The sequence below is a fragment of the Actinoplanes sp. TFC3 genome (assembly GCF_001553785.1).
Classification (GTDB): domain Bacteria; phylum Actinomycetota; class Actinomycetes; order Mycobacteriales; family Micromonosporaceae; genus Actinoplanes.
The window spans coordinates 1,769,326-1,852,925 of record NZ_LOJP01000001.1 but is presented as its reverse complement, the minus strand read 5'-3'; the positions used below and the strand labels follow the sequence as shown (position 1 = coordinate 1,852,925).

The 83,600-nt window shown below is 69.2% G+C and carries 88 protein-coding genes, 1 tRNA gene, 1 other RNA gene and 1 pseudogene; 47 read left to right on the top strand and 44 right to left on the bottom strand.

The annotated features are described in order from the left end of the window. The 4 genes from nadE to TFC3_RS08460 form a co-directional block, all read left to right on the top strand. On the top strand, positions 1 to 1,005 hold a 1,005-nt coding region (gene nadE, locus TFC3_RS08475; RefSeq protein WP_236718034.1), incomplete at its 5' end, for an NAD(+) synthase. Positions 1,006 to 1,103: 98 nt separating this feature from the next. Next, entirely contained in the window at positions 1,104 to 1,934 is an 831-nt protein-coding gene (gene panB, locus TFC3_RS08470) for a 3-methyl-2-oxobutanoate hydroxymethyltransferase (protein ID WP_067497760.1), read from the top strand. A 65-nt stretch (positions 1,935 to 1,999) separates the two neighbouring features. Further along, positions 2,000 to 2,446 (top strand): VOC family protein, encoded by a 447-nt coding sequence (locus TFC3_RS08465; protein ID WP_067497758.1) that lies wholly within the window; start codon positions 2,000 to 2,002, stop codon positions 2,444 to 2,446. A gap of 15 nt (positions 2,447 to 2,461) precedes the next feature. Continuing rightward, on the top strand, positions 2,462 to 3,478 hold the full coding sequence (locus tag TFC3_RS08460; RefSeq protein WP_067497755.1) for an NADPH:quinone reductase: 1,017 nt from the start codon (positions 2,462 to 2,464) through the stop codon (positions 3,476 to 3,478). Here TFC3_RS08460 and TFC3_RS08455 read toward each other — a convergent pair. The 4 genes from TFC3_RS08455 to TFC3_RS08440 form a co-directional block, all read right to left on the bottom strand. Further along, the gene (locus tag TFC3_RS08455; protein ID WP_067497752.1) at positions 3,456 to 4,865 is read right to left on the bottom strand and encodes an RNB domain-containing ribonuclease; all 1,410 of its coding nucleotides are present in this window, start codon (positions 4,863 to 4,865) and stop codon (positions 3,456 to 3,458) included. The two genes, TFC3_RS08460 and TFC3_RS08455, sit on opposite strands and share 23 nt — an antisense overlap. A 198-nt stretch (positions 4,866 to 5,063) precedes the next feature. Beyond that, entirely contained in the window at positions 5,064 to 7,013 is a 1,950-nt protein-coding gene (locus TFC3_RS36855) for a hypothetical protein (RefSeq protein WP_236718033.1), read from the bottom strand. A 193-nt stretch (positions 7,014 to 7,206) separates the two neighbouring features. After that, complete coding sequence (locus tag TFC3_RS08445) at positions 7,207 to 7,410, bottom strand: hypothetical protein (protein WP_067497746.1); 204 nt, start codon at positions 7,408 to 7,410, stop codon at positions 7,207 to 7,209. A 411-nt stretch (positions 7,411 to 7,821) separates the two neighbouring features. After that, positions 7,822 to 8,838 carry an aspartate-semialdehyde dehydrogenase gene (locus TFC3_RS08440; protein ID WP_067497743.1) on the bottom strand — a complete coding sequence of 339 codons (1,017 nt, stop codon included), beginning with the start codon at positions 8,836 to 8,838 and terminating at the stop codon, positions 7,822 to 7,824. A 119-nt stretch (positions 8,839 to 8,957) separates the two neighbouring features. Between TFC3_RS08440 and TFC3_RS08435 the strand changes: the two genes are divergently transcribed. Further along, on the top strand, positions 8,958 to 9,749 hold the full coding sequence (locus tag TFC3_RS08435) for a class I SAM-dependent methyltransferase (protein ID WP_067506246.1): 792 nt from the start codon (positions 8,958 to 8,960) through the stop codon (positions 9,747 to 9,749). Positions 9,750 to 9,763: 14 nt separating this feature from the next. Here the strand turns inward: TFC3_RS08435 and TFC3_RS08430 are convergent, their stop codons facing one another. The 3 genes from TFC3_RS08430 to TFC3_RS08420 all read right to left on the bottom strand — a co-directional run bounded on the left by TFC3_RS08430 (position 9,764) and on the right by TFC3_RS08420 (position 12,343). Next, positions 9,764 to 10,408: a D-alanyl-D-alanine carboxypeptidase family protein gene (locus TFC3_RS08430; protein WP_067497740.1), complete on the bottom strand. Its 645-nt coding sequence runs from the start codon at positions 10,406 to 10,408 to the stop codon at positions 9,764 to 9,766. A 50-nt stretch (positions 10,409 to 10,458) separates the two neighbouring features. Then, positions 10,459 to 11,067: a GTP cyclohydrolase II gene (ribA, locus tag TFC3_RS08425; RefSeq protein WP_067497737.1), complete on the bottom strand. Its 609-nt coding sequence runs from the start codon at positions 11,065 to 11,067 to the stop codon at positions 10,459 to 10,461. Between the two features lie 127 nt (positions 11,068 to 11,194). After that, positions 11,195 to 12,343: an ABC transporter permease gene (locus tag TFC3_RS08420; protein ID WP_236718032.1), complete on the bottom strand. Its 1,149-nt coding sequence runs from the start codon at positions 12,341 to 12,343 to the stop codon at positions 11,195 to 11,197. Positions 12,344 to 12,522: 179 nt separating this feature from the next. Between TFC3_RS08420 and TFC3_RS08415 the strand changes: the two genes are divergently transcribed. The 4 genes from TFC3_RS08415 to TFC3_RS08400 all read left to right on the top strand — a co-directional run bounded on the left by TFC3_RS08415 (position 12,523) and on the right by TFC3_RS08400 (position 15,982). Further along, positions 12,523 to 12,867 (top strand): hypothetical protein, encoded by a 345-nt coding sequence (locus TFC3_RS08415; protein WP_067497731.1) that lies wholly within the window; start codon positions 12,523 to 12,525, stop codon positions 12,865 to 12,867. 430 nt (positions 12,868 to 13,297) lie between these two features. Continuing rightward, the gene (locus TFC3_RS08410; protein ID WP_082771927.1) at positions 13,298 to 14,365 is read left to right on the top strand and encodes a type I glyceraldehyde-3-phosphate dehydrogenase; all 1,068 of its coding nucleotides are present in this window, start codon (positions 13,298 to 13,300) and stop codon (positions 14,363 to 14,365) included. Between the two features lie 10 nt (positions 14,366 to 14,375). Beyond that, positions 14,376 to 15,284, top strand: a complete 909-nt coding sequence (locus TFC3_RS08405; RefSeq protein WP_067506240.1) for a threonine/serine dehydratase — start codon at positions 14,376 to 14,378, stop codon at positions 15,282 to 15,284. A 59-nt stretch (positions 15,285 to 15,343) separates the two neighbouring features. Continuing rightward, a complete protein-coding gene (locus TFC3_RS08400) occupies positions 15,344 to 15,982 on the top strand; it encodes a hypothetical protein (RefSeq protein ID WP_067497729.1) in 639 nt (212 codons plus the stop codon). 67 nt (positions 15,983 to 16,049) lie between these two features. Here TFC3_RS08400 and rnpB read toward each other — a convergent pair. Further along, positions 16,050 to 16,457, bottom strand: an RNA gene (gene rnpB, locus TFC3_RS08395) — RNase P RNA component class A. Between the two features lie 18 nt (positions 16,458 to 16,475). Further along, positions 16,476 to 17,219 carry a VOC family protein gene (locus tag TFC3_RS08390; RefSeq protein ID WP_153040145.1) on the bottom strand — a complete coding sequence of 248 codons (744 nt, stop codon included), beginning with the start codon at positions 17,217 to 17,219 and terminating at the stop codon, positions 16,476 to 16,478. Positions 17,220 to 17,358: 139 nt separating this feature from the next. Between TFC3_RS08390 and TFC3_RS08385 the strand changes: the two genes are divergently transcribed. After that, positions 17,359 to 17,808 carry a MarR family winged helix-turn-helix transcriptional regulator gene (locus tag TFC3_RS08385; RefSeq protein WP_067497722.1) on the top strand — a complete coding sequence of 150 codons (450 nt, stop codon included), beginning with the start codon at positions 17,359 to 17,361 and terminating at the stop codon, positions 17,806 to 17,808. On the opposite strand, the gene mctP is transcribed toward TFC3_RS08385, so the two are convergent. The 3 genes from mctP to TFC3_RS08370 all read right to left on the bottom strand — a co-directional run bounded on the left by mctP (position 17,805) and on the right by TFC3_RS08370 (position 21,066). Next, on the bottom strand, positions 17,805 to 19,451 hold the full coding sequence (gene mctP, locus TFC3_RS08380; protein WP_067497719.1) for a monocarboxylate uptake permease MctP: 1,647 nt from the start codon (positions 19,449 to 19,451) through the stop codon (positions 17,805 to 17,807). The two genes, TFC3_RS08385 and mctP, sit on opposite strands and share 4 nt — an antisense overlap. Further along, positions 19,444 to 19,674 (bottom strand): DUF3311 domain-containing protein, encoded by a 231-nt coding sequence (locus tag TFC3_RS08375; RefSeq protein ID WP_067497716.1) that lies wholly within the window; start codon positions 19,672 to 19,674, stop codon positions 19,444 to 19,446. The genes mctP and TFC3_RS08375 overlap by 8 nt, the downstream gene beginning before the upstream one ends. A 120-nt stretch (positions 19,675 to 19,794) precedes the next feature. Continuing rightward, complete coding sequence (locus TFC3_RS08370) at positions 19,795 to 21,066, bottom strand: glycoside hydrolase family 18 protein (protein WP_067497713.1); 1,272 nt, start codon at positions 21,064 to 21,066, stop codon at positions 19,795 to 19,797. A 150-nt stretch (positions 21,067 to 21,216) separates the two neighbouring features. Here TFC3_RS08370 and TFC3_RS08365 point away from each other — a divergent pair, with 150 nt between their 5' ends. Beyond that, complete coding sequence (locus TFC3_RS08365; protein ID WP_067497710.1) at positions 21,217 to 21,624, top strand: YciI family protein; 408 nt, start codon at positions 21,217 to 21,219, stop codon at positions 21,622 to 21,624. Next, positions 21,621 to 22,760: an RNA polymerase sigma factor gene (locus TFC3_RS08360; protein WP_067497707.1), complete on the top strand. Its 1,140-nt coding sequence runs from the start codon at positions 21,621 to 21,623 to the stop codon at positions 22,758 to 22,760. The genes TFC3_RS08365 and TFC3_RS08360 overlap by 4 nt, the downstream gene beginning before the upstream one ends. On the opposite strand, the gene TFC3_RS08355 is transcribed toward TFC3_RS08360, so the two are convergent. After that, positions 22,744 to 23,601, bottom strand: a complete 858-nt coding sequence (locus TFC3_RS08355) for an alpha/beta fold hydrolase (protein WP_067497701.1) — start codon at positions 23,599 to 23,601, stop codon at positions 22,744 to 22,746. The two genes, TFC3_RS08360 and TFC3_RS08355, sit on opposite strands and share 17 nt — an antisense overlap. Positions 23,602 to 23,683: 82 nt before the next feature. Between TFC3_RS08355 and TFC3_RS08350 the strand changes: the two genes are divergently transcribed. Beyond that, on the top strand, positions 23,684 to 24,133 hold the full coding sequence (locus TFC3_RS08350) for a CGNR zinc finger domain-containing protein (protein ID WP_067497698.1): 450 nt from the start codon (positions 23,684 to 23,686) through the stop codon (positions 24,131 to 24,133). Between the two features lie 175 nt (positions 24,134 to 24,308). Here TFC3_RS08350 and TFC3_RS08345 read toward each other — a convergent pair whose 3' ends face one another. From TFC3_RS08345 to TFC3_RS08325, 5 genes are read right to left on the bottom strand one after another with little or no spacing between them, the layout of a single operon-like run. Continuing rightward, the gene (locus TFC3_RS08345) at positions 24,309 to 25,415 is read right to left on the bottom strand and encodes a bifunctional RNase H/acid phosphatase (RefSeq protein WP_236718031.1); all 1,107 of its coding nucleotides are present in this window, start codon (positions 25,413 to 25,415) and stop codon (positions 24,309 to 24,311) included. Beyond that, the gene (locus tag TFC3_RS08340; protein WP_067497690.1) at positions 25,412 to 26,146 is read right to left on the bottom strand and encodes a zinc ribbon domain-containing protein; all 735 of its coding nucleotides are present in this window, start codon (positions 26,144 to 26,146) and stop codon (positions 25,412 to 25,414) included. The genes TFC3_RS08345 and TFC3_RS08340 overlap by 4 nt, the downstream gene beginning before the upstream one ends. Beyond that, positions 26,143 to 26,982, bottom strand: a complete 840-nt coding sequence (locus tag TFC3_RS08335) for a Nif3-like dinuclear metal center hexameric protein (protein WP_082772403.1) — start codon at positions 26,980 to 26,982, stop codon at positions 26,143 to 26,145. The genes TFC3_RS08340 and TFC3_RS08335 overlap by 4 nt, the downstream gene beginning before the upstream one ends. 21 nt (positions 26,983 to 27,003) lie before the next feature. Next, positions 27,004 to 27,576, bottom strand: a complete 573-nt coding sequence (locus TFC3_RS08330) for a flavoprotein (RefSeq protein ID WP_082772402.1) — start codon at positions 27,574 to 27,576, stop codon at positions 27,004 to 27,006. 13 nt (positions 27,577 to 27,589) lie between these two features. Then, positions 27,590 to 28,819, bottom strand: coding sequence for a helix-turn-helix domain-containing protein (locus TFC3_RS08325; protein ID WP_067497685.1), 1,230 nt, complete (start codon positions 28,817 to 28,819; stop codon positions 27,590 to 27,592). Between the two features lie 245 nt (positions 28,820 to 29,064). Here TFC3_RS08325 and TFC3_RS08320 point away from each other — a divergent pair, with 245 nt between their 5' ends. Next, positions 29,065 to 29,754, top strand: a complete 690-nt coding sequence (locus TFC3_RS08320; protein ID WP_067497682.1) for a bifunctional DNA primase/polymerase — start codon at positions 29,065 to 29,067, stop codon at positions 29,752 to 29,754. Between the two features lie 111 nt (positions 29,755 to 29,865). On the opposite strand, the gene TFC3_RS08315 is transcribed toward TFC3_RS08320, so the two are convergent. Together TFC3_RS08315 and TFC3_RS08310 are read right to left on the bottom strand one after the other, a co-directional pair. After that, positions 29,866 to 30,114, bottom strand: coding sequence for a hypothetical protein (locus TFC3_RS08315; RefSeq protein ID WP_067497680.1), 249 nt, complete (start codon positions 30,112 to 30,114; stop codon positions 29,866 to 29,868). Positions 30,115 to 30,312: 198 nt separating this feature from the next. Further along, a complete protein-coding gene (locus TFC3_RS08310) occupies positions 30,313 to 31,143 on the bottom strand; it encodes a hypothetical protein (protein WP_236718030.1) in 831 nt (276 codons plus the stop codon). Positions 31,144 to 31,422: 279 nt separating this feature from the next. On the opposite strand from TFC3_RS08310, the gene TFC3_RS08305 reads away from it, so the two are divergent. Then, on the top strand, positions 31,423 to 31,821 hold the full coding sequence (locus tag TFC3_RS08305; RefSeq protein WP_067497674.1) for a YciI family protein: 399 nt from the start codon (positions 31,423 to 31,425) through the stop codon (positions 31,819 to 31,821). A gap of 3 nt (positions 31,822 to 31,824) precedes the next feature. Here TFC3_RS08305 and TFC3_RS08300 read toward each other — a convergent pair whose 3' ends face one another. Next, complete coding sequence (locus TFC3_RS08300; RefSeq protein WP_067497671.1) at positions 31,825 to 32,346, bottom strand: N-acetyltransferase; 522 nt, start codon at positions 32,344 to 32,346, stop codon at positions 31,825 to 31,827. A 10-nt stretch (positions 32,347 to 32,356) separates the two neighbouring features. Then, the gene (locus tag TFC3_RS08295) at positions 32,357 to 33,172 is read right to left on the bottom strand and encodes a hypothetical protein (RefSeq protein ID WP_067497668.1); all 816 of its coding nucleotides are present in this window, start codon (positions 33,170 to 33,172) and stop codon (positions 32,357 to 32,359) included. Positions 33,173 to 33,233: 61 nt separating this feature from the next. Here TFC3_RS08295 and TFC3_RS08290 point away from each other — a divergent pair, with 61 nt between their 5' ends. From TFC3_RS08290 to TFC3_RS08275, 4 genes are all read left to right on the top strand, one after another. Continuing rightward, on the top strand, positions 33,234 to 33,851 hold the full coding sequence (locus tag TFC3_RS08290) for a maleylpyruvate isomerase family mycothiol-dependent enzyme (RefSeq protein WP_067497665.1): 618 nt from the start codon (positions 33,234 to 33,236) through the stop codon (positions 33,849 to 33,851). Between the two features lie 101 nt (positions 33,852 to 33,952). Then, positions 33,953 to 34,453 (top strand): hypothetical protein, encoded by a 501-nt coding sequence (locus TFC3_RS08285; protein WP_067497662.1) that lies wholly within the window; start codon positions 33,953 to 33,955, stop codon positions 34,451 to 34,453. Between the two features lie 139 nt (positions 34,454 to 34,592). Beyond that, positions 34,593 to 34,886 carry a barstar family protein gene (locus TFC3_RS08280; RefSeq protein ID WP_067497658.1) on the top strand — a complete coding sequence of 98 codons (294 nt, stop codon included), beginning with the start codon at positions 34,593 to 34,595 and terminating at the stop codon, positions 34,884 to 34,886. A 10-nt stretch (positions 34,887 to 34,896) separates the two neighbouring features. Then, on the top strand, positions 34,897 to 35,451 hold the full coding sequence (locus TFC3_RS08275; RefSeq protein WP_067497656.1) for a dihydrofolate reductase family protein: 555 nt from the start codon (positions 34,897 to 34,899) through the stop codon (positions 35,449 to 35,451). A gap of 175 nt (positions 35,452 to 35,626) precedes the next feature. Here TFC3_RS08275 and TFC3_RS08270 read toward each other — a convergent pair whose 3' ends face one another. The 8 genes from TFC3_RS08270 to TFC3_RS08240 form a co-directional block, all read right to left on the bottom strand. Beyond that, positions 35,627 to 37,009 carry an endo-1,4-beta-xylanase gene (locus TFC3_RS08270; protein ID WP_067497653.1) on the bottom strand — a complete coding sequence of 461 codons (1,383 nt, stop codon included), beginning with the start codon at positions 37,007 to 37,009 and terminating at the stop codon, positions 35,627 to 35,629. A gap of 258 nt (positions 37,010 to 37,267) precedes the next feature. Then, positions 37,268 to 37,603, bottom strand: a complete 336-nt coding sequence (locus tag TFC3_RS08265; RefSeq protein WP_067497650.1) for a hypothetical protein — start codon at positions 37,601 to 37,603, stop codon at positions 37,268 to 37,270. After that, positions 37,515 to 37,865, bottom strand: coding sequence for a hypothetical protein (locus TFC3_RS38490; protein WP_173745277.1), 351 nt, complete (start codon positions 37,863 to 37,865; stop codon positions 37,515 to 37,517). The genes TFC3_RS08265 and TFC3_RS38490 overlap by 89 nt, the downstream gene beginning before the upstream one ends. Before the next feature lie 37 nt (positions 37,866 to 37,902). Continuing rightward, positions 37,903 to 38,373, bottom strand: coding sequence for a hypothetical protein (locus TFC3_RS08260; protein WP_153040144.1), 471 nt, complete (start codon positions 38,371 to 38,373; stop codon positions 37,903 to 37,905). A 474-nt stretch (positions 38,374 to 38,847) separates the two neighbouring features. Further along, a tRNA-Val gene (locus TFC3_RS08255) sits at positions 38,848 to 38,922 on the bottom strand. Positions 38,923 to 39,091: 169 nt separating this feature from the next. Further along, positions 39,092 to 39,556, bottom strand: a complete 465-nt coding sequence (locus TFC3_RS08250) for a peroxiredoxin (RefSeq protein WP_067497644.1) — start codon at positions 39,554 to 39,556, stop codon at positions 39,092 to 39,094. Between the two features lie 118 nt (positions 39,557 to 39,674). After that, positions 39,675 to 40,106: a DUF3052 domain-containing protein gene (locus TFC3_RS08245; protein WP_015619845.1), complete on the bottom strand. Its 432-nt coding sequence runs from the start codon at positions 40,104 to 40,106 to the stop codon at positions 39,675 to 39,677. Positions 40,107 to 40,200: 94 nt separating this feature from the next. Then, the gene (locus TFC3_RS08240) at positions 40,201 to 42,489 is read right to left on the bottom strand and encodes a transketolase C-terminal domain-containing protein (protein WP_067497641.1); all 2,289 of its coding nucleotides are present in this window, start codon (positions 42,487 to 42,489) and stop codon (positions 40,201 to 40,203) included. A gap of 75 nt (positions 42,490 to 42,564) precedes the next feature. On the opposite strand from TFC3_RS08240, the pseudogene TFC3_RS08235 reads away from it, so the two are divergent. Both TFC3_RS08235 and aceE read left to right on the top strand, forming a co-directional pair. Beyond that, positions 42,565 to 42,970 (top strand): annotated as a pseudogene (locus TFC3_RS08235) (YjbQ family protein). Positions 42,971 to 43,119: 149 nt separating this feature from the next. After that, positions 43,120 to 45,858, top strand: a complete 2,739-nt coding sequence (gene aceE, locus TFC3_RS08230; RefSeq protein WP_067497638.1) for a pyruvate dehydrogenase (acetyl-transferring), homodimeric type — start codon at positions 43,120 to 43,122, stop codon at positions 45,856 to 45,858. Positions 45,859 to 45,998: 140 nt separating this feature from the next. Here aceE and TFC3_RS08225 read toward each other — a convergent pair whose 3' ends face one another. Continuing rightward, complete coding sequence (locus TFC3_RS08225; RefSeq protein WP_067497635.1) at positions 45,999 to 46,532, bottom strand: dihydrofolate reductase family protein; 534 nt, start codon at positions 46,530 to 46,532, stop codon at positions 45,999 to 46,001. A gap of 194 nt (positions 46,533 to 46,726) precedes the next feature. Here TFC3_RS08225 and TFC3_RS08220 point away from each other — a divergent pair, with 194 nt between their 5' ends. The 3 genes from TFC3_RS08220 (at position 46,727) to TFC3_RS08210 (ending at position 50,448) form a co-directional block, all read left to right on the top strand. Further along, complete coding sequence (locus TFC3_RS08220; protein WP_067506234.1) at positions 46,727 to 47,980, top strand: MFS transporter; 1,254 nt, start codon at positions 46,727 to 46,729, stop codon at positions 47,978 to 47,980. A gap of 48 nt (positions 47,981 to 48,028) precedes the next feature. Beyond that, positions 48,029 to 49,438, top strand: coding sequence for a glutamate--tRNA ligase (gene gltX / locus TFC3_RS08215; protein ID WP_082771925.1), 1,410 nt, complete (start codon positions 48,029 to 48,031; stop codon positions 49,436 to 49,438). Positions 49,439 to 49,764: 326 nt separating this feature from the next. Further along, positions 49,765 to 50,448 carry a hypothetical protein gene (locus tag TFC3_RS08210; protein ID WP_067497629.1) on the top strand — a complete coding sequence of 228 codons (684 nt, stop codon included), beginning with the start codon at positions 49,765 to 49,767 and terminating at the stop codon, positions 50,446 to 50,448. On the opposite strand, the gene TFC3_RS08205 is transcribed toward TFC3_RS08210, so the two are convergent. The 4 genes from TFC3_RS08205 to TFC3_RS38485 all read right to left on the bottom strand — a co-directional run bounded on the left by TFC3_RS08205 (position 50,449) and on the right by TFC3_RS38485 (position 52,574). After that, positions 50,449 to 51,213, bottom strand: a complete 765-nt coding sequence (locus TFC3_RS08205) for a hypothetical protein (RefSeq protein WP_153040143.1) — start codon at positions 51,211 to 51,213, stop codon at positions 50,449 to 50,451. Further along, entirely contained in the window at positions 51,210 to 51,683 is a 474-nt protein-coding gene (locus TFC3_RS08200) for a sigma factor-like helix-turn-helix DNA-binding protein (RefSeq protein WP_067497624.1), read from the bottom strand. Before TFC3_RS08200 ends, TFC3_RS08205 begins: the two co-directional genes overlap by 4 nt. Before the next feature lie 59 nt (positions 51,684 to 51,742). Further along, positions 51,743 to 52,288 (bottom strand): TetR/AcrR family transcriptional regulator, encoded by a 546-nt coding sequence (locus TFC3_RS08195; protein WP_067506230.1) that lies wholly within the window; start codon positions 52,286 to 52,288, stop codon positions 51,743 to 51,745. 73 nt (positions 52,289 to 52,361) lie between these two features. After that, positions 52,362 to 52,574 (bottom strand): hypothetical protein, encoded by a 213-nt coding sequence (locus tag TFC3_RS38485; protein ID WP_153040142.1) that lies wholly within the window; start codon positions 52,572 to 52,574, stop codon positions 52,362 to 52,364. A 259-nt stretch (positions 52,575 to 52,833) separates the two neighbouring features. Here TFC3_RS38485 and TFC3_RS08185 point away from each other — a divergent pair, with 259 nt between their 5' ends. The 5 genes from TFC3_RS08185 (at position 52,834) to fabF (ending at position 57,538) form a co-directional block, all read left to right on the top strand. Further along, the gene (locus TFC3_RS08185) at positions 52,834 to 54,018 is read left to right on the top strand and encodes a CdaR family transcriptional regulator (protein WP_067497621.1); all 1,185 of its coding nucleotides are present in this window, start codon (positions 52,834 to 52,836) and stop codon (positions 54,016 to 54,018) included. 126 nt (positions 54,019 to 54,144) lie between these two features. Further along, the gene (locus TFC3_RS08180) at positions 54,145 to 55,074 is read left to right on the top strand and encodes an ACP S-malonyltransferase (protein WP_067497618.1); all 930 of its coding nucleotides are present in this window, start codon (positions 54,145 to 54,147) and stop codon (positions 55,072 to 55,074) included. Next, on the top strand, positions 55,071 to 56,021 hold the full coding sequence (locus tag TFC3_RS08175; RefSeq protein ID WP_067497615.1) for a beta-ketoacyl-ACP synthase III: 951 nt from the start codon (positions 55,071 to 55,073) through the stop codon (positions 56,019 to 56,021). Before TFC3_RS08180 ends, TFC3_RS08175 begins: the two co-directional genes overlap by 4 nt. A 46-nt stretch (positions 56,022 to 56,067) precedes the next feature. Then, positions 56,068 to 56,310: an acyl carrier protein gene (locus TFC3_RS08170; RefSeq protein ID WP_067497612.1), complete on the top strand. Its 243-nt coding sequence runs from the start codon at positions 56,068 to 56,070 to the stop codon at positions 56,308 to 56,310. A 1-nt stretch (position 56,311) separates the two neighbouring features. After that, on the top strand, positions 56,312 to 57,538 hold the full coding sequence (fabF, locus tag TFC3_RS08165) for a beta-ketoacyl-ACP synthase II (protein WP_067497609.1): 1,227 nt from the start codon (positions 56,312 to 56,314) through the stop codon (positions 57,536 to 57,538). Between the two features lie 62 nt (positions 57,539 to 57,600). On the opposite strand, the gene TFC3_RS08160 is transcribed toward fabF, so the two are convergent. Continuing rightward, positions 57,601 to 58,494, bottom strand: a complete 894-nt coding sequence (locus tag TFC3_RS08160; RefSeq protein WP_067506225.1) for an NADP-dependent oxidoreductase — start codon at positions 58,492 to 58,494, stop codon at positions 57,601 to 57,603. A 76-nt stretch (positions 58,495 to 58,570) separates the two neighbouring features. Here TFC3_RS08160 and TFC3_RS08155 point away from each other — a divergent pair, with 76 nt between their 5' ends. Next, the gene (locus TFC3_RS08155; RefSeq protein WP_067506222.1) at positions 58,571 to 59,485 is read left to right on the top strand and encodes an AraC family transcriptional regulator; all 915 of its coding nucleotides are present in this window, start codon (positions 58,571 to 58,573) and stop codon (positions 59,483 to 59,485) included. 3 nt (positions 59,486 to 59,488) lie between these two features. On the opposite strand, the gene TFC3_RS08150 is transcribed toward TFC3_RS08155, so the two are convergent. Next, entirely contained in the window at positions 59,489 to 61,231 is a 1,743-nt protein-coding gene (locus TFC3_RS08150) for a glycoside hydrolase family 3 protein (protein ID WP_067497607.1), read from the bottom strand. Between the two features lie 44 nt (positions 61,232 to 61,275). After that, positions 61,276 to 61,767 carry a DUF3145 domain-containing protein gene (locus TFC3_RS08145; RefSeq protein ID WP_067497604.1) on the bottom strand — a complete coding sequence of 164 codons (492 nt, stop codon included), beginning with the start codon at positions 61,765 to 61,767 and terminating at the stop codon, positions 61,276 to 61,278. Positions 61,768 to 62,009: 242 nt separating this feature from the next. Between TFC3_RS08145 and TFC3_RS08140 the strand changes: the two genes are divergently transcribed. Continuing rightward, positions 62,010 to 62,339 carry a hypothetical protein gene (locus tag TFC3_RS08140; RefSeq protein WP_067497601.1) on the top strand — a complete coding sequence of 110 codons (330 nt, stop codon included), beginning with the start codon at positions 62,010 to 62,012 and terminating at the stop codon, positions 62,337 to 62,339. Positions 62,340 to 62,404: 65 nt separating this feature from the next. Here the strand turns inward: TFC3_RS08140 and TFC3_RS08135 are convergent, their stop codons facing one another. Next, complete coding sequence (locus TFC3_RS08135) at positions 62,405 to 63,004, bottom strand: carbonic anhydrase (RefSeq protein ID WP_067497598.1); 600 nt, start codon at positions 63,002 to 63,004, stop codon at positions 62,405 to 62,407. Between the two features lie 149 nt (positions 63,005 to 63,153). Between TFC3_RS08135 and TFC3_RS08130 the strand changes: the two genes are divergently transcribed. After that, positions 63,154 to 64,080, top strand: coding sequence for an alpha/beta fold hydrolase (locus TFC3_RS08130; RefSeq protein ID WP_067497595.1), 927 nt, complete (start codon positions 63,154 to 63,156; stop codon positions 64,078 to 64,080). Positions 64,081 to 64,158: 78 nt separating this feature from the next. Continuing rightward, positions 64,159 to 66,273: an AAA family ATPase gene (locus TFC3_RS08125; protein ID WP_067506219.1), complete on the top strand. Its 2,115-nt coding sequence runs from the start codon at positions 64,159 to 64,161 to the stop codon at positions 66,271 to 66,273. Positions 66,274 to 66,415: 142 nt separating this feature from the next. Here the strand turns inward: TFC3_RS08125 and TFC3_RS08120 are convergent, their stop codons facing one another. Continuing rightward, positions 66,416 to 67,336, bottom strand: a complete 921-nt coding sequence (locus TFC3_RS08120; RefSeq protein ID WP_067497591.1) for a superoxide dismutase — start codon at positions 67,334 to 67,336, stop codon at positions 66,416 to 66,418. Positions 67,337 to 67,470: 134 nt separating this feature from the next. Between TFC3_RS08120 and TFC3_RS08115 the strand changes: the two genes are divergently transcribed. The 4 genes from TFC3_RS08115 (at position 67,471) to surE (ending at position 70,570) form a co-directional block, all read left to right on the top strand. Continuing rightward, positions 67,471 to 68,388, top strand: coding sequence for a cation diffusion facilitator family transporter (locus TFC3_RS08115; protein WP_067497588.1), 918 nt, complete (start codon positions 67,471 to 67,473; stop codon positions 68,386 to 68,388). Positions 68,389 to 68,456: 68 nt separating this feature from the next. Further along, on the top strand, positions 68,457 to 68,762 hold the full coding sequence (locus tag TFC3_RS08110) for a hypothetical protein (protein WP_067497585.1): 306 nt from the start codon (positions 68,457 to 68,459) through the stop codon (positions 68,760 to 68,762). 30 nt (positions 68,763 to 68,792) lie between these two features. After that, on the top strand, positions 68,793 to 69,731 hold the full coding sequence (locus TFC3_RS08105; RefSeq protein WP_236718029.1) for a 1-phosphofructokinase family hexose kinase: 939 nt from the start codon (positions 68,793 to 68,795) through the stop codon (positions 69,729 to 69,731). Further along, the gene (gene surE / locus TFC3_RS08100) at positions 69,728 to 70,570 is read left to right on the top strand and encodes a 5'/3'-nucleotidase SurE (protein WP_067497582.1); all 843 of its coding nucleotides are present in this window, start codon (positions 69,728 to 69,730) and stop codon (positions 70,568 to 70,570) included. Before TFC3_RS08105 ends, surE begins: the two co-directional genes overlap by 4 nt. Here surE and TFC3_RS08095 read toward each other — a convergent pair. Together TFC3_RS08095 and TFC3_RS08090 are read right to left on the bottom strand one after the other, a co-directional pair. Further along, positions 70,563 to 71,078: a hypothetical protein gene (locus tag TFC3_RS08095; protein WP_067497579.1), complete on the bottom strand. Its 516-nt coding sequence runs from the start codon at positions 71,076 to 71,078 to the stop codon at positions 70,563 to 70,565. The genes surE and TFC3_RS08095 overlap by 8 nt on opposite strands. A gap of 57 nt (positions 71,079 to 71,135) precedes the next feature. Continuing rightward, on the bottom strand, positions 71,136 to 71,498 hold the full coding sequence (locus TFC3_RS08090) for an STAS domain-containing protein (RefSeq protein WP_067497577.1): 363 nt from the start codon (positions 71,496 to 71,498) through the stop codon (positions 71,136 to 71,138). Positions 71,499 to 71,835: 337 nt separating this feature from the next. On the opposite strand from TFC3_RS08090, the gene TFC3_RS08085 reads away from it, so the two are divergent. From TFC3_RS08085 to TFC3_RS08075, 3 genes are all read left to right on the top strand, one after another. After that, the gene (locus tag TFC3_RS08085; protein WP_067497574.1) at positions 71,836 to 72,288 is read left to right on the top strand and encodes a hypothetical protein; all 453 of its coding nucleotides are present in this window, start codon (positions 71,836 to 71,838) and stop codon (positions 72,286 to 72,288) included. A 185-nt stretch (positions 72,289 to 72,473) separates the two neighbouring features. Continuing rightward, complete coding sequence (locus tag TFC3_RS08080) at positions 72,474 to 74,090, top strand: serine/threonine-protein kinase (protein ID WP_067497571.1); 1,617 nt, start codon at positions 72,474 to 72,476, stop codon at positions 74,088 to 74,090. Positions 74,091 to 74,180: 90 nt separating this feature from the next. Beyond that, positions 74,181 to 74,783: a hypothetical protein gene (locus tag TFC3_RS08075; RefSeq protein ID WP_067497568.1), complete on the top strand. Its 603-nt coding sequence runs from the start codon at positions 74,181 to 74,183 to the stop codon at positions 74,781 to 74,783. A 5-nt stretch (positions 74,784 to 74,788) separates the two neighbouring features. Here the strand turns inward: TFC3_RS08075 and TFC3_RS08070 are convergent, their stop codons facing one another. After that, the gene (locus tag TFC3_RS08070) at positions 74,789 to 76,582 is read right to left on the bottom strand and encodes a bifunctional UDP-sugar hydrolase/5'-nucleotidase (RefSeq protein ID WP_067497565.1); all 1,794 of its coding nucleotides are present in this window, start codon (positions 76,580 to 76,582) and stop codon (positions 74,789 to 74,791) included. A 140-nt stretch (positions 76,583 to 76,722) separates the two neighbouring features. Here TFC3_RS08070 and TFC3_RS08065 point away from each other — a divergent pair, with 140 nt between their 5' ends. The 5 genes from TFC3_RS08065 to TFC3_RS08045 are packed head-to-tail and all read left to right on the top strand — an operon-like array spanning position 76,723 to position 81,718. Further along, positions 76,723 to 77,553: a hypothetical protein gene (locus TFC3_RS08065; RefSeq protein ID WP_067497562.1), complete on the top strand. Its 831-nt coding sequence runs from the start codon at positions 76,723 to 76,725 to the stop codon at positions 77,551 to 77,553. Beyond that, on the top strand, positions 77,550 to 78,128 hold the full coding sequence (locus TFC3_RS08060; RefSeq protein ID WP_067506214.1) for a DUF4129 domain-containing protein: 579 nt from the start codon (positions 77,550 to 77,552) through the stop codon (positions 78,126 to 78,128). The genes TFC3_RS08065 and TFC3_RS08060 overlap by 4 nt, the downstream gene beginning before the upstream one ends. Further along, on the top strand, positions 78,125 to 79,423 hold the full coding sequence (locus TFC3_RS08055; RefSeq protein ID WP_067497559.1) for a DUF4350 domain-containing protein: 1,299 nt from the start codon (positions 78,125 to 78,127) through the stop codon (positions 79,421 to 79,423). Before TFC3_RS08060 ends, TFC3_RS08055 begins: the two co-directional genes overlap by 4 nt. Next, on the top strand, positions 79,420 to 80,394 hold the full coding sequence (locus tag TFC3_RS08050) for a MoxR family ATPase (protein ID WP_067497556.1): 975 nt from the start codon (positions 79,420 to 79,422) through the stop codon (positions 80,392 to 80,394). Before TFC3_RS08055 ends, TFC3_RS08050 begins: the two co-directional genes overlap by 4 nt. Before the next feature lie 7 nt (positions 80,395 to 80,401). Beyond that, positions 80,402 to 81,718, top strand: a complete 1,317-nt coding sequence (locus TFC3_RS08045; RefSeq protein ID WP_173745305.1) for a DUF58 domain-containing protein — start codon at positions 80,402 to 80,404, stop codon at positions 81,716 to 81,718. On the opposite strand, the gene TFC3_RS08040 is transcribed toward TFC3_RS08045, so the two are convergent. After that, on the bottom strand, positions 81,690 to 82,142 hold the full coding sequence (locus tag TFC3_RS08040; protein WP_067497553.1) for a DUF6314 family protein: 453 nt from the start codon (positions 82,140 to 82,142) through the stop codon (positions 81,690 to 81,692). The genes TFC3_RS08045 and TFC3_RS08040 overlap by 29 nt on opposite strands. Positions 82,143 to 82,166: 24 nt before the next feature. Here TFC3_RS08040 and TFC3_RS08035 point away from each other — a divergent pair, with 24 nt between their 5' ends. Beyond that, positions 82,167 to 82,754 (top strand): biotin transporter BioY, encoded by a 588-nt coding sequence (locus TFC3_RS08035; protein WP_067497551.1) that lies wholly within the window; start codon positions 82,167 to 82,169, stop codon positions 82,752 to 82,754. A 305-nt stretch (positions 82,755 to 83,059) separates the two neighbouring features. Next, positions 83,060 to 83,509 (top strand): DUF6232 family protein, encoded by a 450-nt coding sequence (locus tag TFC3_RS08030; protein ID WP_067497547.1) that lies wholly within the window; start codon positions 83,060 to 83,062, stop codon positions 83,507 to 83,509. The last annotated feature ends 91 nt before the right edge of the window (positions 83,510 to 83,600 follow it).

Here is an 83,600-nt window from a genome sequence, read left to right as displayed (position 1 = left end):
ACCCCGCCCCCGGCGCCCGCCCCCGAGGCGTCCGCCGAGTCGCTGCACGGCGAGGAGCGCGGCGCCGACGACCTGAGCATCGAGCGCGTCGAGCTGACCACCCAGCCGCGCCCGCTGATCGACGGCCCAGCCGTGGGCGGCATCGCCGAACGCATCACCGACGAGGCCGAGATCTGGTCGGCGCTGACCCTCGGACTGCACGACTACGTGGAGAAGAACGGCTTCCGCTCGGTGGTGCTGGGCCTGTCCGGCGGCATCGACTCGGCGGTGGTGGCGGCCATCGCTGTGGATGCCATCGGGGCGGAGCGCGTGGTGGGCGTCTCCATGCCCTCGGGCTACTCCTCCGGGCACTCCAAGGACGACGCCGCCGAGCTGGCCAAGCGCACCGGGCTGGACTACCGCATCGAGCCGATCCAGCCGATGGTCGACGCGTTCCTTGCCAACATGTCGCTGTCCGGGCTGGCTGTGGAAAACCTGCAGGCCCGCGTGCGGGGCGTCATCCTGATGGCGCTGTCGAACCAGGAGGGCCACCTGGTGCTGACCACCGGCAACAAGAGTGAGCTGGCGGTCGGCTACTCGACGCTGTACGGCGACTCGGTGGGTGGCTTCAACCCGCTCAAGGACGTGCCCAAGACGTTGGTGTGGCGGCTGGCGAACTGGCGCAACGCCGATGCGGCCCGCCGCGGTGGCGAGCCACCGGTGCCGGAGAACTCGATCACCAAGCCGCCGTCCGCCGAGCTGCGCCCGGGTCAGGTCGACTCGGACTCGCTGCCCGACTACGACGTCCTCGACGCGATCCTCAACGGCTACATCGACGGCGACAAGGGCCGCGCCGACCTGATCGAAGCCGGACACGACGAGGCGCTGGTGGATCGGATCCTGCGTCTGGTGGACATCGCCGAGTACAAGCGCCGCCAGTCCGCCCCGGGCACCAAGATCTCCATCAAGGCGTTCGGCCGCGACCGCCGCCTGCCCATCACCAACCGCTTCCGCGAGGGCGTGTGACCAGCTCCACTGGCCTCTGACGATGCGGCGGTCCCCGGTGCGACGATTCGTTCAGACCCGGGGACCGCATTCCGCGGCCTCGAGGGAAGGAGATCACCATGTCTGAGATCCCTGCGCTGTACGGGGGACCGCCCACCCGCCGAGTCCGCACGCGCGACCTGCTGGCCGCCAAGGAGCGGGGTGACCGCTGGGCGATGCTCACCTCGTACGACCAGTACACCGCCGCGCTGTTCGACCGCTCCGGCATCCCGGTGCTGCTGGTCGGCGACTCGGCGGCCAACAACGTGTTCGGCTACGAGACCACGCTGCCGGTCACCACTGACGAACTGCTTCCCCTGGTACGAGCGGTGGTACGCGCCACCAGCACCGCGCTGATCGTGGCGGACCTGCCGTTCGGCTCGTACGAGGAGGGCCCGGCGCAGGCGTTGCGCACCGCCGTACGGTTCATGAAGGAAGGCGGCGTGCACGCCGTCAAGCTCGAAGGCGGCCGGCGCGTCGCCGCGCAGATCGAGGCCCTGACCGGCGCGGGCATCCCGGTGATGGCGCACGTCGGCTTCACCCCGCAGAGCGAGCACACCATCGGCGGCTACCGGGTGCAGGGCCGGGGCAGCGCCGCCGAGGAAGTCATCGCCGACGCGCGTGCGGTCACCGAGGCGGGCGCGTTCGCGGTGGTGCTGGAGATGGTGATGGGTGAGGTGGCCAAGCAGATCACCAAGGAGCTGCCGATCCCGACCGTGGGCATCGGGGCAGGCCCGGACACCGACGCGCAGGTGCTGGTCTGGCAGGACCTGGCCGGGCTGCGCGAGGGCAAGGCGCCGCGGTTCGTCAAGCGCTACGCCAACCTGGCCGACGTGTTGGGCACCGCTGTACGTCAGTACGCCGACGAGGTGCGCTCGGGTGAGTTCCCTGCGGCGGAGCACACGTTCTAGAGGGGTCAAATCGCCGATTCGGGCATGATCTATAACGTGGCAGACTTCGTACCCGGAGGTGCCCCATGACCGTTCCTGCCCGAGTCGGCGTCGCCACCCTCGGCGTGTCCGACGTCGCCCGCGCGACGGAGTTCTACCGCTCGCTGGGCTGGCGGCTGTCGTCGGTGTCGGTGCCCGGCGTGGTCAGCTACTTCCACACCGCCGGGGGCCTGTTCTCGCTGGTCCCGGCCGGTGACCTGACCGTGGACGCGGGCCTGCCGCCGCGGGCCGCCCCGCACATCGCCGACGGCACCCGGGCCACCATGCTGACCATCGTGCTGGATCACCCGGACGCGGTTGACGACGCGCTACGGTCGGTGGTGCAGGCCGGGGCCACGCTGGTGAGCGCCGGCAAGCCCGCGGAGTCCGGCGCGTACCGCGGTTACTTCACCGACCCGGACGGGCACCTCTGGGAGGTCACCCACCACCCGGACTGGGCGCTTGACGGGACCGGGACCCCGCACCTGCCGTAACAGCTGGGAGTTGGCATGAAGGCGATCGTGTACTCCAAGACCGGCGACACCTCGGTACTGAAGCTGGCCGACCGTGACGTTCCCGAGCCCGGCCCGGGTCAGGTGCGGGTGCGCACCGTGCGTGCCGGGGTCAACCCAACCGACTGGAAGCGCCGCTCGGCCGGGGACCTGCCGTTCGAGGAGGTCACCCCGGGTCAGGACGCGGCCGGGGTGGTGGACGCGATCGGCTCGGGCGTCACGGCTCACCGACCCGGTGACCGGGTCTGGGTCATGCTGGCCTCGCACGGCAGCCCCTACGGCACGGCCGCCGAGTACACCGTCGTGGACAGCGAGCGGGTCTTTCCCCTGCCTGACGAGATCTCCTACGAGGTGGGCGCAGCTCTGGGCGTACCGGCGGTAACTGCGCACCGCGCCCTGACGGTAAGCGAAACTGGACCGCAGAGGCTGTCCCCCGGCGCCCTGAACGGCAAAGTGGTGCTGGTGGCGGGCGGTGCCGGCGCGGTCGGGCATGCCGCCATCCAGCTCGCGCGCTGGGCCGGGGCCACCGTGATCACCACCATCAGCAGCCCCGAGAAGGCCGCGCTGGCCACCGCCGCAGGCGCGCACCACACGGTCAACTACCGCGAGGGCGAGCCGGCCAAGGAGATCCGCGCGCTCGCCCCGGACGGCGTGGACATCATCGTGGAGGTCTCCCCCGGGCCCAACGCGCAGCTCAACCAGGCGGTGGCGGCCAACCACGCCACGATCGCGATCTACGCCAACAACGGCGGCGACACGATCACTCTGGACGTACGGCCGAACATGATGGTCAATACCCGCGTGCAGTTCCTCATCCTGTACACGCTCAGTGAGCAGGCGCTGCAAGCCGCGGGCGAGGACATCACCGCGGCGTTGCGCGACGGCGCGCTACCGGTTGGCGAGGAACACGGCCTGGCGCTGCACCACTACCCGCTCGACCGCACGGCCGACGCGCACGCCGCCGTCGAACAGGGCGCCGTGGGCAAGGTGCTTATCGACGTGGCTGGCCAATAGCCGCGAAGAGCACGGTGCGCGTCCGAGGATCAGCTTCGGTCAGCCGTACGGGAACCCGCTCGCCCAGCGGCAGTCGCCCCAGGCACCGCGACTGCACTGCCGGCTCGTCGATCGCCACAGTGCCTCCGCCGCGCTTCTCGTCGAGGTCGAGCACCCCGGCCTCGAACGTCTCCCCCACCCGCCCGGCCAGCAGCACGGCCTCGGCCAGCGAAACGGCCCCCCGGGACGCGGCCGAGGCCACCCGATCCGTGGCCGCCATGGTTTTGGGTAGCCGCGGCAGGGCCTCGCGTGCCCACTGCGGAACCGGCCGGCCTTCGTGCAACGCCAGGCACACCTCGGTCGCGTAGCGGTCCGCCAACCGGCGCAGCGGGGCGGTGACGTGAGCGTACGGTGCGCCCACGCCGCCGTGACCGGTCAGCTCTGGTTCCGTACCGTCAAATGCGGTGTAAGCGGCCCCGCGCAGCAACTCCGCCGCTTGGTCGAGGAATGCGGCCCCGCGCGGATCCCCCGGATCGACCGACGCGACCACCGTGCCCACGCTGGCCCCTTCCGGCCAGGAGATGTGCAGTGAGCGCGCCGCCGCTTGCAACTTGACGACGGCCTCCGGCTTAGGCGCCGGCATGGTCCGCAGGAGGCCGATACCGCCGGCCAGCATGATGGACGCCGCCGCCATCCCGGTCAGCAGAGAGATCTGAGCGTTGTACTCTTCCATCGGCAGCGGCGCGCGCAGCACCAGCCGCAGCCCGTCCCCCTCCGGCTCGATCTCCTGCTCGGGCAGCGGTAGGTTGACCGCCCCCCGCTCCGCGGCCCGCTGCGCCAGCAACGCCCCGATCTCGGGTAACAAGGAAACGGCCTCCGGCAGAGTCGAGGCCTCCTGCAACTCGGCGTAACTCAACTTGGCCCGGCTGCGCACCCGCGCCCGTCCCAGCTCAACGCCCGCAATACCCCCACCGGCGTCAAGGTCGATGGTCCACAACACAGCCGCCCGATCAACGTCGGGAAGAAGGCTGACCGCCCCCTCACTGAGCACCTGCGGATGCAGGGGAACCTTCCCATCCGGCAGGTAGATGGTCTGCCCCCGAGCCCAGGTCTCCGCCTCCAGGGCCGACCCGATTTCCACGTACGAAGCCACGTCAGCAATGGCGTACCGAACCCGATACCCCCCGCCATCGCGCTGCGAGAGATGCATGGCCTGATCGAGATCCCGCGACGTAGCCGGGTCGACGGTCACCAGAGGAACATCGGTCCGGTCAGTCTCCGGGAGCGGGATCTTGGCGGCTTGCTCGGCTTCCTGCTGCGCCGCGGGGCTGAAGGAGGCCGGCAAGGCCAACTCATCACGCAGTACGGAAAAGTCGATCTGGGGAGCGGAGACACGCACAATCGGCACGGCTCATTCCTAACACGCGCGGTCGTGGGCTGCTCAATTGTCAATGCGGCTTGTTTGCTGAGTGCGGGCTGTTTGTGTGCGGCTCAGGCGGCGCGGGTCGGGCGTGGCGCGGTTGATTCGTGGGCGCGGTTGGTTCGTGGATGCGCGGAGGGGCCGCACCAAGCACGGTGCGGCCCCTCCGGATGGTGTTGCTGAGCTTCAGCGCTTGGCAGTGGCCTTGCGCGCTGAGGCCTTGTTCGCCGACACCCTGCTCATCGCCGCCTTGCTGTTGCGAGCCGTCGCCGCACCAGCATTGGTGGCCGAACTCTTGGTCATTCCCGTGCTCTTGGCATTGGCCGCCTTGCCAGCCCGAGCGGTGTTCGCCGCTCCCCGGGCAGTCACCTCAGGCGCGTTGGCTGCCTTGCCCGCCATGGCATTGGCTCGGGCGCTCCTGCTCGCCGCACTGCCACCCACCGCACTCCCAGCCGCCGCACCGTTAGCGGCTGAGCCCTTAGCCGCCGTGCTCTTCGCGGCAGTGCTCTTGGCCGCCGTGCTCTTGGCCGCCGCATTCTTAGCGGCCGTGCTCTTAGCCGCGGTTGGCTTGGCGGCCGCCGGCCGGGAGGCGGTCGCCCCAGCCCCCCTCGCCTTGGTACCTGCCGACTTAGCGCCCGTCACCTCAGCCGCAGCACCCGAAGCCTGAGAAGCAGCCGACTTCATCGCAGTAGTCGCCTTCTTAGCCACCGACTTAGCGGTCGACTTAGCCGCACCAGCCTTGCCGGCCGCATCCGCGCCCTTGCGTCCCCTGCCCGCACCAGCGCCCTTGCTCGCCAGGCCCGTGGCAGCGTTCTTGGCGCCGGTCCCCTTAACCGCAACGGGTCGCGCAGCCCCAACCGACTCAGCCGCCGTCTTAGCACCGGTCGACGAGGCAGCCTTGGACGAGGCAGCCCTGGCCTTCGAAGCGGTCGCCTCAGCAGGAGAATTCGCCTTGGACGCCGCCTTAGTTGCGGTCGCCTTCGTTGCGGTCGCCTTCGTTGCGGCGGGCTTCGTTGCGGCGGGCTTCATCATCGTGGCGGCGGCCGAACCGTTAGCGACCGAGGCCTTACCAACAGCCTTACGCGCAGTTCCCCCCTTGGCCGTAGCGGCCGAAGCAACGGCACTCCCCCCGCGCCCAGCAGCCGCCTTGGTCGCAGGCGCCTTCTCAGCGGTGGTCTTCGTGGCCGGAGCCGTCGCGACGCTGGTCCGTGAAGGAGCCTTAGCAGCAGCCGTACGCTTGGCGCCAGCCGCCGCCTCAGCCCCGCCTGACTGAGCCGTAGTCGACTTAACCGCAGTCATGGCCTGCGCAGCGGCGGCCTTCCCGGCAGCAGCGGTGCGCTTTGCCGCGGCGGGCTTGGTGGCTTCGGTAGTCGTCACCGTGGCGGTGGTGGCCGTCTTCCCGGCAGTGGAGGTGGCCGCAGCGACGCGCTTAGCAGCGGGCTTCTTAGCGACCGGCTTAGCCGCACTCTTCACCGCGGAGGCCTTGCCCGCGGTCTTTGCCGCGGAGGTCTTGCCCGCACTCTGCACCGCGGAGGTCTTGGCCGCACTCTTCACCGCAGAGGTTTTGGCCGCGGCGCCCTTCGTAGCCGTGGACTTGACCGCGCCGCCCTTGGCAGCAGTCTTCCCGGCACCGGCCTTCAAAACGCTCGCCTTGGCCCCACTGCCCTTAGCAGCAGCCCCCTTCGCGGCAGCCGCCGTCGAAACGCTGGCCTTAGTCCCGCCGCCCTTGACCGCGCTGGTCTTGGCGGCGCCAGCCTTAGCCGGAGCGCTCTTCGCCGCAGCAGACCTACCGGCACCAGCACCAGCACCAGCGGAAGCGCTCTTCACAGCACCAGCCTTGGCAACGCCGGTCTTACCAGCGCCAGTCCGGGTAGCAGCAGCCTTAGCGACACCAGCTTTCGCAGCACCAGCCTTAGCGGACGCGCCCTTCGAAGCCGCAGCCTTAGCCGGGGAAGCAGCAGGCTTAGCCGGGGAAGCAGCAGGCTTAGCCGAAGCGCCACCAGCCTTAGCCGAGGAAGCAGCAGGCTTAGCAGCGGCAACACGCTCAGCGGCGGGCTTAGCCGCGGTGGTGGCCCGCGCCGTGCTGGCTCGGGTCGTGGTTGCCCGGGCCGGGGCTACCTTCTTGGGAGCGGCCATGGGGTACTTCCTCCTTGCGAATGACTGCGCGAATGACTACGGGCTCGTCTCCGCTTGGAGACCGAAGATTCCAGCCGGAGCCGAAGCCGGCCGGAGCCAAGTTTCCGGCCAGGGCCGGAGGTTCCGGTGAGAGAGCAAGAAGTCCACCCGGAACCGAGGGTTCCGGCGTGGACACCACGCTTTCGTACCGGTGTTAGCTGACCTCCCCGGTCCAGCGGGCGTCCTCGTCATCCCATGCCGCATTGCGCTTCTCGACGTTCTCGAGTGCGTGCGTGGCGTCGTCTGCGGAGGCATACGGACCGAGCCGGAACTGGGCGGGACACACGTCGTCGCCGGACTCGACCCGCTTGTGGCGGAGGCACCAGAAGTAGCCGCCGCGGGGCCCACTGTCGTTCATGCAATCACTGTGCACCTCAAAACGACCATGCGCTACCGATTCACGCAAAAAGCCCCAATTTTCCAATGTGGAACGTCAAGAAGACTCCCCAAAAGAGGAGGTACGATCCAAGCCCCGCACCGTGCCGGACTCCCCGCCATGCCACGCCCGAGAGCCCACGAACCGACCGGCCTGGCCCGATTTTTCATCGAGCGAACCAACGCCGGTGATCTCGACGGACTGATAGCCCTTCGCCCTCGGCCACCAGCAACCCGCCATGGTCCGCGACGACATCGCCCTGACCAGCACCTGGTTCGACGACGGCGGCGCCGCAGCCGAGGCCGGCCGCCGGGCCGAGCAGCCCCCAGGCCCGGAACAGCAAACGGCCCCGCCTCCCACCATCGGGAGACGGGGCCGAAGCAACTTCAACCGTCAGCGCACGAGCAGCTCAGCCACCTGTACAGCGTTGAGCGCCGCGCCCTTGCGCAAGTTGTCGTTGGACAGGAACAGCGCAATCCCGTTGTCCACCGTCTCGTCGGCGCGGATGCGGCCCACGAAGGTCGGGTCCTGGCCGGCGGCCTGCAGCGGCGTCGGCACGTCGGACAGTTCGACGCCGGGTGCATTGGCGAGCAGTTCGCGGACCCGGGCCGGGGAGATGGGCCGGGCGAAGCGGGCGTTCACCTGCAGCGAGTGGCCGGTGAACACCGGCACCCGTACGCAGGTGCCCGACACCTTGAGGTCCGGGATGCCCAGAATCTTGCGGCTCTCGTTGCGCAACTTCTGCTCTTCGTCGGTCTCGCCGAGTCCGTCGTCGACGATCGAGCCGGCCAGCGGCAGGACGTTGAAGGCGATCGGCTTGGCAAAGTTGCGGGGGGCCGGGAAGTCCACCGCCGCGCCGTCGTGGGTGAGCTCGGCGGCGCGGTCGGCCACCTTCTTCACCTGCTCGTCGAGTTCGGCCACGCCGGCCAGACCGGCGCCGGACACCGCCTGGTATGTGGTGGCGACCAGCCCCACCAAGCCGGCCTCGTCATGCAGCGGGCGCAGCACCGGCATCGCGGCCATCGTGGTGCAGTTCGGGTTGGCGATGATGCCCTTGGGCCGATCGTTCACGGCGTCCGGGTTTACCTCGGCCACGACCAGCGGGACCTCGGGGTCCATGCGCCAAGCCGACGAGTTGTCGATGACGACCGCACCGGCCTCGGCGACCTTGGGGGCGTACTCCTTGGAGCTGCCCTTGCCCGCAGAGAACAGCACGATGTCCAGGCCGCGGTAGTCCGCCGTGGCGGCGTCCTCAACCGTGACCTCACCGCCGTGCCACGGCAGGGTGCGGCCCGCGGAGCGCGCGGACGCGAACAGGCGGAGCTGGTCAACGGGGAACTGGCGCTCGGCCAGGATCCGGCGCATAACGCTGCCGACCTGCCCCGTTGCGCCCACAATGCCGATCCTCATGACGCCTAAGTTACGGCGCGCTGCGGACGTACGGAAATCGGCTTTTTCGCTTGAGTCCGCATAGTGGGAAAATGCTCCCGAATAACGGGACGGAAGAGCAGGATCGGGGGATGGCTATCGTGTACACCCATGGGCATCATGAGTCGGTTCTGCGTTCACATCGCTGGCGCACCGCAGAAAATTCGGCCGGGCACCTGCTGCCCCATCTGACCTCCGGCGCAACGCTGCTGGACGTCGGCTGCGGGCCCGGCACGATCACGGCCGACCTGGCGACGCACATCACACCGGGTCGGGTAACCGCGCTGGAACGAACGGAGGATGCCCTCGACCTCGCGCGCGCCGAGATCGACCGGCGCGGGCTGGGCACTGTCGACTTCGCGGTCGGTGATGTGCACGCGCTGGACTTCCCGGACGACACGTTCGACATCGTGCACGCCCACCAGGTGCTGCAGCACGTCGGCGATCCGGTGCAGGCGCTGCGCGAGATGCGCCGGGTCACCAAGCCGGGCGGCATCGTGGCGGTGCGCGACAGCGACTACGCCGCGTTCACCTGGTTCCCGCTGCTGCCGGAACTGGAGGAGTGGCTGGAGCTTTACGAGCGGGTGGCCCGAGCCAATGGCGGCGAGCCGGACGCCGGTCGCCGGCTGCTTTCCTGGGCACGAGCCGCCGGCTTCACCGACATCACGGCCACCTCGAGCACGTGGTGTTTCGCCACCGACGAGGACCGCACGTGGTGGGGAACCATGTGGGCGGATCGCATTCTCAAGTCGGACATGGCCGGACAAGCCGTCAACTCCGGCGCCGCCGATCAGGCGACCCTTGAGCGCATCTCGGCAGGCTGGCGTCAATGGGCAACCGAACCCGACGGCTGGATGTCACTGCTGCACGGTGAGTTGATCTTGCACCCGTAGAAGCAAACAAAAGATCAAGCGCTCTTCGGCTTGTACGCCCAGTGCCACGACTCGCGCGGCACGTTCTCCACGAAGCCGTACTTGTCGGCGTTGGCCCGCACCCATGTCAGCGCCTTGGCGTTCAGGTCAAGGTCGGTGGCCATGCCCCAGCCATGTTCGCTGGTGCCGGGCTTGGCCGCGAGCCCGCCCTGGGAATAGAGCCCCTTGCGCTTGGCCAGATCGACCTGTTCCTCGTACGGCCGGTAAGAATCGGTGATGCCGATCGTGACGCCCTGGGCCTTGGCGTCCTGCATCATCCGGTTGAGGTTCTCCGCCGCTGGCGCCCACAGCTTGTGATTGGTGTTGCCGACCTTCTCCAGCGCGCCGGCCGGGATCTTGCCGTTCCCGTACGCCGCCAGCTCGGTCGGAATCCCCTTGCTGTTCAGCGTGTAACTCTTGGCAGCGGTTGCAGCGGTCGCAGCGGTTGAGGTGGTGTTCGACGACTGGGTGGTCATCGCGCTGGCCAGCGCGTTGGCGAACGAGGCCCCCGAGGCCGTGGTGGCCCCCGTGGCGCCCGTGGTGGACGAGGTCGTCGCCGGCTTGGTGGCCTGCTGGGTCTGCATCGCGATCATGCGCGCCTGGATGGTCGCGATCCTGCTGTTGACGCCCTCGATCCCCACGCCTGCTACTTCGGCACTCCCGGCTGCATCCTTAGAAGCACCCGGGAAAGTCAGACCGCCAGCGGCAGATCGATGGTGTGCGCGGTGTGTGAGATCTTGGCTTGCAGGTAGTGCACGTTGGCGTCCGAGGCGTGCACCGCGGTGGGCCGGACGTTGCGCACGTCGACCCCGAGCGCGCGCAACTGGGCCGCCTTGTCCGGGTTGTTGGTCAGCAGGTCGACGGTGGTGGCGCCCAGCGCGGCCAGCATCTGTGCCGCCGCCGTGTAGTCCCGCTCGTCGTCGGCGTGCCCGAGTGCCCGGTTCGCCTCGTAGGTGTCCAGCCCGGCGTCCTGCAGTGCGTACGCGTCGAGCTTGGCGTACAGCCCGATGCCCCGGCCCTCCTGGCGCAGGTAGAGCAGGTAGCCACCGGCCTGGGCGATCCGCTCGACGGCTTCGCGCAACTGGGGGCCGCAGTCGCAGCGCTGCGAGCCGAAGACGTCGCCGGTCATGCACTCCGAGTGCGGCCGGACGAGCGGGACCTCGGCTCCGGCCGCGTCACCGAGTGCCAGGGCCAGGTGCTCCTTGCCGTCGGCCAGGTCGTGGAACGTGATGACCTCGGCCGTGGTGCTGTAGCCGTCCGCGAACTTGAGCGGGACGGTGACGCGGCTGCGAATCGACATGAGGCTCCCTTAACTTGACGCTTCAAGCACGGGATCGACCGTACTCCGCACTTGTTAAGGGATCCACGAGCCGAAGGTCACAACGGATCAAGATTGGCATGGGTTTCCCGCCGCGGGCAGGCAGAGATCAGACGACAACCGTGGGAAGTGTTGCCGGTTCGCGCACGTCGTTGCCCTCGATGCGGTCGATCATGTCGAGTTCGAGTTCGGCGTGCCGGTCGCTGCGGTTCGGCATCAGGTTCGTAACCAGCACCAACAGGCAGCCGATACCCGCATACAGGCCCAGCACGACCAGGTGCGAGCCGATCGGCGCGTCCGGGAAGTACAGGTTGTCGCGCACCGCCTGCACCCCGGCGCCGGTGGGCAGGTTCTCGCCGAAGACGCGCCCGAACGCCGGCAGGAACTCCGGGAGGATGCTGGCGCCGGAGATCACCGTGCCGATCGAGAAGTACAGCATGCCGAGCAGGGCGCCGCCGGGTCCGAACAACGCCACCGCGCCGGCCGTCGACCCGGTGATCGCCAGGGACACCAGTCCGTAGATGGCGAACATCTCGCGCTGGCTGGCCCCGTCGCCTACGTGGAACCAGCTCATCGACCACAGGACGACGGCGGCCGAGCTCACGGCGTACACAATGAGGGTTATCAAATGCCCCAATCCCCGCTTCCAGGAGCGTCTGGTGCGCGGGATGAGCCGGCCGAGCCCGACCGAAGCGATGGTGCCGCCGAGCGCAAGGGCCTGGACCAGGAAGCCCAGCGACGCGCCGTTGACGTCGTCGGGTGGCAGCGGCACCACATCGGCGACCACCGCGGGCTGGGCCAGGACCGCCGCCTGCTCGATGGTCACCGTGTCGCCCTTGTCCTTGAGCGCCTGGAGTTGCTCGGCGTTCTCCTGCTGCAGCACGGTGGAGAAAGTGGTCCGCAACAGGCTGGCCGCGGACACCCCGGCGGCGCTCGCGATATAGAGCCTCGGCTGCGGGTTGGTCACATCCACCCCGCCATAGACCTCGCGCCGCAGGATGCCGTCCTCGAGATCATCAGCGGACTTGTAGATGCGCACCCGGAAGACCCGCTCGCGCTCCAGCATGTTCTGGATCGGCGCCTGCTTGGCGGTCGGCGAGACCAATCCCACGGGTACGTCGTGAGGTGTGGCCTTGTGTCCCATGCCCAGGTAGTACGCGGTCAGGCCGAGCTGCACGAGAGCGCCGGCGATGCAGACCACCAGCGCGAACCGGCGAAACTGGCGTACCGATTTGATCTGATTGTCCCCGTCGACCATGGTTTCCAGCATCGCGGAGATCAACGCGGCGCGTGGCTGTTTTCCCGCTCCCCGAGTCGTGCCATGCCGAGCGAGTGTCCCGGGATGACCTTGATGTCGTTTTACGGTGCGGATAGCTGTTGTGTCGGGAATGCGCTTGCCATGTTCCCGGCCCAGCTTCGCCGTCCTAGCCTGCGTTCATGTACCCCCAGGAATTCATCCCCCGCCCGATCGACGCGGTCGCCGGGCTGTTTCCCAATCAAGCGCGGGCCCAGGGCGCCGTGGCATCCCTGCTGGCCGAGGGTTTCGCTCCCTTTCCGGTACGTCCGCAGCACCCGGCCAACCGTCGCCGGCTGGACTGGGGCCGTGACACCACCATCATGAACCTTTACCTGCAAGGCCGGCAGCAAGGCCATGTGCTGCTCGTCATTCCGGCTTGCCGGGCGCAGCGCGAACAGGTCGGCCGTTTACTGAGCCTGCACCAGGGGCACGCCGTCTACTACTTCACCGCGACCGGCGTCGAGTCGCTCAGCGCCCTCGTGTGATCCATTCTGCGCGCATTCCGCAGCGCCGCGGGAATCCGGGTTCCGCGCGTTCCGTAACGCCATTCTCTTAATGGCTGCGGGCCGTCCCTGCAGGCCCGATGCCTTTCTCCCGGCCTTTTGCCCTTGATCACCGCGATGCAGGCAAGATCGGGCACCTCGGCCGGGTCGCCCGGCTCGATCCGATTCGCGCGGACAGCGTTCAAGGTCCACGTATTGCCTGGTGAACACCACTGTCCAGGAGGGATTATCAGATCATCGTGACGGCTTCGCGGCCGGGCGCGTGTCTGTGAGCATCCCCTCCTGCGCTCCGGTTGACGTGCAACTTGCACACTCCTAGTGTCGGGTATGTGACCGCCGGTTGAATCTACCGTTATCGACCGGTCGCGTCGCGCGTGTGCTTTGTTGATCGACCGGCCGCAAGGAGTTCTTGGTGAGTGTCAGGATCGGCATCAACGGTTTCGGTCGGATCGGGCGCAGCCTTATGCGTATCGCCAGCACCTCCCACGATCCTGAAATTACGGTTGCCGCCATTAATGACCTCGCCCCGCCGGACCGTTTGGCATACGGCTTGAAACGCGACAGCTTACGCGGGCGATTCGCCGGTCCGGTCGACTCGCGCCCCGGTTTTCTGATCGTCAACGGCCACGAGGTGCGTTCGTTCCAGGAACCCCAGCCGGGCCGGATCCCCTGGTCGGAGGCGGACGTCGACGTGGTCATCGAGGCCACCGGACGCTTCCGCAGCGGCGAGGCCGCCCGCGCCCACATCACCAACGGCGGCGCCCGCAAGGTCGTGATCAGCGCCTCGGCCGACAACCCGGATGCCTTCCTGCTTTACGGCGTCAACCACGAGCGCTACGACGCCGCGCTCCATGACGTCATCTCCCCCGCTTCCTGCGGCGTCAACGCGTTGTCGGTGATGGCGAAGGTTCTGCTCGACCGCTTCGGCCTGCACAGCGCCCACACCTGCGTGGTGCTGGCCATGCAGGGCTGGCAGAAGCCGCACGACACGGCCACCGGCACCTCCCGCGACGACCTGCGGCTGGGCCGGGCCGCCACGCAGAGCATCATCCCGCACGACCACGTGACCGGCGACCTGGTCAGCGTCGCCCTGCCCCGCCTCGGCGAGGTCTGCCACAGCTACTTCTGCGTGCCCACCCCGATCGGTTCGCTGGCCGAGCTCGGCGGGCTGACCGAACGCCCGGTCACCGTGGAAGAGGTCAACCGGGCGATGTCCGAGGCCGCCGCCGGTTCCATGCGCGGCATCATCGACTACGACCCCGAGCCCAGCGTCTCCATCGACGTACGCGACAACCCGGCCTCCTGCATGTTCGACCCGGCCGGCACCCGCACCACCGCCGACGGCCGCATCAAGGTCCGCGGCTGGTTCGACAACGAGTGGGGCTTCTCCAACCGCCTGCTCGACCTGGCCCGCCTCGTGGGAAACCGTGAGCCCGTCCCGGCGGGCGCCCGCCTGCACACTGCTGCCGCCGCGGTGTAGAAAAGGTGTGGTGATTAGCAACGACGCGATTGAGGCGGCGGCTGAGCGGATCGGCGCCCGCGCTCGCAAGACTCCGATCCTGGACACCGGCACACTGCTCTACAAGCTGGAGCTGGTGCAGCACGCCGGTTCGTTCAAGACCCGCGGCATGCTCAACAAGGTGCTGACGGCGGCCGAGCAGGGTCTGCCCGCTGCGGGCATCATCGCGGCTTCCGGGGGCAACGCGGGCCTGGCCGCTGCTTACGCGGCGCGGGCGGTGGGGGCCAGGGCCGAGATTTACGTGCCGGAGACGGCACCGCCGGTCAAGGTCGCGAAGCTGGTCAAGCTGGGTGCCACGGTCCAGCAAGTGGGCAGTGAATACGCAGAAGCATTTGAGGCAGCCACGGTACGGGCAGAGCACACGGGCGCTGTTTTCTGCCACGCGTACGACGACCCGGACATGGTTGCGGGCAACGGCACTCTAGGGTTGGAGCTGCTGGACCAGGCAACGTTCGACACCGTGCTGGTGGCCGTGGGTGGGGGTGGCCTGATCGCCGGGGTGGCCGCTGCCCTGCACGGTCAGAAGAAGGTCGTAGCCGTCGAGCCGGCGACCGCCCGTGCCCTGCATGCGTCCCTGGCGGCAGGGCACCCGGTGGATGTCCCGGTGTCCGGCGTAGCGGCGGATTCCCTGGGGGCCCGGCGCGTGGGGCAGATCGCGTACGAGATCGCCGTGGAAGAGAAGATGACCTCGGTTCTGGTCGAGAATGAGGCCATCGTCGAAGCCCGTCGCTACCTGTGGGACGAATACCGCCTCGCGGTCGAACACGGAACCGCCGCGGCCCAGGCGGCATTGGCATCCGGCGCCTACCAACCCGAAAAAGACGAGCGAGTAATGGTTCTGCTGTGCGGCGCGAATACGAACCCCTCCGACCTCATCTAGCCCTCATAGCCCGGGTCCGCGCCGTCTGCGAGGCGGACCCGGCTCTCGACGCCGCCCTGATGTACGGCTCCTTCGCCCAGGGCACCGCCGACCAGTACAGCGATATCGAGTTCTGGCTGTTCTTCACCACGGCACCGGCCAGCCCCACCGTCTGGATCACCCAGGTCCACCCACCCCTGCACGTGATCAAGAATGAGTCCGGCGCCCACGTAGCCTTCTTCCCCGGCCTGATCAGAGGCGAATTCCACTTTGCCCCCGTTACACAGATCGAGTCGGTAGCCGCCTGGCCCGCAGCCCCGAGCGTCCCCCTGGTCGACCGCCACAACCGCCTCCCCCACCCAGCCGCCACCATCGACCACGATGCCGACATCTGCGGCCGCTTCGCCAACTGGCTCCTCCTGGCCCACCACGTAGGCCAACGCGGCGAACACCTGCGCCAACGCGACGCCCTATCCCACGCCAACCGCCATCTACTATGGATGGCCCGCCGCTGCGTAAACGCAACCGAGCACTGGCAAACCCCCTCCAGAATGGCCGAACACGAATTGCCCGCCGAGTTGGTGGCGGGCTTTGCTCGTACCGATGAGAATGTGCAAGCGGCCTGGCAACTGGGCCGCAGCTTATGGCTGAAGCTCGACCCGAACCCGCCGTGGCCCTTCATCGACGAACTCGACAAAACAATCGGCGCGGTCGCCTGAAGCCAGGCGAATTGCCTTTCAATTGCGTGCGTGCTCGGATGCCGCAGAGAGGCAAATTTCGGGGCGACGGACGAGTCGGCCTGTACGCCGGATTTTGTCCGCGGTGATTTCTCGCCGCTGGGCGGTCATCCATCTCGGCGTGCCGTTGCCGGCATGCTCTTGCGGCCTACCCGCAGGCTCGGGCGAGCAGCCCTCAAACGCCTGCGCCGGCTGCAATCCGAGAACTGCAACCTTGCTTGGCCTTGCTCCGGGTGGGGTTTACCTAGCCACCCCGGTCGCCCGGGGTGCTGGTGGGCTCTTACCCCACCGTTTCACCCTTACCGGCCGTGATGGCCGGCGGTTTGTTCTCTGTGGCACTTTCCCGCGGGTCGCCCCGGGTTGCCGTTAGCAACCACCCTGCTCTGCGGAGTCCGGACGTTCCTCGGCGGCGCGACCCCCAAGGGGACCACGCCGACGCGACCGCCCAGCCAACTCGTCCGTCGCGGCGCCGATTCTACGGTATGTCCCGATCAGCCGGCACAGCGCAGAACTCGTTGCCCTCCGGGTCGGCCAGCATCCAGTGGCCGTCGGTGGTGGGGCAGGGCATGGGTTCGCCGGGGCGGCGCAGCACCGTGGCGCCCAGTTTTACCAGTTCCAGCGGGTCCGAGTCGCGCAGAATGAGGTGCCAGTGCAGTCTGTTGGGTCCCTTGCGGGGCTCCGGCACCGGGTCGAAGACCATGTAGTCCCAGGGAAAGTCGGGCGCGCCGGAAACCACTGCGGCTTCGCCCTCGTGGGCCACGGCACCACCCAGTACCCGACCCCACCAGAAGGCCAGGGAGTGCGCGTCGCGGCACTTGACGACCAGTTCGAAGACGCCGGCCGGGCGCTCGTCCACCGAGGGGAAGCCGCAGAACTGGTTGCCTTCGGGGTCGGCAAGCACCCACCACGGGTCGGTGCCGGGTTCACGAACAACCGTGGCGCCGGCGGCGAGCAGGGCGGTGGGGTCGCCGCCGGGCAGGCGGATGTCGACGTGCACGCGGGCGGGGTCGCTGGCCAGGCGGGAGGTGGGCAGCAGGCGCAGGATCTCGGCGCGGGCGCGAAGGGGGCTGGGGTCGAGGCGCAGCCTCGCCGCGTCGTACCGGGAATCTGGCAGATTGTGATGCCAGAACGAGGCTATGCGGCGCGGGTCCTCGGCTTGCAGTGCCAGACCGTCGAACTGAGCCAGGGGCACGACATAGCGGGATAATTCCTCGTTCATGGGGGCCTGCACGGCGGTTGCTCCTGGTGATTTTGAGGTGACCTCCTGCATATCGAGAAACAGAGACTGTCGTCAATCCCCCGCGGGGCTGATGGATTCGCAGCAAACTTTCAGGAACGTCCCCCTAGCATTACCGCTCATGGACGACGAATCAGCGCTCGGCAGCATTGAGACTCAGGTCGCGATGCTGATCCGGCTCGGGGAGGCCACCCGGCGGAGCTCGCCGCGACCGCATCGGGCGCTGGACCGGGCGGCCTATGTCATTTTGCGGCTCCTGCGCGAATCGGGACCGCAGAACATCTCAGCGGTGGCCAACCGCCTGAGCCTCGACGGCTCGACGGTAACCCGCCAGGTCAGCGCCATGCACCGCGAGGGCCTGGTGCACCGCAGCCCCGACCCGGACGATGGCCGCGGCACGGTGATCGCCGCGACCGATCGTGGGCTTGAGCAGGTGGAGGCGGTCAGCAAAGCCCGCCGCGAGCTCTACGACGTGGTCCTCAAGGACTGGAATCCCCAGGAACGCCGTGAACTCGCGGCGGTGCTTGAGCGCCTCACGCACGACATGGACGCCTACATCAAAAGCCGTTAGGTCGACGAGCCGATCGCGTCCGGAGTGGTGCGCTCCTGCTCCAGGCGCGGGTCGTCCTCGTCGGCGAAATAGTCAGTTGTGGTCGTACCGTCAATGCCGTCTGCGGTCTTGGTGGCTCTCAGAATGAACGTGGCGATCACGGCGACCAGCAGGTTGACCGCGACCGCAAGAAACCCGACGTAAATGGTTTTCGGGGTGTCGAAGCCGAAGTCCTTGAGCGGGAAGGCCGATCCGCCGAAGTGGGCCCGGCCGGTTGCCGCATTGGGAATGTCGTAGAGCATCCACATGCCCAGGCCCATTCCGGCGATCCAGCCGGCGATCAGGCCGCCGCGGTGGAACCAGCGGGTGAACAACCCGAGCGCCACGGCCGGCCCGGTTTGCAGAATGATGACGCCGCCGATGAGTTGCAGATCGATCGAGAATTGCGGGTCGAGGAAGATGATGCAGGCGACAGCGCCAACCTTGACCAGCAGCGAGGTGATTTTGGAAACGCTGGCTTCCTGGGCGGGAGTCGCGTCCTTCTTCAGGTACTCCTTGTAGATGTTGCGGGTGAACAGGTTCGCCGCCGCAATGGACATGATGGCGGCGGGAACCAGTGCGCCGATGCCGATGGCCGCGAAGGCGACGCCCGCGAACCAGGACGGGAACTGCTGGTCGAACAGCAGCGGCACCACCGTGTTGTTGTCGAGGCTGCCCGCTTTGGCGCCGGGTAGCGGCTTCACGCCGGCCGAGATGGCCATGTAACCCAGCAGGGCAATAAGCCCGAGCAGGAAGCTGTACGCCGGCAGCGCCGACATGTTCCGCTTGATGACATTGCGGTTCTTGCTCGCGAGCACACCGGTGATGCTGTGTGGATAGAGGAACAGTGCGAGCGCCGAGCCCAGGGCCAGCGTGATGTATTGCAATTGGTTGTTGGCGTTGAGCGTGATCCCGTCACCGGGCGCCGGGCTGGCCTGGAACTTGGCCTGCGCATCGTCGAAGATGCTGCCCCAGCCGCCCAGTTTGTAGGGCAGATACAGCACCGCCACGATGATGACGATGTAGATCAGCGTGTCCTTGACAAAGGCGATGAGAGCCGGAGCCCGAAGACCCGATTGATACGTGTACGCCGCCAGGATCGCAAACGCGATGATGATCGGCAGATGCCGGGCCACGGCGCTGTCCCCGGTCACCCCCATCGTCTTGAGCACCGCCTCGATACCGATCAACTGCAGCGCGATGTACGGCATCGTCGCCACAATTCCGGTGATCGCGATCAGCAGTGCCAGCGTGGGTGAGCCGAAACGCGTGCGCACGAAATCGGCAGGCGTGACGAAGCCGTGCCGATGCGACACCGACCAGAGCCGGATCAGAATGAGGAAGAAGATCGGGTAGACGATGATCGTGTACGGAACGGCGAAGAACCCGGCCGCCCCCGCCCCGAAGATCAGCGCCGGCACTGCAACGAACGTGTACGCCGTGTAGAGATCGCCGCCGACCAGGAACCAGGTGATCCAGCCGCCGAAGCTGCGCCCGCCCAGGCCCCACTCGTCGAGGTGGTTGATGTCCTGGGGGGCACGCCACCGGGCGGCCACGAAACCCATGCCGCTGACCAGCAGGAACAGGATGCTGAAGACGATGATCTCGGTGATGTGGTCACTCATCGATGGCCTCCCGCAGGCTCGGGCGGTGGGTCATCCGATAGACCAGGGTTGTGCTGGCCACGCCCACGAGGATGAACGCGAATTGCAGCCAGTAGAACGCCGGGAAGCCCCAGAGCCGAGGCGTGTCACTGTTGAACAGCGGCGTGATCAGGGGCAGAGCAACGGGGATGAGCAGCAGCCAGTTCCAGGGGCTGCGATCGCTGCGGGGTTTCGGTTCCGTCATGGCATAACCTCCCAGTTTTCGCAGGCTATGGGAGGCTCTGCCGGCGCGCGGAGAGGCGGAGATCCGGTTGCGCCGAGCGGTGAGGGCGGTGCGCCAAACGGCACACCGCCCCCGGCCGGCTCAGAGGCCCGCCGACACCGCGCGGGTCAGCGAGGCCTGCTCGTCGTCGCCGTCGAGCGACCACATCATTGCCCCGCCCAGGCGCTGGTCCTTGATCCATTGCGTCTTCTGCCGGATCTGCGCCGGGTCGTCGTACGTCCAGAAGGTCGTGCCGTCGAACAGGTACGAGTGACCGGCCCGCCAGTCGCGGTGCACGGTGAACCCCTTGGCCGGCAATGTCTTGAGCACCTTGTAGTCCTCGGTGCCGACCGCGAACGTTCCGGGTGCCCCGCCGGTCGCCGGCTGGAACAGCCCGCCGTTGGCGCCGGAAGTGACCCCGGTCCACCCCTGTCCGTAGTAGGGGATGCCGAGCACCAACTGCGACGAGGGCGCCCCGCGCTCACGCCAGGTGTCGATCGCTACCTCGATGGAGAAGTCCGGGTTGTCCGGTGCCCCCTTGGGTACGTGCAGAGCCGACTGCTGGTTGGTCCGCGATTCCCAGGAACCGTGGAAGTCGTAACCTTGGACCGTACCGAAATCGAGGTATTTGAAGATCTTCTTGGCCTCGAAACCCGCGTCGATCTTGGCCGGAGCGGCCGGGAGGAACGCGGTCAGGTCGTAGTCCTTGTGCGTCTTGCGCGACAGCCGGTCGAGCTGGCGGCGAAATTCCTTGGCCAGCAGCGTGAAGTTGTGCTTGTCCTCGGGGCGGATGACGTTGCCGTCGTTGCCCGCCGAACCCGGCCATTCCCAGTCCAGGTCGATGCCGTCGAAGATCCCGGCGGCGACCCCGGCGGACAGCCCCGGCAGGTTGCCCTTGATCCAGAGGTCCACGCAGGAGCTGACCAGCTTCTTGCGCGAGGCGTCGGTCAGCGCGGCGTCGGAGAAGTACGCCGACCCGCTCCAGCCGCCCAGCGAGATCAGCACCCGCAGCTTGGGGTGCTTCTTCTTGAGCTCGGCGAGCTGGTTGAGGTTGCCCGCGAACGGCTGCTCGGCGGTGTCGGCCACACCGTCCACACTGAGCTCGGCCGGAAACGGGGTCTGCCAATCGGCCCACGCATCGGCCGAGTCGCACACGCCCGCCGCGGTGACCGGGCCGAACGCGTAGTTGAGGTGGGTCAGCCGGGCGGCCGCACCGGACTGGTCCACCTTGGCCAGTTGGAAGCCGCGGCCGTAGATGCCCCACTGGGTGAAGTAGCCAACCTTGACGTAGGACTTTTTCGAATGAGCGTCGGCGGCGGCCGGGGCCGCCGTCAGACCGACCAGAACGGCCGCTAGAGCTGCGACTATGCGCATGAGCCCTCCAGGGGCTTAGCAGTAAAGAAAGTTTCCTGAACGTAGACGGCAAAAATAGTTCCGGTCAAGATGTCGAGAAGCCGTGTCCGGCTGCGTCCCCGGTGCGGAAGCTGACCACAATGGGTCACACCGCACGTCAGGAGAAGCACGATGGCCAAGTACCTGCTGCTCAAGCACTACCGCGGCGCCCCGGCCCCGGCCAACGACGTCCCCATGGACCAGTGGACGCCGGATGAGATCTCCGCGCACATGCAGTACATGCGTGATTGGTCGGCCAAGCTGGAGAAGACCGGCGAGTACGTCGACGGCCAGGCGCTGGCCCCGCAGGGAACCTGGGTCCGCTACGACGGCGAGGGCCGCCCGCCGGTCACCGACGGACCGTTCGCCGAGACCAAGGACCTCATCGCGGGCTGGATGATCATCGACGTCGACAGCTACGAGCGGGCCGTCGAACTGGCCGGGGACCTGTCGGCCGCCCCCGGCAAGGACGGCAAGCCGATCCACGAATGGCTCGAGCTGCGCCCGTTCCTTGAGCTGCCGCCCACCGTCACGGAATGAACGCACCGCTACTGCGGGCCCTGCTCCCGGGTGTCCTGGCGATCCTCGTCCGCCGCGGAGCCGACTTCGTGGCGGCCGAGGACGCCGTGCAGGATGCGCTGATCGAAGCGCTGCGGGTCTGGCCCGCCGGTGCGCCGCAGGACCCGAAGGGCTGGCTGGTCACCGTGGCCTGGCGGCGGTTCCTCGACGCAACCCGCGCCGACGCGGCCCGCCGCCGCCGCGAGGACCTGGCCGAGGAGGAACCGGCCCCCGGGCCTGCCTCCGCCATGGACGACACGCTGCAGCTGTATTTCCTGTGTGCGCACCCGTCGCTGACGCCGTCGTCCGCGGTGGCGCTCACCCTGCGCGCCGTCGGCGGCCTGACCACCCGCCAGATCGCCGAGGCCTATCTGGTGCCGGAAACGACCATGGCGCAGCGCATCAGCCGCGCCAAGCGCACCGTCTCCGGCGTCCGCTTCGACCAGCCCGGCGACGTGACAACCGTGCTGCGGGTGCTCTACCTGGTCTTCAACGAGGGCTACTCCGGCGACGTCGACCTGGCCGCCGAGGCCCTCCGGCTGACCCGCCAGCTCGCGACCGCGATCGATCATCCCGAGGTGGCCGGGCTGCTCGCCCTCATGCTGTTGCACCACTCCCGGCGCGGCACCCGCATGGCTCCGGACGGCAGCCTGATTCCGCTGGCCGCGCAGGACCGCAAGCAATGGGACACGGCGCTGATCGCCGAGGGCGTCGCGATCCTGCAGGCCGCACTGGCCCGCGACAAGCTCGGAGAATTTCAGGCCCAGGCCGCGATCGCCGCCCTGCACGCCGACGCGACCACCGCCGAGGAAACCGATTGGGTCCAAATCGTCGAGTGGTACGACGAACTGCTCGCCATCACGAACAGCCCCGTCGTCCGGCTCAACCGGGCAGTGGCAGTCGGGGAGGCCGACGGTGCCCGGGCGGGTCTGGCCGCCCTCACCGAGGTGGACGCATCCCTGCCCCGGCACACCGCCGTAGCTGCTTACCTGTACGAGCGCGACGGTGACCTCGTGACTGCGGCGAGGCTGTACGCGACAGCGGCCGGCCAGGCCACCAACCTGGCCGAACGCGATCATCTGATGAAACAGGCCGCCCGGCTCAACGCCTTGCGCTGAAGAACTGGCGGATCAACTGGGCGACCTCGTTCACCGCGGTCTCCAGCAGGAAATGCCCACCGGGCAGCAGGTGGACCTCGGCCTCCGGCAGATCCGTGGCGAACGCCCGAGCCCCGGCCGGTCCGAAGATCTGATCGCCCTCGCCCCACACGGCCAGCAGCGGTGGCTGGTGCTTGCGGAAATACTCGTGCAACCGCGGGTACAGCGGCGGGTTGGTGGCGTAGTCGGCAAACAAGTCGAGCTGAATGGCGGCGTTGCCGGGGCGCGAAACCAGCGCGAAGTCATGCCACCAGACAGTCGGGTCGATCAGCGTCTCGTCGGGCGCGCCGGTGACGTACTGCCATCGAATCGCCTCCAGAGACAGGGCCTGCCGCATGGCGTCCTCGGTGTTCTCGTCGCGCCGCCGGTGGTATTCCCACACGCCGTCCCAGAACCCGGGGACGAAGCCGGCTTGGTAGGCGTTGCCGTTCTGGGTGACAATGCCGGTGATGGCGCTGGGATTGCTGAGGGCAAGGCGCCAGCCGATCGGGGCGCCGTAGTCCTGCACGTAGATGGCGTACTGCTCCACGTGGAGCTGTGCGAGCAGGCCAGCAGTAATCCCGGCGAGCGCGTCGAAGGTGTAGTCGAACTCGGTGACCGGCGGCGCATCGGACAACCCGAAACCCAGGTGGTCCGGCGCGATCACATGGAAGTCGCCGGCGAGCTGCTCAATGAGCTCGCGGAACATGAACGAGCTGGTCGGATATCCGTGCAACAGCACGATGGTGGACTGGGCCGGGTCCCCCGCCTCCCGGTAGAAGACCCGATGCCCGCCGACCGTCGCGTACCGATGATGCGTCACAACGCCAACCTCCTTGGCTTGCTTTGGTGGTTAGAACATGCGCCTCCTTCGCGTAACCTGTCAAGCGGAGTTTGGAGGTTATATGGACGAGGAGCTGCTTCTCACCCTGCTGAACAGCACGCCCATGATCGACGGCACCCGCACTGACGTTCTGGACATGGACGGTGTGGACCTCGCAGTGCTACGACCGGGCCGCGACGTCCTGCAGGCTGTGGTGCGAGGCGATGAGCCGCCGTCAGCGCTGGAGCCGCTCCTGCGAGGCGTGACATCAAACCCATCGATCGATGCGGCCGGGCGACTGACCTGGACGGTTGACGCCTCGGCAGCGCAGTCTCTTCTGGTACGAGCGATCTCCGCGTGGGACGAGATGGAGCGCACCCGCCCCGGCCGGTTACGCCCGTGCGCGAACAACGAATGTGCGCTGTTCCTGTTGGACCGGAGCAAGTCGAACAGCGCACGGTGGTGCTCGATGGCCACCTGCGGCAACAAGCTGAAGGCCCGCCGGCACTACCAGCGAACCCGCACCGACTGACCGGCGCGCCAAGGCTTCACAGCACGAAAGCAACTACGCCCAAGGTCCTGAGCCACCCCTCCGAGGCACCCGAGGGCCGGATGGAGAAGGGGGCGCTGACGAGCCGCAAGCGCTGCCCGCCTGGCTCAGGGCGACCCGGCGCGCACCAAGCCGCGTTCTGCAGGACCGGACCGGGCTAGCGAAGGTGCGCGGTCTCGTTCACTGACCGCACCGCAATTCCGCCGTCCGGCCACAGATCAACCGTCGAGACACCGGCCGCGTCGAGGAACATCCGGTGCAGGAACGCGTCGCCGGCCGCCAGCGCATCGCGCAGGATCAGCTTGATCGGCGACACATGCGAAACCACAACAACGGTCTGTGACGGGTACGCCGAGAGCAACGTTGCCAGGGCTGCGCGCACCCGTTTGGCCACCACCTGGAAGGACTCCCCGCCGGGGGGCGCAACGCTGGTCGAGTCGAGCCACCGATCCATCTCGGCCGGCCAGCGTTCGCGCACCTCGGCGAAGGTCAGCGCCTCCCAGTCGCCGAAGTCGCATTCGATCAGATCGTCCAGCACCGTGACGGGCAGGCTGCCCTGCTCGGCGGCGATCAGCTCCGCTGTGCGCGTACACCTTTTCAGGGGTGAGGAAACGACGGCCGCAACCTCGCGGCTGATCCCGGCCACCCGCCCGGCCGCGGCCATGGCCTGCGCCTCGCCCTCATCGGAGAGCGGGACATCGCCGCGACCGGAGTAACGACCTTGCTGGGTCATCGCGGTCTCGCCGTGGCGCACCAGAATGAGCCGGGTGGCCTTGTCCAGCGACGGCGGCGCCCAGCTCTTCGGGGCCGCAGGCGCAGCAGGCGCTGGGGCGGGATCGAGGTCGACCGGCTTGCCCGCGGCCTCGTCCATGGCCCGGTTGGCCAGGGCATCGGCCAGCTTGTTGCGCTCGCGGGGGATCCACTCGAAGGTCACCGCTGCGAACCGGGTCACCAGCGTGGCCGCCTCGGCCGCCAGCGGGCGCAGACCGGGGTTCTTGATCTGCCAGCGCCCGGACATCTGCTCGACCACGAGCTTGGAGTCCATCCGCACGTCGACGTGGGTGGCGCCCAGCTCGGCGGCGGCCTGCAACCCGGCGATCAGGCCCGAGTACTCGGCGACGTTGTTGGTGGTCGTGCCCACCGAGGCGTAGCGCTCCAGCAGCACGTCACCACCGGCGTCCAGAACCACGGCGCCGAAACCGGCAGGACCCGGATTGCCCCGCGAGCCCCCGTCTGCCTCGATGATCACCCGGAGATCGGTCACAGGCCGGACTCCGCGGTGCGGACCATGATGCGACGGCATTCCTCGCAGCGCACCACCTCGTCGGGCGCTGCGCTCTTCACCCGGGCCAGGTCGGCGCCGTACAGCTCGATGCGGCAGCCACCGCAGCGGCCCGAGCGGAACAGCGCGGCACCCAGCCCGGTCTCGGTCCGGATCTTGTCGTAGAGCTGGACCAGGTCCTGGGGCAGGTCGTTGGCCAGCGGCGCCCGCGACTGGGTCTTGAACTCGTGCTCCTTGGTGATGTCGGCGTACGCCTCGTCGCGACGGGCCTCGGCCGCGTTGCGGCGCTCGACGGCGTCGGCGATGCGCTTCTTCACCTCGTTGAGGGTCTGCTCAGCACTCTCACGCTGCTCCATGAGCTCAAGCTCGGCGTCCTCGAGCTCGGACTGCCGGCGGTTGAGCGTGGCCAGCTCGTGCTGCAGTCCCTCGATCTCCTTGAGCGCCCCGCCCGCGTCGAGGCGGGCCTGGTCGCGCTGCTTGCGGGTGCGGACCTGATCGATGTCCTTCTCGAAGCGGGAGATGTCGCGGTCAATGTCGTCCACGGCCACCTGGGCGCGGACCCGCTCGTCCTCCAGGACCGAGATCTCCCGGGAGACGGTGTCGATCTCGGCCAGCTCAGGCAGCGACTTGCGGCGGTGCGCGAGCTGGTTGAGCGCGGTGTCGACGGCCTGCAGGTCGAGCAGGCGGCGCTGGTCTTGGGGGGCGGCCTTCACGGGTGGTTCTCCTTATCGGGGCTGACCGAGTGCACGGTCCAGGGGTCGGTGTCCAGGTCGGACACGAGAACGGTGACGCCGAGTTCCGCGCGCAGCCAGGCGGCGACCTCGTCAAGCCAGGGGCGCTCGCTGGCCCAGTGGGCGACGTCGATCAGGGCCGGCCCGCCCGCGGCCAGATGCTCGCTCACCGGGTGGTGCCGCAGGTCGGCGCAGAGATACGCGTCGGCGCCCGCGGTGCCGGCGTCGGCCAGGAAGGAGTCACCGGCGCCACCGCTGACTGCGAGCGTACGGATGATGCGCCCTGGGTCTCCCGCGGCCCTGATGCCGGCGGCGGTGGCAGGCAGCCTTGCCGCGACGAACGCGGTCAGCTCGGCCAGCGTGAGCGGGGTGGCCAGCTCGCCCACCCGCCCGATCCCCCGGCCTTCGCCCTGGTCAACCAGGGGGCGCAGGGTGGTCAGGCCGAGGCGGGCAGCGAGGGCATCGCAGACGCCGGGGTTCGCCACGTCGGCGTTGGTGTGCGCTACGTAAAGGGCGATGCCGGCCTTGATCAGCCGGTGCACGATGCGGCCCTTGTACGTGTCCGGCGCCACCGAGGAAACGCCCTTGAGCAGCAGCGGGTGGTGCGCGACGATCAGGTCGGCGCCAACCGCGACCGCCTCCTCGACGGTCTCGGGCACGACGTCGACAACGCCGAGCACGGTGCGCACCGGCCGGTCGAAGTCGCCGAGCACGGGACCCACCCGGTCCCACTGCTCGGCCCATGACCGCGGATAGCGGGCGTCGAGGGCTGCCACCGCCTCACGGACGGTGGGCGGGGTAATGGCGGAGTCGGTCACGGCCGCCAACTCTACCCAGGTTCAGGATCGGGCCCCCGGCTCGACTCGGTCGGCGGCTTCGAAATGGGACTGCACGGCCTGAAGGGCGCGCCGCCACGGAAATTGCTTGCGGAACCGGTCGTTCTGCCCCGGCATGCCCAGCCGCACGACATCGTCGCCGTGCATGACGTGCACACCCCAGCTGCGCAGCTTCGCGATGCTGTCATGAAACGCCGGGTGCACGGCCATGACCTTGTTCGTGTACGGAACCACGACGGTCGGGGTGTTGAACCCGTAGCCCTCCACGAGCAGACCGAGCACCAGCGTGTCCGTGATCCCAGCGGCCCACTTGTTGACCGTGTTCACCGTTGCGGGCGCCACGATCATGGCGTCCGCGGTCGGCAGCAGATCGTCGTCGCCGGGGTTCTTGTAGTAACTGCGGACCGGGTGCCCGGTCTGGGCGTGCAGTGCGGCCGTGTCGACGAACTTGCGCCCGTCCGGGGTGGTGATCACGCAGACTTCCCACCCGTCGCGCTGCGCCAGATCCACGAGCAGGCCCACGTCCCGGGCGATCGGCGAACCGCAGACCAGGACATAGAGAACTCGTGGAGTCACCTCAGAACCCACCTCATACGCCGACTCCCATCTGCTCGGCCAGCTCGGCGATCGGCGCCGGCGGCGTTCCGCGCGTGCGTCGCAGCACGTCGGAGATGACCTCGTGGGCCAGCGGCCGGCAGCGGATCTCCGAGGGGGCGAGCCGGTCGCCCTCCAGCAGCATCTCGCTGGCCTTTTCCACGTCGCCCAACTGGGTGTAGCCACGCGCGATGTCGAGGTAGTGATGCGCACGACGCTCGGGCAGCATCGCGGCGAAGCACTCCCGGTTGATTCGCTCGTGCGTCTCGATCGCCTTGCCGCCGTCGCCGAGCTCGACCGCTGCTGCGGCCCGGTGCAGCTCCACGTTTGTCGGCCCGAAGGAGGTCCAGTAGTAGTTGAAGTCGCCGCCCAGCGCGCCGGCCGCCTGCTCGGCCCCGCTGACCAGGTCGCGCACGGTGGCGCTGTCGCCGATGCGGGCCGCCGCCATGGCCCCGGTGAGCAGCAGCAGGCCGTACACCGACAGCCGTTCCGGGGTGGCCGCCTCGGGGGTGGTGGGGGCGAGCCGGTTGGCGATGTTGACGTTGACCTCGAGCGCCGAGCGGACCCGGCCGAGCGAGAGCAGCGCCATGCCGACCCGGTGGCTGGCCATCCCGGCGAGTAGCTGGTCACCGGCCCGCTGGGACACCGCGATCGAGCGGTCCGCAGCGAGCCAGGACAGCTCGTGCTCGCCGACCTTGCGCAGCGCGGACGAGGCGATCTGGTAGACCTGCCCGAGCAGGTGCGCCGCGTCGCGGGCCTCGTCGCCACCGGCGTGGGCGCTGTCGGCGGCCTGGGCATCCCGCAGTAGCTGTGGAAGCTTGCGGGCCAGCACGCCGTACTTGGCATGCTGATAGGTGAGCCAGGCGTGGCTGACCGCCTTGCGCATCTCGGTCAGCGGCGGGGCCTGCGGGATCGGGTGGAAGAACGCGCTCATCTGGTCGTACCGCTCGAGCGCAGCTCTGATCTCTTCGACCTCGACCTGGTCGATGCAGTTAGGTGTGTCCGGACGCCGCTCGACATCCTTGCCGAGCAGCAGTGTCACGTCGATCGCGAGCACATCCGCGATCTCGTAGACGACGGAGAACTTGTCAAGCCGGCGGACCCCGCGCTCCACCTTGTCGACCCAGCTCTTGGATTTGCCCAACCGGTCCGCGAAGACCTGTTGGGACATTTTCCGGCGGCCGCGCCAGTAGGCGACTCGGCGGCCAATCGGCAGCTCGTCCACGGTGCCTCCCCAAACTCATCCGGCGTCCCCCGCCGGTGAGCCGAACGGTGTTTCAGTGGCAGTGTGACCCTCACTCGTCCGTGCTGGTCGCACAGGTTGTGTGATCGCCCACCCACCGTGGCTCGTAGTTTCTCATGCAACTTGCAATGGGTTTTCTGCTCGAACCAACGACGCGTGTCGAAGTTGGTGACGGCGGTCCCGCCTGATATAGCGGCAGCAAGGTCCAACTCGGGGGTTGACCGATCATGCAGTGGAGCACACGTCTCGTTGACCGGTTCCGTTTCGATCGGCTCCGCCTGCGCCGGGCGGCCGTGCGGTATGCCGCGCACGGCTGGGCGGTGACTCCGGGGGCGTACCTCAGCGGCGAGCGGTTCAACTGCGGTCGCGCCGGCTGCCCGATCATGGGGTGCCATCCCGCGATGGAGTCCTGGGAGGACGACGCCAGCACGGACGTCGCGCGGGTGGGCGGATGGTGGCGGCATCAGCCGTACACAGTGCTGCTCGCAACCGGCGGAAGCTTCGACGTCCTGGAGGTGCCCGCGCCGGTCGGCCTGCGGGTCCTGGGAGCGGTGCGGTTGCACACGGGCGTGATCGGCCCGGAGCGTGGAGACGGACGAGGACCGGTCGCGGTGACGCCGTCGGGTCGCTGGATGTTTTTCGTACGTCCGGAGAGCGCCCTTCGCCCCGAGCTCGCATCCTGCCTGGACGTCCTGCACCACGGTCGCGGCTCGTGGATCCCGGCCGCGCCCAGCCGGACCCCCGAGGGCCCGGTGCGCTGGGCGGTCGCCCCGGAGCAGCACGACTGGCATCTGCCCGCCTCCGAGACCGTACAGGCGATGTTGCTGGACGCCCTCGACGCGCTGGGCCGGCGCACGCCGCGCACGGTGACACTGAGCGTTCCGCGGCAGATGTCCACCGCTCGCCGAGCGGCTTGACGAGCCCCTGGCGGGCGTGCGCCACTCACCGGCCGCCAGCTCGTTGCGGCTGGTAGCGGACGGTATGGGGGCTTCTCCGGGGCTGGACATGTCACGAGACAAGCTATTGGGCTACTTTGCGGTAGTCGAGTCACTCTTTTGAGTGAACATACCGTCACGCTGCGCTCCGGAGTAGACCTTCATGCTCCAGGCGCAGCCCAGACACGCTTTCATGGAGAAGCAGGGCGTGACGGCCTGAGTGACGACAGCCCGGCCGGCCTTGTCGCTGGCGCTCACCCGGCCGGCGGCATTCGCGGAGGTGGCACCGAGCCCGAACAGGCCCGTCAGCACGGCAATCGTGGCGATGAAGCGACGACGCATGGTCCAGAACCCTTCCGCGACAACAGCTACAGCCCCGGCAATCGGCTCACCTCCGTGGCCCTGAGTAATTGATTCACTACTTTCAGTACTGACCCGATGGCTGCCTGAGCGCTCCTGGCATTTTGTCGGGTCTTCCGGTACGCACAAAAGTGGCCCGATCACGCTGGGGTGATCGGGCCGTGGCTGGGGCTTGTCTGCTCAGGCAGCCTCGGAGAGTTCGCGGTAGGCGGCGATTACTGCGGCGGTGCGTTCGGCCAGCTCGGGGGCGGCCTCGGAGATGGGCGCACCGACGGCTGCCAGGCGGACGATCGCCAGCTCGGCGTTGCGCGTGGTCTGGTGCAGGCGTTGCTCGCGGATGAGGTTCTCCCCCGCCTCTGCGGCCGCTTGGAGGCCGGCCAGGATGCGGTTCGCCTCGGCGCCGGTGGTTCGCCACAGGTCCTCGGCGCGCTGACGCTGCTCGGCGAGGGCGCGAACGGCCGCACTGTCCGCGGCGAGCCCGTGACTTGCCGCTTGATCGAGTTCGAGGCGCAGGTCCCGGATGCTCTGGCGCCGAGCCATGATCGCGGCCAGCTCGCGCAGGGCGGTGGCGAGGCTGCGTCCGGCGACGTCCGGGTCGATCATGGGATTCAAGAACGGCCAGGTCTTTCGTACGCGATGAGCGGTTTGCACGGCTCGACGGAAGGCCTCGCGCTCCTCCGGCGCGTGCAGGACGGACGCGTCATCCCCGCGCGGAACCGCGATCAGACCCGTGCGAGCGGCGCGGCGCCGATGCACTGCAATGCCAGTGAACAGGACAAATGAGGTGGCAGCGGCGGCGAGCCAGGGGACGCCGAGCGCACTGAGCAGCGCGCCCGCCACGAGCAGCACGAGGGCCGCCTGCAGCAGTTCCCCGCCGGTGCGGCCACTGGGCTTACGCGGAACGATTTCGGTCACCACGCCGGTACGCAAGCGGCGGGCCCGGCCGGCGCGCATCCGCAACGGCGTCACCGAGACAACGGTCTTCTCCTGGTCGGCACCGAGGTACAGCACGATGCTCCCGTCGTCTTCGCTGGCTGGATCTTCTGGACGCTTCGCTGGGTGCTGAGCGGGCCCGGCCGCCGAGGGGGTTACGGCTGGGCCCGCTCACCTGCGGAACCATCCGCAGGTGCCAGATGAATCGGGCCTCCGCGACCCGACTTGAGCCCGCCGCAGGTGCAGCGCGGGTGCACAACCGCACGATTGGGTTGCACGCGATTCGACCCGATTTGCCGCGACGACACGGCATGCTTTCCCCAGGGCTGTCGTGGTCCTTGGCGAAGGGATGTCAGCATGCTTTTCCTGCTCGTGGTCGACTACCAGCCCGGCGTCGTGGACACGCCGATGGAGCAGTGGTCGCCGGAGGAGATCAAGGCGCACATGGACTACTACGACGACCTCAACGCCGAGCTGCTCCAGACCGGCGAGTACGTCGGCGGCCACGCGCTCACCGGGCCGGATCTGGCCAAGGTCGTCACCTCGGACGGCACCGCGCCCGAGGTCGTTGACGGCCCGTTCACCGAGTACCGGCGGATGCTGGCCGGCTATCAGCTGGTCGACGTCGTCTCCGAGCAACGGGCCATCGAAATCGCGGCGCGCGTGTCGGCGGTGCCCGGCCCCGGCGGCGTACCCCTGCAGCAGCCGATCACCGTGCGCCGCGTCATCAGCTCCACGGACTTCGAGTCGCTGTGAGGCTCAAAGCTGTTTGCGCATCTGCAGGCTGGTCACCGCGTAGCCTTCCTCCTCGTAGAGAGCCCGGGCGCCGGTATTGCCCCCGTGCACGTTGAGACCGACCGAGACCACCTCCCGCGAACGGCAGAACTGCTCGGCGGCGCGCATGATGGCCCGGCCATACCCGCGCCGCCGCTGGCTCTCATCGACCTCGATGTCATAGATCCAGGCTTTCAGGCCCTCGGCATCCGGGGTGATCCGCAGCCAGATCATGCCGACGCCGCCATCCGCAGCACCGCCGTCCGCAGCACCGCCATCCGCAGCACCGCCGTGGGGACTGTCGCCGTGCGCGCGGAAGAAGAAGTCGTCGGGTGACTGCATTCCCTGCGGGAGCAAGCGTCGATAGTCAGCCGCCGCCTTCTCGACAGCCGCTTCCCACGACATGTCCCCGCTCTCGGCGATCAGCTTCGCGTACCCCTCCTCCGCGGTGGCACTGTAGTGAGCGAACTGCGCGTCGGTCATCGGTTCCAGCCGGATCTCAGGCATGGACCCGACCCTAGCCCCCACCCCTGACAAGATTGACGACGTCGCGCACCACCGGCCGGTACGCCTCCTCGGGTTCGCCGCTCCAGCCGGCTGCGGACCAGGTGGCAAGCCGGAACACCGCCGCCCGTACCAGCATCTGCCCCCACGCCGGCAGATGCTCGTAGCGCCGAGCCAGCATGACGTCGAATCCGTGCCAGACCATCGCATCCACCACGACCACCGCGTACGCCCAGGCCGGCGGGCGCCAGTAAGCCGCCCAGTCGATGACCACGGGCACCGCCTGCCCCGCGAACAAGACGTTGCCGATCAGGTCGCCATGCACCATCTGCTCCGGCAGGTCCACGTCCTCGCGGATGGCCAGCAGGTCATCGAGCAACCCACTTGGCCGGCGGGCGAATCCGGCGGGCCGGTGCGGGCCGTCCCAGGCGAGCCACTCGCCGTTGGCCCACGGATCGCTGCGGGTGTCCAGAAAGGATGGCCGGGGCACGTTCGCCACTGCGGCATGGAACGCCTCGCCGGCCCGGATGACGTCGTCGACCCGCTGGGGGTCGGGTTGAGCGGGCACAAAACGGGTCGCTTCCCACCCGTACGAGATCCAGTGTCCTTCCTTTGATCGGATCGGACGCGCAATGCGGAAGTCTGACGTCTGCGGCAGGGCGGAGAGGATCTCGCAGCGCCATCGCACCTCGTCATCGCCCTCGGCGGGTTTCATCACGACCTCCCCGGCCCGCCAGGTGCCGCCCTTGCCCCCGGCCAGGCGAACCAGCTCCTCCGTCGCCCCGAACGAGCGCAGCACCGCCTCAGGCGGACCAAGATCCTCAGCCATCCGCCCATTAAAGCGCCACCTCACCGGCGCCGGCAGCCGGAAGATCACTAGCCTGGGCGGAATGGATATCCGTGCCGCCATCGCCGATGAGCGCCGACGCATCGCCGACCTGCTCGACTCGTTATCGCCGGACCAGCTCGACACGCCCAGCCTGTGCGGGGACTGGACGGTCAAGGAGGTCGCCGGGCACTTGGTTGCCGCGACCGGCAAGCCCTCATTGAGCGTGCTGGCCCGCAGCGGCTTCCGGCTGCACAAGGCCAACTCGCAGTTGGCGGTGCAGACTGCGGAGCGTCCGGCGGCCGAGCTGGCCCAGATGCTACGCGGCACCGCGAATACCCTGCACAAGGCGCCGATCGTGGGCTTCGCCGGCCAGTTGACCGACGCGCAGGTGCACGGCCAGGACATGCGCCGCCCCCTCGGGCTTCCGCACGGCCTGCACCTCGATCGGCTGAAGGTGTCGCTCGAGTTCATGGTCAGCGGCCGGGCCCTCGGGTTCGCGCCCAAGCGGCGGCTGGCCAACCTGCGGTGGGAGGCCTCCGACCTCAACTGGTTCTCCGGGGTGGGCCCGCTGATCGCCGGGCCGGCGGAGGCTCTGCTGATGGCCATGTGCGGCCGGGGCGCGGTGCTGCCCGAGCTCGACGGTCCCGGCATCCGCATCCTGGACCCCCGGATCAGCTGACAGTCCGCCTACCAGCACAGTCGTCACCTGTCCAGCAAGACACACCGGGAAACCGACACGCCGGGCGAAAAACTGTCAGTGGGCCGCCCTAGATTCGGCCCATGAACGACATCGAGTACGCGCCGGAGCTCGACCGGCGCCCGCACACCATGCTGGAGCGGCACCTCACCGTGGGCGCCCACACCTACCAGATCACCGCCTATGGGACCGGCGAGGACAACGTCAGCCTGACGCTCGCCGGATGGAGTCCCGACGGTCAGGTGGTCAGCGAGATCAGCGGAGGGATCTCGCCGCTCGACCTGCCGGCCGTGGCTGACGCCTTGACCTCCACGCTCGCCGGGCTGGTGGCCCTGCGCAACCAGGGCAAGGCAGGCTCGACCGGCGGGGAGAAGTCCAAGCGCTATCCCAACCGAGGTTCCCGCTGGTCGGCCGAGGACGACGAGCGGCTGCTCGCCCGGTTCCGCGAAGGGACCGACGAGCGCACCCTGATGGAGGAGTTCGGGCGCAGCCGCGGTGGCATCCGGGCCCGCCTGGAGTCGCTCGGCGAGTTCGAGGGCGACGGCGACGAACTGCTCAACCGGCTGACCGCCAGGCCCGAGTGACGATGCCCGGGCGAGGGCCGGTGGGCTCTCGCCCGCGCTCGTTGGAGTGGCACGTGATTGTCCGGTGGCCGGCCGGGGCAGCAGGATCCTGCCCGTGCCGCGGGCAGTAGTGGCAGGTGGTCGTCAGGAGGTTGGCGCGGTGGAGCTGGTGATCGACGGGCGTAACGTGCTCAGCGAGGCGGATCTGCACCACAGGCTGGCCGGCGCCCTCGGCTATGGCCCGTTCTACCGGCGTGACCTCGACGATCTCCGCGACCGTTTGAGCGCCGGCGACCCCCGGCCGGTCCGCCTCGTGTGGATCAACGCGGCGAGCCTCAGGATGGCCCTGGGCCTCACCGCCTACGACACGATGGTGTCGACATTGGAGCGCATCGCCACGGACGACGCGGATCGTCCGTGGCGCCAGCGCTTCGTCTTCCACATCCTCGACTGACGGAGGAGCCATGGCAGGACTCATCGCAGACCTCTTCATCTCCCTTGACGGCTTCGCTGCCGCCGACAAAGCCGGACCCTTCTTCGGCTACGGGGGCAAGGAACTCGACGAGTGGATCCGCACCGAAAGCACCGGCCCCCAGGTCATGGTGATGGGCCGCGTCACCTACGAGCTGATGGCAGCGATGTCCGCGAAGACGACCGACGAAGCCTCCACCACCATGAACAAGACCCCCAAAGTGGTGGTCTCGAACAGCCTCACCGAACCCCTGAACTGGCAGAACTCCCGCCTGCTGAGCGGTGACCTGGCAACCGGAATGGCGGCCCTCAAACAAGAGTCCCGGGTGCCCCTGCGCACCATCGGGAGCATCTCCCTGCTACGAAGCCTGACGAACCTTGGCCTCGTGGACCGCCTCAGGCTCATGGTCTTCCCCCTGACCGTCGGCCCCGACGGCCACGAACCCGCCCTCGCCGGCTACCTCCGCACCGGCCTCGACCTGGCCGGCACGACGGTGCTCGACTCCCGCATCGTCCTGCTCGAATACCGACCGGCTCCGGCCGGCTGATTCCGGCCTCCCGTCCCGCAGCCTCAGCCGACCGCCCGGCCGGTTGAGGGCGACACCTTTACGTCCCGCGTCAACTCAGGCGACGGTGCGGGCAGCGCCGTTGAGCGTGTACGCGGCCGGTTTGCCGCGCGGCGCCGGTCGAGCAGCGCCGCCACGGCCGCCGGGATGAGCCACTTCATGTCAGGCTCACGGTGCAGGTGGGGGCCGCGGACGGAGCTGAGCCGGTGCCTTGGAAGCCGAACTCGGTGCTGCCACCCGCGGCGACCCGGGCGTTGTAGGAGACGTTGGCGAACTGGACTGCGCCGCTGGTGCCGGTGCCCTGGGCGTTCCAGGCGCTGGTGACCGCCGACCCGCCCGGAAGCGTGACGCCTACGGACCAGGAGCTCAGGGCCGACGAGCCGGCCGTGACCTTGACCGTGGTGACGAAGCCACCGCTCCACGCGTTTGTGGAGAACGTCGCCGTGCAAGCCGCGCCCGAGGGCGGCGGAGGCGTTGAGCTGCTCGGCGGGTTCGACGTGCCGCCACCGTCGAGCGTGTTGAGCACCGAGGTGTAGGCCGCCTTCTTACCGCCGTTGCCGTCGAACAGCAGCGGGGTGCCGCCGGCCCGCCACGAGTCGGTGTCGCGGATGCCCCACACGGTGATGCCCGTGCAGGCGGTCACGTGCAGGCAGGCCTGGACCACGCGGGCGAACGCGTCGGCCTGGGTGGAGCCGGAACCCTCGATGTCCAGCTCGGTTATCTGCACCTCGACGCCGAGGTTGGCGAAGCGCTGCAGGTTCGCCTGATAGTCACCGGGCACCGGCGACTGGGCGTTGAAATGCGATTGAAAACCGACGCAATCAATGGGTACGCCGCGGCTCTTGAAATCCTGCACCATGGCGTACACCGCGTTGCTCTTCGCATTCTGGCCGTCGGTGTTGTAGTCGTTGTAGCACAGTTTGGCGGTTGGATCGGCGGCGCGCGCGGCCCGGAATGCGGCTTCGATCCAGTCATTGCCGGTGCGCTGAAGATTGGAATCGCGCCGGGCGCCGCTGCCACCATCGGCGAACGCTTCATTCACCACATCCCAGGCATAGATCCGCCCGCGATAATGCGTAGCGACCTGGGTGACGTGGTTGAGCATCGCCGATCGCAGCGCCGTGCCGCTCAGGTTCTGCACCCAGCCCGGCTGCTGCGAATGCCAGGCCAACGCATGACCCCTGACCCGGGCGCCGATGCCCGTTGCGTGGCTGACGATCCGATCGGCATCAGCGTACGAGAAGGAATCCTGATTCGGTTCGGTGGCGTCCCACTTCATTTCGTTCTCGGGGGTCACCATGGTGAATTCGCGGTCCAGAATGCCCACGTAGGTGGCGTCGCTGAGCTTGTTCGCCGCTACCGCCGTACCGAAATAACGTCCACTTGCGCCAGCCGACGCACCGAGCGTGGACGCCGCGTCCGCAGTGCCGCTGAGCGCGATGAATGCGCTCACGGCGACGGCTCCGGCCGCCACACCAAGGACGGCACTGCGCATTCTGCCGGGGGTACGCCCACGCTCACGGGCAGGTTCGAAAGTCATGCCGATCGCCTTCCGCTGACCTGGGGAGTCTTCGAACAAGCCGGCCCACAGGAATCGAGCAAGCTCGATTTGCCACGCTACCGAAACAACGTCGGAACCCGAACCGCAAGGTTTTTCGGGGTTCACGCGACGGAGGATCGATCCACAAGCCACTTCACCTGCGGATACACCCCACCCATTACCCTCGTAACTTCCGGAACGGCACCGGAAGTAGCGGCATGTGCGAACTTGGAAGCGCTCCCATAACCCCCGGTGGGTCTACCGGAACTCGTGAACGACCTCGATCAGCCCGACAATGTGATCGTTGAACGTCTCCAACTCCTCGGCCGGCACCCACAGCTCGAGAATCGTCGACCCGCCCGCTTGCTGCACCGGATACCTCGCGGCAAAGCCGGTATCGACCTCGAACCGCGTCACATAGCCCACCCCGGACGCCGGCACATTCCAGTCCCGCGCAATCCTGATGGCGTAATTCTCGTTGAGCACCGGATAGAAAATGGGCTGATCAGGCAACCGCGCGGGCCACCGCCGCCACCCCGAGGCGCGCACCAGTTCCAACTCTTCCGGCCCGGTCGGCCGCCACAATTGCGTCACGGTCGATCATTCTTGCAAGTAGTCGTAACGCCCAGGTACGGGCTCGGTCATCACGGATCTGCCACTCCTGCATGCCAGAAACCTCATGGTGTACGAAAGCCGGGATGACGGCTATCTCCCGCAACTGGTCGAGCAGCCATTCGGTGCCCGATTCCCGAACGGTTCCGCAGTACACCAGGCATGAATCGCCATTCGGCCCGTTCACTTCGTTCCAGCCGTGACTGTAGAACCCGTCATCATGGCGCCGCAGCACCGCCCGCACGGCCCAGCCATCCCCGTACGCTCACATAAGCCGGCACCTAGTCAGTGTCCCGGTCGGCACTCAACCCGGCTTTCGCGGACTCGGCAGTGACGGCAGCCGTGTCCCCCAGCTTATCGGTAACCGCCGCGGCCACATCCGAGACATTGGCGCCGGCCAGCTCCCCGAGCAATGTGGTCAGCGACTCCAGCACCTGCCCGAACATGCCCTCGGGCTCGCGGACCTGAACGGTCACCTTGCCATCCATCGCGTAGATGACAACGAGGCCGTAGACGACGTCCCGACTGCGATACATGGTCTTTGGCGTGCCGGGCCGCAGATCGATGACCTGCCCACCCCGATGCCGGTCCACCAGGGCCACGAACAAGCTGACCGCAGCCACCGCCCCGAAAATAATGAGCGTGGTGGTCAGCACGGGCTCCAGCCCATGCAGATCAACCTTCTGGACGGTAACCCCGTACTGCACAGCCAACTGCTGCACAAACTCAACATCGTCAGTATCGATGATCAACAATCGCTGCACACCAAATACTAAGCGCCCCCACCAAGCGAATTGCCCCCAACCACGACGAGCCGATGCCCGACGTCATGCCGATGCCCCGCGTCATGCCGTGAACCTGGCGAATGCCTGACCCAGTTGATCCACCAGCGCCAACGGCTGCCGGCGATCTCTGACGGGTGGGGCGCTCAGCGCACGCAGGCGAGCGAAGCAAAGCCGATCACTGACCTGGCGAGGCGGCGCACCCCGCACAGCAGGACCTCCAGCGGCTCAGCCCCCGGAGCCAGCATGACCACAGTCCCAGGTCCGCGCACCCAGCAAACAGGGTTAGCCGACTCACGCCCAACCGACAAACTCAAACAAAACCTGACCGCCGACCACCCCCGCGCAACCACCGCACCGCGGGGACTCCGGGGGCTCGGCCCCCGGAGTCAGCATGACCACAGTCCCAGGTCCGCGCATTTAGCGGACAGGGTTGGCCGACTTTGGTGGGCGCGGCAGGTTTCGAACCTGCGACCCCTCGCTTGTAAGGCGAGTGCTCTCCCACTGAGCTACGCGCCCGGTTCCGCAAGGACCGGAGCCGTCATCTTACCTTGCGGCGGACCAAGGGCCGAGCACCGCCCGCCCCAGGAGAAGCCCGCCCCTGGAGCCGACCGCCGCAAGACAAGGCCGCTTCGAGACGGCCGCCCCGACAAACGGCCGCCACGAAACGCGTGCTTGAAAGAAAGCGTCAGAGGATCAGATCCTTGAACGCCGATCGCCACGTGTTCTGGTCGCGGGCCTCACCCGGGCCCTGGAGTTGGGCGAAGCGGACCACGCCTTCCTTGTCGATCACGAAGGTGCCGCGGTTGGCGAAGCCGGCCTGGTCGTTGAAGACCCCGTACGCCTGGGCCACCGCGCCGTGGGGCCAGAAGTCGGCCAGGAGCGGGAAGGTGAAGCCCTCGCGATCGGCCCAGACCTTGTGGCTGTAGACCGAGTCCACGCTGACCGTGAGCACCTGGATGTAGTCGTTGGAGTACTCGGAGTAATTCTCCTGGATCTCGGCGAGTTCGCCTTGGCAGGTGCCGGTGAAGGCCAAGGGGTAGAAGACCAGGAGCACCGCTTTGCGGCCTTGGAAGTCCGCCAGCGAGATTTCCTGGTTGTTCTGGTCCTTGAGCGTGAAGCTGGGCGCCGGTGAGCCCACGTCGATCGGCATGCGGCCACCTTAACCAAGCCCCACGCCCCCGACGGCCAAGGCACATGCCCACGCCGCAGCCAAGGCACATAGCCGCGCGGTGGCAATGACCGCGCGGCAGAACCAGCGAAGAGGGTTCCTACTTCTTCTTCGCTCCGCGGGAGGACACCAGCCGGGCTGCCGTCCAGTCCTTGCCGGCGTTCACCGTGGAGGTCTGCTGGAGTCCGGCCGTCGGCGCGTTCTCGCTGACCTCACTGGGTTCGACGTGTCCGTCGCGGCCGGCCTTGGGGGTCAGCAGCCACACCACGCCGCTGTCGGCCAGCGGGCTCAGGGCGTCCGTGAGCAATTCGAACAGGTCACCGTCGCCGTCGCGGTACCAGAGGAGCACCGCGTCGACCACCTCATCGGTGTCCTCGTCGACCAATTCACCCACGCGTTCGGTCAGGGCGTCACGGAGATCCTCGTCTACGTCGTCGTCGTAGCCCATCTCCATGACCACCATCGTCGGCTCGAAGCCGAACCGGTCCGCCAGGCTGCGTACGCCGTCGGCCTGACCAGCGGTCGCGCTCACTGTCGAATTCCTCCTTGCTGTTCAGGTGTACGTGTGGGGGTAGTCCACACACTTAGGGCGCTGCGCGCAAGTGGCGCACCGAGTGTGTGGCAATTTACCGCGCCAGCAGGGCATGGGCACCCTGTGTGATGGCATCTTCCCCGATTAGGACCTGTTGTGCTGCCGGACCCAGGGGAACGGGCGAGTCCACCGACGCTATCCGGCGGGCCGCACCGACGAAACCGCCGTCCACCAGCGCCGCCAGAATTCCCTCTCCGACGCCGCCCGAGCGCCTGGTCTCGTCCACGATCAGGACCCGGCCGGTTGCCGAGGCCTCCCGCACCAGATCGGCCACCGGCAACGGGCTGAGCCAGCGTAGATCCACCACCCGGGACCCGTAACCCTGCGCCGCTAGCTGCGCGGCGACCCGCAGCGACATGCGAACTCCGTTGCCGAAGGTCACAATCGTTACATCCTCCGCAGAACCTACGGGGTACGTCCGCGCCCGCCCGATCGGGATGTGCACGCCGGCCCACTCGCCCGGCGGGGCATATGGTGCCAGCCAGTCGTTGTCGCCGGGCTGGTAGAGGTCGCGGGTGTGGTAGAGCGCGATCGGCTCCAGGAACACGCTCACCGTGCCGTCGACGGCCGCCGCGGCCAGGCAGGAGCGCAGCAGGGGCGCCGCATCGGCCGGGCGCGACGGCACCGCCAGGACCAGCCCGGGTACGTCGCGCAGCACGGCGACCGAGTTCTCGTTGTGGAAGTGGCCGCCGAAGCTCTGCTGGTAGGCCAGCCCGGCCACGCGTACCACCATGGGGTTGCGGAATGCTCCCTTGGAGAAGAACTGCATGGTGGCCGCCTCGCCGCGCAGCTGGTCCTCGGCGTTGTGCAGGTAGGCCAGGTATTGGATCTCCGGGATGGGTAGCAGGCCGGCCAGCCCGGTGCCCAGCGCGAGGCCGAGCAGCGAGGTCTCGTCGAGCAGCGTGTCGAAGACCCGGCCGGCGCCGAAGCGGTCGCGCAGGTTCTTCGTCACGCCGTAGACCCCGCCCTTGGCCGCCACGTCCTCGCCGAACAGCAGCGCCCCGGGGGTGGACAGCAGCGCATCGGTCAGGGTGGCGTTGATGGCCTGGGCCAGGGTCAGCGGGCCGCTGTGCTCGGGCAGCTTGCCGCCGAACGCGGTGGCGCGAGCGGCCGACCCGGCTCCGCTGGCCCGGGTCGCGGCGTCGGTGATGTGCCGGGACACGCGCAGCGGGCGGCGGGGGGCCAGCGGCGCCGCGACCTCGGCGGCGGAGGCGAGTTTGGGCTCGCTCAGCACCTCCTCGGCGACCTTGCGGACCTGCCAGCCCAGTTCGTCGTAGCGGGTGATCAGATCGTCGGGCGTGGCGAAGCCGCCTTCGATCAGCAGCCGGGCGGTGCCGACCAGCGGGTCGCGGTCCAGGTCGCGGGCGATGTCGTCGCCCGAGCGGTACGCCACCTCGGCATCGGCGCCGGCGTGACCCATCAGCCGGACCACCGACAGGTGCAGGATGGCCGGCCGGCGCTGCTTGCGGACCCAGCCGGCCGCCTCACGGGCGGTGTCGTAGGTGGCCGCCAGGTCGGTGCCGTCGGCGGCGAAATAGCGCAGGCCGGGGCGCGACTGCAGGGTCTCGGCGACCCAGCCCTCGGGCGATGCGACGCTGATGCCCCAGCCGTTGTCCTCGCAGACCAGCAGCAGCGGCAAGTGGCGCCCGGTGTGCTCGAAGTAGCCGGTCGTGTTGAGCGCGGCAGTGGCGGTGGCGTGGTTGACCGAGGCGTCGCCGAAGGAGGCGACGACGATCGCGTCGTCCGGCCACGGGGTGCTGACCCCGCGCAGTCCGGGGGCGGCGCTCAGCGCGTACCCGATGCCGACTGCTCTTGGTAAATGCGAGGCGATGGTGGACGTGGCCGGGATGATCTGCAGGTCGGCGCGGCCGAAGACCTTGTGGCGCCCGCCGGAGATGGGCTCGGCGGCCGAGGCGACCACGCCGCGCAGGACATCGCGGGCGGCCTCGGCATGGGGGTCCAGATCGGGGTCGGACGCCGGGACAGCGACAGCGCGGACACAGTAGAACGCGCCGGAGCGGTAGTGCAGCAGGGCCGGGTCGCCGGGGTCCAGGGCGGCCGCCACCGCCGCGTTTCCCTCGTGACCGGACGACCCGATGGTGTAGAAGCCCTCGTTGAAGCTGCGCAGCCAGCGCGCGGCCAGATCGAGGTGCCGGCTGGTGAGCTGGGCATCGAACAACTCGCGGGCCCGCTGCCCGGTGAGCGCGGAGCCGGCCCGCACCGGTTCGCCGCTCGCGCGGGGCGTCCCGGGCGGCCGCAGGGCCGAGACCGCGTCGCGGAAACGCTCGTCCAGATGCTGAGGGGTGGTCACGCGAACCAGCATTGCCGACCATGGCCAGCCCCGCCACCGCGCGCCCACGAGCCTGTGGATAACTCGGCCGTGCAAGACTTCCGGGTCATGGACACCACCGTGATCACCGTTCGGACCGGGAACGAGCCGGTCGTGCGTGACATCACGGGCGAGGCCGAGCAGTTCGTCCGCGGGCGCGGTGACGGCCTGCTGCACGTCTTCGTCCCGCACGCGACCGCCGGCATCGCCATCATCGAGACCGGCGCGGGATCAGATGATGACCTGGCTCACCGCCATCGACGAGCTGCTGCCGGCCCAGGACAAGTGGCGCCACCGGCACGGATCGCGAGGTCACGGTCGTGATCATGTGCTGCCCGCCTGGATCCCCCCGTACGCGAGCCTGCCCGTCATCGACGGCCGGATCGCCCTGGGCACGTGGCAGTCCATCTGCCTCGTGGACCCCAACGGCGACAACCCCGAGCGCCAGGTGCGCTTCAGTTTTCTGAACGGTTAACCGCGAGTTACTGCCCAGTACGTGTGTCGCTCGTCGCGCGGCCGACCGGTAGGCGTGACGACAGACACCGTCAGGAGGCAGGATGGAAGACATAGCCGTGCGGTTCACACGATGGGCGTACGGTCCGACCCCGACCAAGAGGAATGCCTGTGGCCACGGAACGCAAGCGCCCGGTGATCAGCGACGGCCTGCCGAGCCAGCTTCCGGACGTCGACCCCGAGGAAACCAGCGAATGGGTCGAGTCGCTCGACGGAGTCATTGACGAAGGTGGCGCCAAGCGAGCCCGGTACGTCATGCTGCGCCTGCTCGAACGCGCCCGGGAGCGCCAGGTCGGTGTCCCACCGCTGACGTCCACCGACTTCATCAACACCATCGCGCCGGAGCAGGAACCCTGGTTCCCCGGCGACGAGATGGTCGAACGCCGGATCCGCGCCTACATCCGCTGGAATGCCGCGATGCTGGTGCACCGCGCGCAGCGCCCGGAGATCGGCGTGGGCGGGCACATCTCGACGTACGCGTCGAGCGCCAGCCTCTACGAGGTCGGCATGAACCACTTCTTCCGCGGCAAGGACCACCCCGGCGGCGGCGACCACATCTTCTTCCAGGGCCACGCCTCCCCCGGCATGTACGCCCGGGCCTACCTCGAGGGCCGGCTCAGCGAGAACGACCTCGACGGTTTCCGCCAGGAGCTGTCGCACCCCGGTGGCGGCCTGCCCAGCTACCCGCACCCGCGGCTGATGCCGAACTTCTGGGAGTTCCCGACGGTCAGCATGGGCATCGGCCCGCTGAACGCGATCTACCAGGCCCGGTTCAACCGCTACCTGCACAACCGCGGCATCAAGGACACCAGTCAGCAGCACGTCTGGGCGTTCCTGGGCGACGGCGAGATGGACGAGGTCGAGTCGCTCGGCGCGATCGGCCTGGCCGCCCGCGAGGAGCTCGACAACCTCACCTTCGTGATCAACTGCAACCTGCAGCGTCTCGACGGCCCGGTGCGTGGCAACGGCAAGGTCATCCAGGAGCTGGAGTCCTTCTTCCGCGGCGCCGGCTGGAACGTCATCAAGGTGATCTGGGGCCGCGAGTGGGACGACCTGCTGGCCCGTGACACCGACGGCGCGCTGGTCAACCTGATGAACGTCACGCCCGACGGCGACTTCCAGACGTACAAGGGCGAGTCCGGGGCGTACGTGCGGGAGAACTTCTTCGGCCGTGACCCGCGCACCCGCAAGCTCGTCGAGCACATGAGCGACGACGAGGTCTGGAACCTCAAGCGCGGCGGCCACGACTACCGCAAGCTGTACGCGGCGTACAAGGCGGCCACCGAGCACACCGGGCAGCCGACGGTCATCCTGGCCCACACCATCAAGGGCTGGACGCTGGGCTCGCACTTCGAGGCCCGCAACGCCACGCACCAGATGAAGAAGCTGACGCTGCCCGACCTCAAGGGCTTCCGGGACCGGCTCTACCTGGACATCAGCGACAAGCAGCTGGAGGAGAACCCCTACCTCCCGCCGTACTTCCACCCCGGTGAGAAGTCCGACGAGATGGCCTACTTGCAGGAGCGCCGGCGTGAGCTGGGCGGTTACCTGCCGTCGCGGCGCACCAAGACGATCCCGCTGGCGATCCCCGAGCCGGCCCGGTTCGGCGACGTCAAGCGGGGCTCGGGCAAGCAGAAGATCGCCACCACGATGGCTTTCGTGCGCCTGCTCAAGGACATCATGAAGGACAAGGAGTTCGGCGCCCGCTGGGTGCCGATCATCCCCGACGAGGCCCGCACCTTCGGCATGGACTCGTTGTTCCCGACGCGCAAGATCTACTCGCCGCACGGCCAGACCTACACCTCGGTCGACCGCGAGCTGTTCCTGTCGTACAAAGAGGCGACGAACGGCCAGATCCTGCACGAGGGCATCAACGAGGCCGGCTCGACCGCCAGCTTCATCGCCGCGGGCACCTCGTACGCCACCCACGGCGAGCCGATGATCCCGCTGTACATCTTCTACTCGATGTTCGGCTTCCAGCGCACCGCCGACGAGCTCTGGGCGGCCTCCGACCAGATGGCCCGCGGCTTCCTGCTGGGCGCCACCGCGGGCCGCACCACGCTCAACGGCGAGGGCCTGCAGCACGAGGACGGGCACTCGCTGCTGATCGCGGCGACCAACCCGGCGGTCGTGGCCTACGACCCGGCGTTCGCCTTCGAGATCGCGCACATCGTCGAGAACGGCCTGCACCGCATGTACGGCGAGCAGCAGGAGAACATCTACTACTACCTGACGGTGTACAACGAGCCGATCCTGCAGCCCGCGGAGCCGGCCAACGTCGACGTGGACGGCCTGCTCAAGGGCATCTACCGCTACGCCGAGGCCCCGCAGGCAAACGGCCCGAAGGCGCAGATCCTGGCCTCCGGCACCGGCATGCAGTGGGCGGTGAAGGCTCAGCAGCTGCTCGCCCAGGACTGGGGCGTCGGCGCGGACGTGTGGTCGGTGACCTCGTGGACCGAGCTGCGCCGCGACGCGGTCGAGACCGAGGAGCACAACCTGCTCAACCCCGGTGACCAGCCCCGCAAGCCCTACATCCAGACCAAGCTGGAGGGCACCGAGGGCCCGGTGGTGGCCGTCAGTGACTGGATGCGCGCGGTTCCGGACCTGATCAGCCGCTGGGTGCCGAACGACTACACGTCGCTGGGCACCGACGGCTTCGGCATGAGCGACACCCGTCACGCGCTGCGCCGCCACTTCCACGTGGACGCGGAGTCGGTCGTGGTGGCCACGCTGCGCCAGCTCGCGCTCAAGGGCGCGGTGCCGGCGCACGTGCCGGCCGAGGCGGCGAAGAAGTACGCGATCGACGACGTGAACGCCGCTCCGGTGGGCGAGACCGGCGGCGACAGCTGACCCCAGCACGCTGACCGAGGGGTGTGCCCGACTTGTTCGGGCACACCCCTCGGTTTTTGGCTGGTCAGCTCGGTGGGCAACGAGGCGCAGGCCGTCGTCAAGCGACAGATGACCACCGCGAACTCCGCGCTCAAGCCGGCTCAGGCGGGGACGTACGTGGTCACCGTGACGCCGGTCCTGGTGGTCCAGGACGACGTCGCGGACAGGGCGATCTTGGTGCCCTCGTGCCACAGCTTGCGGCCCTCGCCGGCCACCAGCGGGAAGACCATGATCCGGTACTCGTCGATCAGGTTGTGCCGGGTCAGATGGTTGACCAGCTCGGCGCTGCCGTTGATGAGCAGGTTGTCCGCACCCGCCTTCAGCGCGGTGACTGCGTCCGCGAGCTCGCCGGTGATGAACGTGGCGGCCCATTCCGGCTCGGTCAGCGTGGTGGTGGCCACGTGCTTGGGCATCGAGTTCATCTTCTTGCCGAAGTCGCCGGTCTGCGCCTCCATCTGGGGCCAGGCCGCCTTGAAGCCCTCGTACGTGCGCCGGCCCAGCAGCAGCGCGTCGGCCTCGCGCAGGTTCTGGTCCTGCCAGCTACCCAGTTCGTCGTTGACGTAGGGGCCGCTCCAGATCGGCTCCTCGAAGACGCCGTCCAGTGTCACGTACTCCACCGCGACAACTTTGCCCATCGTGCTTGCTCCCTCGTGTTTCACCGGCGGGCCGGACGACCCCCCGATGGACCTCGATCAGATCGTGTGGCGGCGGGTTGGGCAACCCTGGCCGGGCGCGCGTCGCGGGGCTCTTCCGCCGACCGTGCAGCATCCTCTAGGGTCCGAGGAAATTTCACGTCAGCTCGATGGCGGGCCAGAGCACCGGAGGCGGCATGAGCGTCACGCAGGGCGCCCCGGCAGCGCTCGCCGAGCCGGTGGTGCCGGTGCGGCGCTCCTGGATCGGCCTGCTGTTCGCGGCGAACCTCGGCCTCTGGATGGTGTTCTTCACGCCGGTGCAGGTGCTGCTGCCCGAGCAGATCGACAGCCTCGGCATCAGCGGCAAGGAGGCTGCGCTCGGCTGGGTGACCGGGCTCGGCGCGCTGGTGGCCATCCTGGTCAACCCGGCGGCGGGCGCACTCTCCGACCGTACCCGGTTCACGATCAAGGGTCGCGCGTACGGCCGCCGGCACGTCTGGACGCTGGCCGGCACGGTGGTGTCCGGTCTGTCGCTGGTGGTGCTGGCGCAGGCGGGCAACCTGGCCATGGTGGCGCTGGGCTGGGCCGGGGCTCAGCTCGGGCTCAACGTCATGCTGGCCACGCTGACGGCCGCCGTTCCCGATCGGGTTCCCGTCGGCCAGCGCGGGGCGGTTTCCGGGTGGATCGGGATGCCGCAGGCTCTGGGCCTGGTGCTGGGGGCAGTGCTGGTGACCGCCGTAGTGACGGAGACGGCGTCCGGGTACCTGTTGATGGCAGTGGTTTTGCTGGTTCTGGCCGTACCCTTCGCGCTGTCGACGCCGGACGACCCGCTGCCCGAACGGGCCGGCACCCGCGCGCCCACCACGCGGGTGTGGCGGATTTTTGCTGACAATCCGGACTATGCGCTGGCCTGGGGAACGCGGTTCCTGGTGCAGTTGGGCAATGCGATGGGCACGCTGTACCTGCTGTACTTCCTGACCGACAAGGTGCGCGTTGCCGACCCGGACACCGGCCTGCTGATCATGATCCTGTTGTACACCGCGGGCATGGTGGGTACCGCGGTGATCGGCGGGCGCATCTCCGACCGCACCGGGCGCCGCAAGATCTTCGTGGTCTGGTCCGGCGTGGTGATCGCGATCGCGGCGATCCTGCTGGCCCTCTGGCCCACCTGGGTGAGCTGCCTGATCGGCGCGGTGTTGCTCGGGGCGGGCTACGGCGTGTATCTGGCCGTGGACACCGCGTTGATCACGCAGGTGCTGCCGGCTGCGGTGGACCGGGCCAAGGATCTCGGTGTCATCAACATCGCCACCGCGGCGCCCCAGGTGCTCGGGCCGGCGCTCGCCGCTCCGATCGTGACGCACCTGGGCGGTTACCCGGCGTTGTACGCGCTGACCGCCGTGGTCACGCTGCTCGGCGCGGTGCTGGTGGTCCGCATCCGCGCGGTGGCTTGACGACCCGCCCGGCGAAAACCCCGTCGACCGGCGCCGTACCCTGGGCTCGTGACTGTTCGAGTACGCTTCGCACCCTCCCCGACCGGAATGTTCCACGTCGGCGGCGCCCGTTCGGCGCTGCAGAACTGGATCGTCGCGCGCCAGACCGGCGGCGCCTTCGTCCTGCGCATCGAGGACACCGACGCGGCCCGCAACCGTCCCGAGTGGACCGAGGGCATCATCTCGGCGCTCGACTGGATCGGCATCGAACGCGGCACGTACGAGGGCCCCTACTACCAGTCCACCTACGCTGACGAGCACACCGCCGCAGCCACCCGCCTGTACGGCGAGGGCCGCGCGTACTACTGCGACTGCACCCGCGACGATGTCGTGGCGCGCAGCGGCAACACCCACACCGGCTACGACGGCTTCTGCCGCGAGCGCGCGCTCGGGCCGGGCGAGGGCCGCGCGCTGCGCTTCCGCACCCCCGACGAGGGCGCGACCGTGGTCGTCGACCTGGTCCGCGGCGAGCCGACCTTCGAGAACAAGCTCATCGAGGACTTCGTCATCGCCCGCAGCAACGGCACGGCGGTCTTCCTGCTGGCCAACGTGGTCGACGACATGACCATGGGCATCACCCATGTCATCCGGGCCGAGGAGCATCTGCCCAACACTCCCAAGCAGCAGCTGCTGTGGGAGGCGCTCGGGGTCAAGCCCCCGGTCTGGGCGCACGTACCGGTGATCGTCAACGAGAAACGACAGAAGCTGTCCAAGCGCCGGGACAAGGTGGCGCTGGAGTCGTACCGGGATGAGGGTTATCTCGCAGCCGCCATGCGCAACTATCTGATGCTGCTCGGGTGGGCTCCCACCGGCGATCGCGAGATTGTGCCCTGGCAGGTCGTCGAGGACGAGTTCAAGCTTGAGGACGTCAACCACTCCCCGGCGTTCTTCGACGTCAAGAAGTTGCGCGCGTTCAACGGCGAGTACATCCGGGCGCTGTCATCGGAGGAGTTCGCCGCGGTGTGCGCGCCCTGGCTGGGTGGCACCGAGACGATTCCGGCCCCGCCGTGGGACCCGGCCGCGTTCGACTTCCGGGTCTTCGCCGATGTGGCACCGCTGGCCCAGACCCGCATCTCGGTGCTGAGCGAGATCGTGGACTACGTCGACTTCCTGTTCCTGGCCGAGCCCGTGGCCGACGAGCAGTCCTGGAACAAGGCGATGAAGGAGGGTTCGGGCGAGATCCTGGAGGCCGCCGGGGCCGCGTTCGGTGCGCTGGACGAGTGGTCGGCCGAGCCGCTGAAGGCCGCGCTCGAACGGGTGGGCGAGGAGCGCGGGCTCAAGCTGGGCAAGACCCAGGCGCCGGTACGCGTGGCGGTCACCGGCCGCACGATCGGTCTGCCGCTGTTCGAGTCGCTCGAGGTGCTGGGCCGGGAGAAGACCCTGGCTCGCATCGCAGCGGCTCGCGCCAAGATTTCTTAATCGTTTCGGTATGCGCGCATCGGCAACCCGGTGCGCGCTTACCGTATCGAGCAACGCCGAGGCCAGCCGCTTGCGTCTAAGGGATAACAGTTCCCGCAAGACGGGTGACTGGGACCCGGTCCGCTTGCCGTTGCTGGGTACTATTCGCCCGCTGATCAGCAGCTGTCGTTGCACCTTTTCCTTGTTCCCGGTGCGTTTGCCGGATGCTTGCAAAACGAGGAGAACCGGGATGCGGCCGGGCAGATCTGCGGGGAGGCTGTGTGGACGCAGGCGCAGCAGACCATGCCCATCACGCAGGCGGGGGAGGCCGGACGGTGGCTCGAGGGATGTTCGCACGGCTCATAGCCGCGACCGGCGTGGTCGCCGCGTCGCTGGCGGTCGGTCTGTCCCTGTCCCCGACGCCGGTCAGCGCCGCACCGGCCGGGGCGCGCACCGGCGTGGTCACCGCGCCCAAGGCGGCGCCCAAACCGGATTCGGTGCTGATCGCCGGCAAGTTCCCCGACGGCAAGCTGACCATCAAGCAGGCCGAGCACTCCGAGTTGTTCCAGCGGCTGCTCGCCGAGGTCAACTGGCTCGGCTCGGCCACGCCGACCACCAGCAAGCCCGCAGCGGACAAGCTCGGCCCCAAGTTCACCCTGACCGTGCAGATCAAGGACAAGGCTAACCAGGTCTACGACCTGTACCCGCTGGCCTCCGGCGGGCCGCGGGCCTACCGCCCGGCCCAGCAGCCGACCGGCAAGAAGGCGGCGGGCTGGTTCTACGGGCGGTTGACCATGTCGGAGTCGCTGCGGCTGAGCGGTGTTCCGCTGGAGGCCAAGCCCGACGTCGTCAGCGGCGGCATCGGCGCCGGGTCCGGGGTGAACGTCAAGGACGAGGAACTCGACCCACTGGCCGTCAGCAAGGACGTTTTCGCCCAGCTGCAGCGGCTGTTCCTGCTCAACGGCGCGGTGCTGCTGGTGGTCCTGCTGGGCCTGGCCGGCGTCGCGTTCCTGATCCGCCGCCGGGTCTGATCACCCGGCCGGGCGGATCGGCACCTCGAACACCGGGCAGGCCGGGGCGGGCTGGTTGCACCGCTCGCCGAGCCCGAAGCCGTCGAGCAGCCGCGCGTTGGTCGCCACGTCGGCAGCCTCCCGGGTGCTCAGCGGCGGCCCCCCGGCTTCCCGGTCGCCGGTGCCCCGTTCGCCGGTGACCTGCACCGCCACAGTCCGCCCGTCCACCACACGGCGGGCGATCACCTCGTTCACCTGCCAGTCCACGTCCTCGGTGCGGTCGTAGCGGGCGTACTCGAAGCCCGAGTCGCTGTGGTCGGGCTGCGCGCACGCGGTCGCCTCGGCGAGCACCGGCAGGCAGAGCCCGGCCGGGGCGTCGAAGACCGCGACCTCCACCAGCCCGTGCGGCTCACCGTTGGTGTCGAGCACCGCGTACTGCCGCCAGCCCGGACCGCTGAACGGCGGGCGCGGCACGATCCGGCGCTGCTGGGCGTCGATGGGCTTGGCGAGCACGGCCAGCACCGGGTCGAGCACGGCCGAGGGGCGCGGCTGGGCCACCGCCACGGCTGCCGTCGAGCGCGGTTTGCTCCCCGGCAGCAGAACGGTGGTCAGGGCGTACCCGAGGATGATGACCAGGGCGACCGCCACGAGCCCGGCCAGGATGACCGAGCGGGCACGACGCCGGCGCAGCCGATCGGCCTGGCGGAAAATATCGTCGACCGCGTCGCCGATCGGGGGTTCGCCGGTGCACGCGCGTTCCAGCATCGCGGTCATGGCCGCGCTCATCGGGCACCCGCCGGCTGCGAGGCGCGCAGCAGCTCGGTGAAGGCGGTCAGGCCGTCGGCCTCGTACTCGGTGACCTTGCTGGCGTCCAGCCCCAGCACGTCGGCCGTCTCCCCCACCGCGAGATGGCAGAAGTGGTGCAGCACGAGGACCGCCCGGCATTTGGGTGGCAGCCGCCGCAACGCGTCGAGAACCAGGACGGTATAGACGTCGCTGAGCGCAGCGTCGGTGTCGGCAGCGCCGGTGGCCTGCGCAGGAGCGACAAAAACATGCTCACGGCGGGCATGGCCGGGCTTGAAAACGGCCATCATTTCCCGGTACGTCCACAGGTCCAGATCACCGACGTCCGCATCGGTCAGCGCGCGCGCCATAGTGACCCGGGCAACTTCGCCCGCCTCGTTCCAGTCCCCGCACATCAGGAAGGCCGCGCGGCGCAGGTGGGCGTACCGCTGAGCCACGTAGTCGTCAGTCATTGGCCCTCCCTTTTGCCCCTTTATAGGGCACCAGGGGGGAGCCGTGCGGGGGAACGGGCTCACGCGACCCGGATGGTGACCTCCACCAGGCGGATCAGGTCGTCCAGGTCGGCGTCGAACTCGTCGGCGGTGTCCGCGTCCTCCGAGGGCAGGCCACCGGTGACCTCGCCGGTGGTGTAGCCCAGTAAGAACGCGCAGATCATCCGGGTCAGCCGGGGCACGGTTCCGGCAGGCACGCCGGCGTCGTGCAGGGTTGCGCGCAGAGCGGCGATCAGCCAGGAGGCGCCGGGTGAGGGCCGATTCAGCAGCAACGGGTACGCCCCCGGGTGCCGCCGGGACAGCTCCCGTACCGCCCGGCCGGGCGCTCGCAGCCGCTGCCGCCAGTCGATGCCTGCCGGGTCGGTGCCGTACTCGTCACCCAGTTCCAGGTGCAGCAGGTCGACCAGGCCGTCGAGCATCGCGTCCTTGCCACCCACATAGGGGTAGAGCGCCATCGAGGTGAGCCCGACCCGCTCGGCCACCGCCCGCATGGACATCGCGGCGAGCCCCTGCTCGTCGACGAGCGCGAGGGCCTGGTCGAGGATCAGTCGTCTCTTGTCGTCCACCCGCCAACCGTGGTCGCTGACCGGCGGCGGTGCGGTGGGACACGCCGCCGGCGTCACACCAGGGAGTGAGCCCTCAGCACCAACGGCCCGGCGGGCGGCCCCGGCCCGCGGCGCGGCGGCGCGGACGGACGGCGCCGTGCAGATGGGCACCGGCCCAGCCGTGCAAATGGGTCCTGCATCCGCCCCGCGACGGAAGCTCGCCGACCAGTTCGTCGGCTGGCGGCACGGCGATGTCCTCGGCGCAGTCCTGCTCCACATCGGGGCCCATGCCCTCGTGGTGTGTCACTGCCGCCTCCTTTCCATGCGTCGCCGGGGTCACCCGGTCTCCACGACAGTGCGACGTCCCATCGGCAGCGCAGGGGCCTGGTTGACCCCTACCGCCGAATCCGCCCTGATGCCCTGCCAGGACGACACGATGCCAGGTCACCGACCGGAATCGCGGGGAAGGCGCACCGCTATTACCGACAAACATCTCAAAAGGTACGCCTTGTCTCGCTCACGATCCGGCTCACCGGGATCGGGGGCGGGCCTGCGATGCTAATCCGGTGGCACGAAAAAACGGCAGTGCGGCCCCACCCCTGGCCGCGACCCTGCGCCGGGTCGAGCGCAGCGCCGGGGCCCTGGCCTCGGCCAGCGTCGCCCGGATGGAGGAGACACTGCCCTGGTTCCGGGCGCTGCCCGCGGATCAGCGGTCCTCGGTCATGCTCGTGGCCCAGGCCGGCATCCGGTCCCTGGTCGAGTGGCTGCGCTCGGGCGGCACGGCCGCGGGCACCCAGGAGATCTCCGACGAGGTCTTCGCGGCGGCCCCGCGCACGCTGGCCCGCGCCATCACGCTCACCCAGACGATCCAGCTGATCAAGGCCACCATCGACGTCGCCGAGACCGAGGTGCAGGCGCTGGCCGCGGCCGGCGAGGAGGACGCGCTCGCCCAGGCCATCCTCAAGTTCTCCCGGGAGATCGCGTTCTCGGCCGCCCGGGTGTACGCCCGCGCCGCCGAGGCCCGTGGCGCCTGGGACACCCGGCTGCAGGCGCTGCTCGTGGACGCGCTGCTGCGCGGCGACACCTCCGACGTGGTGGCCAGCCGGGCGGCCGCGCTGGGCTGGACGGACGCGCCCCCGGTGGCGGTGGTGGTGGGCCGCTCCCCCGGCGGCGACCACACGGTGGTGCTGCACTCGGTCTACCGGGCGGCCCGGCGCGCCCGGGTCGAGGTGATCGGCGGGGTGCACGGCGACCGGATCGTGGTGGTGATGGGTGGCGCCGCCGATCCGCTGAGCACCGCGGGGCAACTGGCTGGGGCGTTCGGCGAGGGGCCGGTTGTGGTGGGTCCGGCCGTGCCGTCGCTCGATCAGGCCACGGAGTCGGCGCGCGCCGCCCTGGCCGGGTTCCGGGCCGCCTCGGCGTGGCCGGGGGCTCCGACGCCGGTGGCCGCCGATGACCTGCTGCCCGAGCGGGCGCTGGCCGGCGACCCCGATGCCCGCCGCGCGTTGCGCAACGATGCTTACGGTTCCCTGTCCCGGGCCGGTGGCGGCTTGCTGGACACCCTCGACGCGTTCTTCGCCGCTGCCGGGGTGCTGGAGAGTGCTGCGCGAGAGTTGTTCGTACACCCGAATACGGTTCGTTACCGCCTCAAGCGGGTGGCCGAAGTGACCGGTCTCTCACCGCTGGACGGCCGGGATGCCTTCGCTTTGCGCATGGCGCTGGCCATCGGACGCCTCGATCCGCCGGGATAATTCCAGCGAAGGCCGCATATCACCAGTGGCCCCCGACGTCTTTGTAGGAAACCCACAACGTCGGTCGTAGGGTTTCGTACCACCCGGCACCTTCAGAATGCTGCCGCATCCGGAAGAGTCGTATACGTGCTCGCTGTACTCTCCCCCGGCCAGGGCTCGCAGAAGCCCGGATTCCTGACTCAGTGGCTTGAGCTGCCCGGCGCCCGCGACCGCCTGACCTCGTGGTCGCAGCTCGCCGGGGTCGACCTGGTGCATCTCGGCACGGACGCCGACGCCGAGGAGATCAAGGACACCGCGCGGACCCAGCCGCTGCTCGTCGCCGCCGCCCTGCTGGCCGCCGACCACCTGCCGCTGGCCCAGGTCGACGTGGTCGCCGGGCACAGCGTGGGCGAGCTGGCCGCGGCTGCCCTGGCCGGCGTGCTGACCCCCGAGGCTGCCATCACCCTCGCCGGGGTGCGCGGCCGCGAGATGGCCGCCGCCTGCGCGCTCGAACCGACCGGCATGAGCGCCGTGCTCGGCGGCGACCCGGAAGAGGTGGTCGCCGCAATCGAGGCTCAGGGCTTGTACGCCGCCAACCGCAACGGTGCCGGTCAGATCGTCGCCGCGGGCGCCCTCGACGCCCTCGCGAAGTTCGCCGAGGACCCGCCCGCCAAGGTGCGGGCGCTGGCCGTCGCGGGCGCGTTCCACACCCCCTACATGGCTCCCGCCGAGCAGGCGCTCGGCGTGGTCGCGGCCGGTGTTGCCGTCGCCGATCCGGCGCGCATCGTGCTGTCGAACCGGGACGGCTCCGCTGTCACCGCCGGCCAGGAGCTGCTGCAGCGCCTGGTCAAGCAGGTCACCGCGCCGGTGCGCTGGGACCTGGTCGTCGCGACGCTGCGCGAACTGGGCGTCACCGGCATCCTCGAGCTGCCGCCCGCAGGGACCCTGGCCGGGCTGGTCAAGCGCGAGCTGAAGGGCGACGGCGCGCCAGAGATCGTCACTCTCAACAAGCCGGACGACCTGGCGGCCGCCCGCGACCTCATCGCGCGCCACAGCACCGAAGGAGCACATTCATGACCGCGGGTTCTCGCATCGTCGCGATGGGCCACTACCAGCCCTCGCGCGTGGTCACCAACAACGACCTGGCCCAGATCGTCGACACCAACGACGAGTGGATCCGCTCCCGGGTCGGCATCGCCGAGCGCCGCGTCGCGGACTCGGAATCCGTTGCGGACATGGCCACCGCGGCCGCCGAGAAGGCGCTCGCCGGCTCCGGGCTGAGCGCCGCCGACATCGACATGGTCGTGGTGGCGACCTGTTCCTCGATCGACCGGTGCCCCAACGTCGCCACCCGGGTCGCGGCCCGGCTCGGCGTATCCGCCCCGGCCGCCTTCGACCTCAACACGGCCTGCTCGGGCTTCTCGTACGGGCTGGCCACCGCCGACCACGCGATGCGCGCCGGGGCTTCCCGCAACGCCATCGTGATCGGCGCCGAGAAGCTGTCCGACCTGACCGACTGGACCGACCGCAGCACCGCCGTGCTGTTCGGTGACGGTGCCGGTGCCGCGGTGCTCAGCGCGGTGGCCGACGGCGAGCAGGCCGGCATCGGCCCGGTGCTCTGGGGCTCCGCCCCGGACAAGGGAGACGTGCTGCGCATCGAGGGGCGCACGCCGTACATCAAGCAGGACGGCCAGGTGGTCTTCCGCTGGGCCACCACCGAGCTGGCGCCCTTCGCGCTGCAGACCCTCGAACGCGCCGGGGTACAGCCCAGCGAGATCGCGGCGTTCGTGCCGCACCAGGCAAACACCCGCATCATCGACGGCATCGTCAAGCGGCTGGGGCTCGGCCCCGACGTGGTCATCGCCAAGGACCTCGTCGAGTCCGGCAACACCTCCGCCGCCAGCATCCCCTTGGCCCTGTCCAAGCTGATCGAGAGGCGCGAGGTGCCTTCGGGCGCCCCGGTGCTGCTGTTCGGCTTCGGCGGCGGCCTCACCTACGCCGGTCAGGTCATCCGTTGTCCGTGACCCGGTAGCACCACCACCACGCTCACCTGAGAGGAAAGACCACACAATGGCAACTCGCGAAGAGATCACCTCCGGCCTCGCCGAGATTCTCGAAGAGGTCGCCGGGGTGAACCCGGACGACGTCGCCGAGGAGAAGAGCTTCACTGACGACCTGGACGTCGACTCGCTCTCCATGGTCGAGGTCGTGGTGGCCGCCGAGGAGAAGTTCGGCGTCAAGATCCCGGACAACGAGGTCCAGAACCTCAAGACCGTCGGCGACGCTGTCTCCTTCATCGAGGCGAACCACTGACATGAGCACCACAGACGTCGTCGTCACCGGGCTCGGCGCGACGACCCCGCTCGGCGGGGACGTCGCGTCCACCTGGGACGCCATGCTGGCCGGCCGCTCCGGGGTGAGTCCCCTCACCCAGGAGTGGGCCGAGCAGCTGACCGTACGCATCGCCGCCCAGCTCGCCGTCGAGCCCTCCGCGGTCATCGATCGGGTCCGGCTGCGCAAACTCGACCGCTCCGAGGCGATCGCCCTGGTCGCCGCGAAACAAGCGTGGGCCGACTCCGGCCTCGCCGACTCCGGCCTCGACCCCGAGCGCCTCGCCGTCAGCTTCGGCAGCGGCATCGGTGGCGCGGTGACCCTGCTCAACCAGGACGACATCCTGGAGGCCTCCGGCCCTCGCCGGGTCAGCCCGCACACCGTGCCGATGCTCATGCCCAACGGCCCGGCCGCCTGGATCGGCATCGACCTGAAGGCCCAGGCCGGCGTGCACTCCATGGCCAGCGCCTGCGCCACCGGCGCCGAAGCCATGGCTCTCGGCCTGGACATCATCCGCTCGGGCCGCGCCGACGTGGTAGTGGCCGGCGGCACCGAAGCGGTCATCCACCCGCTGCCGCTCGCCGGCTTCGCCTCGATGCGCGCCATGTCGACCCGCAACGACGAGCCCGAGAAGGCGTCCCGGCCGTGGGACAAGGGCCGCGACGGCTTCGTCATGGGTGAGGGCTCAGGTGCGCTCGTGCTGGAACGAGCCGACCACGCCATCGCCCGTGGCGCCACCATCTACGCCCGCCTCGCCGGCGCCGGCATCACCTCGGACGGCTTCGACATCGTCCAGCCGGACCCGGAATGCAAGGGCGGCATCCGCGCGATGTCCCGCGCGATCCGCGACGCCGGCCTGACCGGCAGGGACATCGTGCACGTCAACGCGCACGCCACCTCCACCCCCGCTGGTGACATGGGCGAGATCAAGGGCATCCGGACCGCCATCGGCGACCACCCGGTAATCACCTCGACCAAGTCGATGTCGGGCCACCTGCTTGGCGCGGCCGGCGCCCTCGAATCGATCGCCACGATCCTGGCGATCCGCGAGAGCGTCGTCCCCCCGACCATCAACCTCGACGACCCGGACGACCGCCTGGACCTCGACGTGGCCGCCCACAAGGCCCGTTCGCTGGACATCCCGGCGGCGATGAACAACTCGTTCGGCTTCGGTGGCCACAACGTGGCGCTGGTCTTCACCCGGCCCTGAGCGGTTTCCTCCGACGTCCCGCCTCCCTTCGGTTTCTGCCCGGGAGACGGGACGTTGCCGGTTCAGGACGGCGTGATGACTACTTTGCCGCGCAGGCCTCCGGCCTCCGCGAGGCGGTGCAGCTCAGGGAGGTCGGCCAGCGTGCGGCGGCCGGAGATGTCAATCCGGACCCGGCCGTCGTCCACCATCCGGGTCAGGGCCGCGAGATCAGCCGGATCATTGCGTACGACCACATGCCAGGCCCGCACCGTGTCCGTAGCCGGCACCGGGGTGGCCACGGTGACGACCCGCCCGCCGTCGCGGACCAGCCCCGGCAGCGCACCGGCCGCCCGGTCCCCGATCGCCGCGCAGTTCACCACCGCATCCACCGGCTCGGCCACGCTCAACGGCCCGGCCAGGTAGTCGATCACCTCGTCGGCCCCCAGCTCCTTGACCTGCGCGGCGCTACGCGAGCTGGCGGTGGCGACAACATAGGCACCCGCGGCCTTCGCCAACTGCACGGCGAACCCGCCAATACCCCCGCCGCCCCCGTTGATCAGCACCCGTTCGCCCGGCTCCACGCGGGCATGCTCGCGGACCGCCTGCCACGCGGTCATCCCGGCCAGCGGCAGCGCCGCAGCATCAACAAGCGGCACCGACACCGGCGCGGGCACCAGCCGACCGGCGGGGGCGACCGCGTACTCGGCCGCAGCTCCGGAATCCAGCATCCCGATCATCGGCACGCCGTCCACGGTTCCCGCCACATCCCAGCCCAACGTCAGCGGCAAGGCGATCGTGGGCCAAAGCCCGGAGCGCAGCGCCGTCTCGGTGGGGTTCATCGAGGTGGCGGCCACGCTGATCAGCACCTCACCTCGCTCCGACCACCCCTGCGAAACAGAACCTGGGTCCGGGGGCTCCACCTCGTCGATGCTGATCACGCTCGGGTCTCCGTACCGGTGAATGCGTGCGGCTCTCATGACCACCGACCGTAGGCAAGCCGCCGGGGCGCAACCATGCTTGAAAAGCGCGGAAATCTTCGCCAGAGTGCTGCGCGTGGATGTGCTGAGCGAGGTGCTCGGGGCGCTGCGCGCCGGCCGCCCGAAAGCGATGCTGCTGGGGTGGGAGTCGCCGTGGGCCCAGGAGTTCGCGGCGGTGCCCGGGGCGATGGGCTTCCAGGTCATGCTGCGCGGCGACTGCTGGCTGCTGCCGCCGGGTGCCGAGCCGGTACAGCTGAACGAGGGTGAGATTGTCCTGCGGCCGCGGGGGCGCACCCACGCCCTTGCTACTTCTCCGGGGGCACGGCGTGCTACCTGCGACAACACCTCCGCTGGGCCACCTCCTGCGCCGGCCGGGCCGATGCTGGCGCTGTGCGGGGCGTATGAGGTGGATCCGCGGCTCGCTCACCCGCTGCTGCCTGGGCTACCCGAGTGGCGCCGGGTGGTTCCGAACGAGGAGTTGCGTTCCGTTACCGGGTTGCTGGCTTCCGAGGTGGCCCGGGGTGGCGGGTCGATGGTGCCGGCTCTGCTGGAGACAATGCTCGGCTATCTGCTGCGTCAGGTTCTCAGCGATGCTGCCGGCATAAGCGGTCTCACAGACGGCAGCCGCGCAGAAGGCAGTCGCCGGGACGGCAGTCGTATGGGCGGCTCGGTGGACTCTGCGGTGGCGCTTGCTTTGACGGCGATGCATGGCGATCCTGAGCGGGCCTGGACGGTGGACGATCTCGCCGCTCGGTCAGCGCTTTCCCGCTCGGCGTTTGCCCGGCGCTTCTCCGCCGCGACCGGGCGGCCGCCGCTGGCGTATCTGACCTGGTGGCGGATGACCGTGGCGGCCCGGAGACTGCGAGACAGCACGGACACCGTCGCGGTGATCGCCCGCGAGGCCGGCTACGCCAACGAGTTTGCCTTCACCACCGCGTTCCGCCGCCATCACGGACTGCCGCCGGGTCGCTTCCGCCGAGCGGCCAGCTGAGCGCTACTTGGCGCAGGCGCTGCGAGGTAGCGCTCCCACCTGCACCGGTGACTTGCCCGGGGCCTTGGCCTTGCCCGCGATCACCGCGGCGAGGGCTTGCAGCGACAGCGGACTCGAGGAGTAGGTCGCCACCAGCGCCGGAGACTCGGCCGAGGCCAGCAGGTAGGGCGTGTCCATCATGACGGTGAGCGCGGCGTCCGGGCTCAGGTCGGTGGTGTGGTCGCCGTAGCCGACGAGGTGGACGACGGTGCCGCCGGCCGCTTGGACCTGCAGGCCCGCGTCCTGCAGCGCCTTGACCAGGCCGGTGCGGGCGGTTTCGCGGCCGCCGGACGAGGTAACCGTGATCGGGCCGGTGAGCAGGGGGCCGGTGCAGGGGCCACGCAGGATGGTGATCGACGCGGCGTCGGCGGCCAGCACGGCCTTCTGGTGCTCGGCGGAGGCGATGGTGGTCAGGGCCGGCTGGGGTTTGGCGGTCTGGCGAAACTTGAGGGTGAGGATGCGGATTACCGCCTCGACCAGGCGTTCGCGCTTGAGGGCGCCGCTCTGCAGGCCGGACAGAATGCCGTCGCGGGCGCCGGCGAGGTCCGGGGGCATCAGCAGCATGTCGTTGCCCGCGTTGAGGGCGCGGACGGCCGCCTCGCCGGCCGGCCACTTCATTGCCGGAGCCATGTTCATGGCGTCGGTGATGGCCACGCCCTTGAAGCCCAGGTCCTTGCGGAGCACATCGGTCATCACCTTGTGCGAGAAGGTGGCCGCGACGCCCTTGTCGAGGGCTTCGACGTCGAGGTGGCCCGACATCACCACGCCCGCGCCAGCGTCCACTCCGGCCTTGAACGGCGGCAGGTCCTGCTGCTTCCACTGCTGGGCGTTCTGCTTGACCACCGGCAGGTCCTCGTGGCTGTCGCCGGTGGTGTGCCCGTGACCCGGGAAGTGCTTGAGCGCCGCGGTGACCCCGGACCCTTCCAGCCCCTTGACGGCGGCGCCGGTCTGCGCGGCGTTCAGGGCCGCGTTGTCGCCGTACGAGCGGGAGCCGATGACGGCGTTGCCTTGCGGGCCCAGGGTGTCGGCGACCGGCGCGAAGTCGAGGTTGATGCCCATGGCGGCCAGCTCCGCACCGGCGGCGGACCAGGCGGCGCGGGTGAGAGCGGGCTTGCCGGCAGCGCCGAAGGCCATGGCGGCCGGCAGCAGCGTCACGCCGGTGCGGACCCGGGTGACCACGCCGTATTCCTGGTCGGTGCCGATGAGCAGCGGTGCTCCCCCGGGCAGTTTGCGCGCTTCTGTCTGCAGGCCGTCGGTCAGCGCGCGGACCTGCTGGGGGTTGTCGACGTTGGTGGCCGGGTTGGTGGCTCCGGTCGGGTCATCGGGGGCGAAGGAGACCAGGATCAGCCCGCCGAGATGGAATTTCGCAACCATCTCGGCGGGGGTGTTGACCTGCGCGATCTTCTGGTTGCCGGCCATCGCGGACTTGTCGGCGGCGGTGGCGCTGTCGCCGTACGCGTAGGGCATCAGAACTTGACCGGCGAGATCGGCATTGCTGAGCGTGCGCACTACCTCGGCCGCGTGCGCCTCGGGATCCGTGACGACGGCTGGCGTCGGGGCGGCGACGGAGGCCGAGGGCAAAGCAGGCGGCGAAGGGGCAAGTGAGGACGCGGGCGCGGCGGCTGGCACGTCCTTGCTGCAGGCAGCCAGCAGCATCACCAGCGCTCCGGCCACGGCCACTCGCAACGGCTTCGTCATGGCCGCCATTGGATCAGCCGTGGGCGATCTACGCCAAACCGGCCTGTGGACAACTAACCCACACGGGTCAGCAGCGTCACCGGAGCGCCGTCGCCGGCATAACGGTAGGGCTCGAGTTCGGCGTCCCAGGCGGTGCCGAGCGCCTTTTCGAGGCCGTGGGCCAGCGCCTCGGGACCGCGCGCGGAGGCCATGATGGCGCGCAGCCGGTCCTCGCCGATCTGGATGTCACCGGAAGCGCCGATCGTGCCGCGGAACAATCCTCGGCCCGGGACGTGCATGAAGCGCTCCCCGTCGACGCCGGGGCTGGGTTCCTCGGTGACCTCGAACCGGATCATGGGCCACTGCCGCAGGGCAGCCGCAAGCTCGGCACCAGTGCCTGGCCTTCCGGACCAGCCGCACTCGGACCGCCGCATGCCGGGATCGACCGGCTGGGCAGTCCAGTGCAGGGTGACCGGCGCTGTCAGGACGCGCGCGATCGCCCACTCGACGTGCTGGCACACGGCGAGTGGGGTCGAGTGGACGTATACGACGCCACACGTTGGCACGGTGACCTCCCGGAGACCGAGGTGCGTCTTCCCCTACGACCTCGACCGCGGTTGATCGTGCTCCATGATGCCGGGTGGTACGGATGGTGCGCCAGAGAAACCGCAATATCGACATCTGGATTGGCCTGGAGGATCAACCGGCCCAACGGTTGGGCGGGCTGCTGCGGTATGGCCCGCTCGGCATCGTGTAGGCTTGCTGCGGCATTTTCTGCCGACACCGTTCTTCCTCAAGGAGTACCGCCGTGGCGAGCAACACCTCAAAGACCGCCCGCGCATCCGTCCGCGCCGGCCAGGCAGGCCAGGGTGGCGCCCTCAGCGTGCTCGGTGAGTTCAAGTACCTCATCCCGCTGGCGGACGGCCGCTTCGCGTACGTGCGCAACCTGACCAACGGCAAGACCAACCACCTCAGGACCGACTCGGACGCGTTCGTCGAGGAGATCCGCGGTCTCGCCGGCGCCGGCCACGGTGCCAAGATCCGTTCGGAGCTGCAGGGCCTGCAGGCGCAGTACCCGCAGCACGGCTGGGAGGCCACCGAGAAGCGCCTCGTGGACGCGGGCGTCTTCGAGGGCTGACCCACCCGATACGCGAAAAGGGCACTTCCGCTTCCGGAGGCGCCCTTTTCGCATGTCGTGACGAGTCAGGTGAGCAGGTCGACGCAACCGGTGTCCAAGTCGTACACGGCGCCGGCCACGCTGACCTTGCCGGCCGTGACCGCTTCGGGCACCCCGGCGACGTCGCGCATCCGCCGGACCGTACGAACCACGTGCTCCCGCATCGCCTTGGCTGCCACATCCGGGTCGTCGAGACCCACGCTGCGCACCGCTGGCGCGATCTCGTCCACCAGGTAGCCCACGTCGCCCTCGGGCCGGCTGCCGGCTTGCAGGGCCTGAACGGTGGCGTCCACAGCGCCGCAGCGTACGTGGCCCAGCACCACGATCAGCGGGACGTTGAGCGCGGACACCGCGAAGCCGACCGACCCCAGCACGGCATGGTCGACCACGTGCCCACCCGAGCGGATCACGCAGATCGAGCCGAAGGTCTGGTCGAAGATCGCCTCCAGCGGCACCCGGGAGTCGATGCAGCCGACCACGACCGCGTGCGGAAGCTGCCCACCGGACGCCGCGGCGGCAGCCTTGACGTCGTGGCCGTGCACCGGCTGGCCGCTGACGAAGCGCCGGTTGCCGGCGAGCAGCTCAGCAAGCGCGTCGGAGGGGTTAACAATCTGCGTGCCCGTCATAGATCCGTATTCTCTACGAGTCACCGCCACCGCACGTGCAGTGCGATGCACGTCACGTCGAACCGACAAGTTTCTGGCTTTTCGGATGAGCGCGAGTGATGCTTATTACCCGTGGGTACAACGGGGCCGTGCGACACACGGAGGTGCCCATGACCGAACGCTCGGAGTTCACTCTCACCGACGGCGTACGGCTGTGCGTGGAGACGTCCGGGCCCGAGGACGCCCCGGTGACCGTGGTCTTTTTGCACGGCTGGTGCCAGGACCGGCGGTCGTGGCGGCACCAGATCGCCGCGATGGCAGGCACCCGGACGCGGGTGATCAGCTATGACGCCAGGGGGCATGGCCGATCCGGATCGACCCGGCTGCACTCGGCCACGCTGCGCCAACTCGGCGACGACCTGGCCGAGGTGATCGCCGGGTACGCCCCCACCGGCCCGGTCGTGCTGGCCGGGCACTCGCTGGGCGGCATGACGATCATGGAGTACGCCGACTCGCATCCCGCCGACTTCGCCGCCCGGGTGGCCGGTCTGCTGTTTGTCTCCACTACTGCCGAGGGTGCCACCCACACCTGTTACGGCCTGCCCACGCCGCTCACCCCGTTCCTGCGGGCAGCCGAGCAGACCGGGGCCGGAGTGCTGGCCCGCCTCGGCAACCGGCGCCCGCACCGGGCCGTGCGTCCCGCGTTGCAGCCGGTCGTGCGCTGGCTGCTGTTCGGCGATGACTACCGGGCGAGCGACCTGGAAACAGCGATGTCGGCGTTCGGCCGGGCGTCGCTGCGCTCGATCGGTGGCTTCCGCGCCTCGATCGGGGCCCAGCAGCGGCTGGAGACCCTGCGGGCGCTGGGCAACGTGCCCGCCGCGGCACTGGTCGGCGAGAAGGACCGGCTGACTCCCCCGCCCTGCGCCGAGTCGATCGCCGACGCGCTGCCCGGCACCGAACTGACCGTGTTCCCGGGCGCCGGGCACATGTTGATGATGGAACGCGCCGACGATGTCACCGCCGCGCTGAACGGGGTCATCAACCGTACGGTCGAGCGTCCCCGGCAGCGCCGGCGCGGGTACGGCAAGGCGGCGTGACGCGACACCCCGTACGAGAGTAGATTTGATTGCCCCTCAAGAACCGGGGGGCGTCCATCTACGGGGAGCATGACCGACTTGAGCGACGCCCACGTCCTGCAGCAGGAAATCGCTGTCGAGCAGGAGCACGTCGACCGCGTGTACGCCCGGCTCGCCGAGCTGCGGCGCGAAGCTTCCCGCGCCGAGAAAGAGGGCTACCAGCTCGCCGGCGTCGGCACCTTCGGCGCCCTGGTCGAGCGGGATGCCATGGTTTTCCACGCCGCCCGGCGCCGGCACGCGCTGGACACCGAGTACGAGGGCCTGGTCTTCGGCCGGCTCGACCTGACCTCCGGCGCCCGGCACTACGTCGGGCGCATGGGCATCCGCGACGAGGAGTCGCAGTCGCTGGTCGTGGACTGGCGTGCGCCCGCCGCGTCGGCGTTCTACCGGGCTACCCCGGCCGAGCCGCTGGGCGTGGTGCGGCGCCGGATGATCCAGTCCAGCCGCGAACGGGTCACCGGCATCGAGGACGACCTGCTCGACCCCGAGGCCGCGCCCGAGGACATGCGGGTGGTCGGCGACGGCGCGCTGATGGCGAGCCTGTCCAAGGCCACCGGCCACGGCATGCGCGACATCGTGGCCACCATCCAGCGAGAACAGGACGACGCGATCCGCTCACCCGCGTCCGGCGTGACGATCGTGACCGGCGGTCCCGGCACCGGCAAGACGGCGGTGGCGCTGCACCGGGCCGCGTACCTGCTGTATGCCGATCGGAACCGCTTTGCCGGCGGCGGCATCCTCGTGGTCGGCCCGTCCGGGGTGTTCGTCAACTACATCGCCACCGTGCTGCCGTCGCTGGGCGAGGACACCGCCACGCTGCGCTCGCTCGGTTCGCTGGTGCCGGGCTACGACGCCGAGCGCGTCGACTCGACCGAGGTCGCGGCGATCAAGGGTTCGCTGCGGATGCGCCGGGTGCTGGAGCGGGCTTCGCACGACGCGGTGCCCGGCGGCCCGACCGAGCTGCGGCTGCTCTACCGGGGCAGCCTGCTGCGGCTGGACTCGGCCGACCTGGACCGGGTCCGGCGCAAGGCGCTGCCCCGCGGCGCCCGGCGCAACGAGGTCCGCGGCGTCGGCTTCGACCGCATCTTCGACGCGCTGTGGGCGCAGGCCAAGCAATCGATCCGCAACCTGCCGGAAAAGTCGGAATTCGAGTCCGAGCTGGCCGACCGCCAGGACTTCCGGGACTTCCTCAAGGCCTGGTGGCCCCGCTTCACCCCGCTGCGGGTGCTGAAGTGGCTGGCCGAGCCGGCGCGGCTCCGGTCGTACGCCAATGGTCTGCTCTCGAAGGAAGAAATTGCCCGGCTGCAGGGGTCGTTCGATGGTCTCGCCGAGCACGGACCGACGATCGCCGACGTGGCGCTGCTGGACGAGCTGGACGAGCTGATGGGCCGCCCTCGCAAGCCTCAGCAGCGCAAGAACGGCAACCCCTTCCACGTGCGCGACGGTGTGCAGGAGGTGAGCACGTTCGCCGATCGTCAGCAAGCCGCGCGGGCCCAGGCCGTGCAGCGCGACGAGGATTACCGGGACTACGCCCACGTGGTGGTTGACGAATCCCAGGATGTATCCCCGCTGCAGTGGCGCATGATCGGCCGCCGCGGTCAGTACGCTTCCTGGACCATCGTCGGCGACCCGGCCCAAACCGCCTGGCCGGGCGAGATCAGCGAACTTGACCAGTCCCGCGACCGAGCGCTGGGCTCCCGCAAGCGCGCGACCTACGAACTGACCACCAACTACCGCAACTCCTCCGAGATTTTCGCGGTAGCCGCCCGGGTGATCCGCAAGCTGATGCCCGACCTGCGCCTGCCCCGAGCCGTCCGCAGCACCGGCGTCAAGCCGATCGAGCTGCTGGTGGCCACGCCCGAACTCCCCCAGGTCACCCGTGACTCGGTCGACAAACACCTGGCCGACGTCGACGGCACGATCGGCGTGATCACCCCGGTCCCACGCCGCGACGAGATGGCCCACTGGGTGGCCGGCCTGCCCGAACGCGTCCAGGTCGTGACGGCCCTGGAGGCCAAGGGCATGGAATACGACGCGGTCGTCCTGGTCGAACCGGCCGAAATCGCCGTCGACGCCAGCGGCACGCGCACGCTCTACGTGGCACTTTCCCGAGCCACCCAACGCCTCACCACAGTGGGAAGTCGCTCCTGGTAAGGGAACAATTCCAGAACCGGAGGTCGTAGCTGAGTGGTGCGTACAGATCGCTGCTCACGCCGAGGTGCCGGGCCCGGAGATCCAGGCGCCTTGGCGGCGCCCGAACGGATCTCCGCGCCCGGCCACGTGCGTGAGTGGACTCTCAGGGGCGCGGGATGCCCACAACCGTGAAGCCGGTGGGCGTGGGAGTTGTGGTGAAGCGGGCGTTGGGCAGGTAGAAGCGCTTGCCGTACTCGGCGATCGTGGTGGGGACGTCGAACGCCGGGCTGGAGGTGCGGGTGACGACCGTGCCCCTGGTCGCCGCGTGGTTGAGTTCGATGCGGGCGATCACGTTCAGGCGGTTCTGCACCACGTAGAGCGTCGTACCCCGCAGCCACAGGCCGTCGCCGTTGGGGACCGCGTCGCCGCCGAGGTCGATCTCCCGGGTGACTCCGCCGTACGTGGTCCTGAACAGCTTCCCGGTGTTCGACTGAACGACGATCAGACCGCGACCGTCCGGCGTCGCGGTGATGCCGTTGGCGTTGTTGCCCTCGGCGTAGACCATGTCCCCCGTGATCGGCACCGGCACCGCCTTGGCCGGCAGCTTCCCGCGCTTGCCCAGCGGCACCTTGAACAACAACGGGTTCGTCGAGTCGGTGAACCACGCCGCGTTCCCGGTCAGCACCACGTCATTGATGAACGCCGCGCCGGTGCGCAACTGGTACGACCGGAGCACCTTCCCGTTCGAAGCGTCGACCACGCGCGCGTCACCACCCGAGCCACCCGCCAAGAAGAGCCGGTTCCGGTTGTCGATCTTCAGGCCAAGCGACGGGGTGCCGGGGCCCTGGCTGATCACCTTGCCTCTGCCGGTACGCAGGCTGAGCCGGTAGATGTCGCCGTCGAGGCGGGAGCCGAGGTAGGCGTACGGGGTGTCGCCGATCGCGATGCCCTCGGGCGCGAAGCCGGTGGGCAGGTCGTAGACGGGGAGCGCTGCTGAAGGGGGCGCTGCTACTGCCGGCACGGTGGGGCCAGCGATCCCTGCCAGGGCGGTCATGGCAATGAGGGCGAGAGTGCGTCTGGACATGAAACGGGTCTCCCGGGCGTGGACGGCGTTGTCGCCAGTTCATACCGCGGGACAACCGGCCAGGTTCAGCTTGCACACATAGCAATACGCGCATACATTTGGCGAGGCTTGGCGGCGCGGCGGAGGGTAGGGGCATGGGAGCCGGGCATGACCATGGTGGGCAGGCCCTGCGCGCGGGTGAGCGGCATCGTCCGCGCCTGTGGTGGGCGGCTTCGCTGCTGGCTGCGTTCATGGTGGTCGAGGCGGTTGCTGCGCTGTGGACCGGGTCGCTGGCGCTTCTGTCCGACGCCGGGCACATGTTCACCGATGTGCTGGGCATCGCCATGGCTCTGGCGGCCATTCATGCTGCCGGACGGGCCGCCACGGATTCGCAGCGCACCTTTGGGCTTTATCGGCTGGAGGTGCTGGCTGCGCTGGGCAATGCGCTTTTGCTGACCGGCGTGGCTGTGTACGTACTCATCGAAGCTGTTCGACGGTTTTCGCATCCGCCTGAGGTTCCGGCCGGGTCGATGATGATCGTGGCGGTCGGTGGCCTGCTCGTCAACGTTCTCGCTTTTGCGCTGCTCAGACAGGGTGCCCGGGAGAGCATCAACGTGCGCGGGGCCTACCTCGAAGTCCTCGGTGACCTGCTCGGGTCGGTGGGGGTGATCATCGCCGCCGGGATCATTGCGGTGACCGGGTGGACGTACGCGGATCCGATTGTGGCAGTGATTGTGGCTTTGATGATTTTGCCTCGGACCTTTGCGCTGGGGCGTTCGGCGGTCCGCATCCTCGTGCAGGCCGCGCCGGAGCACCTTGACATGAGTTCGGTACGCAACCGGCTCGCCGCTGTTCCGGGCGTCTGCGACGTGCACGACCTGCACGTGTGGACGCTGACCTCGGGCATGGACGTGGCCTCCGCGCACCTGAGCCTGGATCCGGCCGCCGAGCTGGGTGACGTGCTGAGTTCGGCCCGCGAGGCGCTGCACGACGACTTCCACATCGAGCACGCCACGCTGCAGGTTGAGCCGGTCGGCTCCGGCGGCGGCACATGCTCGCCGACAAGCTGGTAAGGCTAAAACGGCGCCACGGCAACCCAGCTTCCCTACCCTCGGTGCGTAGTCAACTGCGGAGGGAAATCATGAGCCAGTCGGTCATCCATCAGCCTCGTGTGGCCTGGGACGGTGCTCGGGCGTTCGTGCGGGCGGCCGGTGCAGACGCGTACGCCACGTTCTCCAACGAGGTGCTGACCCGCCTCGGCAGCGAGTTGTACGGCGAACTCGCCAACACCCGTCAGCGCCTGCAGACCTCAAGCATCGACAGCAGCGACAACGACCGCTTCACCAAGGACGTGGAGGCCAGCCGCTGGCGCGTACGCCTCGACGAGTTGCTGCGCACCCGGCCCGACCTGATGCCGGTTGTCCAGGAACTCACTGAAAAGGCGTAAACCCCCACCAGGATGACCAATACTGGGCGCATGGGAAACTCCGGCGTCATGGTTTTCGTGCCTGCGCCCCAGCTCACGGTGACCATCGAGCAGCAGAACGACAAGTCTGAGCTGCACGTTCATCCGGGCGGCCAGGGTGTGTGGCAGGCCCGGATGATCACCTTGCTGGGCGCGCCGGTCACGTTGTGCGCCGCGGCCGGTGGCGAGGTCGGGCGCGTGCTGGAACCGCTGCTGAAGTTCCACGGCGTGACGCTCAAGACGATCAAGCGCGAGCACGGCACCGGCTGGTACGTGCATGACCGGCGCAGCGGTAAGCGGCAGGAGCTGGCCGAGGACCCGGGGCAACCGCTGTCGCGCCACGAAATGGACGAGTTGTACAGCTTGGCGCTGGCCGAGGGGCTGCGAGCCGGGATCGCCGTGCTCAGCGGGCCGGCGCACCCGTCGGTCGTACCGCCGCAGGTCTATCGCCGGCTCGCCACCGACCTGGGCGCGAACGGGGTCAAGGTCATCATCGACCTGTCGGCCGCGCACCTGGCTGCCGCGCTGGAGGCCCGTCCGCACGTGGTCAAGGTCAGCCATGAGGAGCTGATCCGCGACGGCATGGTCAAGGACGGCAGCACCAAGTCGCTGACCAAGGCGCTGTACAAGCTGCACGACGACGGCGCCCAGATGGCCCTGGTGTCACGGGCCGACGAGGGTGCGCTGGCGTTGATCGAGGATCAGGTGTACGAGGTCGACATGCCCAAGATGGTGGCCGCCGAGTCGCGCGGCGCGGGTGATTCGATGACCGCGGGTGTGGCTGCCGTCTTGGCTCAGGGTGGAACGCTGTGTGACGCTGTGCGTACGGGCGCCGCCGCCGGTGCCCTCAACGTCACCCGCCACGGACTCGGGACGGGCCGCATCGACGCCGTCCAGGTGCTCACGGAACGGGTGCGCTTGAACCCCGTCGACGCGAAGGTGCCCGCATGACGCCACGCATCCTGATCACCAACGACGACGGTATCGACGCCCCGGGAATCAGATGGCTGGCCCGCGCCACCGCCCGCCAGGGGTTCGACGTGGTGGTCGCAGCCCCGCTGACCGAGGCGAGCGGCACGAGCGCCGCCATGACCGCGGTGGAGAAGAACGGCCGCATCGTTGTCGAGTCGCGGCAACTGCCCGGGGTCAAGAACATCCCCACGTACGCGGTAGCGGCGTCACCGGCGTTCATCGTGCTCCTGGCCCTGCGTGGAGCCTTCGGGCCGCCCCCGAAGATCGTGCTCTCCGGCATCAACCGCGGAGCCAACGCGGGCGCCGCGGTGGTGCACTCCGGCACCGTGGGAGCCACGCTGACCGCCTCCCACGCGGGTCTGCACGGAATGGCGGTGTCGCTGGACGTGCTCTCCCCCACCAACGGCACCGCGGCCAGCGGCGGTCAGGCAATCGCGGATCTCGACAAACAGGACGACGAGAAGCGGCACTGGGTGAGCGCGGCCGAACTGGCGGTCAAGTTGCTGCCCACGCTGACCCACACGCCGCCCGGCACGGTGCTCAACGTCAACGTGCCCGATCTGCACGTGGACGGCATCCGCGGGTTACGCCGGGCCACGCTGGCCAAGTTCGGTCAGGTCCAGATGAGCATCGCCGAGGCGGGCGAGGGCTTTGTCCGTACGGCGGTGCAGGCCGCCGACGAGCCGCTGCAGGACGGCACCGACCTAGCGGCGCTGGCGGAGGGCTTCGCGGTGGTCACCCCGATCCGCTCACCCGGCGAGGCGACCGACGTGAAGATCAACCTCGAGAACATCGTGGTGCAGACGCCGGCTATCTGATCCCGCTCAGGCGGCGGGCTACCTCGGCGCTCGCGGGCCGGTCGGCGGGCCGCTTGGCCATGCAGTCGCGTACCAGGTCGCGCAGCTCCGGCGGTAAACCGGCGACGGCGAGCACCGGGGTGGGGGCCAGTTGCCCGCAACGCCCGGCCGAGGCGAACATGGCCGCGATTCCTACCGCGCCGGGCCAGTCGAGTCGGCCCTTGACCAGGTGTTTTGCCAGCGAGACGCCGTCGAGCAGCTCCAGAGGCGAGGTACGGGACCGGGGCGCCGCCGGGGCTGTGGCTTCGCCGTACTCGAAAATCTTGGGCCCTGCCGGGTGTCTGAGCCGATGGGTGATCAGTGCCTCACGACCGGCGCCGGCGGGTGCGGTGGCCAGGATCTTGATGGCGAGACGACGGCCGCGGCGGATGTCGATCGCCCGGTAGACCGTGGAGACGCCGCCGTGACCGATGGCGTCGAGCAGAACGTAGCGCCGCAGCAGAGCTGTGCCCCTCGGAAGTCGCGCCACGTACGGGAGTGTTGCGCACCGCGGCCAGCGAAGGAAAGCTGGCCGCGGCCGGTCGGATCAGGGAACGAGGGTGCGGTGAGCCGGGTCGCCGCAGTCGGTGCACGGATCCGGGGCGCCGAAGAGCCCCAGCAAGCCGGTCACCCACAACTGCCGGTGCGCGAACCTGCTCGGCCGCGTCACCACCAGCTTCACCCCGCTCACGCTCGCGAGCTGGAAGGCCGCCACGAGGGCGGAGATGCCCACGGAGTCGATGAAGGAGACCCCGTGCATGTCGAGCTCAATGCGCTCGGGAGTGCCGGCGGCGAGTTGCTCCGCGACGGCGTCCTTGATCTCGTACGCGTTCTCGACGTCGATCTCACCGACAGGTGAGACCTCCACCACACCGATGGACCTGGTCGACGTCGTTATCGACAGCGTCACGCCCTTACCTCCACCCGCCCGGGATGGTCCTGGGCGTCTTTTCCTCGGTACGAGAGGAGCTGACCTGCAGCTATCCCTCGCCGGGGGCGGCGTTGACTACCCCCGGTCGGGTCCGGTGAAACTGCCCCGGACAGTAGTGCTCGAACCTGGCAGGCGGCTGTGTGCCACCCAGGAACCGGAGCAAGCGTACCCACAGACGTCTACCGGTTTCCCTCCCCTGGACGTCCGCTTGTGACGGACTCCCGACGTACCGGCGAGTTTGCAATTCCGGCCGGTTGGGCACCAACAGCGACGAATGACCGAGCGCCGGACGGCGATCGCAGGAGGTAGGGGGACCATGTTCTCGCGCAAGAGCACCGCCGAGCGCACCACCGCCCAGGCCTGGGACTACCTGGCCTCCGCGTGGGCGGCAGCCGGCGAAACCAGTAAGCAGACCGCCGAGGTGGCCGGGGCGAAGGCCGCCGAACTGGCAGCGAAGGCCTCGGAGCAGAGCCAGAAACTGGCCGGAAAGACCACCGCAAAGAGTTACAAGCTGGCCGGCAAGGCGAGCAGCAAGGTCAACGCGGCCACCGATGAGGCCTGGGCGCGAGCCAACCTGGCCGCAACCGCGTTGTCCGGCCGCAAGCCCGGCGTGCCGTGGGGCCTGCTCATCGGCGCCGGCCTGCTCGGTGTGGCGGTGGGCTGGGTGGCCGCGACCACGGCCCGCGCCGCTGCGGAACGCCGGGCCGAGAACGAAGAGCTGGAGCTGGCAGAGACGGCCATCGTCGTCACGCCGACCTACGAGAACTGACGTTTGAGCACCGGACGCCGGGCGGACACCCTTTGCCGCCCGGCGTCCGGTTTTGGCGCCCGGCTCACGGCTCGCCGATCCGACCTCGCCTTCGCGGGCTATGAATCTGTACAGTTGTGCGCGGCTCGATCGGTAGGGCGGGCCATGAGCGGGACGTGGCGACACTCGAGTAGATAGGTCGGCTGGTGCTCAGTTCGGGAAGTCTCCTGGACAACCGCTACCGGTTGGACGATCGCATCGCCACCGGTGGCATGGGTGACGTGTGGCGGGGCACCGATGTGGTGCTTGGCCGGACGATCGCCGTCAAGGTGCTGCGCACCGCGATGCTGTCCGACCCCGAGTTTGCCGCGCGCTTCTACGGCGAGGCCCGGATGATGGCCGCGTTCCGGCACCCCGGCGTTGTCGAGGTCTACGACTACAGCGCCGGTGACGCCGACGACCAGGACAGCTGCGCCTATCTGGTGATGGCGTTCGTCGATGGCGAGCCGCTGTCCGCCCGGCTCAAGGAGCAGGGCCAGCTGGGCGTCTCCGAGACCATGTCGATAGTGGCCCAGGCCGCCGACGCGCTGCATGCCGCGCACGAGAACGGCACCGTGCACCGCGACGTCAAGCCGGGCAACCTGATCGTCAAGCCCAACGGCACGGTGATCCTCGTCGACTTCGGCGTGGCTCGCTCGGCCGCTGTGACCAGCGTCACCGGGCTGAACGCCATCGTCGGCACGGCGCTGTACATGGCTCCCGAGCAGGTGGCCAAGGGCAGCGTCTCGGCCGCTACCGACATCTACGCGCTCGGCGCGGTGGCCTACCACTGCATCGCCGGGGTGCCACCCTTCGACGGCGACAACGCGCTGCAGGTCGCGCTGCGCCACCTCGAGGACGACCCCGAGCCGCTGCCGGAAAACCTGGCCCCACCCGCGGTCCGCGAGCTGATCAGCAGGGCCATGGCCAAGAACCCGGCCGACCGCTTCCAGAGCGCCGCCGAGTTCGCCGAGGCCGCGATCGCCGCCGCGGGCACCCTGGACTGGCGCACCCAGACCGGCGCGGCGCTGACCGGCCTGGTCCGCCCGGCGACCACCGGCACCTCGCTGACCGGGCCGGCCAGCACCGGCGCCCGGCTCGGCGGGGCCTACGCGACCGGCGCCCGGCTCGACTCGCGCACCTCGATGCACGGCCAGCCGCTTCCGGCCCAGGCGATGCCCGGCCAGGCGATGCACGGGCAGAGCCGCGCCGGTCAGTCGCTGACCGGCACGGCGCTGACCCGCCCGATGAGCCCGGCCGGCCCGCGTGGCCCCCTGCCGAGCCAGCGCAACCTGCTCGAAGCCGCTCCCCCGCTCGCACCCGCACGGCGCGCCGGGCAGTCCCGCAGCCAGCTCGCGGTCCTGATCACGGTGATCGCCCTGTTCGTGCTGGCCGGTGGGCTCGGCCTGGCGATCTATCTGTCCGGCAAGAGTGACGCCGGGGAGAACAGAAACCCCAGCGTGCAGGTGGTTCCCAGCGAGACGGCCGCCACCGAGGAGACCGAGGCCGCCGAGCCCGAGGAAACCCAGACGTTCGAGGTGCCGGTGCGCCCCAACACGCCGGCGCCGCAGCAGACCACGCCCAACCGGACCAAGCAGACCACGTCGCCAACGCCGGTAAAGACCTCCACTGCGCCGCCCAAGACAACGCCGACCACTCCGCAGGAGACGAAGCCGAGCAGCCCGCAGCAGACCTCGACGACGACGCCGGCGGACGACACCACGACCACGCCGCCCGTCGATGAAACGAACGATCCCGGCGATGACGAGGCCAACCCGAACTGACCACGGATAGTTCTCAGGTCGACCGGTGGGCGGCCGATGCGGTGGTCCTTGGCGGGGATTGCACCCCAGCCGCTACCGGAAGGGCCCCGAATGACGACGCACCAGCCGGTCTACCCCACCGCGCCGCCGTGGGCAACTCCGGACGCCGCCAGGCCCGGAACGCCGGCCGAGGCGCTCGCCAACGGACCCTCGTACCCGCAGATCGGGGGTCTTCTGGTCCCCTATCCCGAGGAAATGCGGCACGCGGCCCGCGCGCAGGCACCGGCGCTGTGGCCCGTCGCCGTGCTGACCTTCCTGCTCGGCGTGTTCGGTGCGATCTCGGCGGCTCGGCGGGCCAAGCGGGCGCGACGCAGCGGCAACAACCCCGCGCCCTACTGGATCACCTATGCGGTGACGATGCTGGCCGGCGGCTTTGTGTGGTTCGTGGTGACCTTGACCGTGGTGCAGCCGCTGGTCACCAGCTTCCTGGAGTCGCGGGCGCTGAGCTCGGTCGAGGACCACATCCTGCACGACGGCCAGCTGGCGAAGGCGAACCTGACCGCCAGCTCGGCCGCCTGCCGGGCCGCCGGCGACCGGCGCGAGGACGGGACGCGCGACTACCTGTGCCGGTTGACGCTCGCGGACGGGCGTACCGGCCAGGTCACCATCACCGCTCAGCGCGACGGGACCTGGCAGGCAACCCAAACCCGATAGGAAACTCAGAAGACCGGCACTCCTGCGCGGACCAGCCGCCAGTTCGGTACGAAGAAGTCGGCGGGGTTGATGGACCCCTTGGCCTGCGCCCAGTCGATCAGCAACTGCCGGATCTCCTGCTGGGCGTTGTAGACCTGCTCCTTCACGATGCCCGGGAAGGCACCACCGCCGCTGCGCCGGTAGTTGTTCACCGCGACCACGAACTGCGCGTCCGCGGGCACCGCAACACCGCCGATCGACAGACTCGTGATCCGCGAGCCGACCGGCCGGCTGATGTCGATGTCGTAGTCGACGCCGGAGAACACGTCGTAGTTGTAGTCGGGAACCGCCGGGTCGCTGATGGTTTCCGGGTCCGGGGTGGCCCCCACCGGCAGCGTGACGAAGTACTTCGCCGAATACTCCAGGTACGCCTTCACCTCAGCGCCGGTCAGCACGACCGCCTCCAGGGTGTTGTCGTAGATGTAGAGCCCGGCGACGTCCTTGATCTTCACGTCGCCCTTCGGGAACACCGCCGTGCGGCTGAACGGCGCCGCGATCGACAACACCGGCAGCGCCGCGTACGACGTGCCGGCCAGCGCCGCCGTCACCGTGTCGGTCTGCACCTTGTTGATGTAGTCGAGGATCGGGGTGTCCTTGTAGCGCGACTCGGCCGCCGACAACTCGTCGGTGGACGCGGCCACGACCTGGTTGACGTACGCGACGGTCTTCGCATGCTGTGAGCGCACCGCAGCAAGCACGGTCGGGTCCTCACTGACCGTGTTGGTGTTCAGCGAGTCCGCCTTGGCCGCCGTGATCCTCCACGAGTTGTGCTCGCGGACCAGCGTGAAGTCCATCCGGGTGAGCCGCTGACCCCACTTGGACGGCTCGGACAGCAGTACCTGCTTGCCGGTCTTCACGTTGGTCACGAACCGCTGCGGCACGTTGTTGTGCGCGTGACCGAACAGGATGGCGTCGATGCCCGCTACCTGCTCGGCGATCAGCGCGCTCGGGTTCTCGTTCGGCACCTCGGGCCCGTAGCTGCTGACCCCGCTGTCCCCGCCGTGCGCCGAGATCAGCACGATGTCCGCACCGCGGGCGCGCATGATCGGCACCCAGGTGGCCGCGGTCTCGACCAGGTCCTTGAACAGCAGCTTGCCCTCGACGTTGGCCTTGTCCCAGATGGCCACGCCGGGGTTGGTCAGCCCCAGGATGCCGACCCGCAGCGTGGGGGCATGGCGACCCAGGGAGACCTTTTTGATGACGTACGGAGTAAAAGCCGGCTTCCCGGTCTTCGCATCTACCGCGTTGGCCGCGAGCGCCGGGAAGCCGAGTTGACGGATCCACAGGTTCAGCAGCGGCAGCCCGTAATTGAACTCGTGGTTGCCCAGCGTTACCGCGTCGTAGTGCAGCACGTTCATCGCCCGAGCCATCGGGTGCCGCGTCCCGGTCTGGGTGATCGGCTCCTGCTTGGCGTAGTAGGTGGCCAGCGGCGTGCCCTGGATCGTGTCCCCGGCATCCAGCACCAGCGTCGCCTTACCCCGGCGCTCGGCGCGGATCTGGTTGACCAGCGCGGCGAGCTTGGCCACACCGACGTCGTTGTGTGCGCTGTCGTCGTACTCCAAATCTCTGTAGTAATCCCAGTTGTAGACGTTGCCGTGCGTGTCGGAGGTGCCCAGCACGGTCAGGTCGTAGGTCTTCGGCGCCCTGCCGGGTCCCTTGCCATGAGCGTCAGCCGCCCCGGACAGCAGGACCGGAGCAGCCGCGCCGGCCGCAGCGGCACCGAGCACGCTGCGCCGTGATACGCCCGCGGGGAAATTCATACCCGTACCTTTCGAAAGGGATAGCTCAGCGCACCATAACCGCCGATGCATCGATGGACGAGGGCCGCCGCGGGAACGACACACGGGCGGGGTGCGCCGGGGTACACCTTGAGGTGCAGGCATCCCATAGGATCGCCGCCATGTCTGCGCAGCCCGATCTGCCGCTGCGTCCGATGACGCTCGGTGAGCTGCTGGATGCTGCCATGACGCTGCTGCGGGCCCGGGCCCTGCCGTTGCTCGTCACCGCCGGGGTGCTGGCCGGACTCGAGCAGCTGGTTCTGCTGCCGTTCCGGGAGCTGGCCTTCGCCACTGCGCCGTTCTACGGGCCGGCTCGGGGCAGCTTCGGGGCCTGGTGGACGCTGATCGCCGTGGGGTTCGCCACCGAGGCGTTCATCATCTGCGTGCTCGGTTCGCTGGCTGCCGCGGCGGCTGGGCCCGCGCTGGTCGGGCGGACGGTGAGCAACCGGCAGCTCTGGTCGCGGATGCGGCCGCTGGTCACGTTTGCCAGCGCCACCGGGTTCGGGGTCATCTGCGGCGTCGCGGCGTTCGGCGGGTTCGTCGGCTGGGTCTTCGTGTACGGGCTGTTCGGGCTGGTCAGCGGGGTCGTCGTGATCGACCGGGCGGGCGGCGGGGCGTTTCTGCGCTCGGCGCGGCTGGCCTCGCGGGGTGGGCTGCGCGGGGTGTGGATCCGGTTCGCCGCCTACCTGTCGTGGTTCGCGGTGCGGGTCGTGCTGGGCGCCGGGTGGGTGCAGATCCTCGATGCGTTCAGCGACGGGCGGCCGGGCAGTTCGGCAGTGCTGACCCCGATCGCGTTCGGGCTGGCCAACACCGTCGCCTACGCGGCGCTGGCCAGTGTGGACGCGGTGCTGACGCTGGAGATCCGGATCCGCACCGAGGGCCTGGACATCGCGATCAGCCGGGCCCGCAGCCGCGGTGAGGACGAGGCGGCGCCGCTGGTGTGGGCGCCGTGACCCGGATCTGGGACGAGTTCGCAGCGGCCGTCTTCGACCGCATCTCGCCGGCGTTGCTGCTGCTTCTGCTGCTCGTCGGTGCCGGGGTGATCGGCTCGCTCTGGTACTACTGGCCGCGCTGGGTGCCGCGCCGCCTGCCACGCCTGCGCCTCCGCCTGCCGCGCTTCCATCTCCCCAAGCGGAAGAAACGCGCGAGAAAACCGGCGAAAACGCCGAAGAACGTTCAGGAGCCCGGCTTCAAGCCCACAGTCGTCCTGCCCGATGGCACCCTGCTCGCGGACAAGCTCGCCGCCGAGGGCCGCTACGCCGAGGCCATCCGCCAGCGCCTGCGCGACATCGTCGGCGACCTCACCCAGGCCGGGGTGATCTCCCCGCTGCCCGGTACCACAGCCGCCGAGGTGGCCGCGTCGGCCGCCGTGCACCGCCCGGCGGTGGCCGCCCCGCTCAGCGGCGCCACCGACCTGTTCTCCGAGGTCTGGTACGGCGACCGCCCGGCCCAGCGCACCCACGACGACCACATGCGCGCCCTGACCGGCGAGGTACGCAACCGGATGACGGGTGGCCCGCAGACATGAAGCTGACCCTGCCGATGAAGCACCCGCGCCGGCTACGCGTCTACACCCCGTTCGCGCTCGTGCTGGCGCTGGTCACCATCACGATCATCGCGCACCTGGTGCAGCGTGCCGACCCCACCGACTCGGCGTTCCTGTCCCCCACCAGCACCGACGGGCAGGGGGCGAGCCTGCTGGCCGGCGAGTTGAGGAACAACGGACGCACGGTGGACGTCCGCACCGGCACGCTCGACGCCGTCGAACAGGCCAGCCAGGGCGGCCCGGCCACCGTGTTCATCACCACGCCGGAGCTGGTCAACACCAAGTACCTGGAGTTGCTGGCGCTGCTGCCCAGCGAGGTACGGGTCGTCATGGTCGCCCCGCGCCAGGCTCAGCTCGACCAGCTCGGCTTGAACGTGACGGCGGCCGGTCCGCGCTGGACTGCCGCCGCGCCGCAGCCCGGTTGTGCCGCCGGCTTCGCCACGCCGGGCCCGGTGGCCGCCTTCCGCTGGAGTTACCCGGACGCCCCGGTGGCCTGCTACAACGGCGGTGTCGTGGAGGTGCCCTCGCCCACCTCGGCGACCTTCACGCTGGTCGGGGCGGCGGACCCGTTCCGCAACGACCGGGCCGACGAGCATCAGAACCATGCTTTCGCGGTACGGCTGCTGGCTCGCGAAGGCCGGGTGATCTGGCTCGACCTGCACACCCGGGAGCAGCTCCCGCCGAGCCAGCCCCCCACGCCGCGCCCGCAGGGCACCGGCGACGTGGAGCCGAACCCGGACCCCGATGCCACCGGCGCACCGTGGGACGACGGTGACCGCGACGATTCCGAGCCGGGTGGCCAGGCCAACCAGGGCGGCAGCGCGTCCGGTGACGGCGGGGGCAGCCCGTTGGCGCAGGCGTTCCCGCCGGCCGTGTGGGCCACGGTTGCGCTGCTGGTGCTGGCCGCGCTGGCGTTGGCGCTGGCCTCGGCGCGGCGGCTGGGCACCCCGGTGGCCGAGCCGCTGCCGGTACGGGTGCGCGCCGCTGAGACCGTACGAGGACTGGGTTCGCTGTATCGCCGGGCCAAGGCTCGCGGCAGCTCGCTGGCCACCGTGCAGGCGGCCGCGCGAACCCGGTTGATCGAGCACTTCGGGTTGCCTGCGGGCACGTCCGTCGATGAGCTTGCCGCGCATGTGGCGGCGCGGACCGGTCAGCCGGACAACGAAGTGCGGCACCTGCTCGAGGGCGGGGTCGAGGACAGCGACGAGGAACTGGCCCGGGCGGCAAGCGACGTGCAACGCCTGGTGCGGCACTTGACGGAGAGGAATGTGACGTGACGTCTTCGCTACCAGTGGAGGCCCTCGCGGCCCGCGACGCGTTGCAGCGCCTGCGGGCCGAGGTCGCCAAGGCGGTCATCGGCCAGGACGCGGTGGTCGGAGGCGTGATCATCGCGCTGCTGTGCGGGGGGCACGTGCTGCTCGAAGGCGTGCCCGGGGTGGCCAAGACGCTGCTGGTGCGCGCGCTCGCGGCGGCGCTGGACCTGCACACCAAGCGGGTGCAGTTCACCCCGGACCTGATGCCCGGCGACGTGACCGGCTCGCTGATCTACGACGCCCGCACCGCGGCGTTCAACTTCCGGGCCGGACCGCTGTTCACCAACCTGCTGCTCGCCGACGAGATCAACCGCACCCCGCCGAAGACCCAGGCGGCGCTGCTGGAGGCGATGGAGGAGCGCACGGTCAGCACCGACGGCGAGACCCGCCGGCTGCCCGAGCCGTTCATCGTGGTGGCCACGCAGAACCCGATCGAGTACGAGGGCACGTACCCGCTGCCCGAGGCACAACTGGACCGGTTCCTGCTCAAGCTGGCCGTGCCGCTGCCCGAGCGCGCCGAGGAGCTCGGTGTGCTGCGTGCCCACCACCAGGGCTTCGACCCCCGCGATCTCAAGGCCGCCGGGGTGGGCCCGGTCGCCTCGGCCGCCGACCTGGCCGCCGGGCGCGCGGCCGTGCGCCGGGTCGCCGTGGCCGAGCCGGTGCTCGAGTACGTGGTGGATCTGACCCGGGCCACCCGGGAGTCCCCGGCCCTGGAGCTCGGCGCTTCCCCGCGTGGCAGCACCGCGCTGCTGGCCGTCGCCAAGGCCCGCGCGTGGCTGAGCGGGCGCGAATACGTGATCCCGGACGACGTGAAGGCGTTCGCCATCCCCGTGCTGCGCCACCGGGTGCGGCTGCGCGCGGAGGCGGAGCTGGACGGCGTCTCCACCGACTCGGTGCTGCGTTCCGTGCTCGGCGCCGTGCCCGCGCCCCGCTGAGCCGGCCGTGATCACGAGGCGCTTCGCGCTGCTGCTGGCGCTGGGCGTGCCGCTCCCGGCGCTGCTGCCCTCGCCGTGGCTGCTGACCGCCGCCGTGCTGGCGCTGGCCGGGGGCGCGGCGGTGCTGGACGTGCTGGTGGCGGCGCCGCTGACCGCGGTGACGCTACGGCGTTCGGGGACCGAGACGGTGTGGCTGGGCGGCTCGGCGAGCACCACGCTGACCGTCGCGAACACCGCCACCCGGCCGATGTGGTTGCGGCTGCGGGATCGCTGGGTGCCCTCGGCCGGCGCGGACGCCACCGAGCACCGGCTGAACCTGCTCGCGGGCGAGGAGCGGGAGGTCACCACGACATTGACGCCGACCCGGCACGGCAACCGGCCGGCGGTGCGGGTGACGCTGCGCTCGTACGGGCCGCTGGGGCTGGCGTACCGGCAACGGCGGCAGCGCTGGAACGACGAGATCACGCCGGCCTGGACGCTGCGGGTGCTGCCGCGGTTCCCGTCGCGGCGGTTGCTGCCGGAGAAGCTGGCGAAGCTGCGGGTGTTCGACGGCGCGGTGGTGACCCGGGGGCGGGGGCAGGGTACGGAGTTCGACGCGCTGCGTGAGTACGTGGTGGGCGATGATGTGCGCAGCATCGACTGGCGCGCTTCGGCTCGTACCCATGATGTGATGGTTCGCACCTGGCGCCCGGAACGCGATCGCCGGGTGGTCTGTGTCCTCGACACCGGCCGGACCTCCGCCGCGCGCATCGGTGACGAGCCGCGCCTGGACGCCGCCATCGACGCCGCGCTGCTGCTGGCCGTGCTGGCTTCCAAGGCCGACGACCGGGTCGACCTGCTGGCTGTGGATTCGCAGGTCCGCGCGCGGGTGGAGGGCGGCGGGCACCGCACCAAGCTGCCCCGGCTGATCAGCTCGATGGCGTCACTGGAACCGGCGCTGGTGGAGACGGACTTCGGCCCGGCTGCCAGCGATCTGCTGCGCCGCGGCCACAAGCGCGCCCTGGTGGTGATCTTCTCGGCGCTGGATGCCGCGCCGATCATCGAGGGTCTGCTGCCGATGCTCGGCCGGCTGACCACGCGGCACCGGGTGGTGCTGGCCAGCGTGCGCGATCCCGAGACCGAGCAGCTGGCCCGGCTGGGCGACGAGGCCACCGCCGATGACGTGCACCTCGCCGCGGCGGCCGAGCTGGCTCTAGCCGAACGGGGCCGGGTGCGGGCGCTGCTGGTGCAGCAGGGCGTGCTCGTTGTGGACGAGCCGCGCGAGGCGTTCGCCTCGAAGGTGTCGGACGTCTATCTCATGCTGAAGGCGGCGGGCCGGCTGTGATCCGCCGGTAGTCGGTGATCAGGTCGTAGTCCTTGGCCGGCCCCGCGGCATGCCACCGCTCGGTGAACGAATCGGGCCCGGTGACCTGCCCGGTCACGGTGTAGAGGTCGTCCTTGCACAGATGGCCGGCGTCCCACTGCCGGTCCCGAAGGTCAAGGACGTAAAAATCCCGTCCATCCAGAAAACGTACGTCCAGAGCGCCATCCGGACGCGCCCGGTACACCAACTGCCGCGTGGCCGGACCGCGGTGCGCGCCAAAGCTGAGCTCGCCGTCCTCGACGTAGTGCAGCGTGCCAGGGTCGTCGCCGTCGGCGAACTGCGCGTGCCCGGTGAAGACTCCGGTCAGCTGCGCCTTACGGTCGACTACGTCACGGTGCACCGACCACCTGCCACGCAAGAATTCTTGATAGCTTCGCTCCAGCACCGCCCACCCCTCAACGGAGGCCTCATGTCGCAGGTAGCCACGCTACGCCGGCCGCGTACCCCCGTACTCGCCGACCTGATCCCCGGCGCGCTCGCGCGCGACATCCTGCTGGTGGCCGGCGGCGCCGGGTTCATCGGCCTGCTCGCCCAGATCGTCGTGCCGATCCCGGGCACCCCGGTGCCGATCACCGGGCAGACCCTCGGCGTGCTGCTGGTCGGAGCGGCCTTCGGCTGGCGCCGCGCGGCCGCCACGGTTGCCCTGTACGCCGCCCTCGGCATCGCCGGCATGCCCTGGTTCGCCCACGGCGGTAGCGGCTACTCGGGCGCTGCTTTCGGCTACATCATCGGCTTCTTCGTCGCCGCGACCGCCGCCGGCTGGCTCGCCGAGCGCGGCGCCGACCGTACGGTGCTCAAGTCGCTGCCGGCCATGCTCGCCGCCGAAGTGATCATCTACGCGTTCGGCCTGCCCTGGCTCGCGCTGTCCACCGGGCTCTCCTTCGGCGAGACCATCTCGCAGGGCCTGGTCCCGTTCCTGATCGGCGACGCGGTGAAGGCGGCACTGGCCGCCGGCCTGCTCCCGGCCGCGTGGGCGCTCACCAACCGCCGTAGCTGACCAGCACATCTTTGAGGCCGGCTCCCGAGCGGGGGCCGGCCTCTTCGCGTGCCGGACCATGGATTCCGTGGCCGTCGCCTGTTCAGACAGTGCGGTAAGGGGCCAAACGGGCATTGCGGGGTCCTCCTCGCCCGGATCGATGGCGTATGACCGCTTCATATGCCGAGCAGGCTCTCGCAACGGACAAATATCCTCGACTGCAATCCGCAGATTGCACTACGCCGACGTCCTCCTGACGAATGCCCCTTGCTGTTAGCGTATGCCACCCCGGACCATGGGAGCTGGAAAGGTCACGGGAGGTAGCCATGGCAGTGTCAGGAACTGCGGCTCCGGGCCACAGCGGATGGGCCGTCTTCTACGACGGACCGGATGTCGTCGTGACGAGCTGGTACGTGATGAACCCCGACGGGCGCTACGCAGTCGCCCACCTCGGCAATGTCCGGCAAGTGCACGTGCGCACCTACACCGCCCGGGTGGCGGCGATGTTCACCGCGGCCGTCGAGCTGATGCTGGCCGCCCCGCTGGCCATCGCGTACGGCTCGGTGGCCCTGCTGGTCGCCGGCGCGCTGGCCGGACTCGGGATCGTGACGGCCATGGTGATCGACGGCCGCCGCAACCCGCGCTGGATGGCGCTGCAGGCGACCTACGGCAGCCGCGACGTCGAGTTGTTCAGCAGCCCCGACAAGCGCGAGTTCGAACGGGTCCGGCGGGCCGTGATCCGGGCGGTGCAGCTCAGCCGCGACCCATGGCCCTAGACGAGTAATTCCTAACCGCGGTTAGTGGTCGTAGGCGATGAGTGACCTGGTCACGGGCTGGCCGGTTGCCCGGTTGTGCCAGATTGCGGCG

Bases quoted from the DNA above. Each gene is read 5' to 3' on its own strand.
- TFC3_RS08135 (WP_067497598.1), bottom strand. From the start codon at position 63,004: ATGACGGGCACGCAGATTGTTAACCCCTCCGACGCGCTTGCTGAGCTG.
- TFC3_RS08105 (WP_236718029.1), top strand. From the start codon at position 68,793: ATGGGAAACTCCGGCGTCATGGTTTTCGTGCCTGCGCCCCAGCTCACG.
- TFC3_RS08070 (WP_067497565.1), bottom strand. From the start codon at position 76,582: ATGAATTTCCCCGCGGGCGTATCACGGCGCAGCGTGCTCGGTGCCGCT.
- TFC3_RS08225 (WP_067497635.1), bottom strand. From the start codon at position 46,532: ATGGGCAAAGTTGTCGCGGTGGAGTACGTGACACTGGACGGCGTCTTC.
- TFC3_RS08400 (WP_067497729.1), top strand. From the start codon at position 15,344: ATGTACGGCTCCTTCGCCCAGGGCACCGCCGACCAGTACAGCGATATC.
- TFC3_RS08035 (WP_067497551.1), top strand. From the start codon at position 82,167: ATGTCGCAGGTAGCCACGCTACGCCGGCCGCGTACCCCCGTACTCGCC.
- TFC3_RS08055 (WP_067497559.1), top strand. From the start codon at position 78,125: ATGAAGCTGACCCTGCCGATGAAGCACCCGCGCCGGCTACGCGTCTAC.
- TFC3_RS08085 (WP_067497574.1), top strand. From the start codon at position 71,836: ATGTTCTCGCGCAAGAGCACCGCCGAGCGCACCACCGCCCAGGCCTGG.
- TFC3_RS08115 (WP_067497588.1), top strand. From the start codon at position 67,471: ATGGGAGCCGGGCATGACCATGGTGGGCAGGCCCTGCGCGCGGGTGAG.
- TFC3_RS08110 (WP_067497585.1), top strand. From the start codon at position 68,457: ATGAGCCAGTCGGTCATCCATCAGCCTCGTGTGGCCTGGGACGGTGCT.
- TFC3_RS08120 (WP_067497591.1), bottom strand. From the start codon at position 67,336: ATGTCCAGACGCACTCTCGCCCTCATTGCCATGACCGCCCTGGCAGGG.
- TFC3_RS08390 (WP_153040145.1), bottom strand. From the start codon at position 17,219: ATGAACGAGGAATTATCCCGCTATGTCGTGCCCCTGGCTCAGTTCGAC.
- TFC3_RS08465 (WP_067497758.1), top strand. From the start codon at position 2,000: ATGACCGTTCCTGCCCGAGTCGGCGTCGCCACCCTCGGCGTGTCCGAC.
- panB (WP_067497760.1), top strand. From the start codon at position 1,104: ATGTCTGAGATCCCTGCGCTGTACGGGGGACCGCCCACCCGCCGAGTC.
- TFC3_RS08250 (WP_067497644.1), bottom strand. From the start codon at position 39,556: ATGCCGATCGACGTGGGCTCACCGGCGCCCAGCTTCACGCTCAAGGAC.
- TFC3_RS08445 (WP_067497746.1), bottom strand. From the start codon at position 7,410: ATGAACGACAGTGGGCCCCGCGGCGGCTACTTCTGGTGCCTCCGCCAC.
- TFC3_RS08385 (WP_067497722.1), top strand. From the start codon at position 17,359: ATGGACGACGAATCAGCGCTCGGCAGCATTGAGACTCAGGTCGCGATG.
- TFC3_RS08365 (WP_067497710.1), top strand. From the start codon at position 21,217: ATGGCCAAGTACCTGCTGCTCAAGCACTACCGCGGCGCCCCGGCCCCG.
- TFC3_RS08220 (WP_067506234.1), top strand. From the start codon at position 46,727: ATGAGCGTCACGCAGGGCGCCCCGGCAGCGCTCGCCGAGCCGGTGGTG.
- TFC3_RS08275 (WP_067497656.1), top strand. From the start codon at position 34,897: ATGGCAGGACTCATCGCAGACCTCTTCATCTCCCTTGACGGCTTCGCT.
- TFC3_RS08440 (WP_067497743.1), bottom strand. From the start codon at position 8,838: ATGAGGATCGGCATTGTGGGCGCAACGGGGCAGGTCGGCAGCGTTATG.
- TFC3_RS08315 (WP_067497680.1), bottom strand. From the start codon at position 30,114: ATGCGTCGTCGCTTCATCGCCACGATTGCCGTGCTGACGGGCCTGTTC.
- TFC3_RS08320 (WP_067497682.1), top strand. From the start codon at position 29,065: ATGCAGTGGAGCACACGTCTCGTTGACCGGTTCCGTTTCGATCGGCTC.
- TFC3_RS08130 (WP_067497595.1), top strand. From the start codon at position 63,154: ATGACCGAACGCTCGGAGTTCACTCTCACCGACGGCGTACGGCTGTGC.
- TFC3_RS08375 (WP_067497716.1), bottom strand. From the start codon at position 19,674: ATGACGGAACCGAAACCCCGCAGCGATCGCAGCCCCTGGAACTGGCTG.
- TFC3_RS08175 (WP_067497615.1), top strand. From the start codon at position 55,071: ATGACCGCGGGTTCTCGCATCGTCGCGATGGGCCACTACCAGCCCTCG.
- TFC3_RS08065 (WP_067497562.1), top strand. From the start codon at position 76,723: ATGTCTGCGCAGCCCGATCTGCCGCTGCGTCCGATGACGCTCGGTGAG.
- TFC3_RS08270 (WP_067497653.1), bottom strand. From the start codon at position 37,009: ATGACTTTCGAACCTGCCCGTGAGCGTGGGCGTACCCCCGGCAGAATG.
- fabF (WP_067497609.1), top strand. From the start codon at position 56,312: ATGAGCACCACAGACGTCGTCGTCACCGGGCTCGGCGCGACGACCCCG.
- TFC3_RS08305 (WP_067497674.1), top strand. From the start codon at position 31,423: ATGCTTTTCCTGCTCGTGGTCGACTACCAGCCCGGCGTCGTGGACACG.
- TFC3_RS08240 (WP_067497641.1), bottom strand. From the start codon at position 42,489: ATGCTGGTTCGCGTGACCACCCCTCAGCATCTGGACGAGCGTTTCCGC.
- TFC3_RS08370 (WP_067497713.1), bottom strand. From the start codon at position 21,066: ATGCGCATAGTCGCAGCTCTAGCGGCCGTTCTGGTCGGTCTGACGGCG.
- TFC3_RS08350 (WP_067497698.1), top strand. From the start codon at position 23,684: ATGGACGAGGAGCTGCTTCTCACCCTGCTGAACAGCACGCCCATGATC.
- TFC3_RS08205 (WP_153040143.1), bottom strand. From the start codon at position 51,213: ATGAGCGCGGCCATGACCGCGATGCTGGAACGCGCGTGCACCGGCGAA.
- TFC3_RS08210 (WP_067497629.1), top strand. From the start codon at position 49,765: ATGTTCGCACGGCTCATAGCCGCGACCGGCGTGGTCGCCGCGTCGCTG.
- TFC3_RS08150 (WP_067497607.1), bottom strand. From the start codon at position 61,231: ATGGCGGCCATGACGAAGCCGTTGCGAGTGGCCGTGGCCGGAGCGCTG.
- TFC3_RS08360 (WP_067497707.1), top strand. From the start codon at position 21,621: ATGAACGCACCGCTACTGCGGGCCCTGCTCCCGGGTGTCCTGGCGATC.
- surE (WP_067497582.1), top strand. From the start codon at position 69,728: ATGACGCCACGCATCCTGATCACCAACGACGACGGTATCGACGCCCCG.
- TFC3_RS08300 (WP_067497671.1), bottom strand. From the start codon at position 32,346: ATGCCTGAGATCCGGCTGGAACCGATGACCGACGCGCAGTTCGCTCAC.
- TFC3_RS08170 (WP_067497612.1), top strand. From the start codon at position 56,068: ATGGCAACTCGCGAAGAGATCACCTCCGGCCTCGCCGAGATTCTCGAA.
- TFC3_RS08420 (WP_236718032.1), bottom strand. From the start codon at position 12,343: ATGGTCGACGGGGACAATCAGATCAAATCGGTACGCCAGTTTCGCCGG.
- mctP (WP_067497719.1), bottom strand. From the start codon at position 19,451: ATGAGTGACCACATCACCGAGATCATCGTCTTCAGCATCCTGTTCCTG.
- TFC3_RS08290 (WP_067497665.1), top strand. From the start codon at position 33,234: ATGGATATCCGTGCCGCCATCGCCGATGAGCGCCGACGCATCGCCGAC.
- TFC3_RS08160 (WP_067506225.1), bottom strand. From the start codon at position 58,494: ATGAGAGCCGCACGCATTCACCGGTACGGAGACCCGAGCGTGATCAGC.
- ribA (WP_067497737.1), bottom strand. From the start codon at position 11,067: ATGTCGATTCGCAGCCGCGTCACCGTCCCGCTCAAGTTCGCGGACGGC.
- TFC3_RS08285 (WP_067497662.1), top strand. From the start codon at position 33,953: ATGAACGACATCGAGTACGCGCCGGAGCTCGACCGGCGCCCGCACACC.
- TFC3_RS36855 (WP_236718033.1), bottom strand. From the start codon at position 7,013: ATGGCCGCTCCCAAGAAGGTAGCCCCGGCCCGGGCAACCACGACCCGA.
- TFC3_RS08030 (WP_067497547.1), top strand. From the start codon at position 83,060: ATGGCAGTGTCAGGAACTGCGGCTCCGGGCCACAGCGGATGGGCCGTC.
- TFC3_RS08075 (WP_067497568.1), top strand. From the start codon at position 74,181: ATGACGACGCACCAGCCGGTCTACCCCACCGCGCCGCCGTGGGCAACT.
- TFC3_RS08415 (WP_067497731.1), top strand. From the start codon at position 12,523: ATGTACCCCCAGGAATTCATCCCCCGCCCGATCGACGCGGTCGCCGGG.
- TFC3_RS08200 (WP_067497624.1), bottom strand. From the start codon at position 51,683: ATGACTGACGACTACGTGGCTCAGCGGTACGCCCACCTGCGCCGCGCG.
- TFC3_RS08295 (WP_067497668.1), bottom strand. From the start codon at position 33,172: ATGGCTGAGGATCTTGGTCCGCCTGAGGCGGTGCTGCGCTCGTTCGGG.
- TFC3_RS08460 (WP_067497755.1), top strand. From the start codon at position 2,462: ATGAAGGCGATCGTGTACTCCAAGACCGGCGACACCTCGGTACTGAAG.